The organism is Photorhabdus noenieputensis (assembly GCF_018448935.1).
GTDB classification, from domain to species: domain Bacteria; phylum Pseudomonadota; class Gammaproteobacteria; order Enterobacterales; family Enterobacteriaceae; genus Photorhabdus; species Photorhabdus noenieputensis.
The window spans coordinates 1-115,343 of the sequence record NZ_RCWC01000012.1; the positions used below are offsets into that span (position 1 = coordinate 1).

The following is a 115,343-nucleotide window of genomic DNA, read 5'->3' on the forward strand; positions in this document are numbered from 1 at the left end:
CTGGCGTTGGGTCTGTCTGCCAGTCAATGTCGACCGGTTGACCCACCACCAGATTGCCGTGCCCGTCCTTCACCGTCGCCGTGAAGGTATAACTGTCACTGCCGTTGTTGTAGTGCGCCTTGTCTTTATCCGCATCCACCGTCACGCTGGCGACATAATAGCTGGCGCTCAGCTCCTCAAAGCTCACCTTTCGATCAGTCTCGACCCACGACGAGTTACCCGCCGCCTTCGCCGATACCTGCACATCCTTCACCGCTGCCGTGCTGGTTAAGGTCGCCGTCACCTGTCCCTGCGCGTTACTCACCGAGTTGCTCTGTTTCGTCAGTTTTAACCCGGCCACCGCTTTATCTGTCTGCCAGTCAATCTCTATCGGTTTATCCGCCACCGGCCTGCCATGCGCGTCCACCACCGTCGCCGTGAAGGTATAACTGTCAGTGCCGTTGTTGTAACGCACCGGGTCCTTATCCACTGCCACCTTCACGCTGGAGACTCGATAACTGAGACTCAGTTCCTCAAAGCTCACCTTTCGATCAGCCTCAACCCACGACGGGTTCGCTGCCACCTTCGCCGATACCTGCACATTCTTCACCGCCGCCGTACTGGTTAAGGTCGCCGTCACCTGTCCCTGCGCGTTACTCACCGAATTGCTCTGTTTCGTCAGTTTTAACCCGTCAACCGTTGGCTCTGTCTGCCAGTCAATGTCGATCGGTTGATCCGCTACCGGCTTGCCATGCCCATCTACTACCGTCGCCGTGAAGGTATAACTGTCAGTGCCGTTGTTGTAGTGCGCCTTGTCTTTCTCCGCATCCACCGTCACGCTGGCGACATAATAGCTGGCGCTATACTCCGTAAAACTGACTTTCTCGTTCGCATTTTCCGCCGTCTGCTGGGCAGCCGTCTTCGCCGATACCTGCACATCCTTCACCGCCGCCGTGCTGGTTAAGGTCGCGGTCACCTGTCCCTGCGCATTACTCACCGAATGGCTCTGTTTCGTCAGTTTTAACCCGGCTGGCGTTGGGTCTGTCTGCCAGTCAATGTCGACCGGTTGACCCACCACCAGATTGCCGTGCCCGTCCTTCACCGTCGCCGTGAAGGTATAACTGTCACTGCCGTTGTTGTAGTGCGCCTTGTCTTTCTCCGCATCCACCGTCACGCTGGCGACATAATAGCTGGCGCTCAGCTCCTCAAAGCTCACCTTTCGATCAGCCTCGACCCACGACGAATTTGCCGCCGCCTTCGCCGATACCTGCACATCCTTCACCGCCGCCGTGCTGGTTAAGGTCGCGGTCACCTGTCCCTGCGCGTTACTCACCGAATGGCTCTGTTTCGTCAGTTTTAACCCGACCTCCGCTTTATCTGTCTGCCAGTCAATATCGATCGGTTTATCCGCTACCGGCTTGCCATGCGCGTCCACCACCGTCGCCGTGAAGGTATAACTGTCCGCGCCGTTGTTGTAGAGCGGCCCCTCCTTATCCACCGTCACACCAGTGACTCGATAACTGCTGCTGGACTCAGTAAAGCTGGCTTTTTTATCCGTAGTAACACGTTCGCCATTAATACTGACGCTGACTTGTATATCGGATAATGGCGTTGTACTGGTTAATGTTGCCGTCTGTTGCCCATTCTTATCTGTTGCCTCTGAATCAGGCTTTAATTTCAATCCCGGATCTTTCTTATCCGTATCCCAAATCAATTTGGCATTTTCTATCGGCGTTTTTTTGTCAGCGCCAAGCAGAGTAGCTGTGTAGACATATTTCGCCTTTCCATCAGCAATTAAAGGATCGGTTGTGTCAACACTCAAAGAGATATTACGTTGTAATATATGAATTTGTATTTGTACACTCTGCTGATCATCTTTACTTGTACCTATTATAGTATAGTCATTTTTTCCATCAGGCTGATATTCCGGTAACTGAATCGTATAACCATTAGTACTTTCTATATTTATAATTCCGCCACTCTTCTGGAATAATTCAGGTATATCCCAAGTCACATTTTTGAATGGATTATCAGATTGAATTTGTATTGGTTTAACTTCACCACCGTAACCACTAATTTCCATTACAGGGACCAGTAATCTAAGATGTTGCTGTTTTTTCAGATAATTCAAAATAATATTATTATTTCTTTCAACTAAGTCGTAACGACTGCCGGCTAAGCTTCGTAGTGAAGAAACATTTTCTGGTGAAAGTTGTTCTGATAACGGAACACCAAATCGGTAATTCACATTTAACGAAAATATGCCATCACTTTTTCCCTCTTTCCCTAATTTATAGTCAACTCCCGCTGTGATCAGTGGAACCGGGGTATAATTTACCCCAATAGTTGCTGCATATGGATCTTTTTGCCTATTGTTCGTTCCGAATAACGCAACATTACCACCAAAATATTGTTCATATTTTATTTTGGCACCGAGTGACGGCATTGAAGGTAAATACATGTCGGCGATAAGGTCATAACCATTTGCAGGGCGTTCATAATAATTTGTTAAATCACGGGAGTTATGCCAATCACTCAGGCGAAAATATGCGTTAGCAGACATTTTTAAATAGTTAGTCCATAATTCACCACCCAAACTGAATCGGCTATTATTACCAGTTAAATCATTATCGTAAAAAGTGTTCGCCCCATACATCCAATTGTTTATGAATAAACGGGTTCCAATGCCTAAATTCACAGTGTCACGGCTATCTTTATGACGATATCCATATTGACTATAAACAAGCCAGTGATCTTTATCATCATAGAAAGGAACGAGTAAGTCTACAGAACTTTCATCCAAGTGCCCATGATGATCAACATTTAAATTAATTTTAGCTGTACCAAACTGGGATAACCATTTCTGAGTATTATTTGTTATCTGACTATTTAATTTATTGACAATATAATCCTGAGCTAATTTTTTTGGATCTGAATTTAATAACCCTAAGAGTTCAGTGCTACGAGATAAGATTAAAGGAGGGGTATTTTGATTATCATCTTTAGGATTACTTTCATATAACTGGGGTATTTTGGGTTTTTCACCACTATCGTTTTTTCCTATTACACTTCTCTTTGATAAAAAATTACCGCACCGTCTCTGTTCTGATCGCTTTTTCTCTTTATGAGTAATGTTTTCGTGTAATTTTTTACCGGCCTGATTATGCTTCATAGCGGATTCTGGGTAATCCTGACAATTTTCAACACCAATCAAAGATTTTCCTGATTCAGGTAACGCAGTATAACTTTTTAGTGGCATAAACGCGGCAAATAAAAAACAGCCCATCAGCACACGCTTATTTACCCTATAACTTATTACGTTACGAAAAATACGGTTGATGTTCATCAGTAATACCATAAAGTTCCTGCCATTATATTCAGTCATAACTCCTATAGCACATTAAATTATTTTCTATAACTTTGTATAATGAAAATAAATTATCAATTGATAACCATTAGTAATCACTTAACAAAACAAAAATCGTATGAAACTATTTTCTAACACATCATTAAGTATTTATACAACTTTCATTAAAAACATAAGCAGAAAACCCGTTGAAATACTTGTACAACGGGTTTTCTGTCTATTTGTCATTACTGAGTTCGCACTCAGTAATTATGGTTATTATGGTTTTTCCGGCCGTTGAACTCGAACATTAATCACTCGTCCATCGGGGATATCGCATAGTTCACCATCATTATAATAAATAACTTCTCCGTCACCATTAACGCTCTTAACACGTTTATTTTGAGCAAATATCGGCGCATCTTTATTTTGACGATGATAACATTCAATGGTTATATTGCCATTAGATGGATCTACTGATTCACAAACCCAAATCAAATTTAACCCGTTGCTATCTGCCGGGACAATTGTACCGCCGTGAATTCCCCATGCCCCATCTTTAGCAAAGCCGTTGCAGCCGCTGATGCGATATTTCCCTGTCTCTATCCGCTCTACAGCCATGCCTTCCGCTTCACGAGTTAGCTCATAAGTTCCGTCTGGATGAATATTCACTACGGGGCTGGATACTTTGAGATTGCCGTTAGTATCAGCGATGCAATTATCATTAAAAACGGCAATAGGATTACCGTTATATTTCAACTTATCGCCAACTGTCAGCCTGCCATAATTTTTTTCATTGCAAATATCAAAATCCGATGATCCGTCACCTGGAACTCCAATGTAGGCGGTTCTTTTTCCTCCCTCAACAAACTGAAAATATGCGTGTCTACCCGTGTCATATACTATATTAAAAATACCTCCGGCCCCCTTTAAATTTGCCGACCCGGCATCAATCTGCCCCGCCGGAGAAACAGAGAAAACCCGATTATTATTAATATATGCCGCCAACTCTCCACCAATTGTTAATTTGCTAGATTTTTTTTCGTTACAAATATCAAAATCCGATGAGCCGTCACTCGGGAATCCAATATAGGCCGTCCTTTTTGCTTCCTCAATAAACTGAAAATATGCATGTCTACCCGTGTCATGGGTTATGTTAAAAACTCCCGCATTCCCCCTTATATTCGCTGACGCGGCTTCAATCTGACCCGCAGGAGAAACAGAGAAAACCCGTCTACCATTAATATCTATAGAATATCCATAGGTATCTACACTACCACCACGTACAATACCGGCTTTAGCATAATTATCATACCAATTGTAAAGCGTATACGAGACTATTGTACCCGCCGGTCTTCCACCAGATTCAGAAGCTAACACAACCGCATTACGTTCGTTTGGAATTGTCTCGACTTGTTTAAACCTAGCGTTCCCATTTATATTCGCTGACGCGGCTTCAATCAAACCCTCAGGAGAAACAGAGAAAACCCGTCTGCCATTAATATCTATCGTATATCCGTAAGTATCTACGCTACCGCCACGTACAATACCTGTTTTAATATAATTATCATACCAATTGTAAAGCGTATACCCGACTATTTCACTTGTTGGTCTGGCACCCTGCGCAGAAACTAACATAGTCGCATTACGTTCGGTGGGCAGTGTTTCAACCTGTTTAAACCTAAAATACTGTGGATAATCCCCCCCATTGGCCGATACCGCATTTTTCGCCAATTCCACTGTTTCCGATAAGCCGAGGTTTTTCACAAACGCATTTTTATCAGGAATATCTGCGCCATTTTGATTTTTTGCCAATCGGTTATTGGCATTATCATTTACATCAGAAACCAGTTTCTGCGTTACCGCGAGGGTATTACTATTACCTATTGTATTTGTGAGCTGAGTTACACCTTTTTGTGTTAATGAAGCACTTGGTACTGCTATTGCGATTTTTTGTTCTAATGCTCTATTTAATTGGACAATAAGTTTAGCTACATCCCCATCATCCAGAACATCATTGCCGGAGTATGTTGCAATAAAATTAGCCACAACAGATGTTATGGTTGACGACTGACGTAATACCTTGTTTAGTAAATGAGTCGTAATATTTTCTGGTGGAAACCCCGTCTTCAAACTCCGGCTTTCTTCATATCCTTCTTGACTCACCACATTAGCATTATTACTAATAGAAAAAGCTTTAAAATCATTTTTTTGACTCATATATCCTCCTAAAATTAAAAAAATATCATTTCATAATCAACATGTTAAATTCCTGTAAAAATAATTCCCCCTCAATTTATTTTAATTATAGTCAAATTAGTAAAAATAATAATAAAACCTTTTTACGACTTAGGTTGTTAACTATTTTTGTATAACTGAAAACAATAAAAATCTAATATTCTCAAGCCAGAGATAGATAGCAAATTTCTATCCACTCCATCACTTGTCATTACAATTGCGAAACTTATTAAATTATTTTTTACAATTTTACATAATGAAAGTCACTTAACGATCGGGAATCAATGACAAGGAAGGCTCAATCAAACTGAACTTTGTACTCGTCGTACCCGGCAGGTAAACTATCCTCCTTTTTGTTTTACTGCCAAAAGTGAAGAAAAATAGTGAGTAACATAAAATTAATCGTCGGTCTGGCTAATCCCGGTGCTGAATATGCTCAAACCAGACACAACGCCGGAGCCTGGTATGTTGACCTGCTCGCTCGGAGCCACAATCAATCACTGAAAGAAGAGAGTAAATTTTTCGGTTATACCGCCCGGATTAGTATCTGCGGTCACGATGTTCGTCTGTTAGTCCCGACGACGTTTATGAATCTCAGTGGTAAATCTGTCGCTGCCCTTGCCTCGTTCTACCGCATCCAACCGGATGAAATTCTGGTGGCCCATGATGAACTCGATTTGCCGCCAGGGGTGGCAAAAATGAAACTGGGTGGCAGTCATGGCGGTCATAATGGCTTGAAAGATATTCAGAACAAATTTGGTAACAATCCTAACTTTCACCGCTTACGCATCGGTATCGGCCATCCCGGCGATAAAAATAAAGTGGTTGGCTTTGTACTCGGCAAACCACCAGCCAGTGAACAAAAGCTGATCGATGATGCAATTGATGAAGCATTGCGTTGTACTGATATCCTGATGAAACAAGATATGGATAAGGCAATCAATCGTTTACATAGCTTCAAAGCCAGCGCTTGATGACATGAAGTCGATAAATCTTGTCTGTAAGATCGTGATAGCCCGCCATTCCGTGTATAATGGCACCAATTTTTTTTGACTCATCGAACAGGCTAACACAGCCTTTTGATTTATAAGTAAATTAAGGTGAAAATCATGGGATTCAAATGCGGTATCGTTGGCCTGCCTAACGTCGGAAAATCAACATTATTCAATGCGCTGACTAAAGCAGGTATCGAAGCGGCAAACTTCCCGTTCTGCACCATTGAACCCAACACCGGTGTCGTCCCTATGCCAGATCCACGGCTTGAACAACTGGCGGAAATTGTGAAACCTCAGCGGATCTTACCGACCACAATGGAATTCGTCGATATTGCTGGTCTGGTAAAAGGCGCATCAAAAGGTGAAGGTCTGGGCAACCAGTTTTTGACCAACATTCGTGAAACAGAAGCTATCGGCCACGTTGTGCGCTGCTTTGTCAATGACAATATCATTCACGTTTCCGGTCAAGTAGACCCTGCTGCTGATATTGAGATCATCAATACCGAACTGGCTCTTTCCGATCTGGACACCTGCGAACGAGCCATTCATCGTGTCCAGAAAAAAGCCAAAGGCGGCGATAAAGATGCTAAAGCAGAACTGGCAGTACTGGAAAAATGTCTGCCTCATCTGGAACAAGCAGGTATGTTGCGGGCGTTGGATCTCAGCACCGAAGAGAAAGCGGCTATTCGCTATCTGAGTTTCCTGACGCTGAAACCCACCATGTACATTGCTAACGTCAACGAAGAGGGTTTCGAAAACAACCCACATTTGGATGCTGTTCGTGCAATCGCAGAACAAGAGGGTTCGGTGGTCGTTCCGGTTTGTGCTGCGGTAGAAGCGGATATCGCCGAGTTGGAAGATGATGAACGCGAAGAGTTTATGGCTGAGCTTGGGCTGGAAGAGCCCGGTTTAAATCGCGTTATCCGCGCTGGCTATCAGTTACTGAATCTGCAAACTTACTTCACTGCCGGCGTGAAAGAGGTTCGGGCATGGACCATCCCAGTTGGCGCAACCGCACCACAAGCAGCCGGTAAGATCCATACTGATTTCGAAAAAGGTTTTATCCGCGCACAAACCATCGCTTTTGAAGATTTCATCACTTACAAAGGTGAACAAGGTGCAAAAGAGGCCGGTAAAATGCGTTCAGAAGGTAAAGATTATGTCGTTAAAGATGGCGATGTGATGAATTTCTTGTTTAACGTCTAATTTATTTTTCATCTCTGACAACATCACAAGATGTCTCAGAGACTGATAAAATCCTTAAAATCCACGCAGTTGCGTGGATTTTTGTTTTCATACGGCTAATCCGAGCTAGTTGATTTTTTACAGTTATAATTACTTTATGTGACTATTTACAGACTTTTCTATTAGGCGTAGTATCTATTACCTGATGACTTTCTATACGATAGCTATCCGGTGTGTAAGTCAGTTTAGTTACTTACTCTATTGAATTACGTTGTTTTGGGTGGTTCTTCTCTATCTAGTCAAAGTCAAACAAGCCGGTGAACAATCATTTTTAATTTATCTAATAAGGAGTCCATCAATACTTAAATCGTTATAAAACAATCTTTTAGTTCCTTTAGTACTAACAAAGAGGAAAGACCATGAAAAGTCACAAGAGGTTATCGTTATTCACGCTTTTACTACTTACTGCCAGCCCGATAGCACTTGCGGTGCAAAATAATTGGCCCGGCACGAAAGTAGATCAACCAGCACCTAAAATCAAAGGGATGCCCAAAGCTCTGGAAAGAAATTTGGCTAACTTTGACGATCTTGATTTCCGTGTCTATACAGACCAAAGATGGTGGGATCTACATAAGAGCCATGACATGAATATTATTGTTCACTACCCTGATGGTCATACTACTAAGGGTATTCGACAGCATCTTGACGATCTGAAGTATATGTGGACATTTGCTCCTGATAACCGGATCACAGAGCACCCGGTACGGTTTGGTACTGCTGATGCGGAATGGACCGCTGTTACGGGATTTACAGATGGAACATTTACGAAACCCATGGTTCTCCCAGATGGTAAGGTTATTAAGCCTACAGGTAAGGCGTATCACCTCCCTATGGCGACACTCGGACACTGGAACAAAAAAGGAGTTATGGATGAAGAGTATCTCTTCTGGGACGATTCTGTACTTATGAAACAGATAGGTGTTAGTAATTGATTCAACAACTTCATACGGACTTGCTTAAGAGCGAGTCCGTAAATGTTGCAATGTTATATGTTTGGATCTGCTCCAAGAGTCTTATTCTTATGGTTTTTCCGGCAATTGCACTCGAACATTAATTACTCGTCCATCGGGAATGTCGCATAGCTCACCATCATTGTAATAAATGACTTTTCCGTCATCATTAATACTCTTAACACGCTTATTTTGCGCAAATATCGGCGCTTCTTTATTTTGACGATGATAACATTCGATGGTTATATCACCACTAGATGGGTCTACCGACTCACAAACCCAAATTAGATTTAACCCATTGCTGTCTGCCGGAACGATAGTGCCACCGTGAATTCCCCACTCCCCATCTTTAGCAAAACCGCTGCAACCACTAATACGATATTTCCCGGTCTCTATTCGCTCGACTGTCACCCCTTCCGCTTCGCGAGTTAACTGGTAAGTTCCGTCTGGATGAATATCTACCACCGGGCTGGAAACTTTTAGGTTGCCATTAGCATCGGGCTTGGCGTTGCTTGTTGACCAGACTTTATACCACGGATTCCATTTATTGATGTTACCGTCACCATTGTGCGTTCTATAGTATAATTCGCTCTTCGGCAAGTATGAGGCGTGAATCATCAGCTCATAACGCTTAAAGGTCCCATACCCTCCTGAAAATCTCATTCCTGGCCCATGTATACCTGGGCCATTTAGTCCTACTGGATAGCCAAAATATGTCGAATTCTGAGGAATGTTATCAAAATTATCGATTGTAGAAGCGGTATTAGTCCCAACAACAACCGGTTTTGTGCTAATAACTTCTAAACCGAGGTTTTCCACAAATGCTTTTTTATCAGGAATATCTGCACCATTTTGATCTTTTGCCAATCGGTTATTAGCATTATCATTTACATCAGAAACTAGCTTCTGCGTTACCGCAAGAGTATTACTGTCGCCGGTTTTATCTGTGAGCTGAGTAACACCTTTTTGTGTTAATGAGGCATTTGGTACTTCGGTTGCAATTTTTTGTTCTAACGCTTCATTTAATTGGGCGGTGAGTTTAACGATATCCCCATCGTCCAAAACATCATTGCCGGAATATGTTGCGATAAAATTAGCCACAATAGATGCTATTGTGGAAGATTGACGTAATACCTTATTGAGCAAATGAACAGTAATATTATCCGGTGGAAACCCAATCTTTAAATTTGGATTTTGTTCATAGGCTTCTTGACTCACTACATTAGCATTATTGCCAATAGAAAAAGATTTAAAATCATTTCTTGGACTCATACACCCTCCAAAATAAAATAATATTATTTTATAAACAACACATTTAACCACTGTAAAAATTATTTCCAACAATTCACTTCAATCATAGTCTAGCTTAGAAAAATAATAATGGAACATGCTTGCAACTTAAATTGATAACTATTTTTATAATTGATAGCAATAAAAAACAAAACTACCTAAAACCAGACATATATTAAAACCATTTTAATCCATTTCACCTCGAAAGTATTTTTAATAACATTTACCTCCTCAGAATAAAAACAATAATTACCTACATAATAAACTCATATTATACTCTTAGGTAATTCTCTTCACGGCAGAATAGACAAAACGAACATACAACAAAAATATTTTAACCAAGAAGTTAATATAATTGAACGTAATCTTTAATTGTAATTATTCGTTTTCTTACATTCACATAATAAGTGCAAATAATTTTACCTATACTATAAAATAACCTTCTTTATTTAAAGATAACTCATTAGGTGTTGTGTCCCTTAATGTCTTACGTTGGCAATTATTCAGTTTATTCATACAAATCTTATTTCCTGTTCTATCACCGATGAAAAATCTGTGCTCTTTGGAAGATACTGACAAATCAATCCATTTGTGTTTTTATTCACACTGCGTTCCCAAGAAGCATAAGGATGTGCAAAATAAGCTTGCGTTCCTATCGTATGATTTTCACCAGTTCATACCGTTGCTTAGCTTCTAATTCATACCATCATTGAGTATATTAAAGGATTATGAAACATTTCTTATGGACGATATGACATGGTTTCCGTTTATATGGATAAACAAGACAAAACCAAGCAGATAGCTGACTGGAAAATTTGGTATAACGACAAGAACAATGAACTGATGCTTACCAGCTACTTTGCTTCCGGAAAACAATATACTCTGCCAATGACAAGATGTGCGGTCATCCCCACAAAAGCCACGAAAGGAAATCTTCTAATAATAAATGGTCAGTCCATTATCACGGCTATTGAAAGTGCAGAAACCTACGGCAATAGGTTTACCGTCATCTATTATCCCGGAAGTCACAAACCTTATGTCATGAAAACGGATAAGATTGAGATCATTTCCGCAACGAACATCATGAATGAAGCGGTTTTTGACTATTTTATCACTGTGGCAAAAGCACGTATCAACCATACCAAAGGAAATGACAAGCTCATTGCTGAGAACGTGCTACGCCAAATGGAAAAAATTACTCCCCATCCTGATACGGCGCTACATGCTTATTGTTTTGGTAAAAATCAAACTCGGAAGCCGACTCAACATTTTATTTATCCCTTTGGCGTAAATGAAAGCCAGTTAAAAGCTGTTGAACACGCATTCTCCTCCCAGATCAGCATTATTGAGGGTCCACCGGGAACAGGGAAAACGCAAACCATATTAAACATTATTGCCAACATTTTGTTAAATCAAAAGACAGTGGCTATATTGTCCAATAACAACTCTGCGGTAGAGAATGTATATGAAAAATTATCCAAAGTGGGACTAGGTTATCTGGTTGCCAAATTAGGGAGTTCCGATAATAGAAATCTGTTCTTTGAAACCGGACAATCCTCCCTTACAGAACAAACTGAGCATACCACTGATATTCAGGCTATTAATGCAACACTAAATAAATTAAAATTGCTTCTCAAAGCTCAAAATCAGGTAGCACTTCTACAGGCACAGATCGATGAATTATCCATCGAAAAACAATATCTAAAGCAGTGGCAAAATGAAAATTTAACAACAAAGCCAAAAATATTAGAGAAATATAAGTTACCACCACGAAAAACAACCGACCTACTTGCTTATTTAAACTATCTTGCAATGCGGCGTATTTCTTTTGCAGACAGAATTCAGCTCTTACTTAACTTCAGAATAGTACGTACCAAATTTCTGAATGATTGGGAGAAACGTAAGGAGTTTATTTACTCTCTACAATTTTCCTATTATAAAAATATGTTACATCAAAAAACAAAGCTACTAGATAAGTATAAGCAAGAGCTACGAAACCACAATTTTAAACAATTGTTGAGCAATTTAACAGATAGTTCGATGAAGTATCTTAAGAATCATCTACGTCAGCACATTCACCACCAGTCTACTTTCAGCGCACAAGATTATCGTAAAAGATTTAGTGAATTTACACGACGCTTTCCTATTATTAGCAGCAGTACGCACTCTATCATTAATTCTATCGCCAGAGGTGCTTTACTCGACTATGTCATTATGGATGAAGCTTCACAACAGGACATTATTCCAGGTATTCTAGGTCTCGGCTGTGCTAGAAATATCATTATTGTCGGGGATAGAAAACAATTACCACATGTCCCAATGAAACTCCAAATTACGCCCCCAGATGAATTTTACGACTGCGTAAAATATAGCCTCCTGGACTCTTTTATCGGGCTTTTTCAGAATAATATCCCCATCAATTTACTCAAAGAGCACTACCGATGCCATCCCAAAATCATTCAATTCTGCAACAAACAGTTTTATGATAATCAACTCATCCCGATGACACATGACAACGGTGAAAAGGCATTATCACTAATTACCACCGCCAAGGGAAATCACACCAGAAACTTATCTAACCTGCGAGAGTTGGAGTCCCTAAATAAAATCGGATGGGAAGCAAACCATGATATCGGCTATATTGCTCCTTATAATAATCAGATCAACCTTTCTCAGGAGCACCTGCCGGAAGATATGATTAAGGCCACAACACATAAATTCCAAGGGCGAGAGTGTAATGAGATTATTTTCTCCACTGTTTTAGACAAGAAGTGGGATAGCCAAAAGAAAATTTCTTTCGTTGATGATCCGCATCTAATCAATGTGGCTGTATCCCGTGCCAAAAACAAATTTACTCTGGTGACCGGGGATAATGTATTTACCAAGAATAACCAAAGTATTGCTGCTTTGATTCGCTATATCAGATATTATGCAGATACCAAACAACTTCATGATAGCCCTGTCATTTCTGCCTTTGATCTGCTTTATGACGAATATGACCAATCATTAGAAAAACTAAATGCCAAGTTGCGTACAAGTGATTCCAGATTCAAATCGGAACAAATTGTTGCCCAACTGCTACGCGAGACCCTGGCTCAGGAAAGGTTCAATTCAATTAAATATCATCAGCAGATTGACTTGATTCAACTGGTTTCACTGAAAAACAACACATTTATTCCGCATGAATTGGAATTTATGAGAAATAGAGCTAGCTGTGATTTTGTTCTCTACTTCAAAATGGGGAAACTCCCTTTAGGAGTCATTGAGGTGGATGGTTATTATCATGATACTGCTCAACAGTCTGAACGTGACAATGTAAAAAATGCCATTCTGATAAAAGCAGGCATTCCTTTATTAAGATTAAAAACCATCGATAGCGATATTCAATGTAAAATAGCTGATTTTATCACTGGAATACTCGAAACTCCTTCATAACAACCGCTTGAATACAAATATTGCTTACTAAGTGGAGAAAATATCCGCGGTATTCAGATACATTTTTTAACTCATCCAAATTTAATTTAAAGCCTTCTGTTGATTCAGAAGGTTATTAAAATTATCGATAAAGTTGGAATTTTTTTATTTATCACCGACTCACATTAATTAATATAATATCTTAATGTTTTATCATTACCATATATTTCACCAAGATATACTGACATTAAATATAAGTTCAACAGTGACAACTCGTATAAATAATAAAACCATTCCCAAAAACAGAACCGACAATTACCCACACAATAAACCCACATTATATTATTTAGGTAATACCATTCACCGATAAATAGCAAAAATAATATACATCATACGACAAAAAAAATTTCAACCAAGGCGTTGGTATAATTAATCTTAATTTTTGCTTGTAATTATTTATTTTCAATAAATATGTATCAAAACAAATCAACAAATAATTAATAATAAAATGCATTATTAGAAAATAAAAAAATAAATAGCAAAATAATATAATGTGATATTATTCAATAAAAAACCGCACAAATTTTGCTGAAATGGACTTTACATATTACATATTTACACTATTATTAAAAGATTAGATATATATTTTTACCTATTGATTAAGACATTCTCGACTTTCAGGAACATATGCTTATCACATAAACAAAACCATATGTTATTGATATAAAATAAATTATACTTTCTGAATCCGGAACCCAGGTTGAATAAAAATCAATTGCTTATCTAATAAATCCATAAAGGAAAGCAACCATGAAAGATATATTAAAAAATTCCGATCATAAAATTAAAGATATTCAAGCGTGGATAGAATACATTCAGCACAGAGGAGAAAAATATTCTAAAACGCAGCAACATTCAGATAACATTTTTACTCGTTTCCTAGAAATTGAGAATCTTTCTGATATACAAAGTACAGCCAGTGTAGCAGCGACAAATAAATACGCACTATTCGCAAAAAAATCGGCCACATCAAATAAATACCCAGTCAGTGTCACGGAGGGGCTGCAAACTATCATTAACTTATGTCGGGAGACCTCAGGTTATGACCCGCTGGAACCAGAGGGTAATGGCAATGCGCAGAAATTTATAGCATTTACAGAAGAAATAGAAAAGGTTCCCTTTCTCTCTTTACTATGGGCAGACACAAATACGATTACTCAACAAAGTCATGACACAGATATCTTGATCGATTCTTTTGTTGAAGCCTTTCAAGGGTTATCTCCTGAGGATAAAATTACCATTAAGGTTTATTTGAAAAAGTTGATTCATACCACTTTATCATATGCCGATCAAAAGGAAAAAAAATCCAACCTGGTACAATATGCTCTGGCTAAAACCCCAAATGGGGTGTCACTTTTACTCTATTCTTCTGTATTGATAATAAAGAAAGTAGATAACAAGGGTACTATTAAATTCACCTCTCATTATAATCTTTGCCAGGCAGAATATAATCTCAGCCAGAAAACGTGGGAAATAGTAAAATCTGTATTCGAGAAACAGGATAAGATAACCATAGAATATTTAATTGATTGTATGACAACCAAAGTGAAAACATAAGCTGACAACTTGCTATCAGCAGATTAATTGATTTATATCAATAATATTATTACCAATATGTGCTGAGATTATTTTAATCATAGTTATTCAATAAAATTATTAAACTCAAGAAAATAGAATATAAAAAATATAACACACGATCAGCATATATAAAAATGAATCATCTTAATCTATGAATTTCAAATAGATAAATTTCACAAACAGTATTTTAATACTAATATGAAAATATCACATAAAGAACCATTTATCCGTGAGGAATAAGTTAAGTTACATACCCTTAATATTTGATAGTGAAAAACATCCATTTACGGATATACTTAATTCGCACAAAAATATATTTAACAATTGTTAACAAAAATTTAAAATAAAATCGCCAAGCTAAAAAAGCAGTAATATTAAGTACATGATTATCGATTTATCTCACTGTTAAAAATAAGGTTCAACATTGTTCCCTATTTTCAACAGTACCCTAACATTCAATACCTAACTTAATAAATCTATTAAGGATAAAAATCATGGAAAATATCTTAAATAATCCTGATTATGCAGTTAAAAAAGCCCAAGAATGGATAGAACATATTGAAAAAGGAGGAACAAGGCTCCTTAACGATTGGGAACGCTCAGGTAATATTATTATGGATTATCATGATGCTGGAGATTATTCTGATGTACAGAGCCCGGCTAATGGCGCAGCTACAGGAGATTATACACAGCTTGCAAGAGATTCTTCCACATCATCTAAAAATCCACTGAGCATTACCGAAGGCTTGCAAACTGTTATTAATATGTGCCGTGCGGTCTCAGGCTATAATCCTTTAGATCCTCAAGGCCAAGGTAATAAAAGGAATTTCTTCTCATTTACAGAAGAATTATCTGGCGTTCCATTCCTTTCTTTACTGTCAACAAGCGTACAAAATGTTATTCAAAAAAGCCATGATGCAGATGTTTTGATCAACTCTTTCCTGGAAAACTTCTTAGGATTATCTAGTCAGGAGAGAGAGCAGATGAAAACCCCACTGCGCCAACTGGCTATCGCAGCATTATCCTATGCAGGTAGGAGACAAACTCAATCCAATTTCGTTCAAAGTGTTCTTGCTACTTCACCAAGAGGTGGCGTGTCATTCTTCTTATATTGGTCTGAGTTTTCAATCGTCGCTTACGAAGATGATAAAGGACTTATCGAATTCAAATCTCATTACTTCCTGCCACAAGCAGAATATAACCTAAGATACGAATCATGGGTAAATGTAAGACCTGCATTCGAGAAAGCACAGAAGGTATCATTAGAAGATTGGATTGACAGTATGACCACTCGGAGAAAGCAAGGAAGTCATGTAAGAGCGCTTTGTATAGAATAATGTGGTGAAGTAACCCCAAAATGGTGTCTGCAAAAACGTCGTGGACACCATAAGTTTCATTGAACCATCGATAATACAGTAATTATTTTTCGTTGACCCAGTTCTCAACACGAAGGCCAGGAACCCGCTCAAATTCGCGCACATTATTAGTCACGATAATCAACCCTTGGCTTCTGGCATGCCCCGCTATTTGATTGTCATAAGACCCTATGCGTAAACCGCCCCGTTCAAGCTCTGCGATAATCTGACCGGCATGCACAGCAGCCTTACTATCGAAATCCAATACCTTCAACCTAGTAACGAATCCCTCAATAATCTTCATATTACTTTCTGGATTTCCCGATTTCTCCGCGCCTTTAGTCAGCTCCATCAATGTCACCGTGCTGATACACAACTGATCGTGATGGAGCAGAAAAGCTTCGCGCACTCTCTGGGGCTGGTTCTTGAGAGTGTAGATGCAAATACAGGTATCAAGCATGTATTTCAGCATCAGAATCCCTCTCGCTCTTGTACTGGCGGCTGCTCGCGTTCTGCCATAAAATCGGCCGTAACACTAGGGCCATCAAACCAACTGTCCCAAGATTCACCAGCCGGAGTGATTATGCGAGTATGGCCTACAGCGACAACATCAACCCACTTCACATCTTCCGGAAAAGCGACAGCTTTAGGAAGCCGGACTGCCTGAGAACGATTGCTTTTAAATACCGTTGTTTGAACCATAAAATGTTCCTCATACAGGGATATACTTACTGTATATCCATGATAAGCACTAAAAAGAACATGTCAACAAGATGTACCCAATTTTTCTTAATTAAACACTCTGAAGGTATTGGCTCTTATCTATATAAATCACTAAACAACTATAGCCAGAAACCCGCATCGTTATGCCTTTCCACATTCAGACAGTAAACTATGGCAAATATTGCCTAAAGTCTGCATAGCATGTTCCATTTCCTGGTTCCAATCAAAAGAAGCATTCAGACGAAAGGCATGGTTAAACTGTTCGCTGGTACAAAACATACTGCCCGGTGCAATGCTGATCCCTTCTGCCAACGCCAGTTGATAAAGCCGCTGCGCACTGAACAGAGGCTCAAATTCCAACCAGAGAAAATAGCCACCTTTAGGGCAATTCACTTTTACTGAATCGGGCATATAGTCACCAATCGCTCGTAACATCAGATGCTGACGTTGCTCCAATGTGCGACGAAGGCGACGTAAATGGTTGTCATATCCCCCTTCCGCAAGGTAATCAGCAATTGCTAATTGCGTCGGCATGCTGGCAGAAACGGTACTCATCATTTGTAGTTGTTGGATTTTCTTGGCATGTTTTCCTGCCGCAACCCAACCGACCCGAAATCCCGGTGCCAGACATTTAGAAAACGAGGAGCAATGCATAAAGTTACTTTCGCTGTCTAACCCTTTCGCCGGTACAGGCCGTTGTTGATCGAAATAGAGTTCACCATAAACATCATCTTCAATCAGCGCCACCTGATTACTGTTCAGGATATTCACCAGCCGTAATTTACTTTCAGCGGACATTGTTCCCCCTAGTGGGTTCTGAAAGTGAGTCATTAACCAACAAGCTTTTATCGGATATTTTTGAATCACCTCCTCCAGCGCATCCAAATCAATACCGTTTTGTGGATCTGTTTTGATGGCTACCGCTTTCAAGCGTAAACGTTCAATGGCCTGTAAAGCCCCGTAAAAAGCCGGTGATTCAATCACCACCCAATCACCCGGCTCCGTCACCGACTGTAAACTGAAACTCAATGATTCCATCGCACCAGCGGTAATGACAATTTCATCAGGAGAGACATGAATACCATGCATTGCATAGCGGCGCGATATGTTACGGCGTAACTTATCATTACCCGGCGGTAAATTAGCTAAAGCGCTATGCGGCGCGATTCGCCTGGCAGCGGCCGCTAACGCTTTGGAAAGTTTAGGTTGAATTAATAAGGATGGGTCTGGAAATGCTGAACCAAAGGGAATAATCGCAGGATCTTTGCACGCCTGTAATACATCAAAAATAGAAGCGCTTATTTCCACGCTTTCACTTAAATGTAATCGCTTTCCCCCTTTTGCCGCGGCAAAGGGTTGCAAACGTTTAGCGACGTAATAACCCGATTGAGGCCGGGAAATGATCCATCCCTGACTCTCTAGTAATTGATAAGATTGAACAACGGTCATCAAACTTAAACCTGATAACTTCACTGATTCTCTCAGTGAAGGTAATCTATCTCCCACCAGCCAGGTCCCATCTTCGATATGTTGAAGAATTTGCTTGGCAAATTGTTCATAACGCTTCATCAATTCAGACCTCTCCGCAAACTGTTATAGTTAATATACAGAAAATTGTCACTATTATAGTTATTTTTTTCATGCTTTACTTACCCGTATACATTTTCTGCCTTTATTCAAACTAAAAATAAGAGGTCACTATGTTTGGTTTAAGTGCCTTGGAACTGGCCAGAATTCAATTCGCGTTTACCATCTCGTTTCATATTATCTTTCCGGCGATTACCATCGGGTTGGCAAGTTTTTTAGCCGTACTGGAAGGATTATGGCTGAAAACTCGGAATAGCGATTACAAAGTGCTATACCATTTCTGGTCGAAAATTTTTGCCGTTAACTTCGGTATGGGCGTGGTTTCCGGTCTGGTTATGGCTTACCAGTTTGGCACCAACTGGAGTTTTTTTTCTGATTTTGCTGGTTCGATCACCGGCCCATTACTGACTTACGAAGTACTGACCGCATTCTTTCTTGAAGCGGGCTTTCTCGGCGTTATGTTATTTGGCTGGAATCGTGTAGGTGAAAAATTACATTTCTTCGCCACCTTTATGGTGGCGCTAGGTACTCTGATATCCACTTTTTGGATATTGGCCTCCAATAGCTGGATGCAAACCCCGCAAGGACACGAAATTGTCAATAATCAGGTCGTCCCCGTCGATTGGCTGGCAGTAATATTTAATCCCTCCTTTCCCTATCGCTTGGCCCATATGTCTACTGCGGCCTTCCTCGCCTCAGCATTCTTTGTTGCAGCTTCAGCGGCATGGCATTTATTAAAAGGCAATGACTCGACAACAATGAAAAAAATGCTGTCCATGTCGATGTGGATGATCCTGATTATTGCACCTTTACAGGCATTGATTGGTGATGCCCACGGTCTTAATACACTCAAACATCAACCCGCTAAAGTCGCGGCAATGGAAGGTCACTGGGAAAACCTTCCCGGCGAAGCGACTCCGCTTATCCTGTTTGGTATCCCGGATATGGCACGGGAAGAGACGCGCTATGCCGTCGAAATTCCTTATCTCGCCAGTCTGATTTTAACTCACAGTATAGATAAGCAGGTTCCTGCTCTTAAGGAGTTTCCACCGGAAGACAGACCAAACGCGCTTATGGTTTTCTGGTCATTTAGAGTAATGGTCGGCCTCGGTATGTTGATGATAGTTGTCGGCTTTTGGGGGCTTTGGTTGCGCTATAAGAGACGACTTTATCAGTCGAAAGCCTTCCTGCGTTTTCTATTATTGATGGCACCTTCCGGCCTGATCGCTATTCTTGCCGGTTGGTTTACTACCGAAATAGGCCGTCAACCGTGGGTAGTTTATGGTCTGCTACGCACCAAAGATGCGGTATCCGCACACGGTGAAATACATATGAGCATCAGTTTGTTGCTTTTCATCGCGGTTTACAGCTCGGTATTTGGTGTGGGTTACGCCTACATGATGAAACTTATCCGCAAAGGTCCCAAAAAGGAGTTAAACAATGGGTATTGATCTGCCGTTAATCTGGTTCATCATTATTGTGTTCAGCATCATGATGTACATTGTCATGGATGGTTTTGATCTTGGGATTGGATTGCTCTATCCCACGGTTAAAAGCGATAAAGATCGTGATTTAATGATGAACAGCGTTGCGCCGGTGTGGGATGGTAATGAAACCTGGCTGGTGCTTGGCGGCGCAGGTTTATTCGGCGCTTTTCCTTTGGCTTATGCCGTTATACTTGATGCGTTAACAATCCCCCTGACATTAATGTTATTTGGCCTGATCTTTCGTGGCGTCGCCTTTGAATTTCGTTTCAAAAGCGCGCCTGAGCATCGTCATATCTGGGACAAAGCCTTTATCAGCGGCTCTGTGATGGCGACATTTGTTCAAGGCGTGGTAGTAGGTGCCTTTATTCAAGGGTTCCCGGTGGAAAACCGAGCTTACGCCGGCGGCTATTTTGATTGGTTCTCACCCTTCCCCCTATTTTGTGGTTTTGGTCTGGTAGTTGCTTACGCATTGTTAGGCTGTGGCTGGCTAATTATGAAAACCGAAGGTCACTTACAACAAGAGATGTATCGTGTCGCCCGTCCGCTCATTTTTCTGATGCTGGCAGTTATCGCCATTATCAGTTTATGGACACCATTCATCCATCCGGCAATAGCTGAACGTTGGTTCAGCCTACCTAACCTGTTGTTCTTTCTCCCTGTGCCACTGTTGGTGGTTTGGGCTGGTTGGAAGCTACTATATTCAATCAAACGCCAAACCCATTACACACCGTTTCTATCAGCACTATTGCTAGTTTTCCTTGGCTACAGTGGATTGGGCATCAGTATCTGGCCTAACTTGATTCCACCGACAATCAGCTATGAAGCCGCAGCGGCACCACAACAAAGTTTAGGTTTTATGCTGGTCGGCGCTCTACTCATCATTCCAGTAATCTTGGTTTACACCTATTGGAGCTACTACGTTTTTCGGGGGAAAGTTAACCATGAACAAGGTTACCACTAATCAAAGCACCCCACGCCCCTCTGTATGGAAACGGATAGGCTGGATGGCAATGATCTGGTTATGCAGTGTGATGGCTCTTTTTGCTGTTTCCACACTATTTCGCCTTTTAATGACAGCAGCAGGTATGAAATTGAAGTAATTATTAACACTATTTAATAAATTGAGCTAAAGTTTTCATCAGTATTGCAGAACGGAATCTTAGCCTGATGAAAACAAGTTCAAATAACACCATTTTCAAAAATCAAAAACTGTTTGTAATCAACTCTATTATAAATTTATTTTTACTTTTTATACTGTTGTTGATTAACAAACCGTCGATTCCAGATTTAATTTTACCGTTATTGATAATGTTAAGCATTACAAATGTCTACTTCCTGATAAAAGTGGTGCATAATTCTGCTCCCGTTAAAGAATGGCAACATGCAAGATACAAAGCAGAAATTAACGCACTGAAACAAAAAAATGGCTATTTAGATTTTCTCTGTCAAAGCCATTTCAAACTGCAAAATTGTAAACTGCTACCTGAAAAGCTTCAGGAGATTTTTTCCCACCTCAATCGCCTGATCCCTTTCTGTGAAGCCAAAATCATCTTTTATCCATCGCAACAAGAATATTTCTTCCGTAATCCTCATCAATGCCCTTATTTCGATATGCCGCTTATTACAAGATGGAATTTAGATGACAATATTGATAACTATGGAACACTCTGGATAAAGACACACAGAAATAGTGATCTCACTCCCGCTGAAAAAAGTCTGGTCCAAGAGGTAGTGACTTTAATGACAAATAAACTATTACGGGAAAATCAGCTCCAATGCCAACATCAGAGTATATTGGCCGCCGAGAGAGCCGCTATTTCCCGTGAACTCCACGATTCCATCGCTCAATCCCTCTCTTTCCTTAAGATTCAAGTTAATTGCCTCTATATCGGCAGTGATAATTTACCCAAGCAAAGTTTAACCTCACTGAATATGATTAAAGATGAGTTGAATATTGCCTATCGCCAGCTAAGAGAATTACTGGCAACTTTCAGGAACGAACAACCTCAATGTAATCTACAAGAATCTTTACAGGACTTGATTAATGAATTTAACCACCGTCTAGGCTTTAACATTGAATTCAATTACCGCCTGACACATCAGCACATTCCTGACAGTTACAGCAAACATTTGATACAAATCATTCGGGAATGCTTGAATAACTGTTATAAGCATGCTGATGCCAATTGGATCAGTGTCCGCATTTATCCGATTGATGACAAAATTATTACAGTTGTCAGTGATAACGGTCAAGGTATCAATCTCGACTCCGCTAATAAAAACAAATTTGGTATGGCTATTATGCAAGATAGAGTTTCTATCCTGGGTGGACAATTACAGATAAAAAATCGTAAACATGGTGGTACAGAGATAGAAATTCAATTTTCACTGGATTGAAAAAGACAGATAAATCCCATTACCGACAGCAGCACAGTTTATTGAATGATAATAATTATCATTTATGTTAATTGCTGTTACACTAACTTTGGTTTTATCAGATAATAACCTTAGGTAAATTTTCCAGAGGAATTTTACGTGACTAATAGCACAATTGAAGAAAAAAATATTTACCGTCCTGCACCACCAAGGCTTGTTCAGGTAAAAAACATTTTCGATGTGACACCTAATATGCGCAGCATTACTTTCACCAGCGAGTGTCTGGGCAGTTATCCCACAGAATGTGAAGGCGGGCACCTAAAGATATTCTTACCGCTTCCGGGACAAACTAAACCGGTATTACCGACTTTATCGCCAGAAGGCCCAATATGGCCACCGAAAGAACTGCGTCCAATTACTCGCACTTACTCGGTTCGAGCCATTCGTACCGAACAAAAAGAGATCGATATTGAGTTTGCACTACACCATAATGGCGGCCCGGCAGTGGAATTTGCTTATAAGGCCCAAATTGGTGACTGGATCGGTATCACTAATCCCGGCGGCCCAGATCCATTATTGCCAAAAGTCAGCCACTACTATATGGCTGGCGACCCAAGTTCCCTACCTGCTATTGCCGCGCTACTGGAAACAGTAAAACCTGATGCGACTGGACAGATCATTATTCGTATCGAAAGTGAGCAAGATATGCAGGAATTAAAAAAGCCGGCTGGAATAGCGGTTCACTGGATCACGGGTGATATTGAAATAACTGACACAATCGTATCTGAATTCAAATCCTGGTCATTACCAGCAGAAGATGTCACTTTCTGGCTTGCCGGTGAAGATAAGCTGGTAAAAGAACTTCGTCGCTATATTCGCCGAGAAAAAGGCTATGAACGCCACCAGCTATATGCCATTCCTTACTGGAGGCATGGCTTTGATGAGGAAGGTTATCATGTCCTGCGTCATGAAGTGATGGATAGCGGCGATTAATGGCCTTACATGCCTTACATATTTATACTCGCTTAATCCCCCTCACTTACTGAAATCAGAAGGTGAGGGAATCAGCGATATTGATATTATCAGCAACATCACTTTAAACGAGGTTTTTAAAATCGAAGAAATGCGATTGACGATAACTCAATCCCTATTGAGTTTGTAACATTTTGTTACAAATTTATTTTTTGTAAATAAAAAAATGAAAATTTTCTCTTGCTATTTGGTGATGATTTAATAATCATAACCGAGTTCCATCATATGGACAGTATGAAGGACATTTCAACTCCTGTTCCCTTATTCAAAGGGATTAATCGATAGGAATACATTTCTGTATTCCTATCGTTCAACTCACTATTACTCACGGTATAAGCGGTGTTTCTTATCTGTGGTAATAGGATTTTTACTATCTTGTTTCTTTAGTGACGAAATCAATGACTGCTATCCCAACGGGATATTTATGCTGATTTCATTAGCATGATGATAAAGGTGATTGATAGCCGGACGGGGAAGTCTTGTGGGATTTTCACCACATGATGTTTGGGCTGCGAGCCTATCTGTAACGTTAATCGTAAGGAAATAGTATCAATGAGCAAATTAAGCCCACTCTATTGTCTTGACTGTAAAAATATACTGAAAAACTGGATAGAATTTCAGTTGGTGGATGAACAGGGGAAACCCTTGGTCAATATGCCTTATCGTTTGAAAATCCGTGGAAATCCTTTGCTGGGACGTAAAGGCGTTACCGATGGTAATGGATTATTACGGGAAGAAGATATGCCACCCCATCCGGTAACTTTGTATATCAGTGCCCAACCGCTGGCTGATGAAATGGAACAGCGCCCGTTGCGGGAAATACGTGGCGAAGGGGCCTCTGTGGTGAAACCAAAAGCGGAAGCCGAAGGCTATCAATATCGTTATGTGACTATCGGGCAGATCAGTGATGGGTTGCCGGAGATTAAAGATTGGAAAGATTCTAAAGATATTCCACCACCTTATCATTTCCCGGACCCGGAGCCAAAAGGCTATCAGGTTCATCCGGTGAATCGACGATATGTTCTGGAAGTCTGTCCTTTCCGGGCCTGGGTTTTACTGCTACATCATCAAAAAGAGTATTCCATTGTGAATGCTTATAACCAGTGCTTGATGAGCGTACTGGCTTATGCTGATGGGGATGTCGATGTTGAAGGTTCTGTGAAACACTTTTTTAACCGGCAAATGGTGGATGTTTCAAAATTGCCCTATAAAGTGGAAGCATTGTCGGCAACACCTGTGGTTTACGATGTACCGTTTAGTAAACGTTATGCCCGGGTGGAGTTTATTGATTCGCAAGCAGGGAACAACAAACAGGGTGATACCAAACTGTTTTATGCTGCCAGTGAGAAAGATGTGATTGTCAGTTGGCGGGGAACCGCTAGCCTGGATAATTACCTGACTGATGCCACTTTCCAGCCATTGGCTTTAAGTTGCGATGATGACAAAGCATTGTGCAGTGAGTTTATTCATCATGGTAAAGTGCATAAAGGGTTTTGGGAGGCATTTAATCTGGTTGGAAAACTAACAGTTCCCAGCGATGATAAAAAGAAAGAAGTATTCAGTGACATCCAGAATTTGATTAAAAATAGAAAGTTATTTATCTGTGGTCACAGCTTGGGGGGAGCCTTAGCATTATTGCACAGCGCACAACTGAAAGAACACAATCCTTGTCTCTACAGTTACGGGATGCCACGAACACTCACTCGTAGTGCGGTAGAGGAATTATCTTCTATTATCCACTATCGTCATGTTAATGAAGATGATGTAATCCCTGCTGTGCCATTTGAGCAGGATATGGATAATGTTTTTTTCAATTACTGGACGTTGGCGGGGTATGACTGGGAAATTATGAAATTATTGTCACCGTCACCGATTATTCAGGCAATTAAGCAGGCGACAGCCAGTAAAGAAATTTATCTGCATCATGGTAAAGTTGTTCATTTTTTTCAAGCCAACAGTTGTCCAGAATGGCTGATTTCCGCCCGGAATATCTCCCTGATAACCGGTGTTGCTGAAAAAATATTGGATAACACTACAAAACTCTACTTAATTCCTGAGTTAAATCAGGAAACAGAAAAGGATTTTTCGCTGGCCGGTGAGCGGCAAAATGCGTTGTTTAATCAGCTCAGTCAACAAGAAAAAGACAAGTTGTTTGTTGAAAACAGAAGTGCTGATTTGAAAGGTGGGTTCGGTTTTTCTAATCATAGCTCGTATAAATATGCGGGTTATATTGACAAGCGGCTCAGAGAGTTATGCGAACCGGATAAGATTACGGTTTATCAGGACAGTCAGCGTCAATTTAAGGCGAAAATGGATAATCATAAGATGCTTATCCCTGACAATATTTACTACCGAAATCTCTATTTTCTGGATATGGATAAGCAGTTAATAAAATCACTGACGGTCAGCCAGCAGGAAGAACAAGGGGAACTGGCCTTACAGCATTACTGTGATAAAAAGGAACTGTCCGTATGAAAATATTGAAGATAACGCTGTCCTTATTATTTCTCTATTCTATTTACTGGGCGTTTGGTGACACCTTTTTTGACTGGCTTTTTCCTTTTTCACCTGACGAGAAGAAACAGTTGATTACGGTGGAAGGTGTCGTGCCGAAATACACAAAACCGTATGTGTCTGCGCAATATATCTCAAAAGACTGCCTTAGATATCAGTTTGATGCAGGTATGTCGCCTTATCAAGTGCCGACCTATTATGGATTAGATTTGGATGTAAAAGCTGATCCACAAACTGGTTACTTTCAGGCGAAATTGCCTTTCAATGGTGGAGGATGGTGTAAATGGAAAATCAATCAGGCTTCTGTGGCAGTAAGGTATATCGATGTCCGACATCTGGTGAAAGATGCTGTACCGTATGCGGGAACCGGTTTAATTGCATTTGTCAATGATGCAGTTCGGACAAACATTAGCGAAATTGCAGCATTGAATACCATTGATTTCAGCCCAATTATTTACCCTGTTTTGGAAATGGCTGAGGGGAGCCCAAAAAGAATATTTTTACAGGGTAAAGTTAGTATGTATCCCTTTCGATTCAGGTTAACGCCGGATGCTGAATGGAAAATTATCTATAAGCCTAAACTGGATGAAACTAAGATGCCGAAAGTTATTATCACTAACGGAAGGGGAGAATGGGTTGAATATCCCAGAGGACATATTGAAATCAATACCCAAATGGTAGATACCCGTTACATAAAGTAACGTTCTATAAGGTTGTGTTACCAGTTTATCTAAATGCCAACATGAGAATACTGTTATTAAAAGGAACTGTCCGTATGAAAATATTGAAGATAACGCTGTCCTTATTATTTCTCTATTTTATTTACTGGGCGTTTGGCGACACCTTTTTTAACTGGCTATTTCCCTTTTCGTCTGATGGAAAGGGACCGTGGATCACGGTAGAGGGCGTTATGCCGAAATATACAAAACCGTATGTGTCGGCAGAATATATCTCAAAAGATTGTCTTGAGTATGAGTTTAGTGCAGCTATGACACCTCATAAGGTACCGACCTATAACGGATTGAGTCTGGATGTGAAGGCTGATCCAAAAACCGGTTATTTTCAGACAAAATTACCTTTTAGTGGTGGAGGTTGGTGTAAATGGAAAATCAACCAAGCATTTGTGGCAGTGGGGTATGCCGATGTTAGTCATCTGGTAAAAGATGCTGTGCCTTCTTCGGGAACAGGATTAGCTGCCTTTATTAATGACGCAGCGCAAACAAATTATTCTGGCACATTGAATACTATAGATTACAGACCGGTTATTTACCCTATTTTAAACGTGGTCGAGGGATATCCAAACGGAATTTCCTTACAGGGGGAGGTGGCTTTATTTCCTTTTTGGCTGAAATTAATTCCAGGAGCGGAGTGGAAAATCACCTTTAAACCTAAGCTGGATGAAACAAAAATGCCAAAAATTACTGTCACTAATGGAAAAGGCGAATGGGTTGAATATCCTAATGGAAGAATTGACCTCCATCGCCACACAATAGACTACTGGAAAATAAAGTAGCGTTATCAGAGTTTCCAGTAAAAATCATTGGCCGTCAGTCCTCAGGAAGAACAAGGGGAACTGGCCTTACAGCATTACTGTGATAAACAGGAACTGTCCGTATGAAAACATTGAAAATAACGCTGTCCTTATTATTTCTCTATTTTATTTACTGGGCGTTTGGCGATACCTTTTTTAACTGGCTTTTTCCTTTTTCACCTGACGAGAAGAAACAGTTGATTACGGTGGAAGGTGTCGCGCCGAAATATACAAAACCGTATGTGTCCGCGCAGTATATCTCAAAAGACTGTCTTAGATATCAGCTTGATGCAGGTATGTCGCCTTATCAAGTGCCGACTTATTATGGGTTGGATTTGGATGTAAAAGCTGATCCGCAAACTGGTTACTTTCAGGCGAAATTGCCTTTCAATGGTGGAGGATGGTGTAAATGGAAAATCAATCAAGCTTCTGTGACGGTAGGTTATACCGATGTCAGCCATTTGGTAAAAGATGCGGTTCAGGATGAAGGCGCGGAAGGAACAGGTTTAACTGCATTTATTAACGATGCGGTTCGGACATATCTTAACGAAACTGCAACATTGAATGTTATAGATTACCACCCAGTTATTTATCCTGTTTTGGAAATAGTTAACAAATTTCCAAAAAGAATATATTTGCGAGGTGAGAAAGCAATGCGTCCATTCAGGTTTATGTTAACGCCAGGAGCGGAGTGGAAAATTACCTATAAACCTAAGTTAGATGAAACCAAAATGCCTAAAATTATTATCCCACCAGGTAAAGAACCTTCAAGAGTTGAATATCCTGATGGCAGAGTTGATTTAGACAGAGATTCTATTGATTACTGGAAAATAAAGTAGCGTTATCAGAGTTTCCAGTAAAAATCATTGGCCGTCACTCAGCAAAAATAAAAAAGGAAACTGGCTGAAGATCAGAGATTTAAAATATACCGAATAATCAGAGAATATACTAAGGGTCACGCCGTGAGGCGCTCTTGTAAAAGCCCTCAACGGCGTATTTCCGCAATTTATTCACAATAAGCCAATAACGTTTTCTGGCACAGTTGAGAACGAACGCAATCCTCTTGATTAAAATGGATAACACTGACGATTTCATCATCTGAAAATCTTTCCAGTGCATCACGTAATCCTGATACGACGCCAACCGGCAAATCGCATTGACTTATATCACCATTTACAATCACCGTAACATTTTCCCCAAGCCGGGTCAGAAACATTTTCATTTGATTAACAGTGACATTCTGGGCTTCATCCAGAATCACAAATGCATTTTCAAATGTTCTACCCCGCATATAGGCAAAAGGAGCAATTTCCACTTTGCCAATTTCAGGCCGTAAGCAATATTGCAGAAATGATGCTCCCATGCGTTTTAATAAAACGTCATAAACCGGTCGGAAATAAGGGGCAAATTTTTCAGCCATATCTCCGGGCAAAAAGCCGAGATCTTCATCCGCCTGTAATACAGGCCGGGTGACAATGATCCTATCAATTTCCTTATTTATCAACGCATCCGCGGCCATTGCCGCACTGATAAACGTTTTACCACAGCCCGCCTCCCCACTGGCAATAATCAGTTTTTTATAGTTTATTGCTCGCATATAACGCCATTGCGTTTCAGTCCGTGGCAAAATTTCCGAAGTATCCCGGTTATCACGTGCCATACCAATGGCTTCTACGCCACCGAGTTGTACCAGAGAGGTCACATTATCATCCTGATAACATTGATGATGACGCAAATCCCTTTTCATTATCCGTTTTGCCTCTCGACGTGATTTAATCACTGCTTTCTGTCTACTCATAGCAGTATCACCTTATCGTTGTTTTCACCTATCCGGTGTCATATCACCGATACAATAACTACATTCAAATAGATAGGTGCCTCTTTTCCGCTTATTTAGCCCCATAGAAAAACGGTGGTAGAATCGTCACATATATTAATGACTCTGATATTCCCACAGGTTCGCATATCATCGGAATATCAATCATTAACATCACTCACCATTATTTCTATCTAATGAAAACTAACGAATCATTATGACAGTATAATGACAATTTCTAAGTTATAGCAAACAAGCCAGGAACTCTCGATTAAAAATAATCGACAATATCGCTTATTTAACTTTGCGAGAAATTTAATTCATTGAATAATATGACTTAATATTTACAATGATAAGTATTCATTAATCTAAGCTAATGACTTAACATCATAGTAGCCATTATTGATTTGGCTACTATTGGTATTGATACATTCAGTTACCATCCGGCAAAGAAGTTACTATCTGAAAGTACTCTTCTCCACCAAATGGCAACAATATTATTATTGATGACAACAGAGCAAATAGTTAATTATCTGTTTTGTTAAGTACCCTTACAGTTTCCAGCCAATCGAAAACCCGCATTTTTTGCTTCCGTTTCTGTTTTAAAATAGACCGCGTTCTTCTCTTGCATCACCTTATAACCTGAACAATGAGAAAAATGATAGATTTTGCTGTTGTTATTCCCTTTAATTAATCCTGTGGAGGATGCATCAGGTAACACCCGTTGTCTCTGGATATCTGTTTGACTATTTCTCTGCCCTTTTCTCTGCTCGGTTTTGGGAATGCCCGCAGCGGAGTTTTTATGCCACAATTGCCATTTCTGTTCACCGGTAACAAAAGGGTTATGATGCCCCATAATACTAGCAATTCGATTATCTCTCTCCCGCTCCCATTTACTCGGTGGATATTGACGATCCCAAGCGATAAATAATTGCTGTTGTTGACGGGACATGGAAAGATTGTAACGATCGTGCATATAAAAATTTATCCGAGCGACCTGTCCTTTTACTTCATTTCTAGGTTCGAACGTGCGAGATTTAAAATCGACTTTACTGGAACAATGGCCATAATCATTCGACATATTTTTCGGTAACATTCCATAATTGAAATTACTACGATCGCCATTAACCTCACCAATTGATGGAGCTAAATTATGCATATCAGACTCCATTGCCCTGAAAACAGGATCGGAAGAGACACAATTTTTCCTTCCTCCATTTTGCCAACATTGCCGCTGATGACCAAAAACCCAGGCAGGAACAATATGTTCCCATTCAATTCGTTCAGCACGATTCTGCTGTGATCTGACTTGATAACCACACGAAGAAAGAATTGCGCGTCCACCGCTCTTACCTGTCCATTGCCAATGACAACCACAATAAAATGTCCCTTCCCCTGACTTAAATTGATCATGGTAAATGCGTTTACGCAATTCAACTTTAGCTTGTTCAAAGGTAGACGGCGCGGCAAAAGAAGATAAAGGAGCAATTAAGCTGAAACACCCAATATGAATTGCCCAAAAAATAACTTTACGTTTCAATGATAAACCCTACTTATGCAAAAATATCATTCTGATTTTACACTTTTATGTTGCCTCATAATCGACCTATAAGACAAATATTGTTTCTTTGCATTTCTTCTTAGCATCTCTTTTAAAAAGAAAGGCTACTCAATGAACAGGTTGAGATATCACTAGACGGCAGCTATCCCACTATTGTGGAATGATTAATTGGATATAATCAGATCGATATATAAACCATATGCTTTAAAAACGAACGGTTATATCACTCACCACTGGCATGAAAAAATAGAGAATGGAGCTGAACATCAGCCCCGATATTGAGGTCAAAATAAGATACAGGGCCGATACACGGCCCCGCCTTACTACAATTTACTACCAGAATCATTTATTACCAGAAGCGCTGGTACTCTCCATTTCTTTCTGTAACTTCTTTCGTTTCAAGTTCCAGAGTGAATCTTCTGGCATTTGGACCCGAATATCTAAACGGCAAAAATCGGGAATATCGCAATGCTCCCCATCTTGATAGAAGATCTTGTTGCCATTGTCATCAATAGATTTGAGCCGCCAATTTTGAAATCTCTCCGGTAAATGCGCGTGTTGACGATGGAAAGTCTCAATGATAATAGAACCGTCAGGCTGAACATGATCATCAACAAAAATCAGTTCGAGATTATTATTGTCGCGAGGAACGGAAATGCCCCCATGCACACCCCAACCACCATCAGCGTTATAGCCCAAAATATTTAATACACGATATATGCCGGTTCCCTCTTTTATCACTTCTGCACCTTCGGATTCGTTATTAGTCGAGAATGTGCCATCAGGGTAGATTTCTATTACCGGGGAGGCTACCTTGAGGTTTCCGTTGGCGTCTGGTTTAGCGTTCTTATCGTCCCAAAACTTACGTGTAACTTGTCTTTTACTATCGCTATTTATGCTATCTGTACGATATGTATTGCCTTCATGCGCAAAAACCAGCCGGTGACTCCATACCCCGTCCACGCCTTCACTTGATAGGCCATTTACATTACTAAATCTTAATTGAACTCCATACCAATCAGTTGGCAGTCCATATTTAGTGAGGAATGGCGAGTCTGGCCCATACCCGGCACAACCATCGTATAGATTTTCCGATCCATACAAACGAGCAAAACCCATTGAATGCATTGCATTATTAATTGATACTGCGCCTACATCCTCCGCAGTCAAATTAATATCTCCAGTCAACGCCTTATCGTTTATTTTCCGGCTATCAGGTACCCTGGTATTAATATTTCCAAGTAATGAATTAACTATTTCCTTAATCAACTTTTGCGTCACTGCCAATGAGTCACTATCACCAATCACATCGGTAAGTTGAACAATACCTTTTTGTGTTAATGAAGCATTGGGAATTCCTGTTATCGCTTTCTGTTCTAAAGCTTTATTTAACTGCGCGGTGAGTTTAGTTACATTACCATCATCTAAAACATCCTCACCAGTTTGTGTCGCAATAAAATCAGCTACAACCGATGTTATTGTCGTCGCTTGACGAAATATCTTATTTAATACGTAATTATCAATATACTGCCTGTCTGGAAACCCACGCGGTAAATTCGGATCTGTTTCGTAGAGTTGTTGACTGGATACATTAGCGCCATTACCAATAGCAAAAGCTTTAAAATCATTTTTACTCATATACTTTCCCCAAATTAAATAATGTTCATTTATAATCAAAAATATTCAACATCTTAAAATATCCTTATTGATCACCTTCCACTTTTAAAGAAAATAAATTCAAAATCGATCACCAAATCAACTTTACGAACCAGAGTTCATTTTTATATTGACTTTTATACGAATTTCTTTAATCAAAGCACTGATTAAAAAACCAGTGCTTTGTGAATATCTGAGGATTATAAGACGTTAATGGTATTATTCTTGCGGCTTTTCCGGCCAATTAATATCTGGTGCCGATGAAACGTCAACCCGACGCAGTAATACCAAATACTTTTTCCAATCTAGCAATAAAGTTTTTTCCGCTTCCGATGCCATTTCAGTTTCAACCGCATATTGCAATACCGTGATGGCCTCATCAGCTTGCCGACGGAAAATAGCACGTTGTTGTTCTGCCTGTTCAATTTGACTGACTTTTAGAGCTTCAAAGTCCGTTACCCATTTTTCACCATCCCATTGATCAAAATCGGTGGACGGTTGCTCGAATGTTAATGTTTCTGGTAATTCACCCAGTGCAGCCACTTCTTCCTGTGCACCCGCTTGCGTGTTGTAAGCTATTTTTCCACGGTGGTCAGGGACAATTTCCCAATAACTTCCGTCCTCACTGCGACGCACAGCCATATCATCAGAATCGGGAAGATCTGGTGCGTCTAAATAAGAATGCGCTGACACACCGACTCCTTCCGCAACATATTCTAAATCAGAGCCAGAGAATTCTCTCGAATAGGGATTAACATGATAAACTTTTATCCAGCCAGCTTGAATTGCTAATCCGTCTTCACCTAATACAGCGGTTTTAGTATCTAAAATATTTTCTTGTGTCATTATTACTCTACCTTTACGATATTATTCTGCTTTTACGATATAGTTAAATGCGATATTGCGGGGGCGGGTTTCATGACCACCTGTATTATTAGCAATTGATGTAGCAGTAGCGCTATCAAGTACATCACGCCCCAGCGGGAACTGGTATCTATCTACAGGACCTTGATAAATAGAAAGAGATTTCCCATCCAGTGAATGTCCTTTCGTAAGTTGTATTCTTTTTGTATTGTCAGCCTGTGCGCTTAAAATAACACGGCCACTATCAACACCACGCCCATCATCCCAACCACGAATAAACTCACCCCTTAAATCGGGTAATCTACCGTCAGGATAAGCTTCTGCTAATTTCGGGTACTGTGATCGACTAAACGCAGAGCCATTACAAGAGAAATAACCGGAAGGTGGATGGGGTAACGGCCAAGGAATAGGAGAGCCAACAGGAATGTTGGAAATACCTGAAATTTTTTGCTCTAAAGCTTTATCTAAAGCCCTATTGAATCGCACAGTAAGTTTAGTTATATCACCATCATCCAAAACATCCTCACCTGATTGTGTCGCAATAAAATTAGCCACAACAGATGATATTGTTGAGGATTGGCGTAATACCTTATTTAATACATGAGTAGAAACATTCTCAGGTGGAAATCCCGTTTTTAGATTCTGACTTTCTTCATACTTTTCTTGACTGACTACATTAGCATTATCACTAATAGAAAAAGCTTTAAAATCATTTATTTGGCTCATACACCCCTCTTAAATTCAATAATATTATTCAGTAATCAATATATTAAATGGTCGTAAAAACAGCCTCTCTCAATTGGCAATAATTATAGTCTAGTTCAGGAAAAGAATAATGAAATTTATTTTATAACTTATAGGGTTAATTATTTTTGTACAATTGAAAGTAATAAATCATACAACACTCCAATACATTGCAATAAAATACACCCAGATTTATTTGCATTTATCATCTTTTACCTTATCTTTGCCATTTATAACTGCAAATTTTCATGAAAATATTTCCTACCTTTATTAAAACAAATGAAAAAATAATAGTGACAAAAAGTTCTTTCATTGAAAAGTAAAAAGACCACACTATATCGCGGTCTTAAGCAAGGTAACTCACCAGTAAAAATTATTGTTTTTCAGCGAAGAATAGCCTGTAAATTCCCCCTCCAACAATCCCACCAATAATTGGCATCACCCAGAAAAACCATAACTGCTCTAAAGCCCAAGTATTCTGGAATATAGCAACAGCCGTGCTTCGGGCCGGATTGACTGATGTGTTGGTAATAGGAATGCTAATCAAGTTAATTAAAACCAGCGCCAAACCTATTGCTAATGGTGCAAAACCCGGAGGTGCTCGTCTATCTGTCACACCAATAATGACAATTAAGAAAATAGCCGTTAAAACAATTTCAGCTACAATAGCGGATTGAAGTGAGAATCCTCCCGGTGAATGCTCACCAAAACCATTTGATGCAAAGCCGCTCGTGGTCGCATCAAAACCCACCTGCCCACTGGCAATAACATACAGTACCGCCGCAGCAAGAATACCACCTATAACTTGAGAAATAATATAAGGAATAACTTCTACTGCCCTGAAACGACCACCAACCCAAAGACCAATTGTTACAGCGGGGTTAAAATGCCCGCCAGAAATATGCCCAACAGCATATATCATCGTTAATACTGTTAAACCAAATGCCAAAGATACACCGACAAAACCAATCCCTAATTCAGGAAATGCAGCAGAGAATACAACACTACCACATCCCCCAAAAACCAGAACAAAAGTTCCAAGCAATTCAGCTGCTAATTTTCTTAACATGTTTTGTCCTCATCCAGTTTTCAAAACGAGTTACCTTGCTGAAATTAACTATAGCCAATAAATTAAAATCATGCTTATTTTTACTATAACCGTATAAGTCGCTGATTCTTGTGGCATCTTTGCTTGATATTCACTTTAAACCGGGATTTAAGGCAATATCTATCCTGCGCAGATCAACTTTTCGGTGAAAAATGGATAACTTAAAATCAATTATCGCCAAAATAAGTTCAATATTCTGCTTCAACAACAGGAAAATCCGATGCAAAATACCTGCACCGGATTATCACGTCAGTATTGAATAACACAATATCTATACCCGTCATCTTTCAAGTTGCCTCTTTGTTGGCTGCGCTCCCTTGCCGTCGCGATGCATCTTGAAATCCATAGGGTATATTAAGCAATGAGTACTATGTGAAAACTGGTTTTTTCACTACTTAACAAGTCATTCATCTAACTACCAAAACTGAAATATTTGCATATCCGACAATCCCTGAAGCGTTTGAACCTAATAAATGGGTGGAAATATTAGGTCGCCGGGAACCAACAACAATTAAATCTGCTTTAATCTCATTTGCTGTCGATAATACTTTATCCCTCGGTGATCCAAAGGCTACAGAGAAAGAGACTCGCTCTTTTGGCAAGTCTATTTTCTCAGCCACTTTTGCCAATTCCTCTTCTGATCTTGCAATAGACTTCTTGGCAAAAGAGTTAAGCAAGTCATACTGGTAACTATAACTAATTGAAAATCTTGATATATCAGGAACGGCATGGAAAAGATGTATATTAGCATCAGATAACTTCGCTAAATACTCTGCATGTGCAATCGCTTTATCGGTCAATTCATCCTCTGAAATATCCACCGGTACTAAAATCGTTTTGTACATACGCACTCCTATATTTATATACCAAACCTAACTACTTCAATAAGGTATATAAAATATTCCATTATTTGTTGTGAGTTGTTTAACTAAATCAAATAAATTACGATATAGCTCTATTTTTAATCACTCAGAGTCAAGATGCCACTTATGTAATATTCTATGAATAAAAGGGGTTACAACAAGCCCCAAAGTAATAAAGAACACACTTTCCAAAAACACCCCATATATCGCAATAAAATATTTACCGGATAAACTAACAGGAGCGGGATCTAAACCCTGCGACCCCAGCATAGATAAAGCGTTCAACAAAGATTCAGAAAACGTATGCCCTTCTATCAAGTAGAACCCCAGAATACCCGGAATTATCCCAATAAAGAAAAATATTGCAGCAATAAGGTAAAAACGTACCACCCGCCATAAAAAATGGTCCAGACGAATCAGTTTATCAGTAAATTTTTCCATAATTATTGCATCCTCAACAATTCTACGAAACTTTATGCAATCTCAATGAAAATGAAGTCAGAGCAAATTTAATAAAAATAGAGCAGCACAGCGCTAACCAAAACATATCTAGCAAGCCATCCGAAGATGGCTAGCCAATCTCTCCCATTACACCTTATCTGATAACCAAAACAGATGTTGTCGAATATTTGACAACACCAGATGCATTAGATCCTAGCAAGTGCGTTGTAATATTGGGCCTTCTGGACCCAATAACAATAAGATCAGCATTAATTTCTGTAGCTGCTGCTGTTATTTCATCTCTTGGCGACCCAAATGCAATGGAGTAGGATAACCTGTCATCAGGAAAATCGATGGTATCAAGCAGCGTTTTTAAATCATCTTCGGCTTTAATTGTCGCTTTATCCTTAATTTCATCATATCCCAACGAATATGCATTAACAATTGCTGATGAAATTGGCAGTACATGAAGAATATGGAGCTTCGCACCTGTTTTTTTTGCCAAAGACAGTGCATGCTTAACAGCTTTACTCGTTAGTTCATCTTCTGAAATATCTACCGGTACTAAAATAGTTTTGTACATACGCACGCTCCTATATTTACATACCAAACCAGACTACTACATTTAGTATACTCTATATCCTGTTAATTACTATGAGTTATTCAACTATATAGACGCAATGATAAAAATCAAGAAAATCACTTATATTTCATATCGATATAAAGATATTACCCATACCATTCACATAGAATTAACATTGATAAAAGTAAAAACCAATCATTATCATAACAATGAATCTATTATTGTTTGTCATCAATGACGATTACATTACTTATCTGCAAAAGAAAAAGTTAATTGATACCTTTTTTCAATATATCATTCTGTATATAACGATAAAATAACAATTATAATTTAAAGATTTTTCACAAATTATTCTCCTTAACGCACCTTTCTCTATAACCGGACAATTAATATCATTTTTAATTTGTTTATATTACATCTTTAGTTTCATATAGTTATACTAATTTAATGCGCATAATAATATATTTTACAAAAAAACATTATGAAAATAAATACTGTTCACTTCAACCCGTAGCAAAAGAGGGATATACAGGGGCAATAACATTAACCCCTGAGACCTACCTCACTGCCGATATAACGCTTTGATTTGCTGAACCGTATTTTCAAATATCTTAGCCTGTTTTTCATCTCCCATTTCTGCAATAACACGTTCCAAATTCAGTATAACTTTTCCTGCATGAGCTTGCCCCATAGTTTTAAGAATAGAAGCCAATAGAACTTTCAAACATGTCACCTCTGTTGCCAGAGTTTCAGAATCGGATGAAGGAATTAAATCAATTTTATTCATAGTCGTTACCCGTTTACGTATTAATTACGTTATGAAAATAATAATTATACCACATAATTCATCCCCTATTTTTATACATTTTCCAAATAGATCTACGCAAAAAGACGTTAAATTGTTGTTAAAACCATTTATTTTATAAATATTTATTTAGTTATTAATTTCATCATAATCAGAATATACAGAGTGTTCTTGTTGAAAATAAATAATACTTGCTATCGCATAAAATAATTCTCTTTTGTCTTTGGAAGAGATAAGTATAATATTCACATTCCTGATGAACTTTTAGGATAATTTATCTATTCTATTGTTTTATATAATCTTTACTAAAAGTCAAAAAATAGGCAGTTGAAGTTAACTTTTCTGAAACAAATTCAATACACAAGCAATATCAATGAAGCTCATGTATGAGCATAGAGCCAGTTGGAGACACTTTTTTGATAAATGTTTTGTTAGTCGATGATCATGAGCTGATCAGAGTTGGTGTAAAGCGTATTCTTGATGACGTAAAAGGGATAACAGTGATAGGAGAAGCCAATTGTGGTGAAGATGCGATAAAGTGGTGCCGGGCTAATAAAGCAGATATCGTGCTAATGGATATGTGCATGCCAGGTATTGGCGGCCTGGAGGCCACAAAAAGAATCCTGCGTTACTGTCCAGATGTCCGTGTCATCATGTTGACTATCTATACTGAAAATCCTTTGCCAATGAAGGTGATGCAGGCTGGTGCCAGAGGATATCTCAGTAAAGCCTCGACCCCTCAGGACATGGTTAATGCAATTCGTGCGGTTAATGCCGGTCAACGCTATATCGCCCCCGATATTGCTCAACAGATGGCCCTTAGCCAGATTAGCCCACAGAAAGACAATCCATTAAGTTGTCTATCTGATCGTGAATTACAGATTATGTTGATGATCACGAAAGGACAAAAGGTGAGTGATATCTCTGAACAACTTAATCTTAGCCCAAAAACCGTCAATAGCTATCGCTATCGGATGTTTAGTAAACTAAATATCAGCGGTGATGTAGAATTAACACATATGGCAATACGTTATGGGCTATTCGACACAGAGAGTCTATTAAATAGTGACGGAACAATTTGATTCAAAAACATTTTTACAAACAGTAACCAGTCAGCCCGGTGTTTATCGTATGTATGACACCTCAGGTACGGTTATTTATGTCGGTAAAGCCAAGGATTTAAAAAAGCGGCTTGCCAGTTACTTTCGTGCACAGGTTACCAGTCGTAAAACCGAATCTCTGGTTAAAAATATTGTTCAAATAGATGTTACTGTCACGCATACCGAAACAGAAGCACTGCTGCTGGAGCATAATTACATTAAGCTTTATCAGCCCCGATATAACGTTTTACTGCGAGATGATAAATCCTATCCTTACATTTTCCTCAGCGCAGATAAACACCCTCGGCTGGCAATGCATCGGGGAGCTAAACATTTTAAAGGTGAATATTTCGGCCCATTTCCAAACGCCCATGCAGTACGAGAATCATTAATCTTACTGCAAAAACTTTTCCCTATCCGGCAATGTGAGGATAGTGTCTACCGCAATCGCTCGCGGCCATGCCTGCAATATCAAATTGGCCGCTGCCTTGGGCCTTGCGTTAAAGAATTGGTAAGTGAAGACGAATATCAACAACAAGTTGATTATATTCGTCTGTTCCTTTCAGGCAAAGATCAGCAAGTTTTGACCAGATTAATTAACCGCATGGAACAAGCTAGCCAGCAATTGAAATTTGAAGATGCAGCAAGATACCGTGATCAAATCCAGGCCGTTCGTCAGGTCACTGAAAGGCAATTTGTTTCAGGAACAGACGATGACCTGGATGTTATTAGTGTTGCCTTTGAAGCGGGCATGGCTTGTCTACACGTACTGTTTATACGTCAGGGCAAAGTACTGGGTAGTCGGAGTTACTACCCTAAAGTCCCGACTGGAACAAAACTTGATGAGATTGTACAAACATTCCTTGGCCAATTTTATTTACAGGGCAGCCAAAATCGGACTTTGCCCTCAGAAATTTTGCTGGATTTTACTCTGCCAGAGAAAGACATTTTGTCTGATTCTTTATCTGAAATATCCGGGCGAAAAATTCATATTCAAACCCGTCCCCGTGGAGACAAAGCCCGTTATCTGAAACTTGCTCGCACAAATGCAACAACTGCACTAACTACCCGCTTATCGCAACAATCAACTATTCACCAAAGATTAGACTCTCTCGCCGAATTAGTTAAGTTAGCAAAAATTCAGAGAATGGAATGTTTTGACATTAGCCACACTATGGGAGAACAAACCGTTGCATCCTGTGTCGTTTTTGATAGCAATGGCCCACTACGTTCTGAATATCGGCGCTATAATATCAGTGGTATTACTCCCGGTGATGATTACGCGGCCATGAATCAAGTATTACGCCGTCGATATGGGAAAGCATTAGATGAGTCAAAAATTCCTGACATTATTTTCATCGATGGCGGTAAAGGGCAATTAGCTCAGGCAATAGATGTCTTTCAGTCTCTTGATGTTGAATGGGATAAAACGCGCCCTCAATTGATAGGTGTTGCCAAAGGCAGTGATCGCAAAGCCGGGCTTGAAACACTATTTTTCGCGACGGAGGATAAAGGTATCGCATTACCGCCGGACTCCCCTGCCCTGCATGTGATTCAGCATATTCGTGACGAATCACATAATCATGCAATAACCGGGCACCGCCAACGTAGAGCTAAAGTTAGAAACACCAGTACACTAGAATCTATTGAAGGCGTTGGGCCCAAACGCCGACAAATGTTACTGAAATACATGGGAGGTTTGCAGCCTTTACGCAACGCAAGTGTCGAAGAGATCGCAAAAGTACCGACTATTTCCTATGCATTAGCAGAAAAAATTTATAATGCATTGAAACACTAAGTACATTGATGCACCATACTTATAAATTCCACTATAGCCAGATAGTTAAGAAGCACTATGCAATTAAATATACCAACATGGCTCACTCTATTTCGTATCGTCCTGATCCCATTTTTTGTCTTGGCATTCTATTTGCCATTCACATGGGCACCGATGGTTTGTGCCATAATCTTTATTGTCGCTGCGGCGACAGATTGGTTTGACGGTTTTCTCGCCCGCCTTTGGAAACAGACAACTCGCTTTGGCGCATTTCTTGATCCTGTCGCGGACAAAATCATGGTTGCTGCCGCATTAGTTTTAGTTTCCGAGCATTATCACACATGGTGGATAACCCTCCCCGCAGCAACCATGATAGCGCGTGAAATTATCATCTCTTCTCTCAGAGAATGGATGGCTGAATTAGGCAAACGCAGTAGTGTTGCTGTTTCCTGGATGGGTAAGGTAAAAACGACAGCGCAAATGGCGGCGTTAGTTGCTTTATTATGGCGACCTAATTTTGAATTCGAATTAGGTGGATTCATATTACTTTATATTGCTACGGTGATGACATTTTGGTCAATGTTTCAGTATTTAAACGCGGCCTGGTCTGATTTGCGTGAAGCTTGATCGAAATGACGTAAAAACCATCGAACAAGCACAGCGTAACAATAATTGTGTTGACTCAATACGTGAAGTAAGTAGAATGCAACGCATCGAACGGCACATGAGATTTACGAAAACAAATAAGTAAATCAGCCAGTTCAAAACGGTGCGGGAATAGCTCAGTTGGTAGAGCACAACCTTGCCAAGGTTGGGGTCGCGAGTTCGAGTCTCGTTTCCCGCTCCAAGTTACTAGTTAGAAAGATGGTTAGTAGCTGAATATGGTTAGTAACTGAATTTAGTAACTGAATTTAGTAACTGAACTTAGTAACTGAATATAGAAAGGCGCGTTGGCAGAGTGGCCATGCAGCGGATTGCAAATCCGTCAACCTCGGTTCGACTCCGGGACGCGCCTCCAAATTCAGCCCAGGTGGTGAAATCGGTAGACACAAGGGATTTAAAATCCCTCGGCTGTAAGGCTGTGCGGGTTCAAGTCCCGCCCTGGGCACCAAATAAAATTTACTGATAAAACAGTGAGTTAGGAAAAAGAAAAGGCCACCGCAAGGTGGCTTTTTTGCATGTCGAGATGGCATGAAAATTGAGAAGTGGCGGCAAAATGGCGGCACTGTGTAAATATACATTATCTATTTCAGGCAATCTCTTCCCCCTCAAAACATCATCAGAAAAATATTTTTCATATAAAAAAGTTAAGTAATGATTGCTACACATTACTGTGAAACCTATTTATTGGCTTATTGGCAAAGTTAGCAGAAAATTATTATCTTTTTATATAATTCATGAGCTTTTTTAGGAACGATTTTTTTATTTCAGGTTGATTTGACTTAGCCAATGACGGATTTTCTAAATCCGTTGGAAGTAAGTACAGACGCTCATCGTCATCAACAACTTTTGCATTAAGTTTTTCGGCTATCTGTAACATCTTACAATATAGAGCTGTATCGGGGTGTTTCATGTATGTTCCCATCAGACCAATTCAGCCACGGTTCTTCATAAACGCTTTTCCCTGTCCATCCAGCATGAAACTGACCATTTCTTTCATCAATGAATAATTCGTCATCTTCAGCAACTAATGCGAGCCACTCATCGCTACTAATCTGGCAATCTTCATTCATTGAGAAGCATTCAGCTCTTGTTATATGAAGCTCCCACCCCATAATTACTCCTTAATTATTTGAACAATACAGCAGTAAAAGGCCACCGCAAGGTGGCTCAGACCGCTGACAAACTACATTTAAAATAACGAGGGTTGTTTCTTTTTTCGTGATAGAAATCACTATTTACTATATCCTTTCATTATACTTTTTACCTCGGCTGTTCTGGCCATTCAATATCGGAAGCCAGCGAAATATTTACTCTATTGAGCATTATCCTGTATTTTTTCCATTCCAACAGAGCAATTTTCTCTGCTTCGGTAGCGATATCTAAATCAACAGCATCTTGCAGTAATGCAATGGATTTATTCGCGTGTCGCAACAAAGCCATACGCTGCCGCTCCGCTTGCTCAATCTGATCTGCTTTTAGAGCGACATTATCAGTGACCCATTGTGTGCCATCCCACTTATCAAAATCAGTGGTAGGTTGCTTAAAGGTCAGAGTTTCAGGTAATTCACCCAGTTCAGTAATTTCCTGTTGAGTTCGTGTTAACGTATCGTAAGCGATTTCTCCGCGATAATCAGGTACTATTTCCCAACGCTTACCGTCTTCACTGCGACAAATAGCCACACCATCAGAATCGGGAAAGTCTGGTGCATCTAAATAAGAATGCGCTGACAAACTGACGCCCAACATGACATATTCGATATCAGAATTAGTAAATTCTCGTGTAATTTGATTCGTGTGATAAACTTTTATCCAGCCAGATTGAATTGCTAATCCGTCTTCACCCAATACGGCTGCTTCATGTTGCTCTAAAAAGTTTTTTTGTTCTGTCATTACGCTGCATGCTGCTGCTCTCACTATATAGTTAAATGCGACATTGCGGGGCCTTGATACCCCTATAAATGCGGAATTGGCAATCCAGTCTGCCTGAGCTTTACAATATACAGCTTTTACCGAAGTATTGTTATTTTGGGGCATATCCCACTGCAATTTTGTGCGCTCATTGCGTGAAGGGGTAATAATAAAATTACCAGCCCGATCAACATTCTGTACCAAATAAGCTCCTTCCTGCCACGATAATATTGAACGAGATGGATCCACATTTCTACCACTATCCCAGCCACGGATAAATTCTCCCCTTAAATCGGGCAATCTGCCATCAGGATAAGCTTCTGCTAACTTTGGGTACTGCAATTTATTGAAAAATGCACCATTACAAACAAGGTAGTTGATAGGTGGATAGGGTAACGGCCACGGAATGGGGGAACCCACAGGTATATTAATTTCTTCACGTAACGAACTTATTATTTCCTGAGCAAGCTTTTGTGTAACCGCCAATGTATTACTATTACCAATCACATTTGTAAGCTGAACAATACCTTTCTGTGTTAATGAAGCATCGGGAACCTTTGTTGTCATTTTTTGTTCTAGCGCTCCATTTAATTGGGCGTTGAGTTTTTCTATATTTCCATCATCCAGCACATCATTGTCAGAGTGTGTGGCGATAAAATTAGCGACTACAGAGGATATCGTAGACGACTGACGTAATACCTTATTTAGCATATCAGTGGTAATACCATCTTGTGGAAACCCAGTCTGCAAATTCTGATTTTCTTCATATTTTTCTTGGCTAATTACATTAGCATTATTGCCAATAGAAAAAGCCTTAAAATCATTTTTTTGATTCATGCATTTACTCCTTAAGTAAAATAATATTTTTTATAATCAACACATTTAATTATTGTAAAAACAATCCGACTGTAATTTATTAAAATTAAAGTCTAGTTCAGAAAGAAGAGCAATACAGCATTCCTATTTATTAGGAGACTGACCGTTTTTATATAATTGTAAGCAATAGGCAATTAAATATCTTAGATTCAAAAATATATCCAAACCATTTATATTTAATATCTGGGAACTATTCTTCTCTTATTCCTTCTATCTCCTCTTTCAACTCCTTATGTTTTAAATTCCAAACTAAATCTCCCAGCATTTGGACACGAACATCTAAACGACAATGTTGACTCTGTTGACCATATTTCTTCTCGGAAAAACTATCAATACAACACCTCAATTCTATAACTCATTGCCTGATCATTGGCAGCTCTTAATAATATTTGAAATTACCCCTAATGCATTATTATCCTTGCTAACTATTATCACTGTTATTTTCTTTTTAAAAAAATCAAAGAAAGCCCCTCGTTTATGTGTATTGTTCTACTTATCAAACTCCATCATCCAAGGTATTACTGTTTTTTTAATAGTTAATGTACTGTCACTACCAATAAGCTATGACAACATATTACCCTCTCTGCGGCCTATAATTACTACTGCTATATGGGTACCTTATTTCATGGTGTCAATTAGAGTTAAAAGAACTTTTGTGAACTAATCAACTCTCTCCCCTATCCTTGCAACCACAGAATCTTTGCCCTGTGGTTACAATTTACTCTCTTCTATTTGCCGTATTATCTTCTTGAAGGTGATATATAGACTTTTTTGTCCCACTGGTGAACTACTCAATCCCTAATGCTTAGCATTTTGGCTAACGCTGGTATGCCGCCAACTTCTTTTATTGCTATATCCAGTATGTTCATAAAGGTTTTATTTTTTTACTAATAACAAACAAAATACAATAAACACTTTAAAAATAAAGTTTTGCTTGCTATAAAAATAAAAGCCTCGCTTGTATATTTAAGGCATGAAAACAATGCACGAAAGAATCAAGCAAGCTCGGCTTGCAAAAAAACTAACTCAAGCTGAACTAGCAGATATGCTTGGGGTTACTCCACAGTCTGTGCAACAGTGGGAATCAAGCACAGAACCAAGAAAATCAAGGCTAACAACATTAGCATCTATCCTTGACGCTGATGTGAACTGGCTTTTATTTGGCGAAACACCCAAAAAGGGTGAGAGCCAAGTTCCACCTGAGAGCGAGTGGACAACTATTACGCAATGGGACAGTAACATGCCACTAGACTGCAATGAGGTGAAGGTACCGTTCTTAAAGGATATTGAATTCGCGTGCGGCAATGGTGGATGTATTGATGCAGATTATAGCAGCTTTAAGTTAAGATTTTCTAAAGCAACATTAAGCAGGATTGGCGCACCAACTGACGGCTCTACAATTGTTTGTTTTCCTGCTAAGGGCGACAGCATGGAGCCAGTTATCCCAGATGGAACAGCAATAGCAGTAGATATCTCTAATAAGAAAATTATTGATGGAAAAGTGTATGCAATTGAACAGGATGGGTTAAAGCGTCTTAAATGTCTTTACAGACGCCCGAGAGGGAAATTACTTATCAGAAGTTATAACCGTGATGAATACGAAGATGAAGTTGCAGATGAAGATCAAGTGAACATCATTGGGAGAATGTTCTGGTATTCCGTTTTAGATTACTAAGGTTATGGAATGGACAATTTTAAGATAAAAATAAAACATCATGTTGACCACGTTAAGAGCGCAGGCCAACACTGCACCACCGAAGAAACAACTAAGCAAGCATTAATATTGCCTTTTTTAGATATTCTTGGGTTCAGTCCGTATGACCCTCAAAAAGTTAAAGCCGAGTACGGGGCGGATTTCCCCGGGTTAAAAGCAAATGAGCGGGTTGATTATGCTTTGTTTTGCCAAGGTGTTCCAGTTATGTTTATCGAGGCAAAAGGATACAGCGAAAAGCTAGATAACCACTGCCCTCAGTTATCCAGATACTTTAATTCCACTCCAGAAGTGACTATTTCGGCAATTACAAATGGATTAGAGTGGCGCTTCTTTACCGATTTAAAACAAAAAAACGTAATGGATCCTACCCCATTCTTACGCATTAAAATGGATGAAGTTAGCGATGCAGATGTAAGCCAGCTCTATCGATTTAGACACGATAAATTCAAACCGGAAGCACTAAGAACGCTTGCAGAAGAAAGTGTTTACTTATCTGCTTTTACTAAAACCATCAGCACTAGCTTGAGAGATGTTGATAGTGAATTTGTGAGATATGTTGCTAATAGATCTAATGTCGAACGCCAACTAAATCAGCGCTTTATTGAATCAATCACCCCGTTGGTAAAACAAGCTGTTGAGAAATCTGTCAGCGCAATGGTGGTTTCCGGTCTTTCAAATAAACATGTTCCAATTGATGGAGTTCAAGACGAGATAGAACTTCAAGAAAATTCGAAAGAACCAGATGAGATAGTAGATCTAGATAACCCTAATATTGTTACCACCAAAAACGAATTAGCTCTATATGAAAAAGCAAAATCAATAGTCGGGGATTCTGTTGACTTGCAATACAAAGATACAGAATCTTACTTTGGAATTCTTTATCAAGGAAAATCAAATAGATGGATAATAAGATACTTTGACAAGAAGAATAAACCTTACATCCAGATACCTATTGAGCTAACGGATATATTAGCCAACGAAGTTAATAGAGCCGGATTATCCGCTAATAACTCAAGAATATTTATAGAAGCTCCAGAAGATATATTGAGGATAACAGGTATTATCCTTGATGCTTTTGAGTTCGTTAAAAATGACGATAACTTTAGAAAGAAAGCACAATAACATACCAGCCACCACTCGGTGGCTTTTCTGCCCTATATCCTTCACTATCATCTAAGAATGTCTAAGCAGTCACATTTTTAACAATCAATAAAAATAAAATCCATATTAAAAACAAGCATTACTTGTTTTCATAAACCAATACTTGTATACCCCTAATCATCTTAATATGACTCGCTACCGTCTAGAAGAACTATCCGCAAGTCTGAGAAAAACAACGTAGTGTTGTCTTTCTAAACTGCCTGTGCGGCAGTAAACATCATACAGACAATTTTGTTTTTGTAGGTAGATTTCTAAGCTGCCTGTGCGGCAGTAAACTCGCGCTCTCTCTGTGGGTTCGGAAGGTTACTTTTCTAAGCTGCCTGTGCGGCAGTAAACTGTTTCTTTTCCGTCTCCGCAGCATTCGGGACTTTCTAAGCTGCCTGTGCGGCAGTAAACGTCGTGATGAGGACGGGAAAATCATTAAGAAATTTCTAAGCTGCCTGTACGGCAGTACACAAAGAAAACATATGGCTATTTCTCTGCCGAAATTTCTAAGCTGCCTGTACGGCAGTACACTGCGTTTTAATGCTGACGAAAAAACGCCATTCTTTCTAAGCTGCCTGTACGGCAGTACACAATTTTCATTTACGCTAGCCAAAATAAGTATATTTCTAAGCTGCCTGTACGGCAGTACACCCAATATCTTCAAGAACTGAGCAGCTAGTTCTTTTCTAAGCTGCCTGTACGGCAGTACACTGTTACATATTAACTCCAACCCACTGACTATCAAAGAATATATTTATAAAAAGCTCAAAAACCCTTTTTTAAAGAAGAGATTGCATTACATTAAAAATCAATAAGTTATAATTGATTGCTAAAAAAGGGTTAAAAATCAGGTTCAGGAATACCCGCGTTTTTAAGTTACCATTGACACAATTTTCTTAGCTAACGACTACGTTTCAAGAAATCTTCTACCTTATCCCATTCATCACTCAGCGGAATCGATTTCTTTCCATCCGGAGATACAAGATAATAACGGTCGTAAGATCCGGATTTTTCCTTATACAGATGTTCTTCTGTGATGATATATCCCTCATATCGGCCTGACTCCACAATATCAAGCCCATTGCCATATGTGATGACATCAGATATTTTTCCTGTTCTATTATCAACAGACCTAATTTCATTCGCTGTCGCTGAGCTCATACACTCAAGATATGTTTTAGATGCATCAGGAGAAAGACTAATACTCCACGTTGGACACAACTTTTTATCATATCCTATTTGAACCGCTGTATGTCCCTTGCCTGAAACAACCATTTTTGATTCAATTTCACCATCACCCTTTATCCGTTTGAGATACAACGCATAATGATAAGGAAAACCACAACAGTCATCTTCCGGATCTTCACTTTTTGCTGGATATGAAATCAACTTTGCAGCAATCTTTTTATCTTTCGAGATTACTGTCTGTAAAACTTTGTGAGGTTCATCAATATTATCAGATAATATCTTTCCTTTAAAACAAAGCTCCTTCTCTTTATTAACAGAAAAAACCTCTACTCCTATTGGACAGGTCTCAGCAGCATTTATTTGGCCCGGCACATTTAACAGTAAAAATGCTAGGATATATTTTCTCATCATCGACAACCTCATTTTATATTCCTAAGGAAGATCACTATAAAACATAGCTAATCCATATCACCTAAATTATCTATTAATGCGATATTACTTACAGCACCATAAAATAAATAAGCTATCGTGGTCAATATATCGACACCATTTGGAAATATCAACACCTATAATCAATGAAACTCCTTGCTAAGGCTCTTTATTATACAATTAAAGGATTACGGTTTATTATGAAATCCCCTAAATTTTTCATATTTATTTATTTTTTTATCTCATAAATTTCAATTATCATAATTTCACAAAAATTTAACACAATCACAGAGACACCCCATTTGACCTTGCAAATAATACTGTCAACCAAGGGGTTTTCATTAATACCAGAAACGATCAATCTATTGATCGATACAATACTCCAAGACTATCGATAACCGTTCACCAATAAATGTTATCGAAAAAATAAGTATTTCCGACTATCATTGATCATTCAGAAAAAATATCATAATTAAATAATTACTCTAAAAAATAATATTTATAAATATATTTCTATTTATTTAAAATTTCTTTATTAAATAATAAAATATTTAATTATTAGTATATTCTTTCTTTAAAAATAAATTATTTCCCCATGCCATATAATAAAGTTATTTTAAGTGAAATTATTACTTAAATAATTTAGATGATCTCTTAAGTAATCAGCAAGGATTTACTATGCAAAATATAAAAAGTACACTAAGCAGTATCACTTTAATCTTAAGTTATATGTAGAATAAAAATAGAGTCATTTGAACACATAAATTATATTTAATAAGCTTAAAATATGAATAAAAATTCCTCTACCAAGCTAAAACATATTTTAAAACGATGTAAAAGCACCTTACTAAAAACTCATTTATTTGGAAGCTACCGCGAGAAAAATGGTTACCCTCTTTTACACCCTATAAATATTGATCACTTAGGGTCACAGAGTACTATAAACTTATCATCAGCTACATAGGCATTAATCATGAAAAAAATTAATGAAACATATATTTCACCACAAATAATAAACACAATGGAAGCAAGCAATGAACCGTGGGGAATTAAAGATAAAAATTCACGCTTTATTTATGGTAATCTGGCCCTAAAATCTATTCAAAATATTCCAACATCATTTGATTATGAAGGTTTTTTTGATAACGAACTTCCCTGGAGTGGAGCAGAATTTGCAAAAGAATTTATTGATCATGATAAAATTGTAATGACAAAAGGGAAAAAAATCTGTTCACTCGAAACATATACATATGGAAAAGAAAAAATCTTATCATCTTACTTCCAAGAGAAATTACCACTGTATAACGATGCAAAGGAATGCATAGGTATCTTTTTTCATGGATGGAAAGCCAAAGATTTTTCATTAATTAACCTATATCAATATTATAATTATCTACCCACATCTATTATATTCCAACCGCCAGCAGATACTTTTACACAACGTGAATGGGATGTTATTTTCTTCTTTCTACAAAAGTACACCCGGAAACAGATTGGAAAAATATTAAATATTACTTATCGTACAGTTGAATCTCATATGGCCAGTATATATCACAAGATAGGTGTTAACTCCAGTCAACAACTGGAAGAATATTGTCTCATCAACAATTTTAAACGCTATGTACCAGAGAAATTTTTACTATTTTAATAACTCTGTTTTAGTCATAAAGAACACGATTAAATAATCTATACCCTATGAATTTCAAGATGGATCGCGACGGCAAGGGAGCGAATCCCCGGGAGCATAGATAACTATATGACCGGGGTGAGCGAATGCAGCCAACAAAGAGGCAACTTGAAAGATGACGGGTATATAAACAAATCATTTAAATAATCACCTGAATAATTAAGTAGTATTATGCCAACGAAAAAAATACAATCAAAACAATACCATTATTGAACTAATTTAGCCGTATAAGAAAGTTATAATATCATGTAAAAAATGATTATTTATCAAAAATCCCCCTCTCTCGATTACCTATCAATATCGCAATTTCCCTGAAAATTACGATGTTATGAGATTTTTAACTGATAAATTAGCCTCATCTATTGCAGAAAATGCTGTTAATTATATTAAGAAAATCCATCCAAAATAAAATTAGCAATAGCATATATAATTAAACGATTGTCGTAATAAAAATAGCCATGATAATTATTTTATGAAAAAGTCTGTCATTGCTGGTAATAAAGTATTAAACTGACAATATGATTCAAACATATCACAACTTAAACACAAATCGTAAAAAGGAATAATAATATGAGTAATCACATAGCTATATCATCTCAAATTATTAATACACTGGCCATAAGCAATGAGCCTTGGGGAATTAAAGATAAACACTCATGCTTTATCTACGGCAATATAGCATTAAAATCTCTTCAAAACTTTTCAAGTTCATTTGAATTTGAGGGGTTTTATGAAAATGAACTTCCTTGGGATAGTGCTAAATTTGCGGAAGAATTTATTAATCATGACAAAAAAGTAATGGAAAAACAGCAGAGAATATGCTCAATAGAAACTCATATATTTGGCAAAGATCAAACCCTATCGTCTTACTTTTTCGAAAAATCACCTTTTTACCATAAAGATGGAGAGTGTATCGGAGTTATATATCATGGCTGGAAAGCACAAGATTATTCATTAGCCTATTTACATCAATACCACGACAAACTGCCGACTTCAATTATGCTCCAGCCACCAACTGATCTTTTTACTCAACGTGAGTGGGATATCATTTTCCTCTTCTTACAGAAAAATACCCGAAAGCAGATTGGGCGGATACTGAATCTAGCCTATCGCACGGTTGAATCTTATATGGCTCGGATATACCATAAGATAGGTATTAACTCTAGCCAGCAATTGGAAGAGTATTGCCGAACCTATAATTTTAATCACTATATACCGGAAAAGTTTTTATTATCTTAGATTACGTATTTATTCCCGGTTTTTCCATACTGTTCTTATCCATCATTGATGGAGAAAATAGCCAGCCCTGTTGGAATATTTTTATTTTAAAATATTATATTTAATAATCTTCAAAAGTTATATATGAACTCATCAGGGCTTAAAAAACCATCCTTATTACCATGCAGCAAAAAATATATAGGATAGTGTTCATAATGATAGTTTATAAAAGAGAAGGAATCCTGTTCTACTTATATAAATGCCTAATCTATTAAAGCCAATAAGTTACCTAAAAACTTTAATATTATTGAGTATACTGATAAAGAATTACCTACATCAAATAATCATTTCTTAAACCAAAAAAAAGATCATAATCAAGCGAATATAGACTTTATTATCCACCACCTTACAAATAAATAACTTATTAATTACATATCAATATTAATCGTCACTATTCATAGCTATAATTTTTCATACAATTTAATATCACTGCTAAGTGACATTACTTATAAATATAAATACTTTCATAGAAAATAACTTTCTCTATCATATTTATGTTTAAAATATCTTTATAAAAAAACCACACAACCAATTGATAATAATATATTTCTTGAAGAGAAAATCATTATTCTCTATTATATAATCAGACTATTTCAACTATAATCATCTAATTAATTTTTCAGATAGCCAAAATGATAAAACAATTAATGGCAGACACTAATAATATAGCTAATTATATTCAACCAACTTGCCGAATTTTAATTTACACCTCAGCAATGTTTTTCACTATTTTCATTGTGAAGTTAAATTGAGCATAAACTCAAATCTTAATAACTAAATTTTGAGGACATAAGAATAAGAGTGATATTATGAGTAGAAAAATAATTAACACATTAGCGAAAAGTCATGATCCAAGGGAGAATAAAGGACATAAGCACATGTTTTATTTACGTTAAGCAAGCATGTAAACATGTTCAAAATATTCCAAGTTCTTTTAACTACGAAGGACTTTATAAAGATAAACTTCCCTAGGATGGGGCTGAGCTTGCCAAAAAATACATGGCTATGATAAAAAAACAATAAAAAAAGAAGAAAGAATATGCTCACTTGAAACATATTCCCCAGCCACTGACTGATTTATTTACTCAACAGGAATGGGATATTACATCCCTACTTTTACAAAAATATAATAATAGGAAAATTAGTATAATATTCAATATTACCTATCGCGAGATTAAAATTTACTCTCTATAGATATAAAACAAACTTGGTATTAATTCCAGCTTTCCATTGAAAGAATATTGTCGCATAAATAATTATGGTCTCTATATGACAGAAAAATTTGTGCAACCGGGAAGTAAGAATATCATCAACATAATTTGTTCCAATAAATTATAATCAAACTCCATAAGTTCTAAAACTTCCTGCTGGCTTAGTCCCGATTTAGTTTATCCATTTTTGTCCTAGCTTCTTCGAGTTGAAATTCTGTTGCACCACACTCCTGTGATACTGGCATTATCGTATTAAAACCCCGGTCTACAGTTCTCCTTAAATCATTGGCATCCTGCCGTATTTTCTCAGGGGTATTACGTCCCCTATAAGTTGTACTGAGTTTTCTATGGACATCAGCAAGAACAATTATGGCCGCTATATTTTTCTATAATTTTTCCAGTAAACTTGAACCGCAGAAGTCGAAGGAATATGATCAGTATGTGTTCCATTCCTTAGTCTCCCCGTAAAGTTTCTATACAAATCCACTTCAAACAACTTCACCGGCGGCATATTAGGGATGGCGAGTATCGGGATATAATTCCGAAAATCCTTCTCTTCCAGCATCGGCAATAAGGTTATCTGCGACGGAATAAATAGTCGTTCTTCATTCCAGGTATGAGGCGGAACCTTGAATTCCTGTTCACTCGGCGTCCATAAAATCGTCGGTCAATTTTCCCTTGGTTCCCAGAATTCATAATTACCAGTGACCAGATTCAGTCTCATCATACGAACCGGCACTTTACTGAACCGTTCAACAATTTCACTAAGATGATATCGATTTAAGTAATTCTCTTCGCCCTCATTCAATCCCGGTGAATAAAGCAGTCCCATTAATCCGACTGTCAATGGATTCGGTGCCGCCAGCCAGCGTCCGGCACTGGTAACGCCGCCGCCAATAATATAAGTCGGGATGTTTACCACAGGTAGTTTTATCACCAGCTAGCAGATAATACCCTATTGCCATCTATTCACCCACCATTGAATAATCGTATTAAATATTTATTTAAAATAAATTTAAACAATATTATTTCTACCTAAGAACTAATATATGATCAATAATGCAAAAAATTTAAATTAAAAAAATAAAAATATTCTGAAATTGATGAAAGTTAAGTCAATTTTTTGCCTCTGGCGTTACCTCACCAGTACCGTCAAACCAGAAAATCATTGATAAAAACCGCAAGAAATGGGGTAAGAACGTAATTGCAACAAACATATAAGTGGAACTTGAAATACAACTTTATATCTTGAGCTATACCATTTTAAGTAAGTTTTTTATTTAATTATTCTCCAAAAATTTAATTTCATAGAATTTACCTAACCTTAATTTTATTTAAGAATAGCTATTGTTAGCAGCAAACAAATTCAGACGCGGTTTTTAGGCTGAAAACTCCATATAGTTGATTATTCTGATAATTCCACAATATATTATACCGAATTACGATGACCAGTATATGCCGTTTAAAAAGCATTCTTTAATTGATCGAATATTATTCCGATTAAATGCCATTTTTTCGCCGTTATTCTGCCCCAAAGATAACACCTTCTTTTTCATTCTATTACCGATCATCTTTATAACAACCACTCCCTCATGCTTCGGTTAATGGCTGAAAGTTTTTGACCTACATCACTTAATTACTTATGACTTAAAAACATTATTCATTAATTTTACTGTTTAGTAAACAAACTAAAATGTTTTTATATAGAATAGTATCTTACGTTATATTCATTCACAATAAAAATATCGTTATATAACAATAAAAGGATTAATTAATAAATATATGTATTTTGACGAGAAAGTAATTATATTCTATTATATTACCAAGGCATTTTAAGTATAATTAGTTAGCAAACACGTCAGATAACAACTGAAATAATCGTTCAGGAGTCAATAATGCAACATATAAAAAACAGACCTAATAATATCACTCCACAATTAATTCATATGTGGGAAAACAGTGGTGAACCTTGGGGAGCTAAAGATCTCCAATCAAAATTCATTTATGCCAATGCCGCCTTTTATCAACTACTCAATTTGCCGGAAGATTTCGATATTACCGGGCTTTCAACCGGTGAATTACCCTCACCTATTGCAGAATATGAAAAAGAATGCCACCGTCAGGATCAAAAAGTTATTCAAACAATGCAACGCGTTAGTTCACTAGAAACGCATCCATTTGAAGAACATAAGATTAAACAAATCTATCTTTGTAATAAATATCCACTTTGTGATGAAGATGGCAATTGCATTGGGATCACTTTTCATATGTGCAAAACCCAAAATTTTTCCACTGCTTACTACTATGACAAAACGCCTCCGGCAACGTTGGAATTTATCGCCCCTAATGACAAACTAACGCAAACTGAATGGGAAGTTCTCTTTCTAACTCTACGCTCATTAGATGAAGAGGAAATCGGTGAGGAGTTAATGATAAGTACCGAAGATGTGGTTAATCATATTCAATCAATTTATCAAAAATTCAACTTACCATTACATGCAGAATTAAAAGATTTCTGTAGAGAAAATAAACTTGATGCTTATATTCCAGCAAGATTCGTCACTATCGGGAGTTTAGAGTTAAATTGATTATAAAATTAAACATCAATAATCTAATTTTAAGGCTAGAAAAACAGGAGTGATAACATGGACAATAAATTAATTATTTCATCTCAAGTTATTAATACAATGGAGTATAGTAATGATCCTTGGGCAATAAAGGATAAAGATTCACGTTTTATTTATGCCAATCAGGCATGTAAACATGTTCAAAACATTTCAAGCTCTTTTGACTACGAGGGAGTTTACGACGATGAACTTCCTTGGGGTGGTGCCGAATTTGCCAAAGAATACATCGTTCATGATCAAAAGGTGATGGAAAAAGAAGAAAGAATATGTTTGCTTTTAACACATAAATTTGGAAAAGAGCAAATTCTTTCATCTTATTTTTTTGAAAAATACCCTCTTTACCATGAAGACGGAAGTTGTATAGGAACGATATTTCATGGTTGGCAAGCCCAAGATTTCTCGTTCACTCGCCTATTTCATGGAAAACTTCCGGCGTCTATATTATTTCAACCACCGACTGATATCTTTACGCAACGGGAATGGGATGTTATTTTCCTCCTGTTACATAAGTATACCAGCAAGCAAATCGGTAGAATGTTAAATATTTCCTACCGTACGGTTGAAACTCATATTTCACGCATATATAAACGCATTGGTACTCACTCTAGTCGTCAATTGGAAGATTATTGTCGCACCAATGATTATGATCTCTATGTACCAGAAAGGTTTGTGCATCCAGAAAGCAGAATGTTTCTTTAATGCTTAGATTACAAAGGAACTTTTACTAATATGAAGAAGAACTATGCAATATCACCTCAGATTATTAACACAATAGAAATGAGCAATGAATCGAGGGGAATACAGGATAGTTCTTCAATCTTTATTTACAGTAATCAGCAACAAAAAAATTTATTCACAACTTTAAATAATCATTTAGTTATAAATGACTTTATGGACATTAACTGCCTTGAGATGGTATTGAGTTTGCCAAAGAGTTTATTATCCATACTAAAAGTTTCATAATCAGAGGAATGATACGATGAGCAGAACAATAATGATTTCACCTCAAATCATTAATACAATGGAACAAAGCAACGATCCTTGGGGAATAAAAGATGAGAATTCATGCTTTATTTATGCCAATCAGGCATGTAAACGTATGCTCAACATTTCATGTTCTTTTGACTTTGAAGGACTTTATGATCATGAACTACCTTGGGTTGGGGCCGAATTTTCCAAAGAATACATTGCTCATGATCAAAAGGTTATGGAAAAAGAAGAAAGAGTGTGCTCCCTTGAAACTAATACATATGGGAAAAAGCAAATTCTATCATCTTACTTTTTTGAAAAGCTACCTATTTACCATGATAGCAACTGTATGGGAATTATATATCATGGTTGGCAAGCTCAGGATTTCTCACTTACCCGGCTATTTCGTGGAAAATTACCAGCAAATATTATGTTCCAACCACCGACCAATCTCTTTACTCAACGGGAATGGGATGTTATTTTCCTCATGTTACAAAATTATACTAGCAAGCAAATCGGTAGAATATTAAATCTCTCCTATCGGACTGTTGAAACCCATATCTCACGAATATATAAAAGAGTGGGTGTGCACTCTTGTTATCAATTAGAGGAATATTGCCGCACAAATGATTATGATCTCTATGTACCAGAAAGGTTTGTACATCCAAAAATCAGAATATTTTCTTAATTATTAGATTAGAAGGAGTTATCACTAATATGAAGAAGAACTATGTAATATCGTCTCAGATTATGAACACAATAGAAGTGTTCAACAAACCGTGGGGAATACAGGATAGTTCTTCAAACTTTATCTACGGTAATTCAGCTACAAAGAAAATTATTCGTAACTTTAAACAATCATTTGATTATGAAGAGTTTTATGATCATGCATTACCCCAAGTTATAGGATAGTCATGAGTTGAATTGATTATAAGGTCAAACATAAAAAACCGTATTTTAAGGCTAGAGAAAAGAGGCGTAATAGCATGAAAAACAAACTAATTATTTCACCCCAAGTCATTAACACAATGAAGCAAAGTAATGAGCCCTGGGGAATCAAGGATAAAAACTCATGCTTTATTTATGTTAATCAAGCATGTAAACATGCACAAAATATTTCAAGCTCTTTTGACTATGAAGGGCTTTATGATTATGACCTTCCTTGGGATGGGGCCGAATTTGCTAAAGAACACGTGACTCAAGATAAAATAGTAATAGAAAAAGAAGAAAGAATATGTTCACTTGAAACACATCTATTTGGAAAAGAACAAATTTTGTCATCCTATTTTTGTGAAAAATATCCACTTTACCATGAAGACGGAAGTTGTATAGGAACGATATATCATGCTTGGCAAGTTCAGGATTTCTCATTTACCCGGTTATTTCGTGGAAAACTGCCAGCATCTATTATATTTCAGCCACCGACCAATCTCTTTACTCAGCGGGAATGGGATGTTATTTTCCTTTTTCTACAAAAATATAGCAACAAGCAAATCGGTAGAATGTTAAATATTTCCTATCGTACTGTTGAAAATCATATCTCACGCATATACCAGAGAATTGGAGTTCATTCCAGTTATCAATTGGAAGAATACTGTCGCACGCATGATTATGATCTCTATGTACCAGAAAGATTTGTACATCGAGAAAGCAGAATGTTTCCTTAACCCTTAGATTATAGAGGAGTTCTACTAATATGAAAAAGAACTATATAATATCACCTCAGGTTATTAACGTAATAGAAATGAGCAATGAACCGTGGGGAATACAGAATAGTTCTTCAAATTCTATCTACGATAATTTAGCTACAAAGAGATTCACTCGTGATTTTAAACAACCATTTTATTATAAAGGATTTTATAATCACGCATTATCCTATATCATGGGATAGTCGTGAATTAAAGTGATTATAAGATTAAACATCAATAATCGAATTTTAAGGCTAGAAACAATAGGAGTGATAACATGGATAATGAATTAATTATTTCGCCTCAAGTGATTAATACAATGGAGCAGAGTAATGATCCTTGGGGAATAAAAGATAAGAATTCATGCTTTATTTACGGTAATTCAGCAACAAAACAGTTCATTCATGATTTTAAAAAATCATTTGATTATGAAGGACTTTATGATGATGAGCTCAATTGGGATGGAGCTGAATTTGCAAAAGAATTTATCGCTCATGATAAAAGTGTAATGGAAAGAGGAGGAAGAGTATGTTCGCTTGAAACACATCTGTTTGGCAAAGACAAATTTCTATCGTCTTACTTTTGTGAAAAAACCCCTATTTACCATGATAACGGGGATTGTATAGGAACTATATATCATATGTGGAAAGCCCAAGACTTCTCATTCACCCGACTATTTCATGGAAAACTGCCTGCATCTATATTATTTCAACCACCGACCGATCTCTTTACCCAACGGGAATGGGATGTTATTTTCCTCATGTTACAAAAATATACCAGTAAACAAATCGGTAGAATGTTAAATATTTCCTATCGTACGGTTGAAACTCATATTTCACGCATATATAAACGCATTGGTGTTCACTCTAGTCGTCAATTGGAAGATTATTGTCGCACCAATGATTATGATCTCTATGTACCAGAAAGGTTTGTGCATCCAGAAAGCAGAATGTTTCTTTAACGTTTAGATTATAGAGGAGCTTTTACTGATATGAAAAAGAACTATGCAATATCGTCTCAGATTATGAACACAATAGAAGTGTTCAACAAACCGTGGGGAATACAGGATAGTTCTTCAAGCTTTATCTACAGTAATTCAGCTACAAAGAAAATTATTCGTAACTTTAAACAACCATTTGATTATGAGGCGGTTTATGATCACACATTATCCCATATCATGGGATAATCGTGAGTTAAATTGATTATAAGATCAAACATCAATAATCGAATTTTAAGGCAAAGAAGAGGAATAATACTATGAATAGCAAGATAATCTCATCACAAGTCATTAACACCATGCAGCAAAGTAACGAACCTTGGGCAATCAAAGACAAAAACTCATGTTGGATTTTTGGTAATTTAGCATTTAGACAAATCCAAAATCTCCCAGACTTATTTGATTATGAAGGGAAATATGATAATGAACTCCCCTGGAACGGGGCTGAATTTGCAAAGGAATTCGTTATTCACGATAAAAATGTTATGAAACAAGAGAAAAGAATATGCTCACTTGAAACACATACATATGGAAAAGATAAATTTCTATCATCTTATTTTTCGGAAAAATATCCAATCTATAATGATGAAAACGAATGTATCGGTATCTTTATTCATGGATGGAAAGCCCAAGATTTCTCATTCACTCGCCTATTTCATGGAAAACTTCCGGCATCTATATTATTTCAACCACCGACTGATCTCTTTACTCAACGAGAATGGGATGTTATTTTCCTGATGTTACAAAAGTATACCAGTAAGCAAATCGGTAGAATGTTAAATATTTCCTATCGTACGGTTGAAACTCATATTTCACGCATATATAAACGGATTGGTGTTCACTCTAGTCGTCAATTGGAAGATTATTGTCGCACCAATGATTATGATCTCTATGTACCAGAAAGGTTTGTGCATCCAGAAAGCAGAATGTTTCTTTAACGTTTAGATTATAGAGGAGCTTTTACTGATATGAAAAAGAACTATGCAATATCGTCTCAGATTATGAACACAATAGAAGTGTTCAATAAACCGTGGGGAATACAGGATAGTTCTTCAAACTTTATCTACAGTAATTCAGCTACAAAGAAAATTATTCGTAACTTTAAACAATCATTTGATTATGAAGAGTTTTATGATCATACATTACTTTAGCTTATGGGATGGCCATGAATTAAATTGATTATAAGATCAAACATAAAAAAACGAATTTTAAGGCTAGAGAAAAGAGGAGTGATAACATGGACAATAAACTAATTATTACACCGCAAGTCATTAACACAATGAAACAAAGTAATGAGCCTTGGGGAATAAGAGATAAAAACTCATGTTTTGTTTATGGTAATTCAGCAACAAAAAAATTTATTCATAATTTTAAAGAATCATTTGATTATGAAGGATTTTATGATCATGAATTGCCTTGGGATGGAGCCGAATTCGCCAAAGAGTACATCACTCATGATCAAAAAGTAATAGAAAAAGAAGAAAGAGTATGTTCACTCATAACATGTACATTTGGAAAAAAACAAATTCTTTCATCTTATTTTTTTGAAAAATACCCTTTTTATCATGAAGATGGAAGCTGTATAGGAACGATATATCATGGTTGGCAAGCTCAGGATTTTTCATTTACCCGGTTATTTCACGGAAAACTGCCAGCCAATATTATATTCCAGCCACCGACCGATCTCTTTACCCAACGGGAATGGGATGTTATTTTCCTGATGTTACAAAAGTATACCAGTAAGCAAATCGGTAGAATGTTAAATATTTCCTACCGTACGGTTGAAACTCATATTTCACGCATATATAAACGCATTGGTGCTCACTCTAATCGTCAGTTGGAAGAATATTGCCGCACCAATGATTATGATCTCTATGTGCCAAAAAGATTTGTGCAGCCTGGAAGCAGAATGTTTCCTTAACCATTATATTAATAGGAGTTCTACTAATATGAAAAAGAACTATGTAATATCACCTCAAATTATTAATACAATGGATCAAAGTAATGCCCCCTGGGCAATAAAGGATAAAAATTCATGCCACATTTATGTCAATCAGGCATGTAAACGTATTCTCAATATTTCATGTTCTTTTGATTTTGAAGGACTTTATGATCATGAATTACCCTGGGATGGGGCCGAATTTGCCAAAGAGTACATAGCTCATGATCGAAAAGTGATGGAAAAGGAAGAAAGAGTATGTTTGTTTCTAACACATACTTTTGGGAAAGAACAAATTCTTTCATCTTATTTTTTTGAAAAATACCCTCTTTATCATGAAGACGGAAGCTGTATGGGAACGATATATCATGGTTGGCCAGCTCAGGATTTCTCATTCACCCGGCTATTTCATGGAAAATTGCCAGCCAACATTATGTTCCAACCACCGACCAATCTCTTTACCCAACGGGAATGGGATGTTATTTTCCTCCTGTTACAAAAATATACCAGTAAGCAAATCGGTAGAATGTTAAATCTTTCCTATCGTACGGTTGAAACCCATATCTCACGCATATATAAACGGATTGGCGTTCGCTCTAGTCGTCAATTAGAAGAATATTGTCGCGCGAATGATTATGATCTCTATGTACCAGAAAGGTTTGTGCATCGAGAAACCAGAATGTTCCTTTAACCCTTAGATTAAAAGGAGTTCTACTAATTATGAAAAAGAATTATGTCATCTCACCTCAGGTTATTAACACTATGGAGCAAAGTAATGAACCCTGGGGAATAAAAGACAAGAACTCATGCTTTATTTATGCCAATCGAGCATGTAAACATGTTCAGAATATTTCAAGCTCTTTTGACTATGAGGGGCTTTATGATTATGACCTTCCCTGGAATGGAGCCGAATTTGCTAAAGAATTCATGATTCACGATAAAATGGTGATGGAGAAAGAAGAGAGGATGCGTTCACTTATAACACATGTACATGGAAAAGAACAAATTCTTTCATCTTATTTTTTTGAAAAATATCCTTTTTATCATGAAGACGGAAGCTGTATAGGAACGATATATCATGGTTGGCAAGTTCAGGATTTCTCATTCACCCGGCTATTTCGTGGAAAATTGCCAGCAAATATTATGTTCCAGCCACCGACCGCCCTCTTTACCCAACGGGAATGGGATATTATTTTCCTCATGTTGCAAAAGTATAACAATAAGCAAATCGGTAGAATGTTAAATATTTCCTATCGTACTGTTGAAAATCACATCTCTCGTATATATAAACGCACTGGTGTTCACTCTAGCCATCAATTGGAAGAATATTGTCGTACCAATGATTATGATCTCTATGTACCAGAAAGATTTGTGCACCCAGAAACCAAAATGTTTCCTTAACCATTAGATCAAAAGGAGTTCTACTAATATGAAAAAGAACTATTTAATATCACCTCAGGTTATTAATACAATGGAGCTGAGTAACGAGCCTTGGGGAATAAAAGATGAAAACACACGCTATATTTATGTCAATCAGGCATGTAAGCGTCTTCAAAATATTTCAAGTTCTTTTGACTATGAGGGGCTTTATGAGCATGAATTGCCCTGGGCTGGAGCCGAATTTGCCAAAGAATATATGGCCCATGATAGAAAAGTGGTAGAACAGGAAAAAAGAATATGTTCACTTGAGACACATGTACATGGAAAAGAACAAATTCTATCATCCTACTTTTTTGCAAAATATCCTCTTTATCATGAAGACGGGAGCTGTATGGGCATTATATATCATGGTTGGCAAGCTCAGGATTTTTCATTTACCCGGTTATTTCGCGGAAAACTGCCAGCATCTATTATGTTCCAACCACCGACCAATCTCTTTACTCAACGGGAGTGGGATGTTATTTTCCTTTTTTTACAAAAATATAACAGCAAGCAAATCGGTAGAATATTAAATATTTCTTATCGTACGGTTGAAAATCATATCTCACGTATATACCAAAGAATTGGAGTTCATTCCAGTTATCAATTGGAAGAATACTGTCGTACCAATGATTATGATCTCTATGTACCAGAAAGATTTGTGCACCCAGAAAGCAGAATGTTTCCTTAATTCTTAGGTTAAAAAGGAGCTCTCACTAATATGAAAAAGAAATATATCGTCTCACCCCAGATTATTAATACAATGGAGATGAGTAATGAACCGTGGGGAATAAAAGATAAAAACTCATGCTTCATTTATGTCAATCAGGCATGTAAACGTCTTCAAAATATTTCAAGTTCTTTTGACTATGAAGGGGTTTATGAACATGAATTACCCTGGGATGGAGCCGAATTTGCCAAAGAATATATCTCTCATGATCAAAAAGTAATGGAACAAGAAAAAAGAATATGTTCACTTGAAACACATTTATTCGGAAAAGAACAAATTCTGTCATCCTACTTTCTTGCAAAATATCCGCTCTATCATGAAGATGGGAATTGTATAGGAGTTATATATCATGGCTGGCAAGCCCAGAATTTTTCATTTACTCGATTATTTCGTGGAAAACTGCCGGCATCTATTATGTTCCAGCCACCAACCGATCTCTTTACTCAACGGGAATGGGATGTTATTTTCCTCCTGTTACAAAAGTATACCAATAAGCAAATCGGTAGAATGTTAAATATTTCCTATCGTACGGTTGAAAACCATATCTCACGCATATACAAAAGAGTGGGTGTTCATTCTAGTTATCAATTGGAGGAATATTGTCGCATCAATGATTATGATCTCTATGTACCAGAAAGATTTGCGCACCCAGAAAGTAGAATGTTTCTTTAACCATTAGATAAAAAGAGTTCTCACTAATATGAAGAAGAACTATGTAATCTCTTCTCAGATTATTAATACAATGAAGCAAAGTAATGATCCTTGGGGAATAAAGGATAGAAATGCATGTTTTATTTATGCCAATCAAGCATGTAAACATGTTCAAAATATTTCACGTTCCTTTGACTATGAAGGGCTTTATGATTATGATCTTCCTTGGGATGGAGCTGAATTTGCTAAAGAATACATAATTCATGATAAAATAGTGATGGAAAAAGAGGAACGAATATGTTCACTTGTAACACATACATTTGGAAAAGAACAAATTCTGTCATCTTACTTCTTTGAAAAATATCCTCTCTATCATGAAGACAAAAGCTGTATAGGAACGATATATCATGGTTGGCAAGCACAGGATTTCTCATTTACCCGGTTATTTCATGGAAAACTGCCGGCATCTATTATGTTCCAGCCACCGACCAATCTCTTTACCCAACGGGAATGGGATGTTATTTTCTTCATGCTACAAAAGTATACTAGTAAACAAATCGGTAGAACGTTAAGTATTTCCCACCGTACTGTTGAAACCCATATTGCACGAATATATGAAAGAATTGGTGTTCACTCTAGCTGCCAATTGGAAGAGTATTGTCGCACCAATGATTATGATCTCTATATGCCAAAATGTTTTGTTCATCCCAAAAGCAGAATGTTTCTTTAACCTTTAGAGTTAGAAGGAGTTGTTACTAACATGAAGAAGAACAGTGCAATATCACCTCAAATTATTAACACAATGGCGATAAGCAATGAACCGTGGGGAATAAAGGACAGTTCTTCAAACTTTATCTACGGTAATTCAGCCACAAAAAAATTTATCCACAATTTTAAAGAGTCATTTGATTATGAAGGGCTTGATGATCATGAGCTGCCTTGGGATGGTGCTGAGTTCGCCAAGGAGTTTATTATCCACGATAAAAATGTCATGGCTAAAGGCGAAAGAGTCTGTTCACTTGAAACCCATGTATTTGGACAAGGGCAAACTCTGTCATCCTATTTTTGTGAAAAATTGCCTCTTTATCATAACAATGGTAATTGTATGGGAATTATGTACCATATGTGGCAAGCCAAGGAGTATTCATTAACCTGCCTATATCAATATTATGATAAATTACCGCCATCCATATTACTCCAACCACCCTCTGATCTTTTTACCCAACGGGAGTGGGATGTTATCTTTCTCTTCTTACAGAAGCAATCTAGAAGACAGATTGGGAAAATATTGAATATCGCCTATCTTGAGGTTGAAGAACATATGGCAAGGATATATCGTAAAATCGGGATTCAATCCAGTCAACAGTTGGCAGAATATTGTCTAGCTAATAATTTTCATCATTACATCCCAGAAAGGTTTTTATTGTCTTAGATTACGTATTATTTCCCAGTTGCTACACACTACCTTTGTTAATTATTTATTGATAAAATATATGGCCCTATGGAAATAAGCTTTTTCAATGGAACATCTCCACTCAATAGTTTAAAAAAGCAATAATTATCTTAAAGGATATTTATGAATAAATCAGGATTAGAAAAAGTCCCTTTTATCACTCGTCAATTTACACATGTATGGGACAGAAGCCCTGAACCGTGGTTCGTAAAAGATAAGGAATCCCGTTTTATTTATGCAAATACTAAGTTCATTAAAGTCATGAAGTTACCGGAACACTTTAATATTATAGGGCACGCCGTTGAAGAATTACCAACACCCGTTAATGGTTTTGCTCATCATTTTAAAGAACATGATCGTAGGGTCTTAGAATGTATGCAACGAGTATGTTCTGTCGGAACTTATCCTCAAGGTAATGGTCGCCCGCCTAAATCCTATTTTTGCGAGAAATACCCATTGATGGGGGAAGATAATCAATGTATCGGCATTATTTGCCATGCCAGAGAAATAGAACACTTTACAGTGTCCCACTATATTCATCAAGGTGACACCCCAATATCTGCCTGTCCCAGACCACCTAATGACTTGCTAAACGAGAAAGAGTGGATGGTTATTTTTCTATTTTGCTGCGGTATGAATAATAATGATACGGCCCTTGAAATGAATGTTTCATGCCACACCGTGGAAAAACATTTTGAAAGTATTTACGAAAAATTATCTGTCAGCTCATTGACAGAGTTACGATCACTTTGCAAAGAAAATGGCTATGACCTCTATATGCCACCAAGGTATTTTCTATCCATAGGCCATTTTATATTATAAATAATTTATTTCGCTATTAACTGTTACTTATCTCATTTATTAATTTTTTTAATAATTAGGAATGCAATTAATGATATCGCCGACTTTTACATTAATTCAGGATCGATAAACCTTGATATCGATCTCCCCATACTCAGAAAATATTGAACATATTTTGGATGACAGACGTTATATACCGCCGATTGCGGCGGATGTTACTGCATCCAGAATAATCCTCTGCCTATTTCTTTAGCCTTTTTATTACCGCAAGGCAACGGCCTGTGCACAGCTTTGGCTCAGGAGCCTTATCACTGTCTCCGCACCACTTCGATTGGGATTTATTCTTATCATCCGTTTTTCTAACAAAGGATCAGACTGACGGAATGTACCGGATAACCGGTAAAACAGCGGCGGAATATCAAATTTTGATTCGGCTCCTACCGGATATGGCAATGCACCAAGCTGATGAGCAACATGAAGTACTTGTTCGGCAATCTCATCATAAAACTCCACCAGCAGTACTTTCGATTGTGCATTAGCGATAAATGCCTGTTTTACTTGCGGAATAATTCCCTGATTAAGCCGTACCACTAATGTTTCACCCACCTGAGCCTGCACCGCATGCATCACCGGGGCAAATACCAATCCACGCAATACTTCTAATGCCTGAAATCCCTGCACCTGACTGCCGCCGGAATACATACTACACCGGATGCGCTCTACTGCCGCTTGTTGGCCTACCACAACACCGACACCTTGCGGGCCAAACAATTTAAAGCTGGAGAAAGCCGATAACGCAGCCCCCCATTCACAACCGATATGTTCCACTTTCATGGCTGCATAGTTATCGTCAACCAGAACCGGTAATGATGCGGCATTCAGCAGTGATATCACCTCTGCCAAATCATAAGCATCATCAATTTTCTGTCGCGTGTGTTGTACCAACCCCGCCACCGGCGAATGTTGCAAAATCGCAGCTCGTATTTGTTCGGATTGATTGAAATCAGCCCGAACTAGGTGCAAACCCATCTGCTCGGCAGTAACCGCTGTCGAAGGATATAACGGCGCATCATGAACCAACAAGCTATCGCCTGCGTTAAGTAATGCCGCCAGCCCACAGCGTATTGCGCCGGTTCCCGCCCCTTGCACTAACACAGCAGCTTCGGCGGAAAAGAAATCTGCGATAACCTGTTCAACACGTTGTGTCACTTGTGGCCGATTCAATCCCGGCACCAGCCCTAAATCTCCAGTGGTGAGAAAATCCGCACCGGGAAAATGGCAACAGATAATATCAACTAAACGAAACTGTTTGTGCTGCGCCTGCTCCATGCTCAGACTGGGTAATGGATATGTGTTCAATATTTGCTCTCCTGCGCCATCTGTTCCCTCACACTATTCTATTTTCCCACACTATTCTATTTTCCCGCACTTCCCCCTCTATTTTTATCATCACAAAATAAAGGGAGAAATCTATACCCTATGGATTTCAAGATGCATCGCGGCGGCAAGGGAGCGAATCCCCGGGAGCATAGCAAACTATGTGACCGGAGTGAGTGCAGCCAACAAAGAGGCAACTTGAAAGATGACGGGTATATTCAATTAACTGATGCCCAACAGATAGATAACGTTAGCTAATACACCAACCACAATCGTTGCAATAGGCCCAATCGCCATTTCAACCAAAGGACGTTTAGCCGTGCGGTTGAGCAAATAAATGCCCGCCACCACCATGAAGCCCATGCCCGGCAAAATGGCATTGGAAGCCATCATTCCCCCCACCAATAGGGCAACTTCCAACATGCGGGTAATAACGGTACGAATATGTTCACCACAAGCTTTGACGCCGGGATATTTATCCAACCAGATAGCAATTCTTGCCAGTAGTTTGATTTCCATGAACATAATCACACTGCCAGCAATGAAAGCAACCCATAGGTTATTTGTCACTAATCCCGCGACAAACACAAATTTCATGCCAACCGGGCTATAAACTCCAGTAGCAATGGCGGTCATACCGACTAACGGCACAAAGCTGATCGCTCTGGCAAGTGCCACCAGCATGGCGTTAGCCCCTTCCCCCTGTGCCATCAGTTGCAGTGATACAGGCCCTTCCGCCAGCAAACTAAGCGACATCGAAGCCGCTACAGCAGTCAATCCCCCACTGAATACCAGCAACCAAATGTTATTTTGAATACGCTGTATCCGCGTGGAAAATAATCCAACCAACATTTCATTCGCCCCCTTGGACGAAGCAGATCCCTCGCCAGCTTTGGGTGCACGCTGTTTCATAGCAAAATAGAACATCACTATCATCGAAATCAGTAGGGCTATCCCGTTAGGGTCCAACTGTACCGGTTTGCTCAGGGCACCACCAAAACTCAATGATCCTACCGCTTTCGTCGCGATATACCCCACCAATGTCGCAATCAGCACCCATATTCCTTTGCCATAGCCATATTGATAGGCCACAACAATCGCAGGAAACAGTGCAAAGCAGGCCACGATAGGATCGCCAACTTTACTCAAGTTACCCATGAAATTAACCGGCAAATGGGCAAAGATATCGACGACAGATCGTAAACCGGTCATCAAGGCAACGGCATACAGCGCCCCTAAGATAGCGGAAAGTATGAAACCTTTTTTACTGTTTGCACACCAGGTTCCAATGACATCGGTTCCCAATAATAAGCTATGCACCAAAATAATCGGAGCGGTCAGCGAGAACGGAATACCAAACCCAATAACCAGACCAAAGCTTAGGGCAAAACTGGTGGCTGCCAAGGTCTTACGATTCATACGCCCTTCCAGATGCTCCGGCATTAAAGGACGTAGCCCATCATGAAATACCGCAATACCACGGTTAGCCATCATGGCAGATATCCCACCGATCACCGCTAACAAACCAGCTTTAAATGGATCAATTTCCATTAAACGGCTGAAAAATTCATATTCCATTTTCCTGCCCTCATAAAGAAAAAATAGCCTTGATAATCACCGGAATAACTGCGTCCATATCCTGACCAGTAAAACCAAATGCGGTTTTCCCCACGTTGACATGGGCAATAATTTCTTCATCAGGCAGGATCTTGCCTGGCATACTGATGGTGACGCATTTATCAATACCAACAATCGCAATTGCCATTGCTAAAGCACCCCCACCCGTATTACAGGCACCAAAATAGTAATCCGCATCACCATTCTTAAGCGCCATAGCGGCATCTATATCGGCCATTACGGTAATGGATGAGGCTTCATCCCCGGCCAGACGACGTAAAGTTTCAGCAATTTTTTCTTTCTCAATTTGTCCTCCAATAACAAATCTCATATGTTTTTCCTTTATTTGAAAAATAATGTTGGGTTATCACGTAACATCAAATCAATATCGGTTTGCGTTAATCCAGCCTGATTTAGCATCGGCACAAAGGTGGTGATTAAATAGGCAAAGCCATTGCCACCATTGGCTTTTAAGTGAGAACGACGGGTAATATCCATCGATAACATGACGCGGTTAAGCAAGCCACGCTGGGCCAGGGTCTGTAACATGGTGATCCGCTTTTCATCCGGGTAATAATCGTTTTTGCCAATCGTGTCGAACTGGATATAGGCTCCCTGTTCAATGATGCGCAATATGTTGTCCAGATTATCTTTAAGATCACAGTGACCAATAACTACACGTTCAGCATCTACACCGTACTTTTTCAGTAACGCCAGTTGTTCAAGGCCCATCGTGCTTAATGTCGTATGCGTCGAAATAGGACGCCCCGTTTCCAGATGAGCTATAGCCGCAGCATGAAATACTTTCTCTTCATCCGGCGTAATTATCCCCTTGCTGGAACCAATTTCCCCAATCACTCCGGCTTTCAGCGTTGTATCGTCGATACCCTGCTCAATCTCAGCGATCATTTCATCCGCCAGTTGTCGAGCTGTGGTATGTGCTACATGCTCAGGGAAAAAGGCAGATTGGTAATAGCCAGTTGAAACTATTACATTAATGCCGGAGTCCCGCATCAGATCCAGCATAAACTGTGGGTTACGTCCCATGTAACGATTGGTCATCTCCACAATATTGTGTACACCCAAGCTGACCAGTGTTTTCATCTCTTCACAAATCAGGTCGTATTGATCCAGTCGGCAGTCAATGTTGTTTTTAAATGATGATAAATCGAGATGCAGGTGTTCATGCGCATAGGTATAGCCCGATGCGTCAATTCTGTTTTGCTGAGTCATAAGTAAGATGGTCCGAAGGTAAAGAGGATGGAGGTACATCTATTCACGGGTCATTTTCTCCATTAATCGAAATAGGCCCCCCTTGGCTGTCATAAAGCCCTTCCAATACCGGATGACCTGACTGGATACCGCTAACCAACGCTACATCACTGCGAGTCGCAAATATCTGAGTGCGAAAGCACAACATAACAGCACAACCGACCGGAAATTCACCGCTCAGGGGGAAATGGTAATCAATACTGGTATCATCCATCGGTAACAAGTGAGTGGCGGTAATCTGGCCGTCTGGCAGGAGTACCAGCGCGTTATACGCCTGCCCACGACGGTAATAACCGCCCCCATAGCAGTAGCTGTTACCGTTAAATCGGTGGGATATTTCTGTCAGGTAGAGCATAGCAATGCGTTCTGGCTGCTCCCCACGATAATTGGCAAGGATTGTTCCTGTTAGCGCATGCCCAGGCTCGGTATGGGTAACACCATACTTTGCCAGTAACGGCAGCGTGCTACAGCTTGACGCCGACGGCGCATTTATCTGCGTCACCTCAACCCCTGCCTGTCGCAAAATGTCTTTTGCTTTCAGTAAAGTAAATAAGTTTGGTGCCGGCAGTGTCTGCTGCTGGACGTCTTGCCACAACAGGCAAGGAAAATGTGTCAACCCTGTCAGTTTTACACCGGGCATCGCCATAATACGCTGAACGATGGTGTTCAATTCCGACAAATGAAAACCTGCTTCCTGACCAGGATATAAATGGTCATGATCATCATAGATTTTCAGCATAATGCGTTGCACATTTCCCTCACGCTGCGCCAGACTGGAAATTTCCTCCGCTTTTTCTAAAGAAAATACTGTGATCACTTCCGGATGTTGCTGCATCACTGAGGAGACCATATTGCGAGGGATCTGTACCAAATGGCCTACATGAGTCACCGGGATCTTCCTGTTCATCAAGATCCTGGCTTCTTTAAAATCCACCGCGGTGACGCCCTGATAACCCAGTTCTATCAGTTTACGCGCCAACCAAGCGTTACGCCCAACCTGTTTGGTCATCAGGTAGAGTGCAATACCATGATGCTCCGCTACCGCAAGCAATCGTCTGGCATTGTCTAAAACCTGGTCAACGTCAATAACATAAGTATCTGGCAGTAAGGCTCCTCGCGCCCATAACATCTGGGCCGCCTCAATCAATGCCGGATTTTGTTTGTTCAGCGCATGCATAAACATGCTGTACCTCCTGTACTTCTTCGGCGATCAATGCCACTACAAGACTTAGATGTTAAATCATCATTTTTTTGAATATTTGATGGAAAAAAAATTCCCCTCATCTCTGTGATGGTTTAGCACTGCTCCTTCGCCGCCCAAAGGCTAAGCAAATTTGCCAGCAGGTATCCCTCCTCACAGGGATGTAATTGCACGTCAAAATGTGCCAACAACGAAGCGTTAACCGCTTGCAAATGAGAAAAAACTCTCGATTGACGTACTTCCATCAGCAGTTCAATATCCATTGAACTGATTTGTTCTCCCCGGCGTGAGCGCATCAACGCATTAGCCATATGTGTTATTACTATTTCCCCTAGTGCATTTCTGACAGGGATTTTCCAATCATTTTCAAGCTGCGCCACAACCTGTAACATGCCATCATAGATATCCTGATCTATGACATTTCCCTGGCAGAGTAGATTCAGTCGATTCTCCATTTCGTGAACCTCCTCTATCCATGCCAAATTAATAACTTGGGTCCTGCTGGCCTGACAGTACACGTTGTTGGTGAGCCAACAACTCTGTTTTATTCACCATTGTACGTAAAAGTTGTTGAATCAAAATGTCATCAGCTCTGGTTAAAACCACCGCTTCAGATGCCTGGATAAAACATGCACTTCCACGAAGCGGTACTGCAATAAGTTCCCTGGAACTGAGTTCAGTTTCTCTGCTAACGTTCCAGATCACCGCGTCAATGTCACCTTTCGCTACCTTATACAGGCTCTCGTGGTAAGAGATATCCACCAACGTGATATCCAGCCCTGCAAAGTACACTTCGGTCATGATCTTCTGGTCGGCGGAACGCTGATCCAGCCCAACACGACGGATATTATGTTCACCTCCTTTGCGATAAATCAGTTGGTGTGCGCCAACATAGGTATGTGGCCCCAATTCGAGTACCGCGCGAACATCTCCCTGTTCCAGATAAGTTTGCGCCGCCAAATGAGATACCACCGCCAAGTCATAAATACCATCACGTAAGCACTCTACCCTGGCATCTGAACCTCTCATGTGGGCGAAGTAAAACGGAATGCCTTCAAATTGCGCTTTCAGGCCGCTCGCTAATCCCTCATACAATCGGGTATAAGGCAACGGCATTGCGCAAACCACATTACTAATATCAGCATGGGCTAACAGCGCTTTGTGATCCACACTGACTAAATAGCTGCCATTGCGCCCCCGCCGTTCCACGTAAACCGCGCCAGAACTCTCCAATTTCTTTAATGCAAACTGAACTAGCCCAACAGATAACCCATAATCAGATGACAGCTCTTCAATCGTCTTCAACCGACTACCACAATGCTCACCTAGCAGATAACGTGCCAAACACGCCTGAGCAACCCCCTCTTTTTTCAACAGCCCTCGACTCATAATAATTCTTCATTTTTTTGAATGTATTTATATCTAATTTAAGCAGGCAAATAACAATCGGAAAATGGCAAAAATGTGAATAAGGTCACGAATAAATAGATAATTTCCTGTAATTTCAATGAGTTTAGTTTGATAACTAATAATTTCTGTTTTTATGCTTTAGTCATGGTCGTTTCTGGACGCTTAAGTAATGCATAAATAAATCCTGCCAACAGGGTACCGGCAATAATCGATATCAAATAACCCACTATTGGTGTGATAGCGCCAGGGATCAACAGCACAAACAGGCCACCGTGCGGTGCCATTAACTGTGCACTCACTGCCATAGAGATCGCTCCCGTCACCGCACCGCCAGCGATACAACATGGGAGTACTCGCATCGGATCGCGGACAGCGAAAGGAATAGCGCCTTCGGAAATAAAACATAGGCCCAACACCAATGCAGCTTTACCACTTTCCCGCTGAACGTTATCAAACTTCTGCCGGGCAATCAGGGTCGCCACTCCCATTGCCAACGGTGGAACCATCCCCGCAGCCATAATGGCAGCCATTGGCGCATAGGTTTGCGAGCTAAGCAAACCGACACCAAACGCATAGGCAGCTTTGTTTATCGCTCCCCCCATATCAGCGCACATCATCCCACCCAAAATGGCCCCTAGCAGCAGCGCGTTGGTTGTCCCCATATTAGAAAGCCAGTGCGTTAGCCCCGCCATGATACCGGCGACTGGTTTACCAATAACGTAGATCATAATCAGGCCAGTGATCAGGCTGGCAAATAGCGGAATGATCAAAATCGGTTTCAACGCTGCCATACTTTGCGGCAATTTAACTTTGGTACTCAGTAATTTCGCTATATAACCGGCGAGAAACCCCGCAATAATGCCGCCAATGAATCCCGCGTTCGTGCTGGTTGCCAACATGCCGCCAATTAAACCCGGTGTCAGACCTGGACGATCAGCGATCGAGAAAGCAATGTAACCTGCCAGTACAGGGACCATCAGCGCAAAAGCTGAACCACCCCCAATTTGCATCAGCGCGGCTGCTAATGTACCCGGCTCTTTAAATGCAGTGATGCCAAAAGCAAATGACAGCGCGATACACAGACCTCCCGCCACTACCATCGGTAACATATAAGAAACGCCGGTCAACAGGTGACGATAGATGCCGCTATTCTCTTCTCCTTGTCCACTTTTAGTACTATTTTTTTGCGTACTATTCTGCCCTGTCGGCTGGAAAGGTTTAGCTTCGATCAGCGCTTTATCAAATTCTTGCGCCGTTTTCTTCAACGCTAGCCCGGTGGAGGTACGGTACATAGGTTTTCCTGCAAATTTCGCCAGATCTACGTCAATATCTGCAACGATCAGCACCAGATCCGCTTCTGCCACCTCTTCCGGTGTAATAACATTGCCCGCCCCTACCGAACCGCGAGTTTCCACCTTTACCCACCAACCGCGCTTTTTGGCTTCGATTTCGATAGCTTCAGCGGCCATAAAGGTATGTGCCACACCAGTAGGACAAGCAGTAACCGCGACAATGCGTTTTGTATCACAATTGATGTCAGTTGCTGGTATCTGATACGGCTTCGCGTCAGTTTTTGCCCGCTGAAAGAAATTTTCCGGCGCATGCAACGCCTGTTCCGTGTCACCGAGATAAACAAGTTTACCGTTCAGTGCGTTATCGGCGGGGATGCGACTGCCGGTCACGACGACCAAATCGGCTTCCGCTGGATCTTCTGTTAGTATCAATCCGTTTTCCACCGCAGCGGCACTGAGGACTGTTTTCACCAGATAACTCCCGGCGAGTCCGAGTGAAGGATCAACGATAAGCAGCATTTTCATCATGCTTCTCCTGCTATTAGCTAAATTAGGGTTGTAGATCGACGCGCGCCATTATCACAGTCAATTGGAGGTTTCTATTTACGCGGCTCCTCCCCCAAACCGGAAACAATCGCTTCACCAATGGCAGTTATCGCCTGCTGCGCATCATCACCATTAGCAGTAACATGCAGCCGATGCCCTTTTTTAGCACCCAATGACATGATTTTCATCAGACTACGGCCGTTTACCGGTTGACCGGCACCATCAAGATTGATGATGGTAATTTCACTGGAAAATTGCCGGATAACATTAACCAGCACAGCGCCAGGACGAGTATGTAAGCCATGTTCGTTGCATAGGACAAATTCCCCATTGGATATCGCGCTCTGCGCCTGTACGCCGCTGGTCAGTAATGCCAGCACTGTCGGCGCATCAGCTTTCAGCAAACATTCCGCTTTTTGTGCTAATAACAGGTTACTTAAGTGATGCAATACATTTAGCGGCTGGTCGTCGGCAACTGCAACGGTCAACAACATCACTACTGGTTCGTTGTCCTGCGTGAACAATCGGCTCACTGCCACAGCGCTGGTTAAATTACCGTCGGGGCTATCGCTTAGCCAGATGCCCTGCCCAAGATCCAACGGCTTACTGTTGATCACTTTGCTGACAAAGGTCGTATCCACAGCCCCCACTTGCTGTAACCGGCCAGCATTCAATGCCTGTAGTGTCATCAGATCGCGGGCGTTAACATCTAGCGTAATCAGGCTGGTATCGAATTTAAACTCAGGTTGCTGAATTTCTCCCATTAGCAAGCTATGCAGTGCCTGTGCTGATTCAATTGTTCTTAGCTGCCTGGCAATACGATCATCGCTCAATAGGTGTGTTAACTGACGCAGTAATGCCAAATGCTCATCGGAACGTGCAGCGATACCAATAACCACGTAACACATCGCTCCCTGATCCCATTCAACACCTTGTGAGAAATGAAATACCTGTACATCAGTTTTCATGACCAGCTCACGGGTATCTAGCGTGCCATGTGGAATGGCGATACCGTTGCCAAGGTAGGTGGAGATTTGCTTTTCACGTTGTAACATGCCGTCAACATAGGCATCACCGACGTTACCATTCGCGGCTAACATGGCCGCCACTTGGCGAATAGCATCCTCTTTACTGGTCGCACTTGCACCAGTATGGATATTTTGCAGAGACAACTGGAACATAATTTTCTCCCTATTACCAAAAATAGAAGCGTTTCAGTTTACGCAGAGAAAAAAGCATTAAGTCCAATAAAAAGAAAAAGAGATAAAAAACTGAAACGTTTCAACGAGTGTGGAACATGACTAATTTTCATTCAATACTTATGTGAAATAAAATCGCAATTTTTTGAGATTACTCACATTTTTCTTGCCTCGTTTTTTGCCTACCTCCGGTTTAAGAGATTTGGCAAATCGATAACTCATTTATGCTGATGAGAATGTCGATGTTGAGGGTTATGTACTTCACTTTTTTAACCGGCAAATGGTCGATGTCTAGAAGCTGCCTTATCGGATGAATACTGTCTCAGCAACGCCTGTGGTTTATGATATGCCGTTTCGTGAACGTTATACGTGGGTAGAGTTTATTGACTCAAAAACAGGGGAAAATAAACAGAGATGGTCTTTATGTATGCGCCTTAACAGGCGCATACATCAGAATCGCTTATTCAGTTGAACAAGCATTTTCCTGTGGGACATAATCAAAGTGTAATTCTCGTTGCCGATTCCTTTTTACACCCCAAACACCGTGGAAACGCTCCGCATTACTGGCGGTATATCGCACAGTATGGCGAATATTACTGTGCCCAAGATAATCTTGTATCAACCGAGTATCTATCCCTCTATCCGCAAGCGCAAAACCACAGGCATGGCGCAACATGTGCGGATGCGAATCTATGGAAATCTTAGCCAATCGTCCAAATTGGTTAATAAGTTGATAAACACGCTGGCGAGTCAGTGGGTTTCCGGTACGTGACAGAAACAACCAATCACTTTCTGCCCCTCGGAAGGTTTTACGGACTTTTAGCCACTCTTTGATCGCCTGGATTTCATAACCCAAAAGAGGATGAATAGTAGAAAATCCGCCTTTTAAACGCCGGATATACAAACTGCCATCATCCAAATCCAGATCAGATAACCGTAGATATCTGGCTTCACTAACACGTAAGCCATGAACAAAGCTCATGTATACCAGACAATAGTCGCGCGCCCCATTAGGACTCTTTTTCGCCACTTCCAGTATTCTTTCCACTTCGTATTGCGTTAGATGTCTTCGTTGACCCATTATGGTCTATCCCAAATATTCTTTATTTTAACGCATGTAACACACTGCGTTATCTGTAACTGATTGAGACCCAGAACCAACCCTAAATCCCCCATAGTAAATAAACCTGCGCCGGAATGACGGCAGATGATTGTATGAAACCTCTGTTTCTGTACTTGATCTATGTTCAAGCTGCGTAACGGATAGATATTCAATGTCTGTTCTCCGGTAATCCCCCCTATTCTTACCATCACTAGGTTAAAAGAAAAATAGTGATTCAATTAACCGATTCCTACCAAATAAGGCTTTTCGGCTAGAATTACCAACAAAAATCACTGCAATAAGTTCAATAACCATTTTAACAAAAGGACGTGTCAGTCGATTAATTTCTGGTTCAAATCACTAAGGAAGGATGTTGAGATGTTGATGCAGCGATGTTTGTCGGCTTCCGATAAACATTCAATCTCTCTACCTTGCCGGAAAAAACCCGGCAGGCAGCAAATTCAACAGACTGGTAACACCAATAGACGATCCTCTATGCAGAATGATCTGGTATATCAGCCAGATACAACATTCAGCTTTTCAAATCATCACCAGATTTCAGCCATGTCACCACCGTGATACTCTTTACTCTACCTAAACTCCGAACATTATGACTCATTATTGCCCTCTTCTGCTAATCCTTTACAACAAAAATTGGTTTGCGAATGTACTCACATGTTTAAAAGTTACATGTTACTTTTTTAGTTATTTGTTATTTAAAACAATCAGATAAGTGTCATTTTATCTTCCTATGCTGTTATTCTTAATCTGTATCTTTAGTTTTATGTAATCAAATAATATCCATAGCAAGGAACAGAAGTTTAATGAAAAGGATCATTAATGCATTGCAAGACCTTGGCAAATCTTTGTATGGCCCGGTGTTAATTCTCCCTATCGTCGGGCTATTTATTGCTTTTGGCAATGTATTGGGAAACGGCAACCTTGCAGAATATCTTCCATTTTTAAACCATTGGTTAATTCAGCAATCTGGGAAATTGATCTCACAATCTGCTGTTTCAATATTGAGCAATCTGGCGTTGATTTTTGCTGTTGGAATCCCTATCGGGCTGGCAAAACGCAATAAAGGTTATGCCGCACTGATCGGTCTGGTTACTTTCGTCATTTTTATCAACGCCATGCACGTTACTTTAGCATTACAGGGAAAATTAGCGCCAGAAACGCAAATGCGCAACGTTGGTCAAGGTATGGTGCTAGGTGTGCAAGTTCTAGAGATGGGCGCTTTTGCCGGAATATTGATCGGTGCATTGGCTGGTTATTGCTATAACCGTTATTCGTCAAAACAGTTTAATGGTGTGATGGCAATTTATTCCGGGCACTGTTTTGTCGCCATTCTGATGATCCCTCTGGCCGTTATATCGGGTTACTTAATGAATGATATTTGGCCCTATGCACAACGGGGCATCAGCGCCCTTGCTCACGGTATTCACGAGTCAGGGCCATTTGGCGTCGCCATATACGGCTTTCTGGAGCGCATTCTGATCCCCTTAGGCTTACATCATCTGGTTTATACGCCCTTTTTGTACACCGAATTAGGGGGCATTGCAGAGGTATGCGGCACTGTCCATCAAGGAGCACGTAATATCTATTTCGCTGAAATGGCCTGCCCGACGGTACATCAACTCAGTAACAGTGTGGTCTGGGATGCACGCGGGATCAGTAAGATGTTTGGCCTGACTGCCGCAGCACTGGCAATGTATGTGACTGCCCGCCCTGAAAAGAAAAGGACGGCAAAAGCGGTTCTCATCCCTGCCGCTACGACCACTCTTTTGTTAGGCGTGACCGAGCCACTTGAATTTTCTTTCCTGTTTGTTGCGCCGCTATTATTTGGCGTTCATGCCGTGTTAACCGGTTTAGGTTTTATGCTGTTCTATCTACTCGGCGTACATGCTATCGGCGCTAATGGCATAATCGACTTCATACTGTACAACTTACCGCTCGGCACCGAAAAATCTAACTGGCCAATGTATATCGCCGTAGGGCTAATCATGTCAGTGATTTATTTCTTCACATTCCGTTTCCTTATTTTACATTACGACCTGAAAACCCCTGGACGAGAGAGTGACGATCAGGAAACACGTCTCTATAGCAAGAAACAGTATCAAGTTGCCGATGATGACCAACCAGGACGACAAATCATCTGTGGGTTAGGTGGTACAGCGAATATTGTCGTTATCGACAACTGCTATACCCGACTGCGTATAACGGTACATGACACCACACTCATTGACGAAAACAAACTTAAATCGACCGGCGCAAAAGGTGTCATCTGTCAGGGAAATAACGTTCAGGTAATTTACGGTCTGCACGTTAAAAAGATACGTGAAGCCGTAGAAGAAGCACTTTAACAGGAGAATAAATATGGCTAACGCCCCTTTCATTTTAACTATCGCCGGCGGCGGTAGTACCTATACGCCAGGTATCGTAAAAAGCCTGATGGTACGGCTAAACGACTTCCCATTAGCGGAAATTCGTTTGTACGACATCGATACTCACCGGCAAGACACTATTGCGCCGGTAGTGGAAAAAGTGATACGTGAGCATAGCCAGACGATTCGCTTTGTCGTAACAAGCGAGGCAAAAACAGCCTTTAGCGGTACCCATTTTGTTTTTGCCCAAATACGTGTTGGTCAGTACAAAATGCGAGAACAGGATGAAAAGATCCCCTTACGCCACGGCGTAATTGGTCAGGAAACCTGTGGTCTTGGCGGATTGGCTTACGGCCTACGCACTATCATGCCAATGGTGAAATTGATCGATTTGGTAGAGCGCTACGCAGACAACGCTTGGATCGTAAATTACTCTAACCCCGCCTCTATCGTTGCTGAAGGAATACGCCGCTTACGCCCACAAGCCAGAGTACTCAATATTTGTGATATGCCAGTGGCCGCTATGCGCAACATGGCAGCGATTTTAGGTGTGGATCGCCATGATATTACCGTCGATTACTTTGGTTTGAATCATTTCGGCTGGTTTACCAAAGTATGGGTGAACGGAAAAGATCATTTGCCTGAATTGCGTCGTCATATCGCTCAGTATGGCCTACTGACTGCGGATGCAGCACAGACAGATCCGCAACATGCGGACCCGTCATGGGTTAAAACCTGGCGTAATATCAAGCCGATCATGGACCATTTTCCTGATTATGTGCCGAATCCCTATTTGCAGTACTATCTGATGCCAAACCACATTGTTGAGCACCAAAATCCTGACTATACCCGCGCCAATGAAGTGATGGATGGTCGCGAAAAGAAGTTGTTTAAAGCAGCGGCTGAGTTTAAACGCACAGGCATTTTACCTGACGCTTTCCATGTCGGGGTACACGGCGCTTTTATTGTTGATGTAGCATGTTCACTGGCTTTTGATTTGCGTCAGCGCCATCTGGTGATTACCGAGAACAGAGGCGCTATCGCTAACTTACCTTATGATGCAATGGTGGAAATACCCGCTTACATTACCGCTCAAGGTCCTGAGCCGGTAAGTATAGGGAACGTCCCCCTGTTTCATCAGGCGCTGCTAGCGCAACAACTGGCTTCAGAACAGTTGTTAGTGGAAGCGGCATTAGAAGGTAGCTATGAGAAAGTGCTGCAAGCCTTCACTCTGAATCGTACCGTCCCTACTATGCAACAAGCTAAAGCGATTCTGGATGAAATGATCGAAGCTAACCAAGGTTATTGGCCTACACTTAACCAAGCTTGGCACCACGGTGAAGCAATTTAACCTATATTTGACCTATAATCTGCCTTTCTTGCAGAGAAAAAAAGATTTTTATGCGAGCCGGCTCACTGTCCGGCAATCACTATCTTGAGGAGATTAAGAAAATTCACCACAATTGGATTACCGAACAAATAGCAGAGATGTTTGATAAGCCTCTCTATTGCCTTTAACTGGCCGGCAAAATCAATATTTAAGTTATTGATGCTATAAATTAAAAACACTACACCCTATGGATTTCAAGATGCATCGCGACGGCAAGGGAGTGAATCCCCAGGAGCATAGCGAACTATGTGACCGGGGTGAGCGAGTGCAGCCAACAAAGAAGCAACTTGAAGGATAACGGGTATATACCTTATAGATTTCAAGATGCATCGCGGCGGCAAGGGAGCGAATCCCCGGGAGCATAGATAACTATGTGACCGGGGTGAGCGAGTGCAGCCAACAAAGAGGCAACTTGAAAGATGACGGGTATATATGGATATGGCAGTTTATCTGCCTGTTATCACTGGATAAATAATGGATAATCGGTTAGCACCTCTATTACAGCGCACCGAAAGAATAACTCGCGCGGAATACCGCGTGTTATCCCATTTGACCGCACATCCATTGCTGATTGGGCAGATTACGGTACGTGAACTGGCAAAGGCCACGTTCATCTCTCCCGCCACTATTATGCGTTTATGCCAGAAATTAGGGTTCAGTGGTTATAGTGAATTTATTTGGTACTGCAAACAATTGCTATCCAGCGGAGCGTCTATTTTCGGGAATACTCAGCCCCACCATGATGAGATAATTCCTGATACATTTGAACACTTTGTTACTAATTACCGTAAAACTTTTGCTTTAGTCACACCAGAGAAAATGTCTTGTTTTAGTACTCTGCTACGTGAAAAAGAGAGCTTTTTTCTCTATGGAGCTGGTTTTTCCAAACTATTTGTCAATTATTTGACACAGAAATTGCAAGTGCTAGGGAAAACGGCTTTTAGATCCGGCCCAGGAGATAGCCGTAAGATCTTCCTAAGTAATGCAATGAAATATGAAGTTTTTATTGCTATCTCTCGCAGCGGTCAGACAGAACAGGTGTTGGATAAAGTACGCATTGCTCATAATATTGGCATGACAGTCATCGCATTCACCCGCTCATCTGCTAATCCATTGGCTTCACTGGCTGATGTGCACTTTGCACTGTATGACGAGGCAATTTATTTCGATGCGGAAATCAACGAAATCACTTCATTCGAGTCTAATCTGATCATGCTCATCGATTTATTATTATTACAGGCAACGTCTTAATTCACTGAACACAAACCATACAATATAATCTCGACAGCCAAGAAAAATAAGGACAGAGAAAGAGATGTTAACTATTAAATCAAATCGGTATAAGACCGACTTAAATAATTTTGGCACTAAATAATAATGGTGTTTATATTTTCTCACATAAAGGTATTTTTACATAAAATAATAAACTATTTGATTAACAGATTTAGGTAAAAATCGATAAATTTTATTTTTATACGAATTAATTATTGCAATCTGTTATATAATCAGGTTATTTTAGATGAAATCAGTAGAAAAACTCTTCAGATAATGATTTAAACACTCATTAAGGAGTTGTCATGTTAAATATAAAAAACAAACAAAATAATATCACTCCGCAATTAGTTTACCTATGGAAAAAAAACTATAATCTTTGGGAAACTAAACATTGCCAGTCAAAATCTATCTATGCCAATCCGCTATTTTGCCAACAACTCAACTTATCTAAAAACTCTAATATTACCGAACTTTCAGCAAGTGAATTACCTACACCTATTACAGAAGATAAGGATTCACAGCACTGTATTGGTACTCTCTTTCATGTAAATAAAGCAAAAGTTTTTTCTCTAATCTGTCGGTTTTATGGAAAATTACTAGCATCCGTTATGTGCCAAGCACCATTTGAACTTTTTACTCAAGTTAAGCATGCTATCATTTTCCTGTTCTTACAAAAATATATTAGCCAGAAACTAGAGGAATATCGTTGTCTCAATAACTTTGAGCTCAACACACCAGAGAAATCTTTGCAACAGTTTTCCTAAATCAAAATATTACATGAATATGACTAGAAAAAACTCGATTCCTTCGCTACAAATAATCAACACCCTGGAAGTAAGCAATGAACCGTGGGGAATAAAAGATAAATCTTCCTGCTTTCTCTATGGTAATGATGCATTGATTGAACTCCAAAATATAAATGCCAACTATGATTATGAAGGTAAATACGATAGTGACATTCCCTGGCAGGGCAATAAATTTGCCAAAAATTTTATTACACACGATTTACATGTCATAAAAAATAAAGAAAGTATTTTATCATTACAGACACATGTATTTGGCCGTGATAAAGTTTTATCATCTTATTTACAGGAAAAATTTCCATTCTATGATGATAAAGGTGAATGCATCGGTATTCTTTTCCATGCCTGGAAAGTTCAGGATAATTCACCGACTCAGCTATTTCACAATAAACTACCTGCTTCTATTATATTTCAATCGCCAACCCATCTTCTTACTGAACAGGAATGGGAAATTGTCTTTCTTTTTCTGCAAAAATATAGTAGGGCGCAAATCTGTCAATTACTCAAAATTTCAGATAAAACCATAGAGGAATATATAAGAAAGATTTATAATAATTTGAAAGTTAACTCAGACTCACAACTGGAGGAATATTGCCGACTAAATAGTTTTGATCTCTATGCGCCAAAAAGGTTCTTATTGTCTTACTTATAAATATCGTCTATTTATTCAAATTTTTTATAAGGTAATAATGTTATAAAGGTCAAATATGAGTCAATCAGGATGTAAAAAAGTCCCTTTTATTACTCCTCAATTAACTAATATGTGGGATAAAAGCTCAGAACCGTGGTTTGTAAAAGATAAGGAGTTCCGCTTTATTTATGCAAATAAAATGTTTATTAAGGCTAATAAATTACCTGAAAATTTTGATATTATTGGGTATACCGATAAAGAGTTACCCTCACCCGTTAACCAGTTTGCTCATCTTTTTGAGGAGCATGATCATAAGGTATTGCAGGATATGCAACGAATATCATCTCTTAGCACTTTCCCTCATACCAAAAATGAGCAAGCTACATCCTATTTCTGTGATAAATATCCATTAATGGATGAAAATAAACAGTGTATTGGCATAATTTCTCATGCCAGAGAAATACACAATTTTACCGTATCTCATTATATGGAGAACAATATTCCTATATCAATCCGATTTCAACAACCTAACAATCTATTAAAAGAGAAAGAATGGATAATCATTTTTTTATTCTGCCGTGGCGTTAGCAATAAATATATCGCTGATGAAATGAAAATTTCATATCGCACTGTGGAAAAATATTTCGAAAGTATCTATGAGAAACTATCAGTTAACTCAGCAATTGAACTAAGAATACTTTGCAAAGAGAATAATTATGATCTTTATATTCCCCCTCAATACCTTCAATCCATAGGCCATATTTTACTATAAACAATCGATTTCATTACTACATATTTCTCTCTGCTCTGTTTAATTAACCTGAATTTTGCTTAAATTTCCCTAAGTTATATATGGATAACAATTTGACAAATTAAAATAAAGGGCTAAAAACGTGACTAAATAATCATTTTTTTGAAAATTTACTTTCTTATTTCTGTTGAAGACTTTATATAAAAAACGATGAAACCAAGAGATTTTTATGAGCATTGACCGATGCCTTACCACAGTCAAATGGTTTACATCAACATTTTGGCAAGAGACAGGGTGTTTATAACCCCCTGTTTCAATGCCAAATCCACAATCAACGAACAATAATACCTAACAGAATGCCCAATGCGCCAAAATCAGCATCACTGAATGTCGTGTTGGCAATACCAATATCCCCCAAGACGGGTAACAGGAACACGGGTAAAAAGGTAATCAAAAAGCCCTGAGCAAAAGCCCCGAGAATAGCGCCTCTACGCCCCCCTGTCGCATTACCAAAAACCCCAGCCGCTGCACCAACAAAGAAATGTGGCACAACACCTGGAATAATGACCGTCATACCGAGTGCATACAGTATAAACATACCGACAACACCAGCGACAAAACTACTCAAGAACCCTACCAATACTGCATTAGGAGCGTAAGGGAAGACAACCGGGCAATCCAACGCGGGTTTGGCATTTGGTACCAGTTTGTCAGAAATTCCTTTAAACGCGGGAACGATTTCTGCAATGACCATTCTCACACCTTGCAGAATAATATATACACCAGCGGCAAAGGTAATAGATTGCATTAGCGAGAACATAAATCCATTTTTCCCACCACTGACTTCTCTCACAAAATCACCACCAGCGAATAAACAACTGATCATGAAAATAATCGCCATCGTAAAAGAGATGGCAACCGGTGTATCACGTAGAAACAACAAACTTTTCGGAACATTCATTTCTTCTGTCGAGTGCGCTTTATTTCCTAGTTTGCTGCCAATAAAACCAGATAGAACATAGGAAAGAGTGGAAAAATGCCCAATGCCAACATCGTCAGAACCTGTTATTTTTTTCATATATGGATGAGCAATCGCCGGGAAAAAAACCATAGCAACGCCAACAACCACAGAACCAATAGCCACGAGCATCATGCCTTTGATCCCTGCTGTCGCCAGAATCACCGCAACCATCATGGACATAAATAATGTGTGATGCCCGGTCAGAAAGATAAATTTCCACGGGGTAAAACGTGCAATCAAAATATTAATCACCATAGCAAAGAACATGATCATTGCCATTTCTTTACCAAAACTTTTTTGCGCAATCGAAACAATCGCTTCGTTGTTTGGCATTACCCCCTGAATACCAAAAGCGTGTTGGAAAATCTCAGCAAAATCTCCCAGTGAAGAGACGACTAATCCAGCCCCCGCACCGAGGATTAAAAACCCCATAATGGTTTTTATAGTGCCTTTGATACATTCAGTCACCGGTTTCTTTTGCAAGATCAAACCAATCAGCGCGATAAGACCAACCAAAATCGCAGGTTCTGATAGGACACTCATCAGAAAATGGAAAAATTCCATGACGTCCTCCCGGTTACAAAGCACCAAGTTCTGCTAATGCCACGGACAGATGTACTTTCATTGCCGATTTATCCACCATATTATCCAGCGAAACAATTTTGCCATCGACTGCTTGAACAACTAGTTGTTCCGCAATATCTTTAGTACCAACAAAAATGTCGCTTTGAGTTGCTTTTGCTGACCCCAGATCGACGTGATCAACACTGGCATCAATTCCCATCTCTTTCAGAATATTTTTAATGCTCATTTCCATCATCAAACTGGTACCTAACCCATGTCCGCAAACGACGGTGATTTTCATACTGTTTCCCCATAGCAAAAAATAGCGCCTTAATACTGGTTAATCACGGCAAGAATCTCTTCTTTACTTTTGGCACTCATCAGCAACGCAACATCCTGTTGATTATCAAACAACTCAGCAAGCTGAGCGATCACTTCAATATGACTATGGCTGTCAGTTGCAGCTAAGACAATCAACAATTTGATCGGATCATTTTCTTCAGACCCAAACTCCACTCCTTTACTAATCACAGCCAACGCTAAAGCTAATTTATTGACCCCATCTTCCGGTCTGGCATGTGGCATAGCAATTCCTGGACCGACAACATAATAGGGACCAATTGCCTCATGCGAACGATAAATAGCATCAATATAACGAGAAGAAACAGCGCCATTTTCCACCAAAGGCTGACAAGCAACCGCGATTGCTTCGCACCAACTTTCAATATCCGGGATCACTTGGATCACATCTTGAGTAAGTAACGCCTTTAGCATCAATTTCCCCTGATTAAAATCTCACGCCTCTCTACCATCCGTCCTCTGTTTTCCGACTTCTGTTTTCTGTTTTCTGTCTTCTGTCTTCTGTCTTCTGTCTTCTGTCTTCTGCTTTCTGTCCTCTGCCAGTGATATTAATCACAAATGATAGCGCTATCTATGATCATAACTCATTATTGTGATAGCGCTATCATTTGTTATCTGATTAATTCACCAAAAAGCGAAAGTACATTCATGGTTTTTTCCCACCACTTGCCTGAGATCAGGTAGAATCCCATCGTCAAATTCATAGCCGTTAATTAAAAAAACAGAAAAATATTTTGATGAGAAAGACACGAAAACGCCGTAATACAGGGCGAGTAACATTACAAGATGTTGCTAAGTATGCCGGTGTCGGTTCAATGACAGTTTCACGCGCATTGAGAACACCAGAAATGGTATCGGATAAATTACGAGAAAAAATTGAACAAGCCATACAGGAATTGGGATATATCCCAAATGGCGCTGCCGGTGTACTTGCTTCAGGCCAAAGTAATATTATCGCGGTACTTGTGCCCTCACTGACAGATAAAGCCAGTGCTACATTTATACAGTCACTGCAACAGGTGCTGAATAAAAATGCCTTTCAAGTTTTACTTGGATGTCATGAATATGACCATAATAAAGAAGCCGAAATTATCATGACACTACTGCAAAGCAATGCAGCAGCACTAGTAATTTTCAGCTCACCATTGGCAGATAAAACCTATAGCAATATTTCTCATATCAATATTCCCATTATTAATGTTGCAGGTTCTCATCAACAGCAAACGGCAATTAATATAGCAACCGATTTTTCCGCGGCCGCCTATACGTTGACTGAACATATGTTAAATAATGGTCGCAAGCATATCGGTTATATTGGTGCCCAAATGGACAGCCGTTTACGCAATCAGCAAATTAATGGCTGGCATAAAGCCATGTTGCATCACTATCAGAATGCTGACCAAAATATCACTACCTCGGATACTGCTAGCATGCAATTTGGTCGCCAGGCGATTACTGAGATGTTATTACGTCAACCTGAACTGGAAGGTGTGATTTGCAGTCATGAAGTGATTGCCTTAGGTGTCATATTTGAATGTCAGCGGCGTCTACTTAAAATACCCGCTGATTTGGCTATTGCTTGTCTGGAAGGTTCAGATAACTGTGACCACACGCAACCAACACTAACATCAATTCGCATTGATTATCCCCAAATAGGCCGAGATACCGGAAAGTTGCTGATAAAACTGCTCAATCAACAAGGTGAAGATGAAGCAAAATATCAAAACAACCAATATCACCTATTTCCGTATAAGTTCGAGCCTAGACAAAGTGCTTAACAAAATGACAACGCCATGATGAAACATCCATTGTGATTAAAACCTGTAATCGTGGTAACTATTTTACCTGCTGGCTGAGATCATGTGGCGTGAAAGGAAAACCCGCGCAATCCTCAACTTTATTTACTATGTCAGCCACCGTTGTTTCAGCCAAAGCAGTTTCTAGCACACAGGTAACACGCGAGAATTCATCTTCTAACACTGGGGTGATATTGTGCCCAATATAACACTTGGGATTAGGTTTAGAACGATGCAACGTAAAATACAGAGGATCTTCAACTGCGCGATAAATATCTAATAATGAGATTTGCTTCGACGGCCGGGCGAGTAACGCCCCCCCGCCCTGCCCCATTTGCGAATAAGTCAGACCAGCCTCCGCAAGGGCACCTAAAAGTCGGCGAACAACAGTCGGGTTAGTATTCACACTTTTTGCAATATCCTCAGAACGCACGGCTTGTCCGTGGTGAAGCGCGATATCGGTGAGAATATGAATAGCAACAGCAAAACGGGTAGATGTTGGCACTGGAAAATCCTGTATACCTTAAGGATGTTATGGAAGAATAGCAAAATATGCACAAAAAGGCCGCATAGTATGTCACTAATTTCGTCACATAACAAGAAATGAAATTCAGAATGTTAACTTGTCTGATTAACATTCCTGCTCCTTCCGTTTTGCCGCCGTATGCTATTGTTCGGCTCAGTTAATATTACAAGCATGGCAACCGATGCTACCTAATGGAATAATCTGCATGAGCACGCTCAATTTGAAGTGTATCGGCGGTTTGTTGTAATTTAACTAACCGTCCATCCCGCACTGTCCATATATGAACGAAACGAGCAATGAATCGTTTGCCACGCTTCACCCGCCCCAAATAATTACCCAGAACAATAACATGATCATCTGATTCAAAATATTCAGAACTGTCCGCAACAAAATCATCAACATCATTTAAAAATGGCACAAAGAAATTATTTAATATATCTTCGATTCCTTCATAAATCCCACCATATCGGGAGCCTTCGGTAACATCCCAAATAACATCACTCGCCATGATTTGGCGAAGAACATCAATATCACCCATAGAGTCATAAAAACGGCGAACAATAGATACATTTAATGAATCTGACATTATCATTCTCCTTCAAATTATCCTGCAATGAAATATGACCGGTTCTTATAAAATGAACCGGCCGGATATCTTGGGACGTTCAACCAAAAAGCACCATTAGAACTTTAAATTAACATCCCCGGAAAACAATTCGAACATCTTTCATGTTAGGCTATCCATTGCGGGTAAGATATCCCCTTACCTAGGTAAGCACTGGATAATCAGTATAGCCTATAGCACCAGGAACCATAAAAGTTTCCGGTTGTTGTTCATTAAATGGGGCTTTAACCAAAAACCGATGGGGTAAGTCTGGATTGGCGATGAATAATTGACCAAAAGCCACTGCGTCAGCCCTGCCGTCAACAAGAACTTGCTCGGCACTTTCTTTAGTAAGTTCCTCATTCGCAATATAGGTTGACCCAAAAGCCTCTTTTATCACCTTACTTAAGTCACCATCAACCACAGCATCACGTGAGAAGATAAAAGCAATCCTACGTTTACCAAGTTCACGTGCTACATATCCAAACGTCGCCACAGGATTGGAATCCGCCATAGAGTAATAACCTCCGCGTGGGGATAAATGCATGCCAACACGTGATGATCCCCAAACTGAAATACAAGCGTCTGTCACTTCCAGCAGCAACCTAGCCCGATTTTCGACTGAACCTCCGTATTGATCTGTGCGCAGGTTAGCATTATCTTGCAAGAATTGATCGAGCAAATATCCATTGGCACCATGTATTTCTACTCCATCAAACCCGGCCGTTTTCGCATTTTCCGCTCCACGCCTGAATGCTTCGACAATGCCGGGAATTTCTTCAGACTCAAGCGCCCGTGGAACCACAAAAGGACGTTTTGGACGTAATAAGCTAACATGACCATCAGCCGCAATTGCACTTGGTGCCACCGGTCGTTCTCCATTAAGGAAAACAGGGTCCGATATCCGCCCTACATGCCAAAGCTGTATAAAAATACGCCCACCGGCAGCATGCACAGCATCCGTGACCAACCGCCAACCAGCAACTTGTTCATCTGACCAAATACCCGGCGTATTCTCGTAACCAACTCCCTGCGGAGTTACTGAGGTCGCTTCGCTGATAATCAAACCAGCAGAAGCACGCTGAGCATAATATTCCGCCATCAACGCATTAGGGACACGCCCTTCTCCTTCTGCACGGTTACGTGTCAGAGGAGCCATAATGATGCGATTTGGCAAGTCGAGATCACCAATGCGAATTGGGTCAAAAAGTGTAGGCATATCTTTTCTCTCATATAGATTAATAAATGCACTTCGTTGCAAATCATCAATAGGTGCATAGCCAGGTCATACCAGAAACAAACAGCGTTAATTAGGGAGTGTGAACTATTCCTCTTGATTCTGTTCCCGAGCCTTTAGTAGCAAGCTGCTTCTCTGACATGAATCAATGTAACTTACACAGTTACATAAAGCAACAGGACAAAAACGTCAGATGCTAGAATATCTGCAAGATGATAATGTTGTGACACAATAATGACTTTGTTTGAGAATGATATAGGCCAGTTGTCGCCTTTGATTTGAGTGAGTAGGGATCTGGCATAAAAAAGGCTACGCAATACGCAGCCTTGAAACGCTCTAATAGATAGAGCCCCTATCCAATGAGTTTTAAATCCGTTTTTCTGTGCCGCTTTTGTTCCTGATAAAAATTTTCATGAGAGCCAAAGTTCAACAGGTATAACTCTATTTTCCCTTCAACCCAACAATAACCAAGCAATGTTAACTGGTTATTTAACTGAAATTTATGAACTCGAAGGAAACTTAAATCACCTTTCTTCTGCTCACCGATTTCAGGGTTATTAATTATTTTATCAATCTCATCTTCTACTATCGTAAGAAGATCCTCAGATAATCTGGATAATGCCTTAGAAAAACGTCTTGTTTCATAAACATCAATCTTTGGATCTTTTTGTCCTTCTGACATAATGCGACACCTTACCGCTGTTGACTTCGCTTTTTGCCAGTAAAGAATCAAGGATAAAAGAGTACGGCAAATCAGGGTTATCCTCCGCAATGCGGCCAATCTTAGCCCAATGCTCGATTTGCTTAGGTACACTTCTGCTTGAAGCTTCTGCATGAATTTTTACATCATTCACGAAATCATCATCCAAACGTATACTGATAGCCATAGCTTAGTTTGCCCCTCTGGGATTTTGTACTACATGCGACATAAAACGCATATGTATAAAATGCAATATTTTATCGCATTATGCAATCATTGATTACGATTTCAATATGTCTATTCCCGTGATACAAAAGGCGACCTCTCAAAATCCCCTGCTCAACGCAATAAAACACGGCAAGGCCAATTTTATTCTCACTCTCAATAAAACTGGCCTCATTGAATTGTCGATATCGCCTAAATTTCGGACTTATGATTCAGAAAAATCGATTTATCCCCCCTTTTTGGGGATTAAATGCCTGAAATCCAGCTCGATTAAGGTACAAAAAACCAGGCAATACGCAGCCTTGAAACTTTCTTTAATGAGTAGATGCAATAAATTAAGTTTGAAAATACGTGATCCCAGTTTTATCTTTTTTAGCCTCCTCCTATCAAAAATTGATTATGATTATAAATGGTTTGTCTGATGCTGGCAGGCTGTTGGTTGATATGTAAAAAATTATTGCCCGGAGGACATATATGAATTTATTGGATGGTTTGCAAAAAAAACTGGACGGTTACTTCTATAAAACAAGCGAAATCAACTACGTAAAAATATTTGATACTCCCAAAATATGGGGGCTTCCTTTTGGAAAAGAGATAATGCCGCAGGCGGTTAAAAGAGCTGCGGAATTTGAAGATGCTATTGTAAGCATTTTGGAAAACATGCGTTATCGCTGTGATATTTCCTCCTTAAATGCCCCGGATGCAGAGTGGAGAAAAGTTATTCTATCAGCTATTGATAGAGCATTTACCAAAAAAATAAATAGGAAGGATAGAACTCAGATAAGGTTCTTATTCGCTCAAACACCGACATCTTTGTTAAACGGTGTGGACTCATACTTTGAAGGCACTCCTGAATATCTGGCATTGAAGGAGGATATTATTAAATTAATTCAAGAAAGGAGAAAGAATTGGGAGTGTATACCTGAAATATGGATTGGTCGGTTTTACAGGATAGTAGACGGACTCAAAGTATCATTACAGAAGAAGGTGCTACCAGAGGAAATATTTCCAGAAGATGACACCAGAATGACATGGAATCATACAAAAATTATCGCAGTTGATGGAATTGAATCATTTGTCGGAGGCCATAATTTAAATATGGATCTCTTTAAAAATTACCCTCCAGTTCATGATGTCTCTGTTAAAGTTATAGGAACGGCATCATTAAGCTCACAATTATTTTTAAATAACATGTGGGTGTCTGATACAGACCTCTTAACTAAAGAATTCTTTAATATAGATGAAAATAGATGGGTTAATGCAAATGGTATTGTAGGAAAGCCGGAAGATCCATTAAAAAAAGAGCACATTACTGAATATATAGACAGAAAAAAAGAAGAATGCCTAAAAAATCCGCCTAAAGACCCAGAATATAAGAAAACAAGCAGGATATTATCCGTAGGTAAATATTGGTCTGGGCCTGATATGCGAACGGATTATAAAAAAGGCTCTGAAATAATGAAAGAGTTTATAATAAAGAATGCAAAGAAAAAAATTCGCATGTCCCAACAGGATCTTGTCAGTGCATGGAAAAAACAATGGCGGGATCATCATGTGTGCCGATGGTTGATCGAAGCATTACTTGCCAACCCCGAGCTGGAAGTTCAAATTGTTGTATCGCCACTTGATGCAGCAGCAGGTGCTGCTGGCGATCAGTATTCTTTTGGTTCTGGAGCCAAAAGAACGTTTGAAATATTTAAATACTATTTGACACATGATGAGCATACCGATGAGAAGCTGGAAGATCCGGATGGAATCAGGCAAGCCGCACTGAAAAGAATAGAGGTTGCCCCTTTTTTCTTTACAGACAAAGTGCCTAAAGATCTTTTGATTGAAGGTAGTACATACAAATGGCCAACTCCGGATGAAAACTCTTATACTGCTACGCTAAAAGAACCGTCTCTTTCTGAAAGACCTCCACAGATAGGCGCTATAGGACGCCCATTCCGGTCCTTAATTAAAGCAAGTGGTCCGGTATATCCCAAAGTTCCCCCTGCTCCTGGGAATCATGCAAAAGTAACAATAATTGACGATGAACTCTACGTGGTGGGTTCTGATAATCTCTATCCGGGTTATCTTTCGGAGTTCAATTATCTTATTGAGGGAGAAGATGCGGTGAAAGCTTTCATAGAATCCTACTGGGAACCGTTGTGGAAATATTCAGGAATACATTCATTTAATTACAAAAATGTTTGATGTACGCAACAAGTCTACTAATATATTCCCGCCAACTACTGGCGGGAATACAACTTGAAAAACATTAAGGAAATGACTTTTCAGAGTAGAAAACCAAATCAAAGCGTTTTTCAGTAATAACCTGGAAGCCGACAGGATATTGAACCGGATATAAACCAGATACTGGCAACCGAATTGCCTGTGAAAGACACCAATTAGATTTTGGCTGTCGCCAAGTACTTTGTCATTTCATCATCGGGTACCATACCACCGCCGGTTGCCCAAACCAAATGCGTAGCCTGTTTCATCTTTTCTGCTGAAAGATTCTTATGGCTCAGGTAATCACAGTTTCCACTCACACGAGCAGGCCCCGCCATCCCAGCTAATGCCGAAGGCTCTAACCGGATACCCTCATCACGATTCAGTAACCCCAACAGATTATACATTTCCTGATCTTGAATAGTATAAAACCCATCCAGCAAACGTTCCATCGCACGGCCAACAAAGCCAGAAGCCCTGCCTACCGCAAGACCATCAGCAGCAGTGATATTGTCGATACCGATGTCCTGTACACAAATATTGTCATGCAAACCAGTATATACCCCCAACAACATACTGGGAGAATGGGTCGGTTCAGCAAAAATGCAGTGCACATGATCACCAAAAGCCAATTTCAGTCCAAATGCAACACCACCGGGACCACCACCAACGCCGCACGGTAAATAAACGAATAATGGATGATCTTCATCAACCACAATATTCATCTGCTCAAACTGCGCCTTTACCCGTCCACCTGCGACAGAATATCCCAAAAACAACGTTTGGGAGTTTTCATCGTCAATAAAGAAACAGTTCGGATCAGATTCCGCTGCTTTACGCCCTCTGGCTACGGCTACCCCATAATCCATTTCATGTTCCACGACATTGACCCCATGCGAACGTAGCTTTTGCTTCTTCCATTCACGAGCATCGGCAGACATATGCACACTGACATTAAAACCCAGTTTTGCACTGACAATACCAATGGATAGGCCCAAATTGCCGGTAGAACCTACAGCAATACTGTATTGATTAAAGAACCGTCTTAATTCTTCCGAAAACAGTTTGCTGTAATCATCGTTTTCAGAAAGCAACCCCGCCTGTAATGCCAATTTTTCCGCGTGGGTTAACACTTCATAAATTCCACCACGGGCTTTAATCGAACCTGAAATTGGCAAATGGCTATCTTTTTTAAGCAAAATTCTCCCTGTGATACTCACACCATAATGTTGTTCTAGTGCTTTCTGCATCGTAGGAATAACCACTATTTCTGATTCAATAATACCATGTGTGACGGCTGTTTCTGGGAAAGCTTTACATAAATAAGGCGCAAAACGATTCAGGCGTGCTTCAGCATCCCCAATATCATCAGCGCCCAAACCAACAAAAGGCAATCCCTCTTTAAAGGTGGTGTTACAAGGGTTAAACCAAAAGATTTCCTCTAATTCCATTAAATTTTTTACTAACGGATGTTCATTTAGTAATTGTTGAATTTCAGTACTTTTCATGTATGTGTTAACCCAAGATAAGTGTTTCCCTGGTATATACCCGTCATCTTTCAAGTTGCCTCTTTGTTGGCCGCACTCGCTCACCCCGGTCACATAGTTTGCTATGCTCCCGGGGATTCACTCCCTTGCCGCCGCGATACATCTTGAAATCTATAGGATATGTAAAACAAACCTTACTTGCTTGATTATTATAATTTTTATTATATTCAACATGTTATGTTTACTACAACTTCCTACAATATATCAGCACATCATACTTTGTTTATTTTTTATCTTCCCCTTATTTTCATCATTTCGTTAATGTTTATTTTGTTTATTATTTTAGCTATAAAAGCTGCCTGTTTTACAGGCTTCCCTGGTATTGACACTTCGCACGTCTTATTCTTATTTTTCAAGCTGAGCTGTTACTTCTTTCCATTACACAATGGTAGAAAGAAGAAACGTCCCAATCAACGCAACCACAGACGCAAAAAATGTCGCGGTTGTGTAGTACTTAAAAGTTTCACTGAGCGTTGCTCCGCAATATTGCTTAACCAACCAAAACAGTGAATCAGTCACAATAGTACAGCCGATAGCACCAGAACCAATGGCTAATACAATGATTTCAGGGCTAATATCTGGATATAACGGCAACATAGGCGAAACAATCGCTGTCGCACCCATCATTGCGACTGTTGCTGAACCAACCGCCGCGTGCAAAATAATGGCAACCAACCACGACAAAAGAATTGGGTGCATATCCAGACGCGACAAAGTAACGGCCAACATATCACTAAGGCCACTTACTTTTAAAATACTATTAAATGCTCCACCCGCACCGATAATCAATAAGATATTGGCGATAGAGGAGAAACAATCTTCTGTTTTCGTCAACAGCGTATTCATTCCTATATTTTGCTTGATGCCCAAGGTGTAATAGGCAACAAAAGCGGCAATGAACATGGCTGTAACAGGATTACCAATAAATTCCAATACCGTATAAAACGTAGTGCCTTTTTCTATATTTAATTCAGCAACCGTTTTAATCAACATTAACCCAATTGGCAATAACACCGTAAACAATGTCATGCCTAAAGAGGGTAAATTCTCTTCTTTACAAACTGCAATTTCAGAAAATTCAGCCGGAACCGATTTAAAAGGCAGACGACCACCGAGAAGCTTCTGAAATAATGGGCCACCCACCAAAGCTGCAAATAGGCCAACTATCAGCCCATACACAATCACTGAACCAATATCCGCACCCAGTTTATTTGTCACAAATAATGCCGCCGGGTGTGGAGGAATAATACAGTGAACCGCCATCAATGCTGTACATAATGGGATCGCTAATTTCAGCAGCGACGTATTGGTTTTCCTGGCAACAGAAAATGCCAGTGGAATTAACAATACTACCCCTACCTCAACAAACAGCGTAATACCACAAACCAAACCAATCAGTACCATAATGATGTCAGGCGACAACCATCGGCATTTTTGCAATGTGATACCAATACGCTCTGCCGCGCCGGATATCTCCATCATCTTACCAAGAATGGTTCCCAGGCCAATCACTACGGCCAAAAAACCTAACGTATCTCCGACTCCCCCTTGAATGGCGCTCACCATTTCAACAGGGTTCATTCCCATTAAGACACCGACATAAAAACTGGCTAACAATAACGCGAGAAAAGGGTGAATTTTTAATTTAATTATCGTGAATACGATTAACACAATACTTGTGAGTAACGTACCAATCACCCAAGGTTGTGAATCCACTTAATCATTCCCCACAGTTAGCCTCTGTTCGTCATACGAATTTTCATTATTGAATATGAATATTCAATTTTTGACAAATGATTAATACATAGCCATGCATGAATCAGATTGAGCCAATTCAGTGATACCGATCAAAATTTTCACTTTATTTGCGATTTAAATCACTAAAACTATCTGAAACACACCGCCTTAATGATACGGTTATATTATCCGTCGTCGATGAACTAGAAACACTATAAATATGTACACAGATGATAATTTCATGGTTGTAAATAAATTACTCAATGGAAGCCAGTTATCAAAGCTGCATACATTTGAGATAGCCGCTCGCCACTGCTCTTTTGTTCTGGCCGCTGACGAATTAGCTATCAGTGCCAGCGCAGTCAGCCATCGAATCAGTTCTCTGGAACAAGAGTTGGGATTCAAACTCTTCCAACGTTTTCACAGAAAAATTGAATTAACTTGTGAAGGAAAGCGTTTATTTTGGACAATTAAATCGACGCTGGAACACCTAAATCAGGAAATTCTGGAAATAAAAAATCAGGAGTTATCGGGTAATCTGACTATTTACTCCCGCCCGACCTTTACCCAATGTTGGCTAGTGCCTAAATTGGCTGATTTTAATCAGCTATATCCATCCATTAACCTGAACATCTTAGTCGGTAACGAAAATGTGAATTTCCGCGGTTATGGTATCGATCTTGCGATTTACTTTGATGATATTATATCCAACGAGTTATCACATCAATACCTGATGAGTGAATATATTACCCCAGTCTGTAGCCCACAATATGCCGAAAAGCATAACCTAATGGGAAATATAGATAATCTACAATACTGCACACTATTACATGATAAACAAGCATGGAGCTATGATTCCGATACCAAAGAGTGGAATACTTGGGCAGAGCACTTTAACATTACACTGGAGCCATCACACAAGTGTATTGTCTTTGATCGTTCCGATTTAGCTGCCGTTGCCGCAATACACCATGCGGGTGTTGCAATGGGCAGAAAAAATATGATTTGGGAAAAAATTGAAAACAATGAATTAGTCGCTCCCTTTCCTAACACTGAAGTATTATGTAAACAATATTACTATACCTGTACCCTGCCTCAACAACAGAATGAAAAAGTCAACGCCTTTGTCCAATGGTTAAAATCAACTATAGACGAATAAAAATATAGCCAACCATTAACGGATATAACAAATCTGCCCTGTATTAAGTGGCGATAATGAATTTTAAGTGGCGATAGTGAGTCGCCACAGAAGTTTAATACCAGATTCTACCGTACGTTCAATCCCATTATTTATTGACTCTAGCAAAATATTGCCGACCACGAGCTAAAATACCGTTTTGCTTTTAGTAAATAACGATTTTAATATTATTTTGTTTTTGACCATATCAAGCTAATGATCCTTGGCAAGCCCATATGCTCAAAACCATTAAATTATACTTTTCACAAGAAAACTAATATAGTGCTAATTTTCACCTGATTTATATGATGAATTTAGCAAATAAGAGGTTTATATGAAAAAATTAATCATTCTATTAGTAGCAGTTATTTCATTTAGCACTACTGCTAAAAATCAAGTCGATGTCTCAAAGATCTTTGGAAAGATTAAAATAGTTGAATCATTTCCTGACTATAAAGTCAAGGTTGTTGATAATTCTCCCGATTTAAAAGTCAAAATTGTTAATAATTCCCCTAACTCCCCCGGAAAATGGAGATTTGTTAATTCATTTCCTGATTACAAGATTCAGTTTGTAGAATCATTCCCCGATTTCACAATCAGATTCGTTGATGCATTCCCTGGCCCAGCTAAGTAAGGCGTAGAATCAGTATCACACAGAATGATAAAGGCTGAACTTCATCTTCTACAACAGTCCAGCCTTATTAAATTAATCTTAATCCCTTGGTAATGAATAAGTATTTCAACTACAGAGATAATATCTATCGACTGCAATAGCCATTTATTATTTTCACATTTTTGCTGGAATTTTATTATCACTGTTTCTATCCTTAAAAAATCAGTAATAATGTAATGATTTGAAAATAACATCTAAACTTAATCAAAAAATATATACTAACGGTGTAAGTTATGATATTCATCACAACTGCTAGTAAGCAAATCGTTTAAATGAGTTATATACCCTATGGAGACGGGTATAAAGTCGTTTATTTCAGAAGTATGAAGTATATAGAGTGTAATGAAATGCAAAAATTGTTATTAAGCTGTGGAGTTATCTTTTCTGTATCTGCGATAACTTTCCCTGTCCAAGCTGAACAGAATACAGCTTCGATCGGATACGCCTACGTGAAACCACAAGATGCAAGTGCACTAAATGGTGCAACATTGAGTTATCGATATGAACTTGATGATCAATGGGGGCTATTATCATCATTTACCTTTGCTAAAGGCGATGAAAAAGAGAGAACAGAGAATTACCACTCAAAAGATGATATTAAGTATTATTCCCTAATGGCGGGCCCAACCTATAGGATTAATGATTATGTTAGCTTATATGGTCAACTGGGATTATCTAGGATTAACGCAAAATCCTCCACTCACTATCGCCCTTCAACCGATTACCGTACCGGATATATCGAAAAGGAATCAGTAAGCAAAAACACTTTAGGTTGGGGAGCGGGCTTTATTATCAACCCAACAACCAATACCTCAATTACCGCTGGTTATGAAGGTAGCCGTTTTAGTATTAAAGACGGAAACGAGAAAGATCACTTATCTACTAACGGTTTTAATATAACTGTCGGCTATCGTTTCTAACTTAATCAATGAGCAGTGTATTATCACCAAGGTTAAATATTATAACCTTGGTGGTTTTCAAAAATATTTAATATAAATAATTACTTATAATAAAAAACAGGTAAACATCTAAGATTAAAAATAATCGATTTAATTCTGGCGTTATGAGCCACAAACAATAAAAATAATAATTTAGAGAAAACAAACAATAACTTTATAGATGTTTTTGCACTAGTCATTTTAATCAAACTAGAATGCATTATCAGAAAAAATCATAGAAAAAATTGAATAAATGAAAGAAAAATAATTTCCAAGCATTGAATATATATGATTCAAATATATCTTTATTTACAATGTTTTTGATTTTTTATTTCCATCAACAATATAAAAACAGTTAATCTTCTGATCTAATAAAAACATATCATTATTCTTTATCTAAACTAGACTATGGTTGATACAAATGATGATAAATCATCTGTACAATAATTTAATATATTGATTGTAAATCAACATTACTTAAGGAATATATATGAGCCAAAAAAATGATTTTAAAGCATTTTCTATTGATAATAATGCTAATATAGTTAGCCAAGAAAGATATGAAGAAAGCCAAAGTTTGAATACCGGGTTTCAACCAGATAATGTTCCCACACACCTGTTAAATAAAGTATTACGCCAGTCGTCTTCAATATCATCAGTGGTGGCTAATTTTATCGCAACACAATCTAACAATGATATTCTGGATGACGGAAATATAACTAAACTTACTACACAATTACATAAAGCGTTAGAGCAAAAAATCACAACAGTAACGCCAAATGCCTCATTAACCCAAAAAGGCGTTGTCCAGCTTACAAATGTTGTAGGTAATGATGATACATTAGCTATTACGCAAAAATTTGCTCAGAATATCATAAATTCATTGAATGAAAATATTAATGGTAAAATACCCAATACTCGTAAAGTCAATGGGAAGGTGTTATCCAGCGATATCAACCTAACTGCCGGGGATATAGGAAGTTACGATAAATCTGAATCAGACGGGAAATACCAACCGCGTGGTAATTATCAGCCAATAGGACAATCGTATACTAAAGCTGAGTCTGATTCCCGCTATGCCAGTAAAAATACCGCTTCTTTAATAGCTACAAATGGTTGGTGGAAGTGTGGTGATACTGGGATAATTTATCAATGGGGAAAATCTCCTGAAGAAATTAATGAAACATCTAATACTTATTATTTCCCTATTGCATTTCCCTCTACTTGTGCTATCGGAGTAGCAACACCCGATCATCATAAGATAGAAGCTGGTGTCATTTCCGCATATTTTAAAATTATTGACAATGCGAGATTTAAATTAACCCTTGATCAAGCTTCAAATGATCAACCAGCCAGAGTTTTTTGGTTTGCTATTGGATGGTAAGGAAAACATGACTTTGCAGGATTGGAAAAAATACTAAGTCATGATAAATAGGATTGATAATTCAAAAGTACCAGAAAGTGATTGACCAACGCTACCATTATAATCACCAAAAAAGGTCGGGGACAGGATAATACCCGGCCTTAATAATTTTATCTATTTGCACTAGATCAAACCTGCATTGAAAGTTACCGGTTATTTATACAGACTTCAAGTGCTATTACCTATACCAGTCATCTTTCAAGTTGCCTCTTTGTTGGCTGCACTCGCTCACCCCAGTCACATAATTATCTATGCTCCCGGGGATTCACTCCCTTGCCGTCGCGATGCATCTTGAAATCCATAGGGTATATACGACAAGAAATAACCACTGCAAAAGAAATTCAGAAGATATGTGTATTTATCACCAAGTCATTTTAAGAAAATACAGAGAATATCAAATCAGACTTGGTATGATTATGACACTAATAAGTCACATAGAAAAATAAGTTGTCAGTGAAATATTTACAACTCATTAATTTGATTGGTGGGTTGTCGGGGGCTCGAACCCCGGACCAATTGATTAAGAGTCAACTGCTCTGCCGACTGAGCTAACAACCCAATGTGGGTAATTATTCCTCGATACAAAGCTGTCGTCAATATATTATAGCTATTTTTTTCTAACCGAATAATTCATACTCAATTCCAACAGCATTAACAAGTTAAATTGTAACCAATTTGTTTTTAAAGTGAGATCAGGCTGTTATTACTATAGTAATCTGTGTCACAATATTTTTCGCAAACATCATCATATATAAGGCCACTTAAAGAGCCGTAACAATTTACCTAAGAAAATATTGGATACTATATACTATGGCAGAAAATATACACACTTCACTTTCCGCTGAAACCGGGGAAACGCAGTTGCAACGTAATCTAAGCAACCGACATATACAACTTATCGCTATCGGCGGTGCCATCGGCACGGGGCTGTTTATGGGATCAGGGAAAACAATCTCTCTCGCTGGGCCATCAATCATATTCGTTTATATGATTATCGGTTTCATGCTGTTCTTCGTGATGCGCGCAATGGGTGAACTATTGCTTTCGAACCTGAATTATAAATCATTCAGTGATTTCTCCGCTGATTTGCTCGGGCCTTGGGCCGGTTTTTTCGTCGGCTGGACTTACTGGTTCTGTTGGGTTATTACCGGTATCGCCGATGTAGTTGCCATCACTTCTTATATCAGCTATTGGCAACCGGATTTTCCACAATGGCTCACTTCTCTGCTCTGTGTTTCACTATTGCTTTCCCTTAATTTGGCTACAGTGAAATTATTCGGGGAAATGGAATTCTGGTTCGCCATGATAAAGATCGTTGCCATTATCGCTTTAATCGCAACAGGTGCTGTTCTAATTGGCATGCATTTTCAATCTCCAGCCGGTCATACCGCTTCACTGGCAAATATATGGAATGATGGTGGATTCTTCCCCAAAGGGTTAAGCGGATTTTTTGCCGGATTTCAGATAGCCATATTCGCCTTTGTAGGTATTGAATTAGTGGGTACTGCTGCCGCAGAAACTAAAGATCCAATGAAATCACTCCCCAGAGCCATTAATGCCATCCCGATTCGTATTATCACCTTCTACGTTCTGGCGCTGATGATTATTATGTCAGTCACTCCGTGGCGTTCAATCATTGCAGACAAAAGTCCTTTTGTTGAGCTGTTTGTTCTCATCGGTTTACCCGCTGCTGCCAGTATCGTGAACTTTGTGGTATTAACCTCTGCCGCCTCCTCAGCGAACAGTGGTGTTTTCTCCACCAGCCGCATGCTATTTGGATTAGCGAAAGAAGGCGATGCGCCACAGCAATTCAGCCGCCTTTCACGCCGTTCTGTACCTGCATCGGGGTTAATTTTCACCTGTTTATGTTTATCCTGTGGTGTAGTGCTGATTTATTTAATTCCTGATGTTATGCATGTGTTTACCTTAGTAACTACCGTTTCAGCTATTCTGTTTATGTTTATCTGGAGTATGATCCTATGCTCATATCTGGTTTACCGGAAACGTCGCCCAGCATTGCATAAGGCTTCAACCTATAAAATGCCATTGGGTATTATCATGTCATGGATCTGTCTGGCATTTTTTGCATTTGTTCTGATACTACTCACTTTACGAGATGATACCCGTCAGGCATTAATCATCACGCCTGTTTGGTTTCTGATCTTAATTATCGGTTTTCAAATTGTAAAAAAACGTAGAACACGTTTATACAGCTAACTTATTCAAATCCTTAATATCTATATGACCTGTTGGAATAATACTCCACAGGTCTTTTTTATTGCTGCAAGCTGAAAAATTACCACTACACTTAACTCTATCGGTTGAGAAAGTATTGCTTATAAAAAAATGACTTTCTGTGGACGATGAACCGTCAACTTTAATCTCCATAAACATTATCATTATATAATCATTTAAACCCATTCAGTCACGCAAAAAACGTCGTATCATTATATTATCAATATACATGTTAAAAGAGTAACCAAGTGGATAATTCATTTTTTAATATTAACACAAAAACATCACTATTTAATAAGACCTTAACTTAAATCACATAAATATAGTCATTTTCGATCTAACATCCTGCAAATAAATGATATCGGTAACATCAAAATAAGAGGGCATATCATGAAGGCATTAGTATTAGAAAAAGCAGGTCAGATTTCAATTCAAGACTGGGAAACCTCCGAAATATTGGGTGAAAATGATGTTGAAATAAAAATTCATTCAGTAGGGATTTGCGGCAGCGATGTGCATTATTACCAATACGGACGTATTGGGCCATTTATTGTCGAAAAGCCGATGATCCTCGGGCACGAAGCATCAGGTGTAATCACCGCAGTAGGTAAAAATGTGACTCACTTAAAAATCGGCGATCGGGTCTGTATGGAACCTGGCATTCCTAATCTGCAATCACCACAATCGCGGGCAGGTATTTATAACTTAGATCCAGAAATCCGTTTCTGGGCGACGCCCCCTATTGATGGTTGCTTACGTGAAAGAGTTATTCACCCGGCAGCATTTACGTTCAAATTACCTGATAATGTCAGTTTTGCCGAAGGTGCGATGGTTGAACCATTATCTATCGGTATGCAAGCAGCCACAAAAGCAGAAATTAAACTTGGAGATATCGCATTAGTTGTTGGTGCTGGTACGATCGGAATTGTTACCGCACTTGCAGCATTAGCCGGTGGCTGTTCTGATGTCATTATTTGTGATGTGTTCGATGAAAAACTAGAAATTGCAAAACAGTATCCAGGTCTTCACCCTGTTAATAGCAAAGTACTTGCTGAGAAAGTGAATACCTTAACCGATGGTAATGGCGTTAATATTCTCTTTGAATGTAGTGGCGCAAAACCCGTCATTGCTACTATTTCAGAGCACATTGCACCGGGAGGAATAGCTGTTCTGGTCGGTATGCCTATCGATCCGGCACCATTTGATGTTGTCTCTGCTCAAGCTAAAGAGATCACATTCAAAACTATTTTCCGCTACGCGAATATGTACCCTCGTACTATCCGTTTACTTAGCTCTGGCAAGCTCAAGGTAACTCCCCTATTATCCGCAACCTATAAATTTAAAGACAGCGTTCAGGCGTATGAACGAGCCGCGGAGGGTCGCCCGACAGATATTAAAATTATGTTGGAAATGGAGTAACACATGGCGCTCTATGCTGGTATCGATTGCGGTACACAAAGTACTAAAGTCATTATTGTCGATAGCCAAAAAACGCATATTTTGGGTGAAAGCAGCTCGCCTCACCCAATAATTAGCGATTCAAACGGCCGTCGTGAACAACAAGCTCACTGGTGGACAGAGGCATTGGAAAGTGCCTTTTCTCAAGCGATCGAGCAAGCAGGAATTTCTGGTACAGAAATTGCCGCCCTTGCCGTCTCAGGTCAACAGCATGGTTTTGTTCCTCTGGATGCAGAAGGTCATGTTTTAGCACCGGTAAAACTCTGGTGTGACACTGAAACTGCGGTCGAAAATCAGGAAATTATTGATGCACTCGGTGGTACCCAAGCCGCTTTAGCACAACTCGGATTAATGCCGCAGACAGGTTATACCGCATCTAAAATTCTTTGGTTCAAAAAATACCATCCTGAATTATGGGAAAAACTGAATGCCGTTTTATTGCCTCATGATTATCTCAATTATTGGCTAACAGGCAGATTAGTTGCCGAATATGGTGATGCTTCAGGAACCGGATTACTGAATATTCGTAAACGCGAATGGGATAACCAAATTGCCCAATTAATTGATCCGAATGGCCGTCTTTGGCATGCACTGCCTGAATTGGTTTCCGCTGAGACCTGTATTGGTACAGTAAAGCCTGAAATAGCAAGAAGATTAGGGCTTTCACCGACAACCAAAGTTGCGTCTGGCGGGGGCGATAATATGATGGCTGCAATTGGAACGGGCAATATCATTCCGGGCATCACGACCATGAGTTTAGGCACCTCTGGCACCCTATTCACTTACTCTGACAAACCGATTGTCGCTGACTCTGAAATGATCGCGGGTTTCTGTTCCTCTAATAATGGATGGCTACCATTGATCTGCACGATGAATGTGACTTCAACCACCACCACCATTCAAAAGCTGTTTAATATGGATATTCAGACTTTTAATGACACATTGAACCAGAACAAACCCGGCGCTAATGGTTTGATGATGCTACCGTTTTTTAATGGTGAACGTGTTCCGCCACTCCCCCACGCCAAAGCGAGTCTCCATAACCTGGATACTAGCAATATGAATCAACAAAATTTCATTTTGGCTGCGGTTGAAAGCGCTACGTACGGGCTACGTTTTGGTATTGAATTATTTCGCAAGCAAGGGATTGAAATTAATGAGATCCGTTTGACCGGCGGCGGCGCTCGTAGCAAAAAATGGCGACAAATTGTAGCTGACGTCATGAATACTCCTGTTATCTGTGTCACCAATCAAGAAGCTGCCGCCCTGGGTGCTGCTATTCAAGCTATGTGGTGTGATTCCTTGACAGAAGAGAAAGATAAACAAGCGCAGCTCGTCCACCTTTGCCAACATTTTGTTCATCTTGATGAAGAAACCCGCACCGTTCCAACTCCCGAAACAGCCGCATTATATGACCTGCTTTATCAAGATTATTTATCTCTGTTGACTGCTGAATATCCAGAGGTGAAAGTATGAAACATTGACCACCGATAATTCTCCTAGTGAATGACTCAAAGTCACTGGTATCCAAAAAAAACAAACCTCGCTATTTTAAACGAGGTTTGTTAGCGGTCTGGTGAAAGCATTCCGCCTTCACGCTCTCTTACCTTTCTTTCAATTTACCTTATTTCAATTCATTTAGTCTTGTATTGCGCCTCAGCACCAACAAAACGCTGTTGCGCTGCACTGCTCGGCGCTTTACCCAACAGACTCACAACCACGATCGCAATAGAAGCTAAGACAAAGCCAGGAATAATTTCATACAACGCAAACCATTGGTACTTCATCCACACCAATACCGTGACGGCCCCTACCAACATTCCCGCTAATGCGCCGTTACGTGTCATACGTTTCCAGATAACAGAAATCAGTACGACCGGGCCGAACGCAGCACCAAATCCTGCCCATGCATTACTTACCAGAGCCAGTACTTTATTATCCGGATTAGTTGCTATCACCATCGCGATGACCGCCACCAGCAACACCATGAAACGCCCTACCCACACCAACTCTTTCTGGCTGGCAGATTTACGGATAAAGGGTTTGTAAAGATCTTCCGTCAAAGCACTTGCACACACCAGCAACTGACAGCTTAAGGTACTCATCACCGCGGCCAGAATAGCGGATAGTAAAATGCCTGCTACCCACGGATTAAACAGAATAACAGCCAATTCCATAAAGATACGCTCACGGTTGGCTGTAACCGGGCCAGACAGTTCAGGATGCATTTCAAAATAAGCAATACCGAAGAAACCGACAGCAATAGTGCCTGCCAAACATAACACCATCCAAGTCATACTGATACGACGAGCCTTACGGATAGTATGATGGGAATCTGCCGCCATAAAACGTGCCAGAATATGCGGCTGACCAAAATAACCCAACCCCCAACCTAACAACGAGATAATGGCAATAAAGTTCAACCCTTTAAACATGTCCATATAAGCTGGGCTTTTTGCTGCTATCAGAGCCAGAGAGGTATCAATGCCACCCACAGAGAAAATAACGATAACCGGTGTCAAGATAAGCGCAAAGATCATTAATGAAGCCTGAACCGTATCGGTCCAACTGACCGCCAAAAAGCCGCCAAGGAAAGTATAAGCAATCGTTGCCGCGGCACCGAGCCACATGGCTTTCTGATAACTGATACCGAACGTACTTTCAAATAACAATCCTCCGGCAACCACGCCAGAGGCACAATAGATAGTAAAGAAGATCAAAATCACCAACGCAGAAATAATACGTAGGATTTTACTGCTATCGTCAAAACGACTGGTGAAATAATCCGGCAATGTTAGCGCATTATTATTAACTTCGGTCTGGATTCGTAACCTGCCGGCCACCAATTTCCAGTTCAGGTAAGCGCCTAAAGCAAGACCAATGGCTATCCAGCTTTCTGAAATCCCCGCAAAATAGACTACGCCAGGTAAGCCCATTAATAACCAACCACTCATATCCGAAGCACCGGCAGACAAAGCCGTTACCACGCTGCCTAATCGCCTTCCTCCCAAGATATAGTCATCAAAATTCTTGGTTGAGCGATAAGCCAAAAAGCCTATCAACAACATACCAGTAATGTAGACAATAAAGGTGATTAGCATTGGTGTATTTACTGTCATGCAAGTTCTCCATAGTGTTATCTGTGTTTTGCAAATCCGCAGTTCTCCCGGGTACACAGAGTTTTCCCTGTCAGGTTCAGGAACGTTGCACCTGATTGCACCTAAAAATGGTCCATAATTCTAAATTGAAATAATTATTTTTGTAACCAATTAGAAAGTTACAGTGAATCCTAGATTAGCATCAGGTAATTTAACAACTAATTAACGCCATTTTTTACAAGAAACGTCTACTGAATCACATTTATTTGCTTTAAAAATTATACTTTTTAACCATTTCAGGGTTACACCCCTATATTTCGCTATAAAATAGTAAACCAATGTGTATCAATCAAATAAAGTCACAAAAATAAATATATCCACCTAATTATAATAACTAGATTAATTTCACAAAAATAAAACAAGCGCTTCTCATAAGGTTGCACAAAGTTGCAACATGTCAGATATTATCATGCAATTTTAGATAAACCTTACCTATTAAGGAGCGAGGATGGGTAGTACAACAATGGGCGTGAAGCTTGATGAAGCAACGCGCGATCGCATTAAAGCTGCGGCACAACGGATTGACCGCACTCCACATTGGCTGATTAAACAAGCTATTTTTAATTACCTTGAACGCCTTGAAAATGATGAACAGATCGCTGAACTCTCTGCTAATCAAGATATTAAAGAAGAGAAGATCATCGCAGAAGAAACGGCACCAGATTCTGCTCATCAACCTTTCCTCGACTTCGCAGAACATATCCTGCCTCAATCAGTAAAACGTTCCGCAATCACTGCGGCCTATCGCCTGCCAGAAACACAAGCAGTTCCCATGTTGCTGCAACAGGCGCAATTGCCCGAAGATCAAGCACAAGCGACTCATAAGCTGGCTTACAGCATTGCAGAAAAATTGCGTAACCAGAAAAACAGCATTGGTCGTTCAGGTCTGGTTCAAGGGTTATTGCAGGAATTTTCGCTTTCATCTCAGGAAGGCGTTGCGCTAATGTGTCTGGCGGAAGCCTTGCTCCGTATTCCTGATAAAGCGACTCGCGACGCGCTGATCCGCGACAAAATCAGCAACGGCAACTGGCATTCCCATTTGGGCCAAAGTTCATCCATGTTTGTCAATGCAGCAACCTGGGGGCTGCTGTTTACCGGCAAATTAGTTTCTACCCACAATGAAGCCAAACTCTCCAATTCGCTGAATCGCATTATCAGTAAGAGCGGCGAGCCATTAGTACGTAAAGGCGTCGATATGGCAATGCGCCTGATGGGTGAACAGTTTGTGACCGGAGAAACCATCGCTCAAGCGCTGGCAAGTGCACGTAAGCTGGAAGAAAAAGGGTTCCGTTACTCCTATGACATGCTAGGTGAAGCCGCTTTAACTGAGGAAGATGCTCAGAATTATATGGTTTCCTATCAACAAGCGATTCATGCTATCGGGAAAGCCTCTAACGGCCGCGGCATTTATGAAGGACCTGGAATTTCCATTAAGCTTTCCGCTTTGCACCCACGTTATAGCCGTGCTCAATATGAACGTGTCATGAACGAGTTATACCCACGCCTGCTTTCCCTGACATTGCAGGCACGCCAATATGATGTTGGTATCAATATTGATGCCGAAGAAGCAGATCGTCTGGAAATTTCTCTCGATTTGTTGGAGAAACTCTGTTTTGAACCACAACTGGCTGGCTGGAATGGCATTGGCTTCGTTATTCAGGCTTATCAGAAACGCTGCCCCTTTGTTATCGATGCAGTCATTGACTTAGCGCAACGCAGCCGTCGTCGGCTGATGGTGCGACTGGTAAAAGGCGCTTACTGGGATAGCGAAATTAAACGTGCTCAAATCGATGGGCTGGAAGGCTATCCCGTTTACACTCGCAAAGTTTATACTGACGTTTCTTATCTGGCTTGTGCCCGCAAATTATTGTCAGTACCCAATCTGATTTATCCTCAGTTCGCTACCCATAACGCCCATACTTTAGCTGCCGTTTATCATATGGCGGGACAAAACTATTATCCTGGTCAATATGAATTTCAGTGCCTGCATGGCATGGGAGAACCATTGTATGAACAAGTGGTCGGGAAAATCGCTGATGGCAAATTAAACCGCCCATGCCGTATTTATGCGCCAGTAGGCACTCACGAAACACTGTTGGCTTATCTGGTCCGTCGCCTGTTGGAAAACGGCGCTAACACTTCTTTCGTCAACCGTATCGCCGATACCACATTACCACTGGATGAACTGGTTGCCGATCCGGTGAACAAGGTTCAGAAGCTGGCCGAAACCGAAGGCCAAATCGGTCTTCCACATCCGAAAATTCCTCTGCCTCACAATCTGTATGGCAAAGATCGCGCAAACTCAGCCGGTCTGGATCTTGCCAACGAACATCGTCTGGCATCTCTTTCCAGTGCGCTATTAAGTTCTGCTACCGAAGAGCAGTATAGCGAGCCACTATTGGGCGGCAATTATCACCATCAAGGTGAGTTACCCGCCGCTAAACCGGTTATTAACCCGGCGGCACCTTCGGATATTGTTGGTCATGTTCGTGAAACAACTGAACAGGAAGTCAGTCATGCGCTGGATGTCGCAACAGAAGCCGGCGCAATCTGGTTTGCGACGCCGCCATCAGAACGAGCCGCTATTCTGATTCGTGCTGCGGAATTGATGGAAAACCAGATGCAACTGCTATTGGGCATTTTGGTTCGGGAAGCCGGCAAAACCTTTAATAACGCGATTGCTGAGGTACGCGAGGCGGTCGATTTTCTCTATTACTACGCAGGGCAAATTCGCCATGATTTCGCCAATGATACTCATCGCCCTCTGGGGCCGGTTGTCTGTATCAGCCCGTGGAACTTCCCATTAGCCATTTTTACCGGACAGATAGCGGCTGCATTGGCTGCCGGTAACAGTGTATTAGCAAAACCTGCGGAACAGACTCCATTAATTGCAGCAACAGCGGTCAAAATACTGCATCAAGCAGGTATTCCCCTCGATGCATTGCAATTATTACCTGGCCGAGGTGAAACCATTGGCTCTCTTCTGGTGAGTGATGAAAGAGTGCGAGGCGTAATGTTTACTGGCTCCACCGAAGTGGCGAGTCTATTACAACGTAACATTGCCGGACGACTTGATGCACAAGGGCGACCAACCCCTTTGATTGCCGAAACCGGTGGTCTGAACGCCATGATTGTTGACTCTTCCGCACTAACAGAACAAGTTGTTATGGATGTAGTCGCTTCTGCTTTTGATAGTGCAGGTCAACGTTGCTCTGCTCTGCGTATTCTCTGTATTCAAGATGACGTGGCAGAAAGAACCCTCACCATGCTGAAAGGTGCCATGTCTGAATGCCGGATGGGTAATCCTGAACGCCTGTCTACCGATATCGGCCCGGTCATTGATGCGGAAGCCAAAGCCGGCATTGATCGCCATATTCAAACAATGCGTACCAAAGGACGCACGATTTATCAGGCAGCACAAGATAACGTGGTTGACAATCAAGAGTGGGATCAAGGTACTTTCGTTAAACCAACACTGATTGAATTGGAAAATTTCAATGAATTAAAGCAAGAGATTTTCGGCCCGGTTCTGCATGTTGTCCGTTTTAAACGTGACGAGCTGGATAAATTGCTGGAGCAAATTAATCACTCCAACTATGGTTTGACCCTTGGCGTCCATACCCGTATTGATGAAACGATTGCACAAGTTACCGCTAAAGCGAAAGTCGGCAATCTGTATGTTAACCGCAACATGGTAGGCGCTGTTGTTGGCGTGCAACCGTTCGGTGGTGAAGGCTTATCCGGTACCGGACCGAAAGCAGGCGGCCCACTCTATCTGTACCGTTTGCTCTCTTGCCGTCCTCAAAACGCGATCAACCAAACGTTGGGACGCCAGGATGCGGAATATCCACTGGATGCTAATGTCCGTTCAGCGCTAATGGCTCCCTTTGATGCATTAGCAGAATGGGCAACCAACCAGCACAACGAAGAGCTAAATCAGTTAGTTCAACAATATAAATTGCTGGCACAAGGCGGCACCACCCGCCTGTTGCCGGGGCCGACCGGCGAACGCAATACTTATACCCTGTTGCCTCGTGGTCAGGTGCTGTGTCTGGCGGATAATCAACAAGATATATTCATTCAACTGGCAGCAACATTATCTGTGGGCTGTCAATTGCTATGGCAAAATGATGAACTACATCAGCAACTGTTTCGTCAATTGCCAGATAGCGTCCGTAAATCAATCAATTTAGTTCAGGACTGGCAGAGTGAAGATACGGTATTCGAAGCGGTTATTTACCACGGCGACTCTGATCAATTGCGTCAAGTTTGTGAACAAATCGCTCAACGTAAAGGCGTTATCATTTCCGTACAAGGTTTTGCCCGTGGAGAAACTAATCTGCTGTTAGAACGTTTGCTACATGAACGCTCACTGAGCATTAACACCGCGGCGGCGGGGGGTAATGCCAGTCTGATGACTATCGGTTAATTTCGGTTGTAGCTAAGGGGAACACATCAAAAAGGTGTTCCCCTTAGATTAGCAATCAACCTCAAAACTCTGTTCATTCCTATCGAATGTAGGAATAATAGCGTAATCATTTACATCAATTTTTCATCAGATATTTCTTTAGTCATTATTTCTTTATTCATATAGTATTCATCTATCAGTTCACCATTTATAAATAGTGAGCCAGTTCTGATGCCAGAAAAAATAAAACCTGATGACAAATACCGCTTTATTGCCAATGTGTTTCTTATTGCAACGGTTAATTCAAGTCTGCTAATTCCATTTTTCCGTGACCAATCTTGCGCTTTGTCGATTAGGATTCTCGCTATTCCTTTGTTTCTATACTCCTTTTTTACTCCAAGAGCAATAGAACCCAAATGCCTGTTTCTATTGAATACTCCTCTAGATATAACAATAAATCCAACAATGTTTTTGTTGTCTTCGCATATTAACATTTGCCTGTCTTTTCCAAATCCTTTTATTATATCCACCTGTTCTTCAACACTGGTTTTTCTTTCTCCCGGCTCAAGCAACATAAATTCAGATGTATTATCCAACTCATTGAAAAAAACAATGAGATTATTCGCATCTTCCACGTTAACTTCTCTAAAAACAAAGATTTCTTTTTCCATAGCAAATACCATATTAATGAAATTAGCATATACCATATATTTCAGCATACAAAAGTCAATAAGATTTCGAATGATGTTGGAATAATTAGTAGTGAGGTGATTGAAAAAATAATGAGGTGAAAGAAATTGGTACCTATCGCGATATTTAAAAAATTGCCATCATCACTTATGTATTTTTAATTAATTGAAATAACAGCAAAAAAATCCCGTAATAAACAGGTAATTCACTATCCCATATAAATAAATAATTAAGCCTATTATCGTCCCTATTATTAGAAACTAAGTGTAGTTTTTATTTTCATGTCTGAAAAATAAAAAGTATGCAGATATTCTCCGATCGAGATAATACATCCTTTTATTCACCCAACATATAAATTCTTCTACACACCCAAGTGGTCGATTAAACCGGATTAATGAGGAAAATGAGTTGGCTCATGATTCACCATGAAAAAACAAACCCCGTTATTTCTAACGACATTTGTCAGCAACGATCCGAGGGGAACACATCAAATGCGTTCCCCCAAAATTAATCATCTCTTTGCTGTTTATATTTCCAGCTTAGTGACCGCCCTGTTGCCAGCTCAAATACTGTTCATACTTGCGCAAAGCAATGTTGTAGTTACTGAATGCCGACTGTGACAGCTTTTCACTCAGTTTTTCCTGAATTTTCTCTGTTGTGAACTCTTTTACAGGGTAATTGCTTGAAGTGAGCAATTCATCCAAACGTCGTAAACGAACCACATACTCACGAACAGTACTATGACTCATTTCAGTCTGTTCAAACAGGTACTGTTTGAAAGACATGATGTCAAAATAATCTGTCTCGCTATTGCAATAAATCTCACTGCAAAAACGACATAACGCGACAAATTTATCTTGCAGCTCATCCCAGGTCTTGTCATCAATCAACTCCGTCATCTCGGAGATGGACTCTTTGTTGATCACTTGGCCATTAAAAACCAACGAGATACGGTCAAGAGCTTTGTGACAATGCAAGCAATGAGTTTGACTATGCTTGTAGTCTTTAATGTAACGGCTGAGCGGCCGTTTCTTTTGTGTTGTAACAGACATAAGAGATAAGCCCTGTGTGTAGTCTTAAACAAAAAACAAATAAGCAAAAAAGTTACTTTTCCGGATTTAAGCGTGCCCGCAAGCGTTTAATCGCCTGGCTGTGTAGCTGACTTATACGGGACTCCCCGACTTCAAGTACTGCGCCAATCTCTTTCAGATTAAGTTCTTCCTGATAATACAGCGTCAGAACCATTTTTTCTCGTTCAGGTAACGAATCGATAGCCTCAATTACCCGTTGACGAACGTCACTCTCCAGCAATTGTTGTAAGGGATTAGTTTCATGCCCCTCTTCAATGACAGGTTCACAGCTTTCACCATGAATTTCATGCCATTCGTCATACGAAAACAACTGACTGTTATTCGTATCTAACAGTATCTGCCGATATTCTACCAGATCAATCTTTAATTCTTTAGCAACTTCCTGCTCACTGGCTGGACGGCCTAAGTCTTGCTCAAGTTTACGGATGATTTGCGTCACTTCGCGCGCATTACGGCGCACGCTACGCGGAGCCCAATCGCGGCTCCTTAACTCATCCAACATTGCACCTCTGATGCGTTGTACCGCATAAGTGGTAAACGCGGTTCCTTGTAAGGAATCAAAACGTTCCACCGCATTTAGTAAGCCGATTCCCCCGGCCTGAAGTAGATCATCCAGCTCCACACACGCGGGTAACCTAACTTGTAGCCTTAACGCTTCATGGCGAACTAATGGTACGTAGCGCTTCCAGAGGCTGTTTTTGTCCATCACGCCTTCGGCGGTATACAAATCGCTCACAACAACAGACACCTTTGGAAAAAGAGACTAACCATCATTATCCAATCCCCTAACAAGGGCAATCGTTTGAACAATGTAGTAAAAACACTTCTTTTTCACCTATGCGAAATTTATTGTCTGCCTAATAGTATCACAAATTTTAGGCTGTTCCTGATAAACTCCTAAAAAAGAAGGACCGGC

General features: G+C 39.6%; 98 protein-coding genes, 4 tRNA genes, 2 pseudogenes and 1 CRISPR repeat array. Of the genes and pseudogenes, 58 read left to right on the forward strand and 46 right to left on the reverse strand.

Annotated elements, in window-relative coordinates; translation table 11 throughout:
- Positions 1 to 3,364, reverse strand: a 3,364-nt coding sequence (locus EAE91_RS10235) for an inverse autotransporter beta domain-containing protein (RefSeq protein WP_244868778.1), incomplete at its 3' end; no start/stop codon positions are given.
- Positions 3,365 to 3,604: 240 nt separating this feature from the next.
- On the reverse strand, positions 3,605 to 5,545 hold the full coding sequence (locus tag EAE91_RS10240; RefSeq protein ID WP_214088412.1) for a phage tail protein: 1,941 nt from the start codon (positions 5,543 to 5,545) through the stop codon (positions 3,605 to 3,607).
- Positions 5,546 to 5,946: 401 nt separating this feature from the next.
- Between EAE91_RS10240 and pth the strand changes: the two genes are divergently transcribed.
- The 3 genes from pth to EAE91_RS10255 all read left to right on the forward strand — a co-directional run bounded on the left by pth (position 5,947) and on the right by EAE91_RS10255 (position 8,735).
- On the forward strand, positions 5,947 to 6,537 hold the full coding sequence (gene pth / locus EAE91_RS10245; RefSeq protein ID WP_214088413.1) for an aminoacyl-tRNA hydrolase: 591 nt from the start codon (positions 5,947 to 5,949) through the stop codon (positions 6,535 to 6,537).
- A 135-nt stretch (positions 6,538 to 6,672) separates the two neighbouring features.
- The gene (gene ychF, locus EAE91_RS10250) at positions 6,673 to 7,764 is read left to right on the forward strand and encodes a redox-regulated ATPase YchF (protein WP_214053174.1); all 1,092 of its coding nucleotides are present in this window, start codon (positions 6,673 to 6,675) and stop codon (positions 7,762 to 7,764) included.
- 398 nt (positions 7,765 to 8,162) lie between these two features.
- On the forward strand, positions 8,163 to 8,735 hold the full coding sequence (locus EAE91_RS10255; protein WP_214088414.1) for a nuclear transport factor 2 family protein: 573 nt from the start codon (positions 8,163 to 8,165) through the stop codon (positions 8,733 to 8,735).
- An 87-nt stretch (positions 8,736 to 8,822) separates the two neighbouring features.
- Here the strand turns inward: EAE91_RS10255 and EAE91_RS10260 are convergent, their stop codons facing one another.
- Positions 8,823 to 10,025 carry a phage tail protein gene (locus tag EAE91_RS10260; RefSeq protein WP_214088415.1) on the reverse strand — a complete coding sequence of 401 codons (1,203 nt, stop codon included), beginning with the start codon at positions 10,023 to 10,025 and terminating at the stop codon, positions 8,823 to 8,825.
- 774 nt (positions 10,026 to 10,799) lie between these two features.
- On the opposite strand from EAE91_RS10260, the gene EAE91_RS10265 reads away from it, so the two are divergent.
- The 3 genes from EAE91_RS10265 (at position 10,800) to EAE91_RS10275 (ending at position 16,432) form a co-directional block, all read left to right on the forward strand.
- Entirely contained in the window at positions 10,800 to 13,478 is a 2,679-nt protein-coding gene (locus tag EAE91_RS10265; protein ID WP_214088416.1) for an AAA domain-containing protein, read from the forward strand.
- Positions 13,479 to 14,267: 789 nt separating this feature from the next.
- Entirely contained in the window at positions 14,268 to 15,074 is an 807-nt protein-coding gene (locus EAE91_RS10270; RefSeq protein ID WP_214088417.1) for a hypothetical protein, read from the forward strand.
- Between the two features lie 515 nt (positions 15,075 to 15,589).
- The gene (locus EAE91_RS10275; RefSeq protein WP_214088418.1) at positions 15,590 to 16,432 is read left to right on the forward strand and encodes a hypothetical protein; all 843 of its coding nucleotides are present in this window, start codon (positions 15,590 to 15,592) and stop codon (positions 16,430 to 16,432) included.
- 82 nt (positions 16,433 to 16,514) lie between these two features.
- Here the strand turns inward: EAE91_RS10275 and vapC are convergent, their stop codons facing one another.
- The 3 genes from vapC to EAE91_RS10290 form a co-directional block, all read right to left on the reverse strand.
- Positions 16,515 to 16,922, reverse strand: a complete 408-nt coding sequence (gene vapC / locus EAE91_RS10280; RefSeq protein ID WP_214088419.1) for a type II toxin-antitoxin system tRNA(fMet)-specific endonuclease VapC — start codon at positions 16,920 to 16,922, stop codon at positions 16,515 to 16,517.
- Positions 16,922 to 17,152 (reverse strand): type II toxin-antitoxin system VapB family antitoxin, encoded by a 231-nt coding sequence (gene vapB / locus EAE91_RS10285; RefSeq protein WP_110090524.1) that lies wholly within the window; start codon positions 17,150 to 17,152, stop codon positions 16,922 to 16,924. Before vapB ends, vapC begins: the two co-directional genes overlap by 1 nt.
- Positions 17,153 to 17,314: 162 nt before the next feature.
- On the reverse strand, positions 17,315 to 18,742 hold the full coding sequence (locus EAE91_RS10290) for an aminotransferase-like domain-containing protein (protein ID WP_214088503.1): 1,428 nt from the start codon (positions 18,740 to 18,742) through the stop codon (positions 17,315 to 17,317).
- A gap of 131 nt (positions 18,743 to 18,873) precedes the next feature.
- On the opposite strand from EAE91_RS10290, the gene EAE91_RS10295 reads away from it, so the two are divergent.
- The 9 genes from EAE91_RS10295 to EAE91_RS10335 all read left to right on the forward strand — a co-directional run bounded on the left by EAE91_RS10295 (position 18,874) and on the right by EAE91_RS10335 (position 28,539).
- A complete protein-coding gene (locus EAE91_RS10295) occupies positions 18,874 to 20,211 on the forward strand; it encodes a cytochrome ubiquinol oxidase subunit I (RefSeq protein WP_214088420.1) in 1,338 nt (445 codons plus the stop codon).
- Complete coding sequence (gene cydB / locus EAE91_RS10300) at positions 20,201 to 21,208, forward strand: cytochrome d ubiquinol oxidase subunit II (protein ID WP_214088421.1); 1,008 nt, start codon at positions 20,201 to 20,203, stop codon at positions 21,206 to 21,208. Before EAE91_RS10295 ends, cydB begins: the two co-directional genes overlap by 11 nt.
- The gene (locus EAE91_RS10305; protein ID WP_214088422.1) at positions 21,189 to 21,347 is read left to right on the forward strand and encodes a DUF2474 domain-containing protein; all 159 of its coding nucleotides are present in this window, start codon (positions 21,189 to 21,191) and stop codon (positions 21,345 to 21,347) included. The genes cydB and EAE91_RS10305 overlap by 20 nt, the downstream gene beginning before the upstream one ends.
- Before the next feature lie 208 nt (positions 21,348 to 21,555).
- On the forward strand, positions 21,556 to 22,644 hold the full coding sequence (locus tag EAE91_RS10310) for a histidine kinase (RefSeq protein ID WP_244868779.1): 1,089 nt from the start codon (positions 21,556 to 21,558) through the stop codon (positions 22,642 to 22,644).
- 138 nt (positions 22,645 to 22,782) lie between these two features.
- Positions 22,783 to 23,616 carry a siderophore-interacting protein gene (locus EAE91_RS10315; RefSeq protein ID WP_214088424.1) on the forward strand — a complete coding sequence of 278 codons (834 nt, stop codon included), beginning with the start codon at positions 22,783 to 22,785 and terminating at the stop codon, positions 23,614 to 23,616.
- A gap of 591 nt (positions 23,617 to 24,207) precedes the next feature.
- The gene (locus tag EAE91_RS10320) at positions 24,208 to 26,130 is read left to right on the forward strand and encodes a lipase family protein (RefSeq protein WP_214088425.1); all 1,923 of its coding nucleotides are present in this window, start codon (positions 24,208 to 24,210) and stop codon (positions 26,128 to 26,130) included.
- On the forward strand, positions 26,127 to 26,870 hold the full coding sequence (locus EAE91_RS10325; RefSeq protein WP_214088426.1) for a hypothetical protein: 744 nt from the start codon (positions 26,127 to 26,129) through the stop codon (positions 26,868 to 26,870). Before EAE91_RS10320 ends, EAE91_RS10325 begins: the two co-directional genes overlap by 4 nt.
- 74 nt (positions 26,871 to 26,944) lie before the next feature.
- Positions 26,945 to 27,682: a hypothetical protein gene (locus EAE91_RS10330; RefSeq protein WP_214088427.1), complete on the forward strand. Its 738-nt coding sequence runs from the start codon at positions 26,945 to 26,947 to the stop codon at positions 27,680 to 27,682.
- Between the two features lie 101 nt (positions 27,683 to 27,783).
- Complete coding sequence (locus tag EAE91_RS10335; RefSeq protein ID WP_214088428.1) at positions 27,784 to 28,539, forward strand: hypothetical protein; 756 nt, start codon at positions 27,784 to 27,786, stop codon at positions 28,537 to 28,539.
- 167 nt (positions 28,540 to 28,706) lie between these two features.
- Here the strand turns inward: EAE91_RS10335 and phoH are convergent, their stop codons facing one another.
- The 10 genes from phoH to EAE91_RS10385 form a co-directional block, all read right to left on the reverse strand.
- Positions 28,707 to 29,498 (reverse strand): phosphate starvation-inducible protein PhoH, encoded by a 792-nt coding sequence (gene phoH, locus EAE91_RS10340; RefSeq protein ID WP_214053190.1) that lies wholly within the window; start codon positions 29,496 to 29,498, stop codon positions 28,707 to 28,709.
- Between the two features lie 559 nt (positions 29,499 to 30,057).
- Positions 30,058 to 31,056, reverse strand: coding sequence for an endonuclease (locus EAE91_RS10345; RefSeq protein ID WP_214088429.1), 999 nt, complete (start codon positions 31,054 to 31,056; stop codon positions 30,058 to 30,060).
- 363 nt (positions 31,057 to 31,419) lie between these two features.
- Positions 31,420 to 32,715, reverse strand: a complete 1,296-nt coding sequence (locus EAE91_RS10350) for a phage tail protein (protein WP_214088430.1) — start codon at positions 32,713 to 32,715, stop codon at positions 31,420 to 31,422.
- 237 nt (positions 32,716 to 32,952) lie between these two features.
- Positions 32,953 to 33,579, reverse strand: coding sequence for a tail fiber assembly protein (locus EAE91_RS10355; RefSeq protein WP_214088431.1), 627 nt, complete (start codon positions 33,577 to 33,579; stop codon positions 32,953 to 32,955).
- Between the two features lie 21 nt (positions 33,580 to 33,600).
- Complete coding sequence (locus EAE91_RS10360) at positions 33,601 to 34,323, reverse strand: phage tail protein (protein ID WP_214088432.1); 723 nt, start codon at positions 34,321 to 34,323, stop codon at positions 33,601 to 33,603.
- A 391-nt stretch (positions 34,324 to 34,714) separates the two neighbouring features.
- Positions 34,715 to 35,410 carry an aquaporin Z gene (gene aqpZ / locus EAE91_RS10365; RefSeq protein WP_214088433.1) on the reverse strand — a complete coding sequence of 232 codons (696 nt, stop codon included), beginning with the start codon at positions 35,408 to 35,410 and terminating at the stop codon, positions 34,715 to 34,717.
- A 446-nt stretch (positions 35,411 to 35,856) separates the two neighbouring features.
- Positions 35,857 to 36,294, reverse strand: coding sequence for a universal stress protein (locus EAE91_RS10370; protein ID WP_214088434.1), 438 nt, complete (start codon positions 36,292 to 36,294; stop codon positions 35,857 to 35,859).
- Between the two features lie 120 nt (positions 36,295 to 36,414).
- The gene (locus tag EAE91_RS10375) at positions 36,415 to 36,753 is read right to left on the reverse strand and encodes a hypothetical protein (protein WP_214088435.1); all 339 of its coding nucleotides are present in this window, start codon (positions 36,751 to 36,753) and stop codon (positions 36,415 to 36,417) included.
- 154 nt (positions 36,754 to 36,907) lie between these two features.
- Positions 36,908 to 37,336, reverse strand: a complete 429-nt coding sequence (locus EAE91_RS10380) for a universal stress protein (protein WP_214088436.1) — start codon at positions 37,334 to 37,336, stop codon at positions 36,908 to 36,910.
- A gap of 562 nt (positions 37,337 to 37,898) precedes the next feature.
- Complete coding sequence (locus EAE91_RS10385) at positions 37,899 to 38,123, reverse strand: DUF2594 family protein (protein WP_214088437.1); 225 nt, start codon at positions 38,121 to 38,123, stop codon at positions 37,899 to 37,901.
- A gap of 434 nt (positions 38,124 to 38,557) precedes the next feature.
- Between EAE91_RS10385 and uvrY the strand changes: the two genes are divergently transcribed.
- From uvrY to EAE91_RS10415, 6 genes are all read left to right on the forward strand, one after another.
- Positions 38,558 to 39,223, forward strand: a complete 666-nt coding sequence (gene uvrY / locus EAE91_RS10390; RefSeq protein ID WP_214088438.1) for a UvrY/SirA/GacA family response regulator transcription factor — start codon at positions 38,558 to 38,560, stop codon at positions 39,221 to 39,223.
- The gene (uvrC, locus tag EAE91_RS10395) at positions 39,207 to 41,039 is read left to right on the forward strand and encodes an excinuclease ABC subunit UvrC (protein ID WP_214088439.1); all 1,833 of its coding nucleotides are present in this window, start codon (positions 39,207 to 39,209) and stop codon (positions 41,037 to 41,039) included. The genes uvrY and uvrC overlap by 17 nt, the downstream gene beginning before the upstream one ends.
- Before the next feature lie 57 nt (positions 41,040 to 41,096).
- Complete coding sequence (gene pgsA, locus EAE91_RS10400) at positions 41,097 to 41,645, forward strand: CDP-diacylglycerol--glycerol-3-phosphate 3-phosphatidyltransferase (RefSeq protein WP_214088440.1); 549 nt, start codon at positions 41,097 to 41,099, stop codon at positions 41,643 to 41,645.
- A 144-nt stretch (positions 41,646 to 41,789) separates the two neighbouring features.
- A tRNA-Gly gene (locus EAE91_RS10405) sits at positions 41,790 to 41,865 on the forward strand.
- Between the two features lie 97 nt (positions 41,866 to 41,962).
- A tRNA-Cys gene (locus EAE91_RS10410) sits at positions 41,963 to 42,036 on the forward strand.
- 6 nt (positions 42,037 to 42,042) lie between these two features.
- A tRNA-Leu gene (locus tag EAE91_RS10415) sits at positions 42,043 to 42,129 on the forward strand.
- Positions 42,130 to 42,559: 430 nt separating this feature from the next.
- Here EAE91_RS10415 and EAE91_RS24750 read toward each other — a convergent pair.
- The 3 genes and pseudogenes from EAE91_RS24750 to EAE91_RS10430 form a co-directional block, all read right to left on the reverse strand.
- Complete coding sequence (locus EAE91_RS24750; protein WP_312150416.1) at positions 42,560 to 42,793, reverse strand: hypothetical protein; 234 nt, start codon at positions 42,791 to 42,793, stop codon at positions 42,560 to 42,562.
- A gap of 148 nt (positions 42,794 to 42,941) precedes the next feature.
- On the reverse strand, positions 42,942 to 43,571 hold the full coding sequence (locus EAE91_RS10425) for a tail fiber assembly protein (protein WP_214088504.1): 630 nt from the start codon (positions 43,569 to 43,571) through the stop codon (positions 42,942 to 42,944).
- 225 nt (positions 43,572 to 43,796) lie between these two features.
- Positions 43,797 to 44,426 (reverse strand): annotated as a pseudogene (locus EAE91_RS10430) (tail fiber protein); the annotation flags it as partial.
- 328 nt (positions 44,427 to 44,754) lie between these two features.
- Here EAE91_RS10430 and EAE91_RS24975 point away from each other — a divergent pair.
- From EAE91_RS24975 to EAE91_RS10445, 3 genes are all read left to right on the forward strand, one after another.
- Positions 44,755 to 45,129 (forward strand): DUF2569 family protein, encoded by a 375-nt coding sequence (locus tag EAE91_RS24975; RefSeq protein ID WP_376744760.1) that lies wholly within the window; start codon positions 44,755 to 44,757, stop codon positions 45,127 to 45,129.
- Positions 45,130 to 45,438: 309 nt separating this feature from the next.
- Complete coding sequence (locus tag EAE91_RS10440) at positions 45,439 to 46,140, forward strand: XRE family transcriptional regulator (protein WP_214088442.1); 702 nt, start codon at positions 45,439 to 45,441, stop codon at positions 46,138 to 46,140.
- 9 nt (positions 46,141 to 46,149) lie between these two features.
- Positions 46,150 to 47,301 (forward strand): type I restriction endonuclease, encoded by a 1,152-nt coding sequence (locus EAE91_RS10445; RefSeq protein ID WP_214088443.1) that lies wholly within the window; start codon positions 46,150 to 46,152, stop codon positions 47,299 to 47,301.
- A 227-nt stretch (positions 47,302 to 47,528) separates the two neighbouring features.
- Positions 47,529 to 48,036: a CRISPR direct-repeat array (repeat unit 28 nt; unit sequence TTTCTAAGCTGCCTGTACGGCAGTACAC).
- Between the two features lie 189 nt (positions 48,037 to 48,225).
- Here the strand turns inward: EAE91_RS10445 and EAE91_RS10450 are convergent.
- Positions 48,226 to 48,924: a hypothetical protein gene (locus EAE91_RS10450; protein ID WP_214088444.1), complete on the reverse strand. Its 699-nt coding sequence runs from the start codon at positions 48,922 to 48,924 to the stop codon at positions 48,226 to 48,228.
- 991 nt (positions 48,925 to 49,915) lie between these two features.
- Between EAE91_RS10450 and EAE91_RS10455 the strand changes: the two genes are divergently transcribed.
- The gene (locus tag EAE91_RS10455) at positions 49,916 to 50,590 is read left to right on the forward strand and encodes a PAS and helix-turn-helix domain-containing protein (protein ID WP_214088445.1); all 675 of its coding nucleotides are present in this window, start codon (positions 49,916 to 49,918) and stop codon (positions 50,588 to 50,590) included.
- 609 nt (positions 50,591 to 51,199) lie between these two features.
- The gene (locus EAE91_RS10460; RefSeq protein WP_214088446.1) at positions 51,200 to 51,868 is read left to right on the forward strand and encodes a LuxR C-terminal-related transcriptional regulator; all 669 of its coding nucleotides are present in this window, start codon (positions 51,200 to 51,202) and stop codon (positions 51,866 to 51,868) included.
- A 1,411-nt stretch (positions 51,869 to 53,279) separates the two neighbouring features.
- Here the strand turns inward: EAE91_RS10460 and EAE91_RS24980 are convergent.
- A pseudogene (locus EAE91_RS24980) lies at positions 53,280 to 54,016 on the reverse strand (S-type pyocin domain-containing protein); the annotation flags it as partial.
- A 997-nt stretch (positions 54,017 to 55,013) separates the two neighbouring features.
- Here EAE91_RS24980 and EAE91_RS10470 point away from each other — a divergent pair.
- The 15 genes from EAE91_RS10470 to EAE91_RS10540 all read left to right on the forward strand — a co-directional run bounded on the left by EAE91_RS10470 (position 55,014) and on the right by EAE91_RS10540 (position 66,413).
- The gene (locus EAE91_RS10470) at positions 55,014 to 55,706 is read left to right on the forward strand and encodes a helix-turn-helix transcriptional regulator (RefSeq protein WP_214088447.1); all 693 of its coding nucleotides are present in this window, start codon (positions 55,014 to 55,016) and stop codon (positions 55,704 to 55,706) included.
- Positions 55,707 to 55,763: 57 nt separating this feature from the next.
- Entirely contained in the window at positions 55,764 to 56,444 is a 681-nt protein-coding gene (locus EAE91_RS10475) for a helix-turn-helix transcriptional regulator (RefSeq protein ID WP_214088448.1), read from the forward strand.
- Between the two features lie 280 nt (positions 56,445 to 56,724).
- On the forward strand, positions 56,725 to 57,402 hold the full coding sequence (locus EAE91_RS10480; RefSeq protein WP_214088449.1) for a PAS and helix-turn-helix domain-containing protein: 678 nt from the start codon (positions 56,725 to 56,727) through the stop codon (positions 57,400 to 57,402).
- A 298-nt stretch (positions 57,403 to 57,700) separates the two neighbouring features.
- The gene (locus EAE91_RS10485) at positions 57,701 to 58,381 is read left to right on the forward strand and encodes a helix-turn-helix transcriptional regulator (protein WP_214088450.1); all 681 of its coding nucleotides are present in this window, start codon (positions 57,701 to 57,703) and stop codon (positions 58,379 to 58,381) included.
- A 29-nt stretch (positions 58,382 to 58,410) separates the two neighbouring features.
- On the forward strand, positions 58,411 to 58,605 hold the full coding sequence (locus tag EAE91_RS10490) for a hypothetical protein (RefSeq protein ID WP_214088451.1): 195 nt from the start codon (positions 58,411 to 58,413) through the stop codon (positions 58,603 to 58,605).
- 74 nt (positions 58,606 to 58,679) lie between these two features.
- Entirely contained in the window at positions 58,680 to 59,363 is a 684-nt protein-coding gene (locus EAE91_RS10495) for a helix-turn-helix transcriptional regulator (protein WP_214088452.1), read from the forward strand.
- 296 nt (positions 59,364 to 59,659) lie between these two features.
- The gene (locus tag EAE91_RS10500) at positions 59,660 to 60,337 is read left to right on the forward strand and encodes a helix-turn-helix transcriptional regulator (RefSeq protein ID WP_214088453.1); all 678 of its coding nucleotides are present in this window, start codon (positions 59,660 to 59,662) and stop codon (positions 60,335 to 60,337) included.
- Positions 60,338 to 60,636: 299 nt separating this feature from the next.
- A complete protein-coding gene (locus EAE91_RS10505) occupies positions 60,637 to 61,320 on the forward strand; it encodes a helix-turn-helix transcriptional regulator (RefSeq protein WP_214088454.1) in 684 nt (227 codons plus the stop codon).
- A 28-nt stretch (positions 61,321 to 61,348) separates the two neighbouring features.
- Positions 61,349 to 62,029 carry a helix-turn-helix transcriptional regulator gene (locus tag EAE91_RS10510; protein ID WP_214088455.1) on the forward strand — a complete coding sequence of 227 codons (681 nt, stop codon included), beginning with the start codon at positions 61,349 to 61,351 and terminating at the stop codon, positions 62,027 to 62,029.
- 29 nt (positions 62,030 to 62,058) lie between these two features.
- Complete coding sequence (locus EAE91_RS10515; RefSeq protein WP_214088456.1) at positions 62,059 to 62,739, forward strand: helix-turn-helix transcriptional regulator; 681 nt, start codon at positions 62,059 to 62,061, stop codon at positions 62,737 to 62,739.
- 28 nt (positions 62,740 to 62,767) lie between these two features.
- A complete protein-coding gene (locus tag EAE91_RS10520; protein WP_214088457.1) occupies positions 62,768 to 63,448 on the forward strand; it encodes a helix-turn-helix transcriptional regulator in 681 nt (226 codons plus the stop codon).
- Between the two features lie 30 nt (positions 63,449 to 63,478).
- Positions 63,479 to 64,159: a helix-turn-helix transcriptional regulator gene (locus tag EAE91_RS10525; RefSeq protein ID WP_214088458.1), complete on the forward strand. Its 681-nt coding sequence runs from the start codon at positions 63,479 to 63,481 to the stop codon at positions 64,157 to 64,159.
- 28 nt (positions 64,160 to 64,187) lie between these two features.
- On the forward strand, positions 64,188 to 64,868 hold the full coding sequence (locus EAE91_RS10530) for a helix-turn-helix transcriptional regulator (RefSeq protein WP_214088459.1): 681 nt from the start codon (positions 64,188 to 64,190) through the stop codon (positions 64,866 to 64,868).
- 30 nt (positions 64,869 to 64,898) lie between these two features.
- The gene (locus EAE91_RS10535; RefSeq protein WP_214088460.1) at positions 64,899 to 65,570 is read left to right on the forward strand and encodes a helix-turn-helix transcriptional regulator; all 672 of its coding nucleotides are present in this window, start codon (positions 64,899 to 64,901) and stop codon (positions 65,568 to 65,570) included.
- A gap of 144 nt (positions 65,571 to 65,714) precedes the next feature.
- Positions 65,715 to 66,413 carry a helix-turn-helix transcriptional regulator gene (locus EAE91_RS10540; RefSeq protein ID WP_214088461.1) on the forward strand — a complete coding sequence of 233 codons (699 nt, stop codon included), beginning with the start codon at positions 65,715 to 65,717 and terminating at the stop codon, positions 66,411 to 66,413.
- A gap of 240 nt (positions 66,414 to 66,653) precedes the next feature.
- Here the strand turns inward: EAE91_RS10540 and EAE91_RS10545 are convergent, their stop codons facing one another.
- The 10 genes from EAE91_RS10545 to EAE91_RS10590 form a co-directional block, all read right to left on the reverse strand.
- Positions 66,654 to 67,751 (reverse strand): aminotransferase class V-fold PLP-dependent enzyme, encoded by a 1,098-nt coding sequence (locus tag EAE91_RS10545; protein WP_214088462.1) that lies wholly within the window; start codon positions 67,749 to 67,751, stop codon positions 66,654 to 66,656.
- A 240-nt stretch (positions 67,752 to 67,991) separates the two neighbouring features.
- Entirely contained in the window at positions 67,992 to 69,347 is a 1,356-nt protein-coding gene (locus EAE91_RS10550) for a YhfT family protein (RefSeq protein ID WP_214088463.1), read from the reverse strand.
- Between the two features lie 10 nt (positions 69,348 to 69,357).
- Positions 69,358 to 69,717 carry a DUF2620 domain-containing protein gene (locus tag EAE91_RS10555; protein ID WP_214088464.1) on the reverse strand — a complete coding sequence of 120 codons (360 nt, stop codon included), beginning with the start codon at positions 69,715 to 69,717 and terminating at the stop codon, positions 69,358 to 69,360.
- Positions 69,718 to 69,728: 11 nt separating this feature from the next.
- Complete coding sequence (locus tag EAE91_RS10560; RefSeq protein WP_214088465.1) at positions 69,729 to 70,619, reverse strand: phosphotriesterase-related protein; 891 nt, start codon at positions 70,617 to 70,619, stop codon at positions 69,729 to 69,731.
- Between the two features lie 43 nt (positions 70,620 to 70,662).
- On the reverse strand, positions 70,663 to 71,841 hold the full coding sequence (locus tag EAE91_RS10565) for a YhfX family PLP-dependent enzyme (RefSeq protein WP_214088466.1): 1,179 nt from the start codon (positions 71,839 to 71,841) through the stop codon (positions 70,663 to 70,665).
- Positions 71,842 to 71,954: 113 nt separating this feature from the next.
- Entirely contained in the window at positions 71,955 to 72,314 is a 360-nt protein-coding gene (locus EAE91_RS10570) for a PRD domain-containing protein (protein WP_214088467.1), read from the reverse strand.
- Between the two features lie 28 nt (positions 72,315 to 72,342).
- On the reverse strand, positions 72,343 to 73,248 hold the full coding sequence (gene yhfZ, locus EAE91_RS10575) for a GntR family transcriptional regulator YhfZ (RefSeq protein ID WP_214088468.1): 906 nt from the start codon (positions 73,246 to 73,248) through the stop codon (positions 72,343 to 72,345).
- Positions 73,249 to 73,400: 152 nt separating this feature from the next.
- On the reverse strand, positions 73,401 to 75,086 hold the full coding sequence (gene fruA, locus EAE91_RS10580) for a PTS fructose transporter subunit IIBC (protein WP_214088505.1): 1,686 nt from the start codon (positions 75,084 to 75,086) through the stop codon (positions 73,401 to 73,403).
- A 74-nt stretch (positions 75,087 to 75,160) separates the two neighbouring features.
- Positions 75,161 to 76,288 (reverse strand): fused PTS fructose transporter subunit IIA/HPr protein, encoded by a 1,128-nt coding sequence (gene fruB / locus EAE91_RS10585; RefSeq protein WP_214088469.1) that lies wholly within the window; start codon positions 76,286 to 76,288, stop codon positions 75,161 to 75,163.
- Between the two features lie 478 nt (positions 76,289 to 76,766).
- The gene (locus EAE91_RS10590) at positions 76,767 to 77,387 is read right to left on the reverse strand and encodes a tyrosine-type DNA invertase (RefSeq protein WP_214088470.1); all 621 of its coding nucleotides are present in this window, start codon (positions 77,385 to 77,387) and stop codon (positions 76,767 to 76,769) included.
- A 399-nt stretch (positions 77,388 to 77,786) separates the two neighbouring features.
- Between EAE91_RS10590 and EAE91_RS10595 the strand changes: the two genes are divergently transcribed.
- From EAE91_RS10595 to EAE91_RS10625, 7 genes are all read left to right on the forward strand, one after another.
- On the forward strand, positions 77,787 to 77,987 hold the full coding sequence (locus tag EAE91_RS10595) for a hypothetical protein (RefSeq protein WP_214088471.1): 201 nt from the start codon (positions 77,787 to 77,789) through the stop codon (positions 77,985 to 77,987).
- A 245-nt stretch (positions 77,988 to 78,232) separates the two neighbouring features.
- Entirely contained in the window at positions 78,233 to 79,774 is a 1,542-nt protein-coding gene (locus tag EAE91_RS10600) for a PTS transporter subunit EIIC (protein WP_214088472.1), read from the forward strand.
- A gap of 13 nt (positions 79,775 to 79,787) precedes the next feature.
- A complete protein-coding gene (locus EAE91_RS10605; RefSeq protein ID WP_214088473.1) occupies positions 79,788 to 81,146 on the forward strand; it encodes a 6-phospho-alpha-glucosidase in 1,359 nt (452 codons plus the stop codon).
- A 513-nt stretch (positions 81,147 to 81,659) separates the two neighbouring features.
- Positions 81,660 to 82,436, forward strand: coding sequence for a MurR/RpiR family transcriptional regulator (locus EAE91_RS10610; protein ID WP_214088474.1), 777 nt, complete (start codon positions 81,660 to 81,662; stop codon positions 82,434 to 82,436).
- 326 nt (positions 82,437 to 82,762) lie between these two features.
- Entirely contained in the window at positions 82,763 to 83,224 is a 462-nt protein-coding gene (locus EAE91_RS10615; RefSeq protein ID WP_214088475.1) for a hypothetical protein, read from the forward strand.
- 13 nt (positions 83,225 to 83,237) lie between these two features.
- Positions 83,238 to 83,915 carry a helix-turn-helix transcriptional regulator gene (locus EAE91_RS10620; RefSeq protein ID WP_244868780.1) on the forward strand — a complete coding sequence of 226 codons (678 nt, stop codon included), beginning with the start codon at positions 83,238 to 83,240 and terminating at the stop codon, positions 83,913 to 83,915.
- A gap of 55 nt (positions 83,916 to 83,970) precedes the next feature.
- Positions 83,971 to 84,666: a helix-turn-helix transcriptional regulator gene (locus tag EAE91_RS10625; RefSeq protein ID WP_214088476.1), complete on the forward strand. Its 696-nt coding sequence runs from the start codon at positions 83,971 to 83,973 to the stop codon at positions 84,664 to 84,666.
- A gap of 310 nt (positions 84,667 to 84,976) precedes the next feature.
- Here the strand turns inward: EAE91_RS10625 and EAE91_RS10630 are convergent, their stop codons facing one another.
- Genes EAE91_RS10630 through EAE91_RS10640 form a run of 3 tightly spaced genes read right to left on the reverse strand, consistent with a single transcriptional unit; the run spans position 84,977 to position 87,004 of the window.
- Positions 84,977 to 86,230, reverse strand: coding sequence for a PTS ascorbate transporter subunit IIC (locus tag EAE91_RS10630; protein WP_214088477.1), 1,254 nt, complete (start codon positions 86,228 to 86,230; stop codon positions 84,977 to 84,979).
- Positions 86,231 to 86,243: 13 nt separating this feature from the next.
- Positions 86,244 to 86,531 (reverse strand): PTS sugar transporter subunit IIB, encoded by a 288-nt coding sequence (locus EAE91_RS10635; protein ID WP_214088478.1) that lies wholly within the window; start codon positions 86,529 to 86,531, stop codon positions 86,244 to 86,246.
- 29 nt (positions 86,532 to 86,560) lie between these two features.
- Positions 86,561 to 87,004: a PTS sugar transporter subunit IIA gene (locus EAE91_RS10640; protein ID WP_214088479.1), complete on the reverse strand. Its 444-nt coding sequence runs from the start codon at positions 87,002 to 87,004 to the stop codon at positions 86,561 to 86,563.
- A gap of 323 nt (positions 87,005 to 87,327) precedes the next feature.
- On the opposite strand from EAE91_RS10640, the gene EAE91_RS10645 reads away from it, so the two are divergent.
- Complete coding sequence (locus EAE91_RS10645; protein ID WP_214088480.1) at positions 87,328 to 88,368, forward strand: LacI family DNA-binding transcriptional regulator; 1,041 nt, start codon at positions 87,328 to 87,330, stop codon at positions 88,366 to 88,368.
- 58 nt (positions 88,369 to 88,426) lie between these two features.
- Here the strand turns inward: EAE91_RS10645 and EAE91_RS10650 are convergent, their stop codons facing one another.
- From EAE91_RS10650 to EAE91_RS10670, 5 genes are all read right to left on the reverse strand, one after another.
- Positions 88,427 to 88,891: an Rrf2 family transcriptional regulator gene (locus EAE91_RS10650; protein ID WP_110090544.1), complete on the reverse strand. Its 465-nt coding sequence runs from the start codon at positions 88,889 to 88,891 to the stop codon at positions 88,427 to 88,429.
- Positions 88,892 to 89,096: 205 nt separating this feature from the next.
- Positions 89,097 to 89,498 (reverse strand): nuclear transport factor 2 family protein, encoded by a 402-nt coding sequence (locus EAE91_RS10655; RefSeq protein ID WP_214088481.1) that lies wholly within the window; start codon positions 89,496 to 89,498, stop codon positions 89,097 to 89,099.
- Positions 89,499 to 89,679: 181 nt separating this feature from the next.
- Positions 89,680 to 90,735 (reverse strand): alkene reductase, encoded by a 1,056-nt coding sequence (locus EAE91_RS10660; protein ID WP_214088482.1) that lies wholly within the window; start codon positions 90,733 to 90,735, stop codon positions 89,680 to 89,682.
- 370 nt (positions 90,736 to 91,105) lie between these two features.
- Positions 91,106 to 91,435 carry a type II toxin-antitoxin system RelE/ParE family toxin gene (locus tag EAE91_RS10665; RefSeq protein ID WP_214088483.1) on the reverse strand — a complete coding sequence of 110 codons (330 nt, stop codon included), beginning with the start codon at positions 91,433 to 91,435 and terminating at the stop codon, positions 91,106 to 91,108.
- A complete protein-coding gene (locus tag EAE91_RS10670; RefSeq protein WP_214088484.1) occupies positions 91,404 to 91,640 on the reverse strand; it encodes a ParD-like family protein in 237 nt (78 codons plus the stop codon). The genes EAE91_RS10665 and EAE91_RS10670 overlap by 32 nt, the downstream gene beginning before the upstream one ends.
- Positions 91,641 to 92,152: 512 nt before the next feature.
- On the opposite strand from EAE91_RS10670, the gene EAE91_RS10675 reads away from it, so the two are divergent.
- Positions 92,153 to 93,874 carry a phospholipase D-like domain-containing protein gene (locus EAE91_RS10675; RefSeq protein WP_214088485.1) on the forward strand — a complete coding sequence of 574 codons (1,722 nt, stop codon included), beginning with the start codon at positions 92,153 to 92,155 and terminating at the stop codon, positions 93,872 to 93,874.
- 194 nt (positions 93,875 to 94,068) lie between these two features.
- Here the strand turns inward: EAE91_RS10675 and EAE91_RS10680 are convergent, their stop codons facing one another.
- Positions 94,069 to 95,400: a D-serine ammonia-lyase gene (locus EAE91_RS10680; protein ID WP_214088486.1), complete on the reverse strand. Its 1,332-nt coding sequence runs from the start codon at positions 95,398 to 95,400 to the stop codon at positions 94,069 to 94,071.
- A gap of 417 nt (positions 95,401 to 95,817) precedes the next feature.
- Complete coding sequence (gene dsdX, locus EAE91_RS10685) at positions 95,818 to 97,155, reverse strand: D-serine transporter DsdX (protein WP_214088487.1); 1,338 nt, start codon at positions 97,153 to 97,155, stop codon at positions 95,818 to 95,820.
- Positions 97,156 to 97,396: 241 nt separating this feature from the next.
- On the opposite strand from dsdX, the gene dsdC reads away from it, so the two are divergent.
- From dsdC to EAE91_RS10705, 4 genes are all read left to right on the forward strand, one after another.
- Positions 97,397 to 98,335, forward strand: a complete 939-nt coding sequence (dsdC, locus tag EAE91_RS10690) for a DNA-binding transcriptional regulator DsdC (RefSeq protein WP_214053253.1) — start codon at positions 97,397 to 97,399, stop codon at positions 98,333 to 98,335.
- 352 nt (positions 98,336 to 98,687) lie between these two features.
- Entirely contained in the window at positions 98,688 to 98,987 is a 300-nt protein-coding gene (locus EAE91_RS10695) for a 7(1) septoil knot domain-containing protein (protein WP_214088488.1), read from the forward strand.
- Positions 98,988 to 99,373: 386 nt separating this feature from the next.
- On the forward strand, positions 99,374 to 99,946 hold the full coding sequence (locus tag EAE91_RS10700; protein WP_214088489.1) for an Ail/Lom family outer membrane beta-barrel protein: 573 nt from the start codon (positions 99,374 to 99,376) through the stop codon (positions 99,944 to 99,946).
- 508 nt (positions 99,947 to 100,454) lie between these two features.
- A complete protein-coding gene (locus tag EAE91_RS10705; protein WP_214088490.1) occupies positions 100,455 to 101,348 on the forward strand; it encodes a gp53-like domain-containing protein in 894 nt (297 codons plus the stop codon).
- Between the two features lie 521 nt (positions 101,349 to 101,869).
- On the opposite strand, the gene EAE91_RS10710 is transcribed toward EAE91_RS10705, so the two are convergent.
- Positions 101,870 to 101,945 (reverse strand) — tRNA-Lys (locus EAE91_RS10710).
- A gap of 252 nt (positions 101,946 to 102,197) precedes the next feature.
- On the opposite strand from EAE91_RS10710, the gene cycA reads away from it, so the two are divergent.
- The 3 genes from cycA (at position 102,198) to xylB (ending at position 106,556) form a co-directional block, all read left to right on the forward strand.
- Positions 102,198 to 103,604: a D-serine/D-alanine/glycine transporter gene (gene cycA, locus EAE91_RS10715; RefSeq protein ID WP_214088491.1), complete on the forward strand. Its 1,407-nt coding sequence runs from the start codon at positions 102,198 to 102,200 to the stop codon at positions 103,602 to 103,604.
- 408 nt (positions 103,605 to 104,012) lie between these two features.
- Positions 104,013 to 105,041, forward strand: coding sequence for an NAD(P)-dependent alcohol dehydrogenase (locus EAE91_RS10720; RefSeq protein WP_214088492.1), 1,029 nt, complete (start codon positions 104,013 to 104,015; stop codon positions 105,039 to 105,041).
- A 3-nt stretch (positions 105,042 to 105,044) separates the two neighbouring features.
- Positions 105,045 to 106,556 carry a xylulokinase gene (gene xylB / locus EAE91_RS10725; RefSeq protein WP_214088493.1) on the forward strand — a complete coding sequence of 504 codons (1,512 nt, stop codon included), beginning with the start codon at positions 105,045 to 105,047 and terminating at the stop codon, positions 106,554 to 106,556.
- Positions 106,557 to 106,714: 158 nt separating this feature from the next.
- Here the strand turns inward: xylB and putP are convergent, their stop codons facing one another.
- On the reverse strand, positions 106,715 to 108,199 hold the full coding sequence (gene putP / locus EAE91_RS10730; RefSeq protein WP_214088494.1) for a sodium/proline symporter PutP: 1,485 nt from the start codon (positions 108,197 to 108,199) through the stop codon (positions 106,715 to 106,717).
- Positions 108,200 to 108,686: 487 nt separating this feature from the next.
- On the opposite strand from putP, the gene putA reads away from it, so the two are divergent.
- Entirely contained in the window at positions 108,687 to 112,667 is a 3,981-nt protein-coding gene (gene putA, locus EAE91_RS10735) for a trifunctional transcriptional regulator/proline dehydrogenase/L-glutamate gamma-semialdehyde dehydrogenase (RefSeq protein WP_214088495.1), read from the forward strand.
- A 110-nt stretch (positions 112,668 to 112,777) separates the two neighbouring features.
- On the opposite strand, the gene EAE91_RS10740 is transcribed toward putA, so the two are convergent.
- The 3 genes from EAE91_RS10740 to EAE91_RS10750 form a co-directional block, all read right to left on the reverse strand.
- A complete protein-coding gene (locus tag EAE91_RS10740) occupies positions 112,778 to 113,317 on the reverse strand; it encodes a GNAT family N-acetyltransferase (protein WP_214088496.1) in 540 nt (179 codons plus the stop codon).
- Positions 113,318 to 113,875: 558 nt separating this feature from the next.
- The gene (fliZ, locus tag EAE91_RS10745) at positions 113,876 to 114,388 is read right to left on the reverse strand and encodes a flagella biosynthesis regulatory protein FliZ (RefSeq protein WP_011146218.1); all 513 of its coding nucleotides are present in this window, start codon (positions 114,386 to 114,388) and stop codon (positions 113,876 to 113,878) included.
- 52 nt (positions 114,389 to 114,440) lie between these two features.
- Positions 114,441 to 115,163 (reverse strand): RNA polymerase sigma factor FliA, encoded by a 723-nt coding sequence (locus tag EAE91_RS10750; protein WP_036775524.1) that lies wholly within the window; start codon positions 115,161 to 115,163, stop codon positions 114,441 to 114,443.
- Between the last annotated feature and the right edge of the window lie 180 nt (positions 115,164 to 115,343).

Bases quoted from the DNA above. Each gene is read 5' to 3' on its own strand.
- EAE91_RS10240 (WP_214088412.1), bottom strand. From the start codon at position 5,545: ATGAGTCAAAAAAATGATTTTAAAGCTTTTTCTATTAGTAATAATGCT.
- ychF (WP_214053174.1), top strand. From the start codon at position 6,673: ATGGGATTCAAATGCGGTATCGTTGGCCTGCCTAACGTCGGAAAATCA.
- EAE91_RS10255 (WP_214088414.1), top strand. From the start codon at position 8,163: ATGAAAAGTCACAAGAGGTTATCGTTATTCACGCTTTTACTACTTACT.
- EAE91_RS10260 (WP_214088415.1), bottom strand. From the start codon at position 10,025: ATGAGTCCAAGAAATGATTTTAAATCTTTTTCTATTGGCAATAATGCT.
- EAE91_RS10265 (WP_214088416.1), top strand. From the start codon at position 10,800: ATGGTTTCCGTTTATATGGATAAACAAGACAAAACCAAGCAGATAGCT.
- EAE91_RS10270 (WP_214088417.1), top strand. From the start codon at position 14,268: ATGAAAGATATATTAAAAAATTCCGATCATAAAATTAAAGATATTCAA.
- EAE91_RS10275 (WP_214088418.1), top strand. From the start codon at position 15,590: ATGGAAAATATCTTAAATAATCCTGATTATGCAGTTAAAAAAGCCCAA.
- vapC (WP_214088419.1), bottom strand. From the start codon at position 16,922: ATGCTGAAATACATGCTTGATACCTGTATTTGCATCTACACTCTCAAG.
- vapB (WP_110090524.1), bottom strand. From the start codon at position 17,152: ATGGTTCAAACAACGGTATTTAAAAGCAATCGTTCTCAGGCAGTCCGG.
- EAE91_RS10290 (WP_214088503.1), bottom strand. From the start codon at position 18,742: ATGAAGCGTTATGAACAATTTGCCAAGCAAATTCTTCAACATATCGAA.
- EAE91_RS10295 (WP_214088420.1), top strand. From the start codon at position 18,874: ATGTTTGGTTTAAGTGCCTTGGAACTGGCCAGAATTCAATTCGCGTTT.
- cydB (WP_214088421.1), top strand. From the start codon at position 20,201: ATGGGTATTGATCTGCCGTTAATCTGGTTCATCATTATTGTGTTCAGC.
- EAE91_RS10305 (WP_214088422.1), top strand. From the start codon at position 21,189: ATGAACAAGGTTACCACTAATCAAAGCACCCCACGCCCCTCTGTATGG.
- EAE91_RS10310 (WP_244868779.1), top strand. From the start codon at position 21,556: ATGTTAAGCATTACAAATGTCTACTTCCTGATAAAAGTGGTGCATAAT.
- EAE91_RS10320 (WP_214088425.1), top strand. From the start codon at position 24,208: ATGAGCAAATTAAGCCCACTCTATTGTCTTGACTGTAAAAATATACTG.
- EAE91_RS10325 (WP_214088426.1), top strand. From the start codon at position 26,127: ATGAAAATATTGAAGATAACGCTGTCCTTATTATTTCTCTATTCTATT.
- EAE91_RS10330 (WP_214088427.1), top strand. From the start codon at position 26,945: ATGAAAATATTGAAGATAACGCTGTCCTTATTATTTCTCTATTTTATT.
- EAE91_RS10335 (WP_214088428.1), top strand. From the start codon at position 27,784: ATGAAAACATTGAAAATAACGCTGTCCTTATTATTTCTCTATTTTATT.
- phoH (WP_214053190.1), bottom strand. From the start codon at position 29,498: ATGAGTAGACAGAAAGCAGTGATTAAATCACGTCGAGAGGCAAAACGG.
- EAE91_RS10350 (WP_214088430.1), bottom strand. From the start codon at position 32,715: ATGAGTAAAAATGATTTTAAAGCTTTTGCTATTGGTAATGGCGCTAAT.
- EAE91_RS10355 (WP_214088431.1), bottom strand. From the start codon at position 33,579: ATGACACAAGAAAATATTTTAGATACTAAAACCGCTGTATTAGGTGAA.
- EAE91_RS10360 (WP_214088432.1), bottom strand. From the start codon at position 34,323: ATGAGCCAAATAAATGATTTTAAAGCTTTTTCTATTAGTGATAATGCT.
- aqpZ (WP_214088433.1), bottom strand. From the start codon at position 35,410: ATGTTAAGAAAATTAGCAGCTGAATTGCTTGGAACTTTTGTTCTGGTT.
- EAE91_RS10370 (WP_214088434.1), bottom strand. From the start codon at position 36,294: ATGTACAAAACGATTTTAGTACCGGTGGATATTTCAGAGGATGAATTG.
- EAE91_RS10375 (WP_214088435.1), bottom strand. From the start codon at position 36,753: ATGGAAAAATTTACTGATAAACTGATTCGTCTGGACCATTTTTTATGG.
- EAE91_RS10380 (WP_214088436.1), bottom strand. From the start codon at position 37,336: ATGTACAAAACTATTTTAGTACCGGTAGATATTTCAGAAGATGAACTA.
- EAE91_RS10385 (WP_214088437.1), bottom strand. From the start codon at position 38,123: ATGAATAAAATTGATTTAATTCCTTCATCCGATTCTGAAACTCTGGCA.
- pgsA (WP_214088440.1), top strand. From the start codon at position 41,097: ATGCAATTAAATATACCAACATGGCTCACTCTATTTCGTATCGTCCTG.
- EAE91_RS24750 (WP_312150416.1), bottom strand. From the start codon at position 42,793: ATGGGGTGGGAGCTTCATATAACAAGAGCTGAATGCTTCTCAATGAAT.
- EAE91_RS10425 (WP_214088504.1), bottom strand. From the start codon at position 43,571: ATGACAGAACAAAAAAACTTTTTAGAGCAACATGAAGCAGCCGTATTG.
- EAE91_RS24975 (WP_376744760.1), top strand. From the start codon at position 44,755: ATGTTGACTCTGTTGACCATATTTCTTCTCGGAAAAACTATCAATACA.
- EAE91_RS10440 (WP_214088442.1), top strand. From the start codon at position 45,439: ATGAAAACAATGCACGAAAGAATCAAGCAAGCTCGGCTTGCAAAAAAA.
- EAE91_RS10445 (WP_214088443.1), top strand. From the start codon at position 46,150: ATGGACAATTTTAAGATAAAAATAAAACATCATGTTGACCACGTTAAG.
- EAE91_RS10450 (WP_214088444.1), bottom strand. From the start codon at position 48,924: ATGATGAGAAAATATATCCTAGCATTTTTACTGTTAAATGTGCCGGGC.
- EAE91_RS10455 (WP_214088445.1), top strand. From the start codon at position 49,916: ATGAAAAAAATTAATGAAACATATATTTCACCACAAATAATAAACACA.
- EAE91_RS10460 (WP_214088446.1), top strand. From the start codon at position 51,200: ATGAGTAATCACATAGCTATATCATCTCAAATTATTAATACACTGGCC.
- EAE91_RS10470 (WP_214088447.1), top strand. From the start codon at position 55,014: ATGCAACATATAAAAAACAGACCTAATAATATCACTCCACAATTAATT.
- EAE91_RS10475 (WP_214088448.1), top strand. From the start codon at position 55,764: ATGGACAATAAATTAATTATTTCATCTCAAGTTATTAATACAATGGAG.
- EAE91_RS10480 (WP_214088449.1), top strand. From the start codon at position 56,725: ATGAGCAGAACAATAATGATTTCACCTCAAATCATTAATACAATGGAA.
- EAE91_RS10485 (WP_214088450.1), top strand. From the start codon at position 57,701: ATGAAAAACAAACTAATTATTTCACCCCAAGTCATTAACACAATGAAG.
- EAE91_RS10490 (WP_214088451.1), top strand. From the start codon at position 58,411: ATGAAAAAGAACTATATAATATCACCTCAGGTTATTAACGTAATAGAA.
- EAE91_RS10495 (WP_214088452.1), top strand. From the start codon at position 58,680: ATGGATAATGAATTAATTATTTCGCCTCAAGTGATTAATACAATGGAG.
- EAE91_RS10500 (WP_214088453.1), top strand. From the start codon at position 59,660: ATGAATAGCAAGATAATCTCATCACAAGTCATTAACACCATGCAGCAA.
- EAE91_RS10505 (WP_214088454.1), top strand. From the start codon at position 60,637: ATGGACAATAAACTAATTATTACACCGCAAGTCATTAACACAATGAAA.
- EAE91_RS10510 (WP_214088455.1), top strand. From the start codon at position 61,349: ATGAAAAAGAACTATGTAATATCACCTCAAATTATTAATACAATGGAT.
- EAE91_RS10515 (WP_214088456.1), top strand. From the start codon at position 62,059: ATGAAAAAGAATTATGTCATCTCACCTCAGGTTATTAACACTATGGAG.
- EAE91_RS10520 (WP_214088457.1), top strand. From the start codon at position 62,768: ATGAAAAAGAACTATTTAATATCACCTCAGGTTATTAATACAATGGAG.
- EAE91_RS10525 (WP_214088458.1), top strand. From the start codon at position 63,479: ATGAAAAAGAAATATATCGTCTCACCCCAGATTATTAATACAATGGAG.
- EAE91_RS10530 (WP_214088459.1), top strand. From the start codon at position 64,188: ATGAAGAAGAACTATGTAATCTCTTCTCAGATTATTAATACAATGAAG.
- EAE91_RS10535 (WP_214088460.1), top strand. From the start codon at position 64,899: ATGAAGAAGAACAGTGCAATATCACCTCAAATTATTAACACAATGGCG.
- EAE91_RS10540 (WP_214088461.1), top strand. From the start codon at position 65,715: ATGAATAAATCAGGATTAGAAAAAGTCCCTTTTATCACTCGTCAATTT.
- EAE91_RS10550 (WP_214088463.1), bottom strand. From the start codon at position 69,347: ATGGAATATGAATTTTTCAGCCGTTTAATGGAAATTGATCCATTTAAA.
- EAE91_RS10555 (WP_214088464.1), bottom strand. From the start codon at position 69,717: ATGAGATTTGTTATTGGAGGACAAATTGAGAAAGAAAAAATTGCTGAA.
- EAE91_RS10560 (WP_214088465.1), bottom strand. From the start codon at position 70,619: ATGACTCAGCAAAACAGAATTGACGCATCGGGCTATACCTATGCGCAT.
- EAE91_RS10565 (WP_214088466.1), bottom strand. From the start codon at position 71,841: ATGTTTATGCATGCGCTGAACAAACAAAATCCGGCATTGATTGAGGCG.
- EAE91_RS10570 (WP_214088467.1), bottom strand. From the start codon at position 72,314: ATGGAGAATCGACTGAATCTACTCTGCCAGGGAAATGTCATAGATCAG.
- yhfZ (WP_214088468.1), bottom strand. From the start codon at position 73,248: ATGAGTCGAGGGCTGTTGAAAAAAGAGGGGGTTGCTCAGGCGTGTTTG.
- fruA (WP_214088505.1), bottom strand. From the start codon at position 75,086: ATGAAAATGCTGCTTATCGTTGATCCTTCACTCGGACTCGCCGGGAGT.
- fruB (WP_214088469.1), bottom strand. From the start codon at position 76,288: ATGTTCCAGTTGTCTCTGCAAAATATCCATACTGGTGCAAGTGCGACC.
- EAE91_RS10590 (WP_214088470.1), bottom strand. From the start codon at position 77,387: ATGGGTCAACGAAGACATCTAACGCAATACGAAGTGGAAAGAATACTG.
- EAE91_RS10595 (WP_214088471.1), top strand. From the start codon at position 77,787: ATGTTGATGCAGCGATGTTTGTCGGCTTCCGATAAACATTCAATCTCT.
- EAE91_RS10600 (WP_214088472.1), top strand. From the start codon at position 78,233: ATGAAAAGGATCATTAATGCATTGCAAGACCTTGGCAAATCTTTGTAT.
- EAE91_RS10605 (WP_214088473.1), top strand. From the start codon at position 79,788: ATGGCTAACGCCCCTTTCATTTTAACTATCGCCGGCGGCGGTAGTACC.
- EAE91_RS10610 (WP_214088474.1), top strand. From the start codon at position 81,660: ATGGATAATCGGTTAGCACCTCTATTACAGCGCACCGAAAGAATAACT.
- EAE91_RS10615 (WP_214088475.1), top strand. From the start codon at position 82,763: ATGTTAAATATAAAAAACAAACAAAATAATATCACTCCGCAATTAGTT.
- EAE91_RS10620 (WP_244868780.1), top strand. From the start codon at position 83,238: ATGAATATGACTAGAAAAAACTCGATTCCTTCGCTACAAATAATCAAC.
- EAE91_RS10625 (WP_214088476.1), top strand. From the start codon at position 83,971: ATGAGTCAATCAGGATGTAAAAAAGTCCCTTTTATTACTCCTCAATTA.
- EAE91_RS10630 (WP_214088477.1), bottom strand. From the start codon at position 86,230: ATGGAATTTTTCCATTTTCTGATGAGTGTCCTATCAGAACCTGCGATT.
- EAE91_RS10635 (WP_214088478.1), bottom strand. From the start codon at position 86,531: ATGAAAATCACCGTCGTTTGCGGACATGGGTTAGGTACCAGTTTGATG.
- EAE91_RS10640 (WP_214088479.1), bottom strand. From the start codon at position 87,004: ATGCTAAAGGCGTTACTTACTCAAGATGTGATCCAAGTGATCCCGGAT.
- EAE91_RS10645 (WP_214088480.1), top strand. From the start codon at position 87,328: ATGAGAAAGACACGAAAACGCCGTAATACAGGGCGAGTAACATTACAA.
- EAE91_RS10655 (WP_214088481.1), bottom strand. From the start codon at position 89,498: ATGTCAGATTCATTAAATGTATCTATTGTTCGCCGTTTTTATGACTCT.
- EAE91_RS10660 (WP_214088482.1), bottom strand. From the start codon at position 90,735: ATGCCTACACTTTTTGACCCAATTCGCATTGGTGATCTCGACTTGCCA.
- EAE91_RS10665 (WP_214088483.1), bottom strand. From the start codon at position 91,435: ATGTCAGAAGGACAAAAAGATCCAAAGATTGATGTTTATGAAACAAGA.
- EAE91_RS10670 (WP_214088484.1), bottom strand. From the start codon at position 91,640: ATGGCTATCAGTATACGTTTGGATGATGATTTCGTGAATGATGTAAAA.
- EAE91_RS10675 (WP_214088485.1), top strand. From the start codon at position 92,153: ATGAATTTATTGGATGGTTTGCAAAAAAAACTGGACGGTTACTTCTAT.
- EAE91_RS10680 (WP_214088486.1), bottom strand. From the start codon at position 95,400: ATGAAAAGTACTGAAATTCAACAATTACTAAATGAACATCCGTTAGTA.
- dsdC (WP_214053253.1), top strand. From the start codon at position 97,397: ATGTACACAGATGATAATTTCATGGTTGTAAATAAATTACTCAATGGA.
- EAE91_RS10695 (WP_214088488.1), top strand. From the start codon at position 98,688: ATGAAAAAATTAATCATTCTATTAGTAGCAGTTATTTCATTTAGCACT.
- EAE91_RS10700 (WP_214088489.1), top strand. From the start codon at position 99,374: ATGCAAAAATTGTTATTAAGCTGTGGAGTTATCTTTTCTGTATCTGCG.
- EAE91_RS10705 (WP_214088490.1), top strand. From the start codon at position 100,455: ATGAGCCAAAAAAATGATTTTAAAGCATTTTCTATTGATAATAATGCT.
- cycA (WP_214088491.1), top strand. From the start codon at position 102,198: ATGGCAGAAAATATACACACTTCACTTTCCGCTGAAACCGGGGAAACG.
- EAE91_RS10720 (WP_214088492.1), top strand. From the start codon at position 104,013: ATGAAGGCATTAGTATTAGAAAAAGCAGGTCAGATTTCAATTCAAGAC.
- xylB (WP_214088493.1), top strand. From the start codon at position 105,045: ATGGCGCTCTATGCTGGTATCGATTGCGGTACACAAAGTACTAAAGTC.
- putP (WP_214088494.1), bottom strand. From the start codon at position 108,199: ATGACAGTAAATACACCAATGCTAATCACCTTTATTGTCTACATTACT.
- putA (WP_214088495.1), top strand. From the start codon at position 108,687: ATGGGTAGTACAACAATGGGCGTGAAGCTTGATGAAGCAACGCGCGAT.
- EAE91_RS10740 (WP_214088496.1), bottom strand. From the start codon at position 113,317: ATGGAAAAAGAAATCTTTGTTTTTAGAGAAGTTAACGTGGAAGATGCG.
- fliZ (WP_011146218.1), bottom strand. From the start codon at position 114,388: ATGTCTGTTACAACACAAAAGAAACGGCCGCTCAGCCGTTACATTAAA.